The sequence below is a fragment of the Serratia sp. NFX21 genome, assembly GCF_048517035.1.
GTDB lineage: Bacteria > Pseudomonadota > Gammaproteobacteria > Enterobacterales > Enterobacteriaceae > Serratia > Serratia quinivorans.
This window is the reverse complement of sequence record NZ_CP183196.1, coordinates 1,317,893-1,431,090: the sequence shown is the minus strand read 5'-3', so window position 1 is coordinate 1,431,090 and position 113,198 is coordinate 1,317,893. Positions and strand designations below refer to the sequence as shown.

The following is a 113,198-nucleotide window of genomic DNA, read 5'->3' as shown; positions in this document are numbered from 1 at the left end:
CTCACCCTCAGTAGCCTTATTCTTCTGGCGTACACCGCCGCCATGGGCGCTATCGGCCTGTGGAGTTTCTGGATGCTGCTGCCGCTGGCGATTATCCTGCTGCCGTTGAACGTCACCTCATTGCGTCGTTCAATGCTGTCCGCCCCGGCGCTGCGCGCATTCCGCAAGGTGATGCCGCCAATGTCCACCACCGAAAAGGAAGCGATCGAAGCCGGGACCACCTGGTGGGAAGGCGATCTGTTCCGCGGTGCGCCGGACTGGAACAAGCTGCATAACTACCCGAAACCGCAGTTGACCGCCGAAGAGCAAGCGTTCATCGACGGGCCGGTGGAAGAAGCCTGCCGCATGGCCAACGACTTCCAAATCACCCACGAGCTGGCCGATTTACCGCCGGAACTGTGGGCATACCTGAAAGAACACCGCTTCTTCGCGATGATCATCAAGAAAGAATACGGCGGCCTGGACTTCTCTCCTTATGCTCAGGCGCGCGTGCTGCAAAAACTGTCCGGTGTTTCCGGTATTCTGGCCATCACCGTCGGCGTGCCAAACTCCCTCGGCCCCGGTGAACTGCTGCAGCATTACGGTACTGACGAACAGAAAAACCATTACCTGCCAGGCCTGGCGCGCGGCGACGAGATCCCTTGTTTCGCCCTGACCAGCCCGGAAGCCGGTTCCGATGCCGGGGCCATTCCGGACGTCGGCACCGTCTGCATGGGTGAATGGCAAGGCGAACAGGTACTGGGCATGCGCCTGACCTGGAACAAACGCTATATCACGCTGGCACCGGTTGCGACCGTGCTGGGCCTGGCGTTCAAACTGTATGACCCGAATCACTTGCTGGGCGATAACGAATCACCGGGCATCACCTGTGCGCTGATCCCAACCAGCACCCCAGGTGTTGAAATCGGTAACCGCCACTTCCCGCTGAACGTGCCGTTCCAAAACGGCCCAACCCGCGGTAATGACGTGTTCGTCCCTATTGATTACATCATCGGCGGGCCAAAAATGGCCGGTCAGGGCTGGCGTATGCTGGTTGAGTGCCTGTCGGTAGGCCGTGGCATCACCCTGCCTTCCAACTCGACCGGTAGCGTGAAGTCCATGGCGCTGGCGATTGGGGCATACGCCCATATCCGCCGTCAGTTCAAGCTCTCAATCGGCAAGATGGAAGGTATCGAAGAGCCACTGGCGCGTATCGCCGGTAACACCTACGTGATGGATGCCGCGGCTACGCTTATCACCAGCGGCCTGATGCTGGGCGAGAAACCGGCCGTGCTGTCGGCCATCGTGAAATACCACTGTACCCATCGTGGCCAGCAGGCAATCATTGATGCAATGGATATCGCCGGCGGTAAAGGCATCATGCTGGGTAAATCCAACTTCCTGGCCCGAGCCTATCAGGGCGCGCCTATCGCCATTACGGTAGAAGGCGCCAATATCCTGACTCGTACCATGATGATCTTCGGTCAGGGGGCTATCCGCTGCCATCCTTACGTGCTGGACGAAATGGCTGCAGCGCAGAAGAACGACCTGAACGCCTATGACAAATTGCTGTTCGGCCATCTGGGCCACGTGGGCAGCAACAAGGTGCGCAGCTTCTGGCTGGGCCTGACTAACGGTCGCACCAGCAGCACACCAACCAAAGACGCGACTCGTCGTTATTACCAACAGTTGAACCGCCTGAGCGCTAACCTGGCGCTGTTGTCAGACGTTTCCATGGGCGTGCTGGGCGGCAGTTTGAAGCGCCGTGAGCGTATCTCCGCCCGTCTGGGGGATATCCTCAGCCAAATGTATCTGGCTTCTGCGGCACTGAAACGTTTTGAAGATGAAGGCCGTCAGAAAGAAGATTTGCCGCTGGTACATTGGGCCGTACAGGACAGTCTGCATCAGGCAGAACAGGCGCTGGACGATCTGCTGCGCAACTTCCCGAACCGCTTTATCGCCGGAGTGATGCGCCTGGTCGTCTTCCCGTTAGGCCGTGTCCATACTGCACCGTCTGACCGTCTGGATCACCAATTGGCCAAGATCATCCAACAGCCGTCTGCCACCCGTAGCCGTCTGGGCCGTGGCCAGTATCTGACACCCAGCGAGCATAACCCGGTTGGTCTGCTGGAAGCCGCACTGGCTGACGTGATCGCCGCCGAACCGATTCACGACCGTCTGTGCAAGGCGGCCGGCAAGAACCTGCCATTCACCCGACTGGATCGTCTGGCACAACGTGCACTGGAAGAAGGCAAGATCAGCGCCGATGAGGCGAAGATCCTGGTGAAAGCCGAGGAGAGCCGTCTGCGTTCCATCAACGTGGATGACTTCGAGCCGGATGCGCTGGCGGCCAGTAAGCCGGAAAAGCCGCTCAAGCAGGATAAGCGCCTGAAACACACCGAAGCCGCGTAACTGCAAAAAACTGACTTACCCAGGGGCGATAATCATCGCCCCTTTTCTATTTCTGCTTAAAAATGCGCAGTGCTCTGCAACGTTGCCAGAACGGCTAATTTAACCCCGGGGATAATCGGATAGACTGCGGATGGGTGCTCTGGATCTTTCTGTCCGGAGCCTTGTATTGGTAACGGATAGAAAGAGAAAGGCCCCGAGTCGATGTAATCAACCCGAGGCCACTCTGAACGTCTCAACAACGTCAGGTTAGCCTCTTCCCCGCCGCAAGGCAAGGATAAGGAGGTCAAAAATGCAGCAAGAACGGGTCGTTCTAAGGCTGATGATTATCTGCATCACGCTGATAGCGCTGATGTGGATCACCCGCGGTTCGCTATGTGAACTGCGCATCACACTGGGAGACACGGAGGTAGCCGCCATTTTGGCTTACGAAACCGAAGGGTAAGGCAACCCAACGGCGGGGTTCGCCCCGCCTGTTGGTTGTTGACGACGGATCCATGAGCACCCTTCCCCTCAGCCAGAGTCACAACTCCCCGTCATCGGCGCATTTTGCCTGTCTTCAGTTCAAAACTGCGCGGTGCTCCGCAACGTTGTCAGAACGACTAATTTAACCTCGGGGATATTCGGATAGACTGCGGATGGATGCTCTGGATCTTTCTGTCCGGAGCCTTGTATCGGTAACGGATAGAAAGAGAAAGGCCCCGAGTCGATGTAATCAACCCGAGGCCACTCTGAACGTCCAAACAACGTCAGGTTAGCCTCTTCCCCGCCGTAAGGCAAGGATAAGGAGGTCAAAAATGCAGCAAGAACGGGTCGTTCTAAGGCTGATGATTATCTGCATCACGCTGATAGCGCTGATGTGGATCACCCGTGGTTCACTATGTGAACTGCGCATCACACTGGGAGACACGGAGGTAGCCGCCATTTTGGCTTACGAAACCGAAGGGTAAGGCAACCCAACGGCGGGGTTCGCCCCGCCTGTTGGTTGTTGGCGACGGATCCATGAGCACCCTTCCCCTCTGCCAGACTTACGGATTTGCATCATCGAGCCCTTTCACCGGCATTCCGTTCAAAACTGCGCGGTGCTCCGCAACGTTGCCAGAACGACTAATTTAACCCCGGGGATAATCGGATAGACTGCGGATGGGTGCTCTGGATCTTTCTGTCCGGAGCCTTGTATTGGTAACGGATAGAAAGAGAAAGGCCCCGAGTCGATGTAATCAACCCAAGGCCACTCTGAACGTCTAGCAACGTCAGGTTAGCCTCTTCCCCGCCGCAAGGCAAGGATAAGGAGGTCAAAAATGCAGCAAGAACGGGTCGTTCTGAGGCTGATGATTATCTGCATCACGCTGATAGCGCTGATGTGGATCACCCGCGGTTCACTATGTGAACTGCGCATCACACTGGGAGACACGGAGGTAGCCGCCATTTTGGCTTACGAAACCGAAGGGTAAGGCAACCCAACGGCGGGGTTCGCCCCGCCTGTTGGTTGTTGGCGACGGATCCATGAGCACCCTTCCCCTCTGCCAGACTCACAACTCCCCGTCATCGGCGCATTTTGCCAGTCTTCTGTTCAAAACTGCGTGGCACACCGCAGCCTTACCAGAACGGCTAATTTAACCCCGGGGATATTCGGATAGACTGCGGATGGGTGCTCTGGATCTTTCTGTCCGGAGCCTTGTATTGGTAACGGATAGAAAGAGAAAGGCCCCGAGTCGATGTAATCAACCCGAGGCCACTCTGAACGTCTAAGCAACGTCAGGTTAGCCTCTTCCCCGCCGCAAGGCAAGGATAAGGAGGTCAAAAATGCAGCAAGAACGGGTCGTTCTAAGGCTGATGATTATCTGCATCACGCTGATAGCGTTGATGTGGATCACCCGCGGTTCACTATGTGAACTGCGCATCACACTGGGAGACACGGAGGTAGCCGCCATTTTGGCTTACGAAACCGAAGGGTAAGGCAACCCAACGGCGGGGTTCACCCCGCCTGTTGGTTGTTGACGACGGATCCATGAGCACCCTTTTTTCACGGTATCCAGGAGATTTAACCGTTCTGGCGAATACGCGCCAACAACGCATCGATATGCTCAATCTGCGGCGCATTCACAATCAACGCACGGCCCAACCCCAAAGCGTTGCGCTGGCATTCGGCGCGCATCTCGGCGTCACTGATACTGTCCAGATCGGCAACGTGCGCCAGACCGATAGTACGGCGGATCAACTCACTGCCGCAGTAGCCGACGGCATCTGTCCACACCTGCTGCAGGAACTGTTCGGCATAACCCGGCACCGCCAATGCCGCTTCGCGGGTCTGTTGGTGGCATAATGCCAGGAAGCGATCGGCGAAAATCAACCACAGCTCGCGCACATCCTGCAGACGTTGTTCACGCCCGGCAGCGGCGTCGCGCGGCCCGAACAGGCCCGGTAGACCGCAGTAATTCAATAACAGATTACCCAGCGCGGTACCGACGTCAAAACCGATCGGGCCATAGAAGCCGAACTCAGCGTCTATCGCCTTCAGCTTGCCTTCTGCAACAAAAACCGAACCACTGTGAATATCCCCGTGCAACAACGCTTCCGCCTTGCTCAGGAAACGATGCTTCAGCCCGGCGACCGCCAGCCTGAGTGCCGCATCGTTACGCAGTTCAAGCACCTGCGGCAACAGCGCCGGATCAAACTGATTACGCTCATGATCGATATAGGGATCGGTAAAGAACAGATCTTCGGTGATCTGGCACAGTTCAGGGTTGCTAAAGCGACTAACTTCCGCCTTTTTCTCCTGCGCCGTCTGATAAAAGTCGGAAGTATGGAACAGGGTTTGCGCCAAATACTCCGCCAGTTGCCCGGCCGCCAGGGGGTAGTAGTGGCCCTTGACCAATTCGCTGCGCCAGATGTGATGATCCGAAAGATCTTCCTGCACCATCACCGCCAATTCGGCATCGTGATGGAGTACCTTTACCGTATGCCTTGGGCAAAAACCGCCGTGAATCAACAGGGTTTCCGCTTCAATGCGCGCCCGATCAAGCGTTAGCGGCCAGGATTCGCCCACACAACGTACATACGGCAGCGCCTGTTTGACAATCACCCGGCTAACGCCGTCACGATCGCGGATCTTGAACACCAGGTTCAGATTGCCGTCACCAATCTCGTCAGCGCTTACCAACGCCTGTGGATCGGCTAACTGCCCGTATTGACGAGCATATTCAACGGCATCAGCAGCAGTAAACGTACGATAATGTGACATCCCCAACCCCTTTAATCTTTCTCACTGACCCAGCGATTATATTTTTTAGACGTAAAAGCATTTGGACGTCTATACATCCGGAAGTCATGTTGGCAGAATAGCTTTCCAGATGCAATAACTACGCAACAAGGAATTAACCGCCGATGCAAGCGCTTAACACCACCAGTTTGACCTTGAGTGACAACCGACTTTTGATCCTCGATCAGCAGGCTTTACCGCAGGAAAAACAGTGGCGCAGCTGCGACAGCGTGGAAGAACTGGTCGATCATATCCTTACCCTGCGAGTTCGGGGGGCACCGCTTATCGGCCTGTCCGCCAGTCTGTTGTTGGCCTTGCTGGCAGAGCGCGGCGTGCCGCGCAAAGAACTGGAACAGGCACTAATCACTCTGCGTGCCTCGCGGCCGACGGCAGTCAACCTGATGAATAATCTGGATCGCATGAAGCTGGCATTGGCACAGCCGCAATGGGTGCCTGCGATGGTGGAAGAAGCGCAGCGGTTGGTGGAGGAAGACCGAAAATTGTGCGATCGCATTGCCGATCACGGTGCCGAGCTGGTGAAACCCGGCAGCCGCCTGCTGACCCACTGCAATACCGGGGGCCTGGCTACCGCCGGTATCGGTACCGCTATCGGCGTACTGTTGCGTGCTCATCAACAGGGCAAGGTACAGCAAGTGTGGGTCGATGAAACGCGTCCGCTATTGCAGGGCGGCCGGTTGACCGCCTGGGAGCTGGGTGAACTGGGTATCCCCTACCGGTTGATTTGTGACTCCATGGCGGCCAGTCTGATGGCGCAGGGCCAGGTAGACGCCGTATGGGTGGGGGCCGATCGCATCGCTGCCAACGGTGACGTCGCCAACAAGATTGGCACCTATAGCCTGGCGGTACTGGCGCACTATCACCGCATTCCATTCTACGTCGCCGCACCGCACACCACTCAGGATCCGCATTGCCCGAACGGGGCTGCGATCCCGATTGAACAACGGGCCGCAGCTGAAGTGACCGGTGTCACCGGCAGCTTTGGCTCATGTCAGTGGGCACCTGTCGATGCCCCAGTTTATAACCCGGCGTTTGACGTGACACCGGCGGCATTGATTAGCAGTTGGGTCTTCGACAGCGGCGTGATCACGCCACAGCAGGTCAGTGAAGGGATTTTTCAGCGGGCGTTGGGTTAAAGCCCGCGTTATAGCGCTCAGTCGAGACGCGGGTAGGCATCGGCGATGTTATCGCCGGTGAAATGCGCCACCCAGCCTTCCGGGTTATCAAACACGCGGATCGCAGTGAAATTCGGTGCTGAGCCCATATCGAACCAATGACGGGTATTGGCCGGTACCGAGATCAGATCGTTCTTCTCACACAGGATCTGGAAGATCTTGCCATCCAGATGCAGGCAGAACAGCCCGGCCCCCTCGACAAAGAAACGCACTTCATCTTCGCCGTGGGTATGCTCGGACAGAAACTTGCTGCGCAACACTTCGCGCTGGGCATTATCCGGACGCATGCTGATCACATCCCAACTCTGGTAGCCCTTCTCCGCCACCAGCCGGTCGATCTGATGCTGATAGGCGGCGATCACGACGGCCGGATCCGGGTTTTCACCCAGTTCACGATCCGCCTGCCAGCGTTCAAAACGTACGCCAATCTGTGCCAGTTGCTGCCCAATGGCCTGCGCGTCACGGCTCTGCCACAGCGGCTGTTGCGGCTCTTGATCGCTGAAAATGGTCAATCCACTCATGAGGCAAACTCCCCTAAATCGATTTGATCAAAACGGTTAACCTGCGGATGCTGGCTTTGGCTATCGGCTTCATCGCGGATCAGTTGGCAGGTATGCCAACCAGCGGCACGCGCGGCGTCCAGCTCTTGATGAATGTCGGAAAGAAATAACAGTTCATCAGCTGCAATACCGATTTTACCCGCGATATTAAGGTACGAAGCGGTTTCACGCTTGGCACCGACGTGAGTATCGAAATAACCGCTGAACAATGGCTGCAGATCCCCGGCATCGCTGTAGCCGAACAGCAGCTTTTGCGCCTCTACCGAGCCGGAAGAATAGACGTACAGCTTCAGCCCCTGCTGCTGCCAGGCGGCTAACTGCCCGGCTACTTCAGGGTACAAATGTCCGCGAAAATCGCCGTTCTGATAACCACTGCGCCAGATGATACCTTGCAGCGCCTTCAGCGCGGTGGATTTGCGGTCTTCGTCCATAAAGCGGTACAGCGCAGCAATCAGTTGCTCAATATCCGCCTGCGGTTGGTCAAGCTCCTGGCGTAAGGCGGTCAGTGGCGCGGCGACTTCGGCATCTTCAGCGTGAAGACGGAGAAAGGTGGCCAGGCGTTCACGTGCGTAAGGGAACAGCACCTGATGAACGAAACGGATATCGCTGGTGGTACCTTCAATGTCGGTAACGATGGCGCGGATCATTTGGCCTCCAGTAAACGGCGTTGCAGTTCGCACTGGAACAGGAATTCCAGCCCTTCAAGATGACGACGAGCTTCCGCGACCTGGCGACCCCAGCAATACAGACCGTGGCCACGCACCAGAAAACCGTACTGCAATGGCGTGGCTTCGGCATGGGCTGCCACCCGCGCCGCTAATCGCGAGATATCCTGATCGTTATCGAAAATCGGGATCACCACGCTGTCCAGATGCGTAGTCTGCCCACCGAGTGATTTTTGCATCTCATAGCCCTGCAACACCAGCCCATCGCTGCGTTCAACCCGCGACAGCACGGTCGCATTCACCGAATGAGTATGCAGTACCGCGCCAATCTGCGGGTACAAACGGTAAATAAGGGTATGCAGACCGGTTTCCGCTGATGGCGTGCGGCCGCTCGGCACATGGTTGCTGGCGGTTTCCACCAGCAGGAAGTCAGTTTCAGTCAGGCTGCCCTTATCCTTGCCGGATTCGGTGACCAGACAATGTTGGTCATCGAGACGCAGCGACATATTGCCACCGGTCGCCGGGCACCAGCCCTTTTCACCAATCCAGTGACAGGCCGACAATAACGCTTTAAGTTGCTGATTTTCTGTCATTAACATTTTTTGACCTGTAGGTTATAAGCAAATGATGTCTAGAATGATTTGATTAAGGGCAAGACTTTTTCTTCATTTAGCCATCTAAGCGTCTTGATTGCCAAATACTAACATCGTGTTATATTGACGGCAACATAAGCGCCAGGAGTATTAGCCTACGATGAGCACTTCAGCACTGATCCCCGAAAGTAAACTACCCGCGCTGGGCACCACCATTTTCACCCAGATGAGTGCGCTGGCGGCGCAGCATCAGGCAATCAACCTGTCGCAGGGCTTCCCCGATTTCGATGGCCCGGACTACCTGAAAGAACGTCTGGCCTGGCATGTCAGCCAGGGGGCGAACCAATATGCTCCGATGACCGGCGTTGCCCCACTGCGCGAAGCCATCGCCGAGAAAACCGCGGCTCTGTACGGCTGGCTACCGGACGCCACTAACGAAGTCACCATCACGGCGGGTGCCACCGAGGCACTGTTCGCCGCCATCAGCGCCCTGGTGCGCCCCGGTGATGAAGTTGTCTGTTTTGATCCCAGCTACGACAGCTATGCGCCGGCGGTGACCCTATCCGGCGGCACGCTAAAACGCATTGCGCTGCAGCCCCCGGCGTTCAGCGTCGACTGGCAACAGTTCGGCGAGTTGCTGTCACCACGCACCCGGCTGGTGATCCTCAATACGCCGCACAATCCTTCTGCTACTGCCTGGCAGGCGGAAGATATGCAGCAACTGTGGCACGCCATTAGCGATCGCGAAATCTACGTGCTGAGTGATGAAGTCTACGAACACATTTGTTTCGCAAGGGGCGGCCACACCAGCGTCCTGGCTCACCCGCAGCTGCGCCAGCGCGCCATCGCGGTGTCCTCTTTCGGCAAGACCTTCCACATGACCGGCTGGAAAGTGGGTTACTGCGTGGCCCCGGTAGCGCTGAGCGCAGAAGTACGCAAGGTGCATCAGTACCTGACCTTCTCGGTCAATACCCCGGCCCAGTTGGCGCTGGCGGATATGCTGCGCAGCGAGCCTGAACACTGGCAACAGCTGTCGGCATTTTACCGCGCCAAGCGCGATCGTTTTGTGCAGGCGCTGTCCAGCAGTCGACTGGAAATTTTGCCTTGCGAAGGTACATACTTCTTACTGGCAGATTACAGCGCCGTTTCCGATTTGGACGACGTGGCGTTCTGCCATTGGTTAACCGAGCACGTAGGCGTGGCGGCGATCCCGCTGTCGGTCTTCTGTGCCGATCCTTTCCCCCATAAATTGATCCGGCTGTGCTTCGCTAAACAGGATGCCACGCTGGATGCGGCTGCGGAGCGGTTATGTCGACTTTAAAAATTACCCTGTTGCAGCAACCCCTGGTTTGGCGTGATGGCGAAGCTAACCTGCGGCATTTTGATGAGCTGTTGGCGCCATTAAGCGGCCGCGATTTGATTGTACTGCCGGAGATGTTTACCACCGGTTTTGCCATGGATGCCGGAGAAAGTGCACTGCCGGAACAACAGGTTGTCAACTGGCTGCACGGTTGGGCGAGCAAAAGTAACGCTCTGGTCGGCGGCAGCGTGGCGCTGAAAACCGCCGAAGGCGCGGTTAACCGTTTCCTGCTGGTGGAGCCGAACGGCCGGGTGCATGCCTATGATAAGCGCCACCTGTTCCGCATGGCCGGTGAGCACCTGCACTATCAGGCAGGCAAAAAACGTGAAATTTTCGAATGGCGCGGCTGGCGCATTCTGCCGCAGATCTGCTACGACCTGCGCTTCCCGGTGTGGTCACGCTATCAGCAGGATTACGATCTGGCGCTGTACGTTGCCAACTGGCCGGCCCCGCGCAGTAAACACTGGCAAACGCTGTTGGCCGCTCGTGCCATCGAGAATCAGGTCTATGTGGCCGGTTGTAACCGCGTCGGCGAAGACGGTAACGGCCTGAACTACAGCGGTGACAGCCTGATCCTCAGCCCGCAGGGGGAAACTCTGGCCCAGGTGGAACCCGGTGCCGCCGCACGGCTGGACGCCGAACTGTCGCTGGAAAACCTGCAAAGCTACCGCAGCGCCTTCCCGGCCTGGCGTGATGCCGACAGCTTCCTGCGCCACGATTAATCATTGCGGGTGCGGTTCGCTGCACCCGTAACTTCTGACGAGCGCCTAACTGCCCCGGTAGGTCGAGTAGGAATATGGGCTGATGAGCAGCGGTAAATGGTAATGCTGCGCCGCATCCTGAATAACGAAATCGATAATTGCCGTGGCGTACAGCGTTTCACGCAGGTCACGGGTAAAGTAAGCGCCGAGATCGGCAGACAGGCGGTAATGTCCGGCAAGCAGACTGTCAGAGGTTAGATCACGCGCGCGGCCGTCAGCATCGGTCTGGCTTTCTGCCAGGGTTCGCCATAACCCGTCCTCTTCGTGTTCCAACCACACCCGCACGCCCGCAGCGGGTTTACCGAGTGAGGTGTCCAGAATATGGGTGCTGATATTACTCATCGCTCAGTAGCTCCTTAAAACGCAGCATCGTGATTTCACGCAGTTGTTCCGCCGTTTCCCGCCGTTCCTGTTCCGCACTGTTATTCAATCGCCGTTGCAACTCGCGCAGAATGCTCTGGCCGTCGCGACCAGCGGCACGGATCAAAAATACCTGACCAAACTGCTGTTCATAGCGTCGATTGCCGACCCGCAGCGCTTCACTCAGCTCTGCATCCTGCGCATTGACCGCCGCTTGTTCACGCTGCGAAAACCGCGCTTCTTGCCCCTGGCCCTTGGCACCTTCGCCGATACGCGGGTGCTGGGCCAGTGCCTGGCTGACCTCTTCCGGTTGCCAACGCAACGCCGCTTGCCAGGCCACCGCCAGCGCGGCATCAACACTGCTGAATGGCCGCGCTACCACCACCGCCGCAATCCAGGCCGCAATATCCACGCAGGGTCGCAGTAACAGCTCCGCTTGCGCCTCCGGTAACTGATTAAATCGCTGCAGACTCATCAGCCCTCCTCCCAACTGCCAACCGTATGGCAGTAAGCCTGGATCGCCAGCGCCACATCGGACTGGCTGACGGCTTCGGCCGGATGGTGGCTGATACCGCGATCGCAGCGGACAAACAGCATACCCACCGGCCAACAGGCCGCTACGGCAATCGCATCATGCCCGGCGCCGCTCGGCAACGCCATGCTGCGCCCCTGAACCGCCATCACGCCCTGCAGCCAGCGTTGTTGCAAATTTGCATCACAAGCCGTTGCATTTATGCGGTAAAACTCTTCACTGTCAAAACTCAGCCCCCGACGGGTACAGATCGCCTGCGCCTGTTCCAGCAACTGCGTCAGCAACGCCGCCAGCGGGCCATCTTCCGGCCCACGCACGTCCAGCGATAGCCTGACCTCACCGGGGATCACATTCACCGCCCCCGGTAGGCTTTCAATCCGGCCAAGGGTAGCCACCAGGTGCCGATCGGCGGCCGAGGTGATCGCTTCTACCGCCACCATCCATTCCGCCGCCGCCGCCAATGCGTCTTTGCGTTGCCCCATCGGCACGGTACCGGCATGCCCAGCCTGGCCGGTAAAGGTACAGTTAAGCCGACGGGCACCGTTAATGGCCGTCACTACCCCCAAAGCCAGATCGGCGGCCTCCAGACAAGGCCCCTGTTCAATATGCAATTCCAGATAGCCGCAAATATCACTTTGCGCGCGTCGCGCTTCACCGACGGCTGCCGGATCCAGCCCAAACTCACGTAACGCCTGTGCCACGCTGATGCCGTCGGCATCGGTGCGATCCAACCACTCGGCCGGCCACTGCCCGCTAATGCCCCGACTGCCTAACAGGGCGATACTAAAGCGTGTGCCCTCTTCATCGGCAAAGCCAATCACCTCGACCGCCACCGGCAAACGCCGCTGCTGCCGATGTAAATGCGCCACCACTTCCAGCGCGGTCAACACGCCGAGCATGCCGTCATAGCGCCCGGCGTTGCGTACCGTATCCAGATGCGAACCGAGCAGCAGTGCGGGGGCATTGGGCGTTTGGCCTTCATAGCGGCCACAGAGGTTGCCGACGTTGTCCTGCCAGACCTTCATGCCGATAGTGCGCATCCAGTCGCCGACCAGCTGGTTGGCTCGCTGATGCTCCGGCGACAGGTAGACCCGCGTCAACTGGCCCGGCGTGGCGCTGATCGCCGCCAGCGCATCGCAGCGTGCCATCACCCGAGCCGCAGCCTGCTCCGCCTCCTGGGCGGTTAACAGCGCGGCCATCAACGGCTGCCGTCGTCGTAAGTATTCCATGCCGCCTGCAGCGCTTCGCCCTGTTTGCTGGCGAAACCCAACCGGTTCAACACCGCCTCCAGTGCAGTCAGCGTCTGCAGTACGCAGTCTTTACGCGCGTTATAGCCCATGGTGCCGATGCGCCAGATTTTTCCCTGTAGCGGACCGAACGAAGTGCCGATCTCAATGGCGAAGTCGTTCAGCATCATCTGGCGTACCTGCTCGCCATGAACCTGCTGCGGGATCACCACGCCGAGCACGTTATTCATTCGGTTATCCAAATCGCCGAAGACTTCCAGCCCCATGCCCTGAATGCCGGCCAGCATGGCCGCACCGTGCAGCTTATGACGTGCGATGGCGTTATCCAGCCCTTCTTCCAGGATAACTCTGGCGCACTCGCGCGCGGCAAACAGCATGCTGGTGGCTTCGGTATGGTGGTTCAGCCGCTCCGGGCCCCAGTAATCCATGATCATGCCGAGATCGAAATAGTTGGAGTAGATCATCTCGTCCTCGCCATCGGCGTGATCGAGGGTGCGAATACCCTGCTCCACGCATTTGCGACGGCGGACAATCTCTTCAAACTGCGGGCTGAGCGTGACCGGCGAACTGCCCGATGGGCCGCCCAGGCACTTCTGCAGACCGGCGGAGACCGCATCCAGCCCCCAGGCGTCGGTTTCCAGCGGGTTACCGCCAAAGGAAGCGGTGGCATCGGTGTAAAACAGCACGCCGTGACGGCGGCAGATATCACCCAGTTGATCCAGCGGTTGCAGCATGGTGGTTGAGGTATCGCCTTGCACCGTCAACAGCAGGCGCGGGCGTACTTTCTTAATGGCGTCTTCAATCTGATCGGCGCTGAACACTTCCCCCCAAGGCACTTCGATGGTGTGGACTTCGGCGCGGCAGCGGCGGGCTATCTCACACAATAGATGGCCAAAACGACCAAATACCGGCACCAGCACCTTGTCACCTGGACGAATGGAAGAGACCAGCATCGCTTCTATACCGGAGCGAGAAGTTCCGTCTATCAGCAGGGTCCAGCGGTTTTCGGTGCGGAACAATGCGCGGTACAGTTCCATGACCTGATTCATGTAACCGGTCATCGCCGGATCGTACTGACCAATCAACTGGCTCGACATGGCACGCAGCACGCGCGGATCCGCGTTGATCGGCCCCGGCCCCATCAACAGGCGGGCGGGTGGATTAATCTGATCGAATTGGGTGATATCTAACATGTTAATTCCTTACCAGCTCAATAACTTAATAGATTTGATGGCATCAGTTCTCAGACAAACCGCGGACCGAAGCAATAAATTGTTTTAATTCCTGCGTTTGTGGATTGGCGAACAGCGTGCGGCTATCGCCCTGCTCCCATACCTTGCCCTGGTGCATAAACACCACCCGGTCGCCGACCTCGCGGGCAAAGTTCATTTCATGGGTCACCAGGATCAGCGTCATGCCCTCTTTGGCCAGCTGTTCCAGCACTTTCAGCACTTCGCCCACCAGTTCAGGATCCAACGCCGAGGTAATTTCGTCACACAGCAACACTTTCGGGTTCATCGCCAGCGCCCGGGCAATCGCCACCCGTTGCTGCTGGCCGCCGGAAAGGTTAGCCGGTGAGTAATGCATGCGCTCAGCCAACCCAACCTTGTTCAACATCTCTTCCGCCAGCTCGCGGCATTCGGCCGGGCTTTTCTTTAGCACCCGACGCGGCGCCAGCATCACGTTCTCCAGCGCGGTCATGTGCGGGAATAAATTGAAGTTCTGGAATACCATGCCAATGGAGCGGCTGATTTCACGCGCCTGCGAATCGCGATCGGTCACCGTCATACCGCCCAGTTTGATACTGCCTTCCTGATAACCTTCCAGCCCGTTGATGCAGCGTAACAAGGTGCTCTTGCCGGAGCCGCTACGGCCGATGATCGAAATCACCTGACCCATATCGATATCCAGATCCACGCCCTTTAGTACATGGTTCTGACCGTAATATTTTTGAACCTGATTAATTGTGATGAGCGGCATGGAATTTCTTCTCCAGATAATGACTGTAGCGCGACAGCGGATAACACATCAGGAAATAGCCCAGCGCGACCAGACCGAAAACTTTAAAGGGTTGATAAGTGACGTTGTTCAGCATGGTGCCGGCCTTGGTCAGTTCGACAAAACCGATGATCGACGCCAATGCGGTCCCCTTGATCACCTGAACCGAAAAGCCGACGGTAGGTGCAATGGCGATGCGCACGGCCTGCGGCACAATGACCCGCGCCAACGTCTGGCCAAAACTCAGCCCCAGACAGCGCGACGCTTCCCACTGGCCTTTCGGCAATGCGGCGATGCTGCCGGACCAGATATCCACCAGAAAAGCGCTGGTGAATAATGTCAGCGCCAACGCGGCCGCGGTCCAGGGACTCACATCAATGCCGAACAGTGCCAGCCCAAAAAAGGCCAGGAACAGCTGCATCAACAGCGGCGTGCCCTGAAACAGCTCGGAATAACCGCGAACAAACCGCAGCGCCCACTTACGCTTGCTCAGGCGCAGCAATAACAGCGGCAGCGTCACCAGGGTGCCGCCCAAAAATGCCGTCAGCGACAGCAGTAAGGTCCAGCGTGCCGCCAACAGCAGGTTGCGCACAATGTCCCAGTCGGTAAAAGTCAGCATCAGCCCTGGCTCCCCAGAAAACGGCGTCCGGCGGCCAGCAACAGCTGGCGCATCAGTATCGATAACAACAGGTAAAACAGCGCCGTCACCAGATACACCTCAAAACTGAGGAAGGTCCGCGACTGGATCAGGTTGGCGGCGAAGGTCAACTCTTCGAACGACACCTGCGACACCACCGATGACCCCAGCATGACGATAATGCACTGGCTGACCAACGCCGGATAAATCCGCTGCAGCGACGGCGGCAGCACGATACGCAAAAACGTCTGGCTACGGCTGAGCCCCAGCACCCTGCCGGCCTCCCACTGGCCTTTCGGCGTCACCTGAATACCGGCACGAATAATCTCGGTACTGTAGGCCCCCAGGTTAATCACCATCGCCAGCAGCGCCGCCTGCCCGGCGGTCAGTTTCCAGCCCAGGCTCGGCAGGCCGAAGACGATGAAGAACAGTTGCACCACGAACGGCGTGTTGCGTACCACCTCAACGTAAATGCCCCAAACGCGACTAACCAGGTTAGCCTTGCCGCTGCGGATCGCCGCACCGCAAATCCCCAGCGCCACCCCGATCAACGTGGCCAGAGCCGTCAGCTCAATGGTGGTCAACAAACCGGCCAGCAACTCGGGCAGGTAAGGCCACAGGGCGGGAAAGTTCAGCTGATAGGTCATCAGGCGCCCCCGTTATGCGCCGAAGTCGGCAGGCAGCGGCGCTTTGAGCCATTTCTCGGACAGGCCATTAAGGGTGTTATCCTTCAATGCCTGTTCAATCAGTTGGTCCACTTTCGCTTGCAACGCCGGTTCACCCAGACGCAGCCCCACATAGCAGGGTGAATCTTTCAGCATAAATTTGGCCACCGGTGCCTTGCTCGGGTTCTGCCGTGCTATGGCGCTCACCACCAGATTGCCGGTAGCGATGTATTGCACCTGACCGGACAGATAGGCCGACAGCGTGGTGTTATTGTCTTCATAGCGCTTGATCTGCGTGCCCTTCGGCGCGGTGTCGCTCAGCACCATGTCTTCCACCGCACCGCGCGTCACGCCGATGGTTTTACCATTCAGCTGCGTGGCGTCCGCCAACACCGATTCTTTCGGACCAAATACGCCCAGGAAGAACGGCGCATAGGTGCGGCTGAAGGCGATTGCCTTCTCGCGTTCCGCATTTTTGCCCAGGCTGGAAATCACCAAATCAACCTTGTTGGTCTGCAGATAAGGCACGCGGTTGGCGCTGGTGACCGGCACCAGCTGCAACTTAAGTTTCATCTTGTCGGCCAGATACTGCGCCATATCGATGTCATAACCCTGTGGCTGCAGATCGGTGCCCACGGAGCCGAACGGCGGGAAGTCCTGGGGTACCGCTACCCGCAACACGCCGCGCTGCTGGATTTCCTGCAGTTGATCCGCCATCGCCGAAGCGGCCTGAGCCATCAACAGCACTGCACCTAATGCCACTACGCCGATTTTCTTGAAGTTCATAGACTATCCCCGATGGTGAAATGATGAAACAAAAGATTCTTTGATCACCACTCTGCAACTAATGTGCCAATAAGCGGCGTCGGGAACGTTCGGCTTTAGTGTCGCTAAGTTAGGGGGTTAAGATGGGAATTCCCCTGCCAACGTAATGACAGGATGAATGAATAAAGTGAGCAAATTGCGCACCATCAAAGTGCGAAAGCACCAAAATGGCGCTGGGCTCAGCGCTGTTCCAACTCATCCAGATCGCTATACAGATCGGCAATTTGGTGAATTCGTTGCCGCCCTTGCGCCAACGTCTCGTGCAGCAGAGCATTGCTGAGCAGGTTGGCCAGACTCATGGCGGCGGAATAGCTGTCAAAGGCGGAAACGCTGTCGAGCGGTGCCGCCAGATGCCAGTTCGCCAGCGGGATTAGCGCCTGTGCCTGAGGTTCACACACCAGCAGTGTCGGTACCTGCTGAACCTGCAACTGCGTCAACAACGCCCGCACCTGGCGCGGTCGGCGGCGAAACGCCACCACTATAGCTACATCTCGCGGGGACAGACTCACCAGCTCTTCCGCCAGTGTCTGACCCGGCTGCGGCACCAGTAACACCTGCTCACGCACCTGCATCAGCTGCTGGCGCAGGTGCATCGCCACCGGATAGCTGTTGCGAAACCCCATTAACACCACTCGCCGCGCCTGCACCAAAGCAGCAATCACTGCGTTGAACTGCTCGGCATCAATATGGTTCACCCACTGGGTAAGGTTAGCCATTTCCTGCTTGTAGTGGCGCGCCAACAGGGTATTGCCCTGCACCGCGTCACGGTTATCGGTCAGCGGCATACCGCTCTGGCGCAGAGTGCGCAATTCGTCACGCATCGCGCGGTAGCTCGGGTAACCCAGGCGTTTGAACAAGCGACTGACGGTGGCTTTGGATACCCCGCTCAGCCGCGCCAGCTCGGCGCTGTTGTAGCTGATCAGGTCATCGAAGTGATCGAAAATAAAATCGGCCACCCGCTGTTCCTGCGGCGTGAGCTGCGGATATTCCCCGCGCAGGCGTTCATCAATCTGCTGCATTGCTACTCCTGCTGTAACCTTTGTTTCAGCGGAACATAGCACGGCCAATCCACCCGCTGGCAAGCGATTATTGTCCTGGCAGAAAACATGGAACGTCTCTTGCTTGTGTTTGAGGCAGACGCTGACCTCAAACAAGGGCCAAGAAATGATTAACAGCAACACCGCGCCATTGGGCATGGCCGTCACGCCGCACCACCTCGCCAGCGAAAGCGCACTGGCGATACTGCGCAAAGGCGGCAACGCGATTGAAGCCATGGTCGCCGCCGCCGCTACCATCGCCGTGGTCTACCCACACATGAACGGCCTGGGTGGCGATGGGTTCTGGCTGATCGTGCCGCCGCAGGGTGATCCGGTGGCCATCGACGCCAGCGGCGCAGCCGGATCGCTGGCCACGCTGGATTTTTACGCCGGGGAAAGTCACATTCCCCATCGGGGGCCAAAAGCCGCGCTGACCGTCGCCGGTACCGTCGGGGGCTGGCAGGAAGCACTGGATTACTCCGCTGAACTGGGCGGCCAGCAGTTGCCGTTGCCACGCCTGCTGGCCGATGCGATTCGCTACGCTGCAGACGGTATTCCGGTCACCGCCTCGCAGGAGGCGGCTACCCGCAGCAAATATCATGAGCTGGCAGATCAGGAACATTTTGCCCGCACCTACCTGCCGCACGGTGAAATTCCTCACGCCGGACAGCGTTTCTGCCAGCCACAATTGGCGGAGACTCTGATTACCCTGGCCGAACAGGGGTTGGACAGCTTCTATCGCGGCCGATTGGCAGAGAGCATGGCGGCGGATATGGCCAGGCTGGGCATGCCGCTCACTGCGCAGGATCTGGCGGATTATCGGCCACGCCGCCGCACGCCGCTGCGGCTGGAGCATCAGAAAGGCGAGATCTTTAACCTGACGCCACCGACTCAGGGCCTGGTGTCGCTGGCGATCCTCGGGCTGACAGACCGTCTGCCACTTGCCAGCCGCAGCGAAGGCGCGGTGGTACATGGCATCGTCGAGGCCACCAAACTGGCTTTCGGCCTGCGTGACCAATTCATCACCGATCCGCGTCAGATGACTCAGGATCCACAGGCATTGTTGACAGCCGAACACCTGGACGCGCTGGCCAGGCGCATCGATCCTGAACAGGCCGCCCCCTGGGGCAAAGGCAAAGGGCCGGGCGATACCGTGTGGATGGGGGTGATGGACAGCAGCGGCCTGGCGGTGTCCTTTATTCAAAGTATCTATCACGAATTCGGCAGCGGCGTGGTACTGCCGCAAAGTGGCGTGCTGTGGCAAAACCGTGGCGCGTCTTTCAGTCTGGATGCCGCGCACCTGCTGGCATTGGCACCGGGCAAACAACCCTTCCATACCTTGAACCCGGCAGCGGCACGCCTGTATGACGGGCGTACCCTGGTGTACGGCTCGATGGGCGGTGACGGCCAACCGCAAACCCAGGCAGCGGTGTTTGTCCGCCATGTGGTGCAGGGGCTGCCGCTGCAACAGGCGATCAGCGCGCCGCGCTGGCTGCTCGGCCGCACCTGGGGCGAAAGCTCCGACTCATTAAAACTGGAGGGGCGTTTTAGTCAGGAAACCTTGGCCTACCTGCGTCAACGCGGCCACGAGGTAGAACTCTTAGCGGATTTCAGCGAGGCGGTCGGCCACGCCGGCGCCATTGTTCGCCATACTAACGGCATGCTCGAAGGCGCTTTTGATCCGCGCAGCAACGGCAGCGCCGCCGGCTTCTAGCCGCTCTTTCAATAAGGGGATCCCCATGAACCATCCACCTGCCACCGACTGGGCGGCTTATATCAGCCAGATGGAAAACATACTGGCCCTGGAGCTCAATGACGTGTGCCGCCAGGAACTGCTGATCCAATTCAACCGCATCGCCGCAATGGCTGAGCCGCTGATGGCCCTGCCGCTCGATCAGCGTCTGGAAATTGCCGGGGTATATCGAGCATGAATCCAATCAGCGCACTGTCGATCGCCGAGATCCGCGCCGCCCTGCAGCAAGGTGCGATTTCCGCCCGTGAGGTAGCCCAGCAAACGCTGGACAATATCGACACCCAAAACCCTTCGCTTAACGCCTATACCCACGTCACCCGTGAACGTATGCTGGCGGAGGCCGACAATCTCGATCGTGCCCGTGCCAAAGGGCAAGCGCTACCCAGCCTGGCGGCCATTCCTTATGCGGTGAAAAATCTGTTCGATGTCACCGGGGAAACCACCCTGGCCGGTGCCAGCCTGTTTTGCGATAACCCACCCGCCAAACAAGACGCCTGGGTGGTGAGCCGGCTGGCGGCACAGGGCGCGCTGCTCTCCGGCATGCTGAATATGGACGCCTATGCCTACGGTTTCACCACTGAAAACAGCCACTACGGCGCGACGCGTAACCCACACGACACCACGCGTATTGCCGGGGGCTCCTCTGGGGGTTCAGCGGCTGCGGTCGCCGCCGGGCTGGTAACATTTTCACTCGGCAGCGATACCAACGGCTCAATACGCGTGCCCTCTTCGCTATGCGGCATCTTCGGGTTGAAGCCGACCTTTGGCCGCCTGTCGCGCAGCGGCAGCCAGCCGTTTGTCGCCAGTCTGGATCATGTCGGCCCCTTTGCCCGGCGGGTGCGCGATCTGGCCGCGGTGTATGACGTGATGCAGGGCACCGATATCGAAGACCGCTTCCAGGCGGAAAAACCGATCACCCAAACCGAGTCGCTGCTGCCGCGTGGCCAACAAGGGTTACGTTGCGCAGTGCTGGCCGGCTATTTCCAGCAATGGTGCAATGAAGACGCCAAAGCGGCGGTGCAGCAGGTCGCTCAGGCGCTGGAGGCCGTCGCCGAAGTCGAACTGCCCCAGGCTGAACTGGCGCGTTCGGCGGCGTTTATTCTCACCGCCGCCGAGGGAGGTAACCAGTATCTGCCGCAGTTGCGCAGCCAACCCGAGCGCTTTGAACCGCTGTCGCGCGAGCGGCTGCTTGCCGGGGCCATGCTGCCCGCCGCCTGGTACCTGCAGGCACAACGTTTCCGCACCCATTTCCAGCAGCAGGTATTGCCGCTGTTTGAACACTGGGACATTCTGATCGCCCCGGCCACGCCGTGCGCCGCGACGGTCATTGGTCAGGAAACCCTACGTATCAACGGCACCGACCTGCCGATCCGCGCCGGCATGGGTATGCTGACACAGCCGATCTCCTTTCTCGGCCTGCCGGTGGTGACGGTGCCGCTGAAAACCGCGGCGGGGCTACCGATCGGGCTGCAGCTTATCGCACCGCCATGGCGTGAAGATCTGGCACTGCGAGCCGCCTATGCGCTGGAACAACGCGGCGTAGCTACCTGTGTTTTACCAGGGAAACAGGATTAACTAATGAAGAGTGAATATATCGATCGACCGGCAGTGCTGGCAGAAGTGAACGCCGCCTTTTACCGTTACGAACAGGCGCTGACTGGCAATGATATTGACGTATTGGATGAACTGTTTTGGCACGACGGGCGCACCGTCCGTTATGGTGCGACGGAGAATTTGTACGGTATCGAACAGATCCGCGACTTCCGCCAACAGCGGCCATCAAAAGGGCTGGATCGCGTACTGGAAAACACCGTCATCACCACCTACGGAGATGATATGGCAGTCGCCAGCACCGAATTCCGTCGTCCCGGCAGCGACAGTGTCGGCCGGCAGATGCAAACCTGGGTCAAACTGCCCTGCGGCTGGCGCATCGTCGCCGCGCATGTGAGTTTGATGGCGGAATAATCGCGATTGCACAAAAATTGGACAGCCATACTCAGTCCGCCGTATAGTAGCCAAAGGTATTACCTTTAGCTAACTGGGGCGACCAATGACAAGTGCAACATCGATTAAAATTGATGAACAACTGAAGCAGCGGGTGCAGCAAATTGCGGCTACACGCCAGCGCAGCGCGCACTGGATAATGCGCGAGGCGATCCGCGAATATGTCGAACGAGAAGAAAAACGCGAAGCGCTGCGCAAAGATGCGTTACAGGCATGGGAAGTCTATCAGGCAAATGGTAAACATCTGTCTCAGGAAGAGGCCGATAATTGGCTCATCAGCCTGGAAAAAGGTGATGATACGGAGATCCCGGAGTGCCACAACTGATATGGACGCCTGCAGCGCTACAAGATATTCAGCGATTGTACCGATTTCTGGCGGAGAAAGACCTCAACTCCGCAAAGAGGGCCGTTGCCACCATCCGTCACAGCGTCAATATCCTCGCTCACCAACCGCAGGTAGGTCGCCCGGTTGAAGAGATGGATACGGAATTTAGAGAATGGCCGATCGATTTCGGCAACAGTGGTTATATCGCGCTATATCATTTTGATGGCCACACCGCAGTACTGCTGGCGGTGCGCCACCAAAGTGAAGCCGGCTATTGAAGGATTAGCTCAACACCAATAGGCCATAAAGTTAACGGTGGAGCGGTCCAAATCGCGTTCGCCAATCAGGTAACGGCGCAACGCCTTCACCGCTGAAGACTCCGCCGCGACCCAGGCGTAGAAGCTTTTCGCCCCTTCGGCCCGTTCCCACAGCAGGTCGCCACCCAGGCTGTTTTCGGTCAGCGACTGTGACTGCGTACGCGCCGACTCTGGAATATTCACCCGCTGGCGCACCGATTCCACCAGCAAGGTGCCGTGCATCTGCTGATGCCCCACGTCACGCGGCAACCAATACACCTCGGCAAACGGGAAGCGATCCATATTCAGGCAGTCACCCGCGACCGGCACTTCAAAGAACGCCTGCACTCTTGGTGGATTGGCCTGCTGCGCCAGCTGTTCCAAAATACCCACTGCCGCCGGCACCGCAGTTTCATCGGCGATCAGCAGTGCCTGTTGCAATGCGCTTGGTGGTGCCCATTCATAACCGCCGCTGTCGCCGTCAAAATCGGCATTGGGTGCAACCACCTGCAGGGTATCACCCGGTTTGGCCTCGGTCGCCCAGGCGGAAGCCGGGCCGTTGACGCCATGCAACACAAACTCGACGTCCATCTGATTCTGTTCACTGCGCAATGCGCGCAGCGTGTAAGTACGCATCACCGGGCGCTGTTCTTTGGGTATCGCCATATAATGACGATACCAGTCGTCGCTATTTTCCAGACAGGAAAGTTGGCCATTCTCGGCCGGGAACAACAGTTTGATGCGCTGATCCGGCGCCTCCAGCTTCATGCGGTGGACGTCCGGTCCTTCGAAAACGCAGCGCAGTAAGGAAGGCGATACGTTTTCTTTTACTTTCAGTGTGATATCAAAAACTCTGTAGCTTGATGCGCCGGACATAGCTGTTACTCTCCCGCAGAATTTACCCTGACACGGTGCTGGCACCACAGCCAGCCGCTGATACCGCCCAACAGGACCGCCATCGTCAGAGCCGCCGCAATCAGCTGCGACTCACCATAAAACCTGGCCACCACCGGCACCATCAGCGCGCTCAGACCGTAACCCAGCGTGTGGCTGGTGGCGATGACTCCCGACCCTTTGCCGGTGGACAATTTATCATTCAACAATAGCTGGTAGCCCGGTGTCGCCATAGCCGCGCCAAAGGAGGCCAGCGCACAACCGGCATAGAACAACGCCAGCGGCTCAGCGCACATCAGGCCCAATCCGACCACCATCAATACCGCAGCAAGCAGCAGCAGTTGTGACGCGCTAAAGCGCTGTGGGCGCACCACCAGAAACTGTGCCAACAGGGTACAACCCGCCGCTACGCTCAACAGCACCGCCACATGATGGCTAACGCTGGTGGCAGAGTGGCTGAATAAACGGCTCAAATGCGGTGCCAACCCGAGTTGCATCAGGCTGACCGAAGCCGCCAACAGCACCGCACACAACAAATAAGGCACCATATTGAGGCGCAGTCGGTTTTGCTGATGGGCCACCGGTGGCAAAGGCGGATCGTTATGCTGACGGCATATCACCAGCAGGGCGATTAATGGCGCAAGCGCCATCAGCCACAGCGGTGCCATCGGATGAATCGACAACGCCAACGCGGCGCACAGGGGGCCAAGCAGCCGCCCGCAGCTCAGCCCGGAGCTGATGGTCGCCAGCGCCGACATACGTTGCTCATAACCGGCCCGCTGCAGGGCCCAGGTCTGACTGGCAGGCACCATGCCGGACACCGTCAAACCATAGATAATCCGTGCCACGATCAGCGCGCCCAATCCCGTCATCGGCGAAAGCCAGCCTGCCGCCAGCCCCCAAACCGCCAGTGCCAGCAAGGCAAAACTGAACAAATACCCTGCTAACGCCATGGTGACCACAAACTTGCAGCCGCGAACTTCGGACTGCTTGCCCCACCACGGCGAGCCGACCAGAAACAGCATTGAGCCGAGCGTGAGTAACCCGGCCCAGACGGAAAGCGAAAGATGAGTCATGCTGACCAATACCGGCAATGCCACCAGCAGGCCGTTTTGCCCGATGCCCAACAACCCGGCACAAAGCGCCAGTGGCCAGTTGGAAGGAGACGTATTCCCAATTGTCGGTGATTTAGGGGGAGAAGAAATATGCATCAAACGTAAATTTACCGTTAATAAAATTATAAGGTTATGTTCAATTCATTGAAAAATTGTATCATAGGATGATTGATAACAATAAATATTATTGATATAAGAATCATTCTCAATTGATTCAACAGTGAAATGGGATCATGACAATCCAGTTTGAAACCGCGACGACCGACGTGGCTGCACAATGTTTTCTCAACGCATTGATGCGTGAAACCCGGGACTGGCAAATCGTTCCGGCGGCCAGCCACCAACAGTATCCGCAACTGCACATTCCACTTTCGCCTTCTCAGGCTATTCGCATCGCTTTACGCCATACCTCCCCCACTCAGCATCACCAGTACCTGTTCCCCGCTTATCTGTATCAGCAGGATGACGGTGCAGGGGTTGCGCTGAGCGTGGAACAGCTTATCTCCTTGCTGTTGGAAAAACCGGCGGTGAAAGGCGAATTGTCCGATGACGTGGTGGCCCGTTTCCGCCAGCGTGTACTGGAAAGTCATGAAAATACCCAGCAGGCGATCAATATCCGTCTGGACTGGCCTGCGCTGCGCGACAAGCCGCTGAACTTCGCCCAGGCGGAACAGGGGCTGCTGGTCGGTCACGCCTTCCACCCGGCACCGAAGTCGCATGAGCCATTCAACCATCAGCAGGCGCACCGCTATCTGCCGGATTTTGCCGCCAGCTTCCCGCTGCGTTGGTTTGCCGTCGATAAACGCCAACTGTGCGGCGACAGCCTGAATCTGACGCTGCAGCAGCGCCTGCAACGTTTTGCCGCCGAAAGTGCCCCGCAGCTGTTGGCACACTTTAGCGATAACGTCTGGCTGCTACCGATGCATCCGTGGCAGGCCGACCATTTACTGACGCAGAACTGGTGCCAGGATCTGGTGACCCAGGGGCTGCTGCAGGATCTGGGCGAAGCCGGCGAACGCTGGCTGCCTACCAGTTCTTCACGCTCGCTGTACAGCGCCAGTAACCGTGACATGATCAAATTCTCCCTCAGCGTGCGCCTGACCAACTCGGTGCGCACCCTGTCGGTAAAAGAAGTGAAGCGCGGGATCCGTCTGGCACGTCTTGCGCAAACCCCGCGCTGGCAACAGTTGCAGGCGCGCTATCCGACCTTCCGCGTAATGCAGGAAGACGGCTGGGCCGGTCTTCGCTCGGCAGACGGCACCGTCCAGGAAGAAAGCCTGATGGCGCTGCGCGATAACCTGCTGTTCGACCAGCCACAAAGCCAGACCAACGTGTTGGTGACCCTGACCCAGGCCGCGCCGGATGGCGGCGACAGCCTGCTGGCTGCAGCGGTACGCCGTTTGGCCAGCCGCCTGAATCTGCCGTTGCAACAAGCCGCCCACACCTGGCTGGATGCCTACTGCCAACAGGTGTTGCTGCCGCTGTTCAGTACCGAAGCCGATTACGGGCTGGTGCTGCTGGCTCACCAGCAAAACATTCTGGTAGAGATGCAGCAGGACCTGCCGATCGGCATGCTGTATCGCGACTGTCAGGGCAGTGGTTTTACCCGTGACGCTGGCCCCTGGCTGGAAGAAATTGGTGAAGCCGATGCGGAAAACCGCTTCAGCGAGCAACAGTTGCTGCGCTACTTCCCTTACTACCTGCTGGTGAACTCCAGCCTGGCGGTCACCGCCGCACTGGCTGCGGCCGGTTTCGACAGTGAAGAGGCATTGATGGCCCGGGTACGCGACGCACTGAGCGGCCTGCGCGCCAACGCCAAAAACACCCTGTGCCTGGACTACGTGCTCGACAGCAGCCACTGGAACTGCAAAGGCAACTTCTTCTGTTACCTGCACGACCATAACGAAAACACCATCGTTGATCCGGCGGTGATTTACTTTGATTTCGTTAACCCGCTGCGCCAGGGAGCCGCCCAATGATGCAGCACGCCAAACTGATGCATGCCGGCAGCGGTTTCCGCTGTGAACGGCTGGAACGGGAGTTGCAGCTAGGTCTCGGTCTCGACGGTAGCGCCGTGCTGCACTATCCGGGCCCACTGCCACAGGGCTGGCTGGTTCAAGCGTTAGACCAGTTACTGGTGGCCGCGCCGCAGCTCAGCGGTGTCACGCTGCCTTACGCGCAATGGCGTGAAGAACCGCAGGCGCAGGCGCTGTTCGCGTTGGCCAGCGGTGACTATCTGGCACGCGAAACCTTTTATCAATTGCCGCTGTGGCTGATGGCTGAACGCAACCGCGCCTCCGGCCAGATGCAGTATGACGCCGAACGCAGCCTGTGGTACCCACAGCGCCCGGCGCGTCCCAACGGTGAGGTGTACCGCCGTTACGATCCACAGTTGAAGAAAACCCTCAGTTTCCGTCTGCCGGAAGTGGAACGCGACGCCGAACAGTTCACCCGCTGGATGAATTCACCGCGCGTTGACGCCTTCTGGGAAATGAGCGGCCCGCTCGAAACCCAGGCCGCCTACCTGCAGCGTCAACTGGATTCCAGCTACTGCTACCCGCTGCTGGGTTGCTTTGACGATCGCCCGTTCGGCTATTTCGAAGTTTATTGGGCGCCGGAGGATCGCATTGGCCGCCACTATCGCTGGCAACCCTTCGATCGTGGGCTGCACATGCTGGTGGGTGAAGAAGACTGCCGCGGTGCGCAGTACATCCGCAGTTGGCTGCGCGGCCTGACGCATTATTTGTACCTGGACGAACCCCGCACCACGCGGGTGGTCGCCGAGCCGCGTGCCGACAACCAACGCCTGTTCCGTCACCTGCCTGCCGCCGGTTATCACACCCTTAAAGAGTTTGATTTCCCACATAAGCGTTCGCGTTTGATCGTGAATCAGCGTGCCGAATTCTTCCAGGAGACCTGCGTATGATGACGCCAGATTACGCCGACTGGCAGCGCGTTAACCGCCAGATGATCGCCAAGATCCTCGCCGAGCTGGAATACGAGCGCGCGCTGCAGGCTGAACATCACGACGGCCAATGGCACATTGCGCTGGGCGACGCCCACTACCGCTTCAGCGCCGAACGCGGCATCTGGGGCTGGCTGCACATCGATCCGGCTACCCTGGCCTGCGATCAATCGCCGTTAGCCGCCGACCAAACGCTGCGCCAACTGGCACAGGTGTTGAAGATGGACGATGCGCAGGTCGCAGAACATCTGGAAGACCTGTACGCCACGTTGCGCGGCGATATGCAGTTGCTGTCTGCCCGTCACGGTATGAGTGCGCAGGATCTGATCGCACTGGACGCCGATGCGCTGCAATGCCTGCTGGCCGGACATCCCAAGTTTATCTTTAATAAAGGTCGTCGTGGTTGGGGCCTGACCGCGCTGCAGCAGTATGCCCCGGAATACCAGGGCCAGTTTCGCCTGCACTGGGTGGCGGCCAAGCGTGGCAGCTTCGTCTGGTGTGCTGATGAAGAATATCCGCTGACCCAGCTGCTCGATAGCGCCATGGACAGCGCCGAACGCCAGCGCTTCGACCACCGCTGGCGCGAGCTGAAACTGACCCATGACTGGATCCCGGTGCCCCTGCATCCGTGGCAGTGGCAGCAAAAGATCGCGCTGCACTTCCTGCCTCAGTTGGCCGAAGGGGAGTTGGTGGAACTGGGTGAATTTGGTGACAACTATTTGGCACAGCAATCGTTGCGTACCCTGACCAATATCAGCCGCCGCTCCGCGTTCGACATCAAACTGCCGCTGACCATTTACAACACTTCGTGTTATCGCGGTATTCCGGGCAAGTACATCAGCGCCGGGCCGGCCGCTTCTCGCTGGCTGCAGCATATCTTTTCCGAAGACAGCACGCTGCGCGCCAGCGGCGCCGAAATCCTGGGTGAACCGGCGGCGGGTTATATGACCCACCCAACCTACGCATCCCTGGCCAAAGCCCCCTACCGCTATCAGGAAATGCTTGGCGTGATCTGGCGTGAGAACCCTTCTTGCTATCTGCAACAAGGTGAGCAAGCCATTTTGATGGCGACGCTGATGGAAACCGACAACCATGGCCAGCCGCTGATCGCCGCCTATATTGCTCGCTCCGGCCTGAGCGCTGAAGCCTGGCTGCAACAGATGTTCAGCGTGGTGGTGTTACCGATGTATCACCTGATGTGCCGCTACGGCGTGGCGCTGATCGCCCACGGGCAGAACATCACGCTGGTGATGAAAGACCACGTGCCGCAACGCGTGCTGCTTAAAGACTTCCAGGGAGATATGCGCCTGGTGGATAAGGACTTCCCCGAAGCGGCGACGCTGCCGAAAGTCGTCAAGGACGTCACCGTGCGTCTGTCCGCCGACTACCTGATCCATGACTTGCAAACCGGGCATTTCGTCACCGTGTTGCGCTTTATCTCACCGCTGATGCAGGCCTGCGGAGTCAGTGAAGCCCGTTTCTATCAGCTGCTGGCGCAGGTGCTGGAAGGCTATATGGCACGGCACCCGGAAATGGCGGAACGTTTTGCCCTGTTTGATCTGTTTAAACCACAAATCATTCGCGTGGTGCTCAACCCGGTGAAACTCACCTACTCGGAGCAGGATGGCGGCAGCCGTATGCTGCCAAACTATCTGCAGGATCTGGATAACCCTCTTTACCTGGTCACCAAGGAGTTTGCCCAATGAATCAGCCCCTGGATTTCATCGGCATTGGCGTAGGTCCGTTCAACCTCAGTATTGCCGCTCTCGGCAGTGAAGTTGCCGGTTTTAACAGTAAATTTCTCGAGCGCAAACCGCACTTTTCCTGGCACCCCGGCATGATGGTGCCGGATTGCCATATGCAGACCAGTTTCCTCAAGGATCTGGTCAGTGCGGTATCGCCGACCAATCCCTACAGTTTTATTAACTATCTGGTGAAACGGAAGAAATTTTACCGTTTCCTGACAACCGAGCTGCGCACGGTGTCGCGCGAAGAGTTTGCCGACTACCTCGACTGGGCCGCCAATGGCCTGAAGTCGCTCGAATTCAGCCAGGACATTCAAAGCGTGGATTTTGACGACCAGCAGCGGCAATTTGTCGTCACCACCCAGCGCGCCACCTACCGGGCACGCCACGTCTGTCTGGGCATCGGCAAACGCATCAAGCTGCCGGACTGCGTTACCGAACAAAACGATCGCTGCTTCCATGCCAGCGAGATGACGTTGCGTAACCCGGATCTGACCGGCAAGCGCGTCACCATCGTCGGCGGCGGCCAGAGCGGTGCCGATCTGTTCCTGAACATCTTCCGCGCCGAGTGGGGCCAGCCGGCGCAGTTGAACTGGATCTCGCGTCGCAACAACTATAACGCCCTGGATGAAGCCGCTTTCGCCAACGAATACTTCACCCCGGACTACGTTGACAGCTTCTATGGCCTGAACGACAGCGCCAAACAGCGCATGCTGACCGAGCAGAAGATGACTTCTGACGGCATAACCAGCGACTCGCTGTTAGCGATTTACCGGGCGATGTACCACCAGTTTGAAGTGCTGCGCGAAAAACCCTGGGCGCACCTGTTACCCAGCCGCTCGCTGGCGGCGATCCAGGCCGCAGGCAACGGCTGGCAGTTAGTGACCCACCATCATCTCGATCAGGGCAAAGAAACCTTCGATACCGACGTGGTGATCTTCGCCACCGGCTATCAGCAGGATCGTCCGGCGTTCCTTGAGCCGCTGGCGGACCGTCTGTTAACCACCGCCGATGACCAGTACCGCGTGGCCCCCGACTTCACCCTGGAGTGGCAAGGCCCCAGCGAAAATTGCCTGTTTGCGGTGAACGCCGGTATGCACAGTCACGGCATCGCCGAACCCCAGCTCAGCCTGATGGCCTGGCGTTCGGCTCGTATTCTCAACCGGGCTTTAGGACGCGACCAGTTCGATTTAACGTCCACCCCGGCGGTGATCCAATGGCGCAGCCAGCAACCGGGCACCCCAGCCCGAGCGACACACGCCATGCTCAATTACACCGAGTTTTAACTACACACCAATGATGGGAAACACTGGAAGATAATGATGAAGCGCAAACACCTCTGGGTATTAAATCCTTGTCTGCTGGCGATGATCGCACCAGCAGCAGCCTGGGCAGAAGAACAAAAAAGCGAAGAGCAAATGGTGGTTTCCGCCAGCCGTGCGCACCGTACCGTAGCAGAAATGGCGCAGACCACCTGGGTGATTGAGAGCCAGGAAATTGAGCAACAGGTACAGGGCGGCAAAGAGATCAAGGACATGCTGGCGCAGTTGATCCCGGGGATGGACGTCAGCGGTCAGGGCCGAACCAACTACGGCATGAACCTGCGTGGCCGTTCAATGATGGTGATGATCGACGGCGTGCGTTTGAACTCTTCGCGCAGCGACAGCCGCCAGTTGGATTCGATCGACCCGTTTAATATCGACCACATTGAAGTAATCTCCGGTGCCACCTCGCTGTACGGCGGCGGCAGCACCGGCGGTTTGATCAACATCGTCACCAAAAAAGGCCAGAAAGAGCAGCAGGTTGAGCTGCAGATCGGCGGCAAAACCGGCTTTGGCGGCCATAACGACCACGACGAAAACGTGGCGGCGGCGGTCAGCGGCGGCAACGATAATGCCTCGGGCCGCCTGTCGGTCTCTTACCAGCGCTACGGCGGCTGGTACGACGGCAAGGGCAATGAAGTCCTGATCGACAATACCCAGACTGGCCTGCAATATTCCGATCGCCTCGACGTGATGGGTACCGGCACCATTAATATCGACGATCACCAGCAGCTGCAACTGACCACCCAGTATTACAAAAGCCAGTCCGACGGCGACCACGGCCTGTTCCTGGGGGAGAATTTCTCCGCGGTGACCGGCAGCGCCAAAGCTTATAACAGCGGCAACCTGAATTCGGATCGTATTCCTGGCACTGAACGTCACCTGATCAACCTGCAGTACTCCAATACCGATTTCCTCGGGCAGGATCTGGTGGCGCAGGTTTATTATCGCGATGAGTCGCTGACCTTCTACCCGTTCCCGACGCTGGCGGGCAAAGCACCGGACTACTACGTCAGCAGCATCGGTGCCTCGCAGCAGAAAACCGATTTTTACGGCGGCAAGCTGACGCTGAACAGCAAGCCGATCGACGCCCTGACGCTGACCTACGGCATCGACGCCGAGCATGAAACTTTCAATTCCAACCAGCAATTCTTTGATCTGGCCAAGGCGCAACAGTCCGGCGGCATGGACTTGCAAAACGCCTATAACACCGGGCGTTACCCAGGCTACACCACCAGCAATTTGGCCACCTTCATGCAGGCCAGTTACGATATCAACCCTATCTTTACCCTAAGCGGCGGTGTGCGTTATCAGTACACTGAAAACAAGATTGATGACTTTGTTGGCTATAACCAACAGCAGGCCATCGCCACCGGCGGCGCGACCTCAGCGGACGCGATCCCAGGTGGGAAAACCGACTATAACAACGCCCTGTTCAACGCCGGCCTGCTGGCGCACCTGACCGAACGCCAACAGACCTGGGTCAACTTCTCGCAGGGCTACGAGATCCCGGATCCGGGCAAATATTACGGCAACGGCACTTACTCGCTGAACAACGGCCACTATCAGTTGAACAAAAGCGTCAACGTCGGCGATTCCAAGCTGGAAGGCATTAAGGTTAACTCTTATGAGCTCGGCTGGCGTTATACCGGTGACAACCTGCGTACGCAGATCGCCGGCTACTACTCACTGTCCGATAAGAGCATTTCGATCAACAAAACCGATATGACCATCAACGTCAATTCGGATAAGCGTCGTATCTACGGGGTGGAAGGCGCGGTCGATTACTTCTTCGAAGACAGTGACTGGAGCGCGGGCACCAACTTCAACTTCATTCGCTCCGAGACCAAGGTCAACGGCGAGTGGAAAAAACTGTTGGTGGACACGGCCAGCCCATCGAAAGTCACCGCCTATGTCGGCTGGGCACCGGGCGACTGGAACCTGCGCCTGCAGTCGCAGCAGAGCTTCGACGTCTCGGATGACGGTGATTACACCAAGGTCGGCTCCACTCAGGGCCGCAAAATTGATGGCTACAACACCATCGATTTCCTCGGCAGCTACGCCCTGCCGGTGGGTAAACTCAGCTTTAGCGTAGAGAACCTGCTGGACAAGGAATACACCACCGTCTGGGGCCAGCGCGCACCGATCCTTTATAGCCCAACCTACGGCTCACCAGAGCTTTACAGCTATAAAGGCCGTGGCCGCACCTTTGGTCTGAACTACTCCGTACTGTTCTGATCCCTGCCTGGGCGCATTTTCGCGCCCAAACAGAATGAAGAAAGGGCCACTTCGGCCCTTTCTTCATTTCTTGAACGGGTGCTGCGCGACCCAGTGCTCGGCGATATCCTGCCGCCGGCATACCCAAACCCGATCGTGTTGCTCGATATAATCCAGAAAGCGCTGCAATGCACGAAACTTGCCAGGACGCCCCAGCAAGCGACAATGCATGCCGATCGACAGCATCTTCGGCGACTCTGCCCCTTCGGCGTACAGCACGTCAAAACTGTCTTTAAGATAGGTAAAGAACTGCTCGCCGGTGTTAAACCCCTGCGGCGAAGCGAAACGCATGTCATTAGTTTCTAACGTATAAGGCACGATCAAATGCGGCTTCTTCTGGCCATTGGCGCACTGCACTTCGGTCCAGAACGGCAGGTCGTCGCCGTAATAGTCGCTGTCGTACAGTAAACCTCCTTGTTCCACCACCAACCGACGAGTATTCGGGCTATCGCGGCCGGTATACCAGCCGAGCGGCGCCTTGCCGAACAGATCGCGCAGTACGGTGATGGCCTGCTGCATGTGTTGCCGTTCGGTCGCTTCATCCATATGTTGATAGTGGATCCAGCGCCAACCGTGGCTGACTACGTCGTAATCGGCGTTTTTAATCGCTTCAACCACCAACGGATTACGCGCCAGTGCCATTGCCACGCCAAACACCGTCAACGGCAGACCACGGCGCTGAAACTCATGATGAATGCGCCAGAAACCAGCACGTGAACCATATTCGTACAAGGAATCCATCGACATATGCCGTTCGGGATAACTGGCAGCACCAATGATATCGGAGAGAAACTGTTCCGAACCGGCGTCGCCGTGCAGCACGTTATTTTCCGCGCCTTCTTCGTAGTTGAGAACAAACTGCACCGCGATTCGCGCCTGACCAGGCCAACCAGCGTGCGGCGGACGACCACCGTAGCCGATTAAATCTCGGGGATAATATTGATTGAACTGGAACTCACCCATCGCTGTTTCCCCTTTACTGATTACCCACTAAAACTGCCAAACATACCGGACAAGGGTTTTGCCCGCGGAAAATCCAGATCGCCGTGTTTGCTGGTGCTCAGACCAAGGGCATTCAACGACTCGATCATTTTCACCGCGGCGCTGACACCGTCGATCACCGGGATCCCCAGCTCCAGCGTCAGTTCACGCGCCAAATCCGCCATGCCGCCACAACCGAGCACAATCGCCCCGCTGCCGTCCTGTTGTTTTGCCTGGATGCACTGTTCACGTACCTTTTGCTGCGCCAGACCACTTCCATCTTCCAGCGCCAACACCGGCAGGTCGATCGCATGCAACGCGGCGCAGTGTCGCTCAAAACCATATTGATGCAGTAAATGTCGTGCGATAACCAACGTACGCGGCAGCGTGGTGACGATCGAAAAACGCGTCGCCACCAGTGTCGCCATATGCATTGCCGCCTCGGCGATGCCAATCACCGGCCGGTTTGCCAACTCCCGCGCCGCCAGCAGGCCCGGATCGCCGAAACAGGCGATGACATGACCGCTGACCCCCGCTTCTCGGCCCAACTTCACCTGCTGCAATACGCCGATCGCAGCAATGGCTTCGTCAAAATGCCCTTCTATTGACGGCGCCCCTTCCTGTGGGCAAACCGCCAGGATCTTGGTACCCGGCGCGGCCACCGAACGGGCAGCGGCAGCAATGGTTTCCGTCATTACCCGGCTGGTATTTGGATTGATGACCTGAATGATGCAGTCAGCGATCATAGCGGTTCCCTCGAGCCGGATTCGGCAAATATCCGGGCAAAATCCGGCGTTTCATTTGCACCATGATCAAACCGCAGGTTGGCCACGATGTCGTCAAAATGGCGGGCCATATGATCTGCCAGCGCCACACTGTCTTTGTCGCGCAACAGCCCCAGCAGATCACCGTGGTCGTGGCAACGACAACCCTGCTGCCAGGGCGAGCCGTAAACGGCTATCACCAACGATGAACGCAGTGTGAGCAGCGAAACCATCTCGGTCAGCACCTGATTACCGGCGATCGCTTGCAATTGAACGTGGAACGCGGCGGACAGGCGGATCGCCGCCGCACCGTCCTGATCGCGGTGCGCCTGCTGTTCCTGCGCCACTAGCTCTGCCATCGCCAGCAAATGCTCTTCTTTGCAGTGGGTAACCACCTGCGGCAGGTTGGCGCACTCCAGCATTTTTCTCGTCTGGAAAACATTCGCCGCTTCGTCCTGCCCCGGCGTGGCAACCTGTGCACCACGTTTGGGCAGTTGAGTGACCAGTTGCACTGCGGCAAGGCGCTGCAGCACCCGCCGGATGCCGGTTCGGCTGACGCCAAAAGTCTCCGCCAACGCTTCTTCCGGCAATTTGCTGCCGGGCAGCAACCGATGTTCGACGATGGCTTTCACCAGCGAGTTGTAAATGCAATCGTCTTTATCTTCAATGAAATAACTGGCCTGTTGCCCATGCCAGGCGGCGTTGGTGTCGATCGCTGTACCGATCATTTTTCTGCTCCCCGTCCCCTTCAATCGTCAAATCGTATACAAGAATTAGATATTTTGTATACAAAAAAGAGCAGTCTGGCCTGGATCCTGCAAATGCCCTCTCAGCAATCTTTGCCAAAAAACAGATAACAACATCCGGGTGACGTTCTTGAGAGGAGCACGATTTATGCCAAACCCTAATGAAAACTACAGTCCCAAGCTGTGCAACGACGATCTGGCACCCACGCGTGACCAGAACTGGAGCTGGTACAACATATTTTCTTTCTGGATGTCCGATGTACACAGCATGGGCGGCTATGTGGTGGCCGCCAGCTTTTTCGCCCTTGGCCTGTCGAGTTGGCAGGTTTTGATTTGTCTGCTGGTGGGGATTTGCATCGTGCAGTTTTGCGCAAACCTGGTGGCTAAGCCCAGCCAACTCGGCGGCGTGCCCTACGCCGTATTAAGCCGTCAGGCGTTTGGCGTGTTCGGCGCCAATATTCCGGCGGTGATCCGCGGCATGATCGCCTTCGCCTGGTACGGCATCCAAACTTATCTGGCCTCCAACGCGTTGATGCTGACGCTGCTGAAATTCTTCCCGTCGCTGGAACCGATGACCCAACCGCATTTCCTCGGGCTGTCGCAGCTTGGCTGGGGCTGTTACATCACCATGTGGCTGTTGCAGGCGATGGTGTTTTGGCACGGTATGCAGGCCATTAAGCGCTTTATCGATATCGCCGGACCAGCCGTTTATGTGGTGATGTTCGCGCTGGCGGGCTGGATTGTTTACCGCGTCGGTTTCTCCAACCTTTCCTTCACGCTGTCGAGCAAAACCCTGAGCACCGGTGAACAGGGCTGGCTGATGCTGACCGCGACCGCGCTGGTGGTGTCCTACTTCTCCGGCCCGCTGCTTAACTTCGGCGACTTTACCCGCTACGGCAAAAGCTTTGCCGAAGTGCAGCGCGGTAACCGTTGGGGCTTGCCGTTCAACTATCTGCTGTTCTCATTGGTGACCGTGGTGATCGTTTCCGGTACCCTGCCGCTGTTTGGGCAACTGATCACCGACCCGATCGAAACCGTCACCCGCCTCGACAGCGATATTGCCGTCGCCCTGGGTTTGCTGACCATGATTGTCGCCACTATCGGCATCAATATTGTGGCCAACTTTGTCTCACCGGCGTTTGATTTTTCCAACTGCTCGCCGCAGAAGATCAGCTTCCGCACCGGTGGGATGATCGCCGCCGTCGGCTCATTCCTGCTGACACCGTGGAACCTGTTCCAGTCACCCGAACTGATTCATTACACGCTGGACGTATTGGCTGCCTTTATCGGCCCGCTGTTCGGTATTCTGTTGGTCGACTTTTACATCATCAAGCGCGGTGAATTGCACGTCGACGATTTGTATAACGCCACGCCAAACGGCCGTTACTGGTACAAGAATGGGTTCAATCCGAATGCGATTTGGGCGCTGGTGCCGTCAGTGGTGATCGGGTTGGCGATCAGTTTTACGCCGAGTCTGCATCAGGTGGCGAACTTCAGTTGGTTTATCGGGGCGGCACTGGGTGGGGGATGTTATCGGATCATTGCCCGTCGCGAATGGGCAGCCAATCAGGCGGTAACCTTTGCCAAGGCGGAATTAAGCAAAGATTAAAAACAACGAAGCCCTGAGTTATTACTAACTCAGGGCTTCTTAATGTTGGCGGAACGGACGGGGCTCGAACCCGCGACCCCCTGCGTGACAGGCAGGTATTCTAACCAACTGAACTACCGCTCCGCGCCGTTCTTCTCTTTCGAGAGGAACGAGGCGCATATTACGGTTGAGCCACTATGGCGTCAATGCCTTTTTCTTACCAAATGAACCGTTTGCACAGTTTTTCAGCTAACCGGGCCGAAAGATTATCGGCCCAGATTAAAACGCCGTTATTCCACTTCGGTACGCCACAGGCAACTGCCGCCCTTTTTCGCCACTAAATCCAGACGCGCTTCGTGGGCCACCACTTCTTCATCGCTGGCATAGACGACTTTCATCGTCGTCGCCGGGCGCACAATGCGCTGAATGTCCTGCGTTGAATTGCTATTTTGCGTATCGCCTTCCATCTGGAAGGCCATTGACGTCTGACCGCCGGTCATCGCCAGATAGACTTCCGCCAGGATCTCGGCATCGAGCAAGGCGCCGTGCAGCGTACGCTTGCTGTTGTCTATCTCGTAACGGCTGCATAACGCATCGAGGTTGTTACGCTTGCCGGGGAACAGGCGGCGCGCCATTAACAGGCTGTCGGTGATGGTACAGAAGGTATCGGTCTTCGGGATGCCCTGCTGCAACATGCGGAATTCGTGATCCATAAAGCCGATGTCGAACGCCGCGTTATGGATGACTAACTCGCCGCCGCGGATAAAGTCGATAAACTCATCGGCAATTTGGGCAAAGGTCGGTTTATCCGCCAGGAACTCATCGCTGATGCCGTGAACCCCATAGGCCTCAGGATCCACCAGCCGATCCGGCTTGATATAAACATGGTAGTGACGACCGGTTGGGCGACGGTTAATCACTTCCAGCGCGCCAATTTCAATGATGCGGTGGCCTTCGTAATGCACCCCGAGTTTGTTCATACCGGTGGTTTCGGTATCGAGGACAATCTGTCTGGTGGTTGTTGAGATCATATTGCAGTGCTCGCAGCGCTTGTTTATGTCAGACTTGGCTTTTATAAAACTGATAGGAAGAGTCTACCAGAGATGCTCAAACAGGTAGAAATTTTCACCGACGGCTCCTGCCTTGGCAACCCGGGCCCCGGTGGTTATGGTGCAATACTGCGCTATAAGCAGACTGAAAAAACCTTCAGCGCGGGCTTCCGCCTGACCACCAACAACCGCATGGAGATGATGGCGGCGATTGTCGCGCTGGAAGCTCTGACCACGCCCTGCGAAGTGACCCTGAGCACCGACAGCCAGTATGTACGCCAGGGCATTACCACCTGGATCCACAACTGGAAAAAGCGCGGCTGGAAAACGGCCGACAAAAAACCGGTCAAGAATGTCGATTTATGGCAGCGGTTGGATTTGGCCATTCAACGCCATACGGTTAAATGGGAATGGGTCAAGGGCCACGCCGGCCATCCGGAAAACGAACGCTGCGACGTGTTGGCGCGTGATGCGGCCAGCAATCCAACCCAGGATGATGTCGGTTACAAACCGGAAAGTTAAGGCAGTTTGCGATAACTCTTGGTCGCGCCGACGGCGCGGCTGAGAGCAGGTTTTCTCGCACCGAATTTCATCGGCGTTGGCGTCAGCGGTAAGGTGCGCTTACGCGCCACAATCACGCTCATGCAGCCCAATGCCGGCAAATGGGTACATAAAAATTTCCCGCCTTTACGCTGCCACGGCAATACGTGAAAACGCGACTGATGCAGTACTTCATAATTAAGCAGACTCAGCCAGTCCAGCAGACGCATCTGGGTAAACATCCGGCTTGCATAAGGTTGACGGTGACGTAACCCTGGCACCAGCTTACCCAGCCCCAATAAACTGAACGGATTGAAACTGCTGATCACCAGCCAGCCGTCGTCGATCAACACGCGATCCACCTCTCGCAGCATGCGGTGCGGGTCATCAGCATAGGACAGCGTATGCGCCAACAGGCAGGCATCCACCGATTTGGCAGCAAAGGGGAGCTGATAGGCATCCGCGATCACCTGCAGGTTCTGCCCTTCCAGGGCTACATTTACCTGATGAGAAATGGCGCATTTGTCGGTCGCCAGACTGGCACTGAGATTACCGAGCTTTAACAGGTGGAAACCAAACAGCTTCGACCACCAGGGTTGCAACTGCCGCTCGAGCGCCTCACGATAGTATTCTCCCCACGGCAACTCTGCCCAGGACTGTGGGCCGGTGAGCTTTTGTAGAGTATGGGCTGGTTTCATGATTTATTATCTTCTTTCAAGCCGTTGCCAACGAGAGGTCCAACATGAATCTTATCAGCATTCCCGCCTTCCAGGACAATTACATTTGGTTATTGGATAACCAGCAGGGGCATTGCATTATTGTCGATCCCGGTGAAGCACAGCCGGTATTGGAAACGCTGGATCGCCTGAACCTGACGCCTGACGCCATTGTGCTTACCCATCATCATCACGATCACGTTGGCGGCGTAGCGCAAATTGTGGCGCGTTATTCCGGGCTAAAAGTCTATGGGCCGCAGGAAACTGCCGACAAGGGAGCCAACCACATCGTTCATGATGGCGAAACCATCGAAATTAACGGCCAGAAATTCGCCACAATCGCGGTTCCCGGACATACCTTGGGCCATGTAGCATTCTATAGCGCACCTTATCTGTTCTGCGGAGACACTATTTTCTCTGCTGGCTGCGGAAGGCTTTTTGAAGGCACCGCAGAGCAAATGTTCAACTCATTTCAACAGCTCGCGCAACTTCCCGATAACACCTTAATTTGTTGTGCGCATGAATATACGCTTTCAAATCTTAAGTTTGCGCGAGCTATTTTGCCGAAAGATCGACACATTGAAACATATCAGCAACAAGTTGAGGCGTTACGGGCAAAAGGCCAATCCAGCGTACCCACGACGCTACAATTAGAGCGTAAAATTAACCTATTTTTACGTTGCCATGACACTGATTTACAAAGAGAATTAGGCTTTCATACGCCACCAGAGCATCTTCATTCGGTTTTTTCCGAATTACGCCTGCGTAAAGACAACTTCTGAGCTTTTAGTTGTGTTGTTTGGCGAAGCAAAGTATGATTGCTCGTCTTTTAAGCAACTACATTGACACACACATGAAGGCTAAAGCGATATTTCTCGCCTCAGTCTTGCTAGTGGGGTGCCAGTCGTCCAGGCAGGACGCACCGGCCCCAGAACAGCATGCACAGAGTTTGTCTTCGGCAGGTCAAGAAGGTGAAGCAGGAGAGTACACAGCGAATGGTCGAGCGAGCTCGGCGCGGTGGCTAGATAACAATAGTGGTGCCGCGCAACAGAACCTGTGGAACTTCATTAGCGACGAGCTGAAGATGGAGGTTCCGGAAAATTCCCGGATCCGTGATCAAAAAAGAAAGTACCTAAAAAGTAAGAGCTATCTCCACGATGTAACATTACGGGCAGAGCCGTACATGTACTGGATAGTCGGGCAGATTAAGAAACGCAATATGCCGATGGAACTGGTACTGCTACCCATAGTGGAGAGCGCTTTTGACCCCCACGCCACGTCAAGTGCCAACGCCGCAGGGCTATGGCAAATCGTGCCGCAAACGGGTCGGAATTATGGTTTGAAAAACAACCAGTGGTATGACGGGCGACGCGATGTCGTGGCCTCGACGACTGCTGCGCTTGATATGATGCAGTATTTGAACCGCATGTTTAACGGTGACTGGTTACTGACCATTGCCGCTTATAACAGTGGTGAAGGCCGTGTCATGCAGGCGGTTAAGGCGAATAAACGCCAGGGTAAGCCAACCAATTTCTGGGCATTGTCGCTTCCGCGTGAAACGTCAATTTATGTCCCGAAAATGCTGGCGCTGAGCGACATCATTAAAAACAGCAAGAAGTACGGTATCAATCTGCCTAAGACTGATAACACCCGTGCACTGGCGCGTATTGATGTTGGACAGCAAATACAGTTAACTCAGGCGGCTGAGATGGCTGGGCTTTCATTGACCAAGATGAAGGCTTATAACCCAGGCTACAAAAAAGGCGTTACGGCACCCAACGGGCCCCATTATATTATGGTTCCCAAAGGTCATGCCGATCAGCTGAAAGACTCGTTGGCCGATGGCCAGATCGCAGTGACTCAGCCAACCACTCAGTTGGCGAAGAACAGCGGCCTGTCTGGTGGCAGCTCGTATAAAGTGCGCTCCGGCGACACGGTATCGGGCATTGCCAAGCGGTTGAATATCAAGTCCAGCGATTTGCAGAGTTGGAACAATTTGCGCGCCAAGAGCACGCTAAAAGTTGGGCAAACCCTGCAAGTGGCCAGCAATACCGGCAGTAACAGCAGCATCACCTATCAGGTTCGTAAAGGTGATTCGCTCGCCAGTATCGCACGTCGTCACGGCGTCGATATTAACGACGTGATGCGTTGGAACTCAACGCTTGCCAAAGCCAACAGCAACCTGCAGCCGGGTCTGAAATTGACCCTGTTTGTCAGCGATAAAACGTCGCCGGATACCTAAATTTTCGGCACAAAAAAAGCACCCTTCGGGGTGCTTTTTTATTGTCTGAATATGGTGCGAATATTACCAATGCGGCTTGTCGGCTTCAGGGTGAAACTCCACCAGCAGCGGATTATGATCCGATGCGCTGGTCACCAGCACCGAAGCCTCTGCCACCCCCATGTTGCGATAAAACACAAAGTCCAGCGGGCGGCCAAACGCCTTGCGGCGGTGATCGTCGGTAAAGTTCACCTCACGCAACGCCATATCACTGGCAAACTGGTATAACGCATTAATTCGCTTACGACTCCAGGCATTAAAATCCCCGGCCATGATCACCGGCCCCTGGTGATTGGCAATCTGCTCACCAATCGGTCCCAGTTGCTTACTGTAGACATCCACGCCCAGGCTGAAATTCACCGCATGGATATTCACTACCATCAATAGCTGGCCGTTAAACAACGGGTAGACGGTAATCAACGCCGACTTGGCCAGCCGCAGCAATGGCTCACGTTCACGCAGTGGGCAGCAATAGACCGGATGCGCCGCCGCCAGCGTCATTACGCCGGAAGGATGCTGAGGCAACACGAATGCCGGCACCTGATCGGCAGCCAGATAGTTTGACGTGGCAAAGCTCACCAGCTCAGGCGTGGTTTGCGCCTCCTGCAACAGCACCAGTTGCGCATCCTTGCCATAACTTTTCAGCACCGAAAGCCAATCGGCCCGCTGCTGTTTAAAGATGTTCCACACCATCACCCGTAATGCACCGGACGTGGGCAATGCAGCCCCAGGCGGCAGCGGTTGGTTGATGGCGCCAGGGAAAATTCGCTCAACTGGCTGACCTGCAACATACCTCATTGCATAAGTTCGTTTCGGCACGCTATTCGCCTATTTCCCATTAGGATAAAACTGGCAGTGACATTCCCGCCAACAATGAATTGATTATACGCCTGCCCTCGGCTGACGGCATGGCTTTTAGGGGTTATACCCTTTCAGTTATAGGGGCGTAGTACAGGGATTTCAATCTTCTGACAGTATATGTGTGTAAAGGTTGGCGGCGCCGTATCATAAATGCGAAAAGGCCCGCAAAATGCGGGCCAGAGAAGAGAGTGTGAGGAGGTTTAGGCTAATTGCGGCCGATATTTCTTATCCAAACGTCCACTTAGGCTAACCAACAATAGAGCCACCAGCACGATCAAAGCACCAATCCACGGAGTTTGTGCCAACCCCAAAGTGGCGACCGTTTGCCCACCAATCACCGAACCAAGGGCAATACCTACGTTAAAAGCCGCAATGTTCAGGCCGGAGGCCACATCCACCGCGTTCGGCGTGTATTGTTCGGCTTTCTGTACCACATACACCTGCAGCCCCGGAACATTACCAAAGGCAAACACTCCCATGACGATCACCGTCAGCAACGCGGCAATGCTGTGGCTGGCGGTGAATTGGAACACCAGCAGCAGAACGGCCAGCGCGGCAAAAATAAAGCTGAGTGCGCGTACCGCCCCGTGACGATCCGCCAGTTTGCCCCCCCAGATGTTACCTATCGCCACCGCAATGCCGTAGGCCAACAGGATCCAGCTGACTGCCGGAGCAGAAAAGCCCGCCAACTCCTGCATCATCGGAGCCAGGAAGGTGAAAGTCGTGAACACGCCGCCGTAACCCAGTGCAGTAATGGCGTAAATCAGCAACAGGCGAGGATGGGTCAGCACTTTAAACTGCTCCTTAATACTGGCGCTGGCCTGGTTTTTAATGTTGTTTGGCACCAAAATAGCGCTGGCTACGGTGGCTATTACACCAATCAGTGATACTGCCAGGAAGGTTTCACGCCAGCCAAAGTGCTGACCGATAAAGGTCCCCAATGGCACCCCTGTCACCAGCGCCACGGTCAGGCCACCAAACATGATGGCGATCGCCGAGGCGGCCTTCTCTTTCGCGACCAGGCCGGTAGCAATAGTCGAACCGATTGAGAAGAAGACCCCATGGGCCAGGCCGGTCAACAAGCGGGCCACCACCAGCGTCCCATAGCCAGGCGACTGCCAGGCCAATAAGTTACCGAGAGTGAACAGCACCATCAGGCTGATCAGCAACAACTTGCGCGGCACGCGACCGGTTAAGGCTGTCAGCACCGGTGCGCCAATGGCCACGCCGATAGCATAGATGGTCACCAGCAGCCCGGCAGAAGGCACGGTCACCCCCAACTGTTCTGCGATAGTCGGGATAAGTCCGACAATTACGAACTCCGTGGTGCCGATAGCAAAGGCACTGATGGTCAATGCAAGTAATGCGAGAGGCATCTTTTTACTCCAAATAGCATTCAGGTTGATGGCGGCTATTATCGACCCGTGCTTAAATGATAAAAATGCTCAAAATATCAAATTAATTTTGCCAATGGAGCAACAGTGAAAGCGAACTCTGATGAGTTAATTACCTTCGTCACCGTGGTGGAAAGCGGCAGCTTCAGCCGGGCAGCAGAACAACTTGATCAGGCCAATTCGGTGGTCAGCCGCACGGTCAAGAAGCTGGAGGCCAAGTTGGGCGTAACGTTACTCAACCGCACTACGCGCCAGATCAGTCTGACGCAGGAAGGGGAAAACTATTTCCGTCAGGTGCAGAAAGTACTGAGTGATATGGCTGCGGCAGAGAATGCGCTGATGGAAAGCCGTCAGCGTCCGCAGGGACTACTACGCGTCGATGCCGCCACCCCGGTGGTGCTGCACGTATTGACCCCGCTGGTGGCGGAGTTTCGGGCACTGTATCCGGAAATGTCGTTATCGCTGGTGTCGTCGGAGAACTTTATCAATCTGATTGAGCGCAAGGTGGATATCGCCATTCGCGTCGGTGAGCTGACCGACTCCAGCCTCAAGGCGCGCAAGCTGATGACCAGCTACCGGCGTGTGCTGGCCTCCCCCGCCTATTTGGCACAGTACGGTACGCCGCAAAAGGTAGAAGAATTAGAGCAGCATAGCTGCATTGGTTTTAACGATTTGCCCAGTCTCAACCGCTGGCCACTGGCCTGTGCTGATGGCCGCCAGTTGGAAATTACACCTGGCCTGACCACCAACAGTGGGGAAACCCAGCGTCATCTGTGTCTGCACGGCAACGGTATTGCCTGCCTGTCGAATTTTATGATTGATGCCGATATCGAGCGTGGCGATCTGGTGCCGATTTTGGTTGAAGAGACCCTGCCGGTAGCAATGCCCGTCAACGCGGTGTATTACAGCGACAGTGCAGTCAGCAATCGCCTGCGCAGCTTTATCGATTTTATCAGTGAGCGATTGGCGCAATAAAAAAGGCGCCCGTTTGGGCGCCTCAATGCGTATGCCGTGGAAAATCAATCCCAGTTAGGTGCCAGACCTTCCGGGCTGACCAAACGGCCATTGTTTTCCAATTTGGCGATTTCCGCCATTTCCTCGGCGGTCAACGTTAGCTGTTGCGCCAACAGGTTGCTCGCCAGGTTTTCACGCTTGGTTGATGATGGGATCACCGCGTAACCCAATTGCAGCGCCCAGGCCAGGATAACCTGCGCCGGAGTAGCATGGCGGCGTGCCGCGATGGCCTTGATGGTCTCATCCTGCAGTGCCTGCCCATAGGCCAGCGTCATATAGGAAGTGATGGCGATGCCATGCTGCTGGGCAAATTCCACCACTTGGCGGTTCTGCAGATATGGCGACAGCTCGATTTGGTTCGTGGCGATCTGATCGCTACCCACGGCATCAATCGCCTGTTGCATCAGATCCAGAGTGAAGTTGGAGACCCCAATCTGGCGGGTCAGGCCCAGTTTTTTGGCTTCCGCCAGCTCAGTCATAAACTCGGCCACCGAGACTTCGTCATTCGGCGAAGGCCAGTGGATCAGAGTCAGGTCAACATAGCTGGTTTGCAGTTTGCTCAGGCTCTCTCGCAGGCTTGGGATCAGCTTGCCCTTCGCCAGATTGGCGATCCAGATTTTGGTGGTGATAAACAGCTCGTCACGTGGCACACCGCTGGCAGCAATCGCCTGGCCCACCGCAGCTTCATTTTCGTAGATTTGTGCAGTATCAATGGCGCGATACCCCAGCTCCAGCGCCGTGCTGACCGAGTCGATGACGACCTGATCCTGAAGACGGAAGGTACCTAAACCAAATGCAGGGATGCTCATAATTTTATTCTCTCATTAGGATGTTGAAGCGATATGGGAGGATTATGGCAACTGTTTTGTTGATCAAAAACGCCCTATTGTGCATAAGACTTTTGATTAAACGGCAACAATTGCCGGGGTGAGCACCCCGGCAACGCAAAATTACGACCAGCGGCGCAGGATCAGTGAGGTATTGATGCCACCAAACGCGAAGTTGTTTGATTGCACAAACTCGGTCTCAATCTGACGATAGCCGCCCATGATGTAGTCCAGATCGCCACAGGCGCTGTCCGGCTCACTGAGGTTAATGGTCGGCGCAAAGCGGCCTTCACGCATCATTTCCAGCGCCATCCAGGCTTCCAGTGCGCCGCAGGCACCCAGCGTATGACCAAAATAACTTTTTAATGAAGAAATCGGCGCGCTATTGCCGAAGATCGCTGCCGTTGCCTGACTTTCTGCAATATCACCACGATCGGTCGCCGTGCCGTGGGCACTAATATAACCAATATCGCTGCTCGCCAGCCCGGAGGCCTTCAGCGCCTGCTGCATGCAGATTTGCATGGTTTCCTGCTGCGGCTGGGTAATATGAGCCGCATCGCAGTTGGTGGCGAAGCCGATAATCTCGCCATAAATGGTGGCACCACGCGCCAACGCGTGCTCCAACGACTCCAGGATCAGCGTCCCGGCGCCTTCGCCAATCACCAATCCGTCACGTTGACAGTCAAACGGACGTGGCGAAAGCTCCGGATGATCGTTCTGCTGACTGGTGGCAAACAGCGTGTCGAATACCGCCGCCTCCGAAGGGCACAGTTCTTCGGCACCGCCCGCCACCATCACTGTCTGATAGCCGTGGCGAATGCTCTCGTAAGCGTAGCCAATTGCCTGACTGCCCGAGGTGCAGGCGCTGGAAGTCGGGATCACCCGGCCGCGCAGACCGAAAAACAGGCCAGTGTTCACCGCTGCGGTATGAGGCATCATTTGCACATAGGTGGTGCCGGTAATATTGCCGGTGTGCTTTTCGGTTAACATGGTGGCGAACTCGCTGACCGGCTTGGTACTACCGGTCGATGAACCGTAGGCGATACCGGTCTCACCATTGGTCAGTACCGCCTCCCCCAGTAACCCAGCCTGCTCAAGTGCCAGTTCGGTGGCGCGGGTGGCCAACAGTGAAACCCGCCCCATCGAACGAATGCGCTTGCGGGTATAGTGCTCCGGCAACACGAAATTCTCGACCGGCGCGCCAAGGTGGGTATTCAGCCCCTGATACTCTTCCCACTGCGTCATATAACGCACCGCATTCTTGCCCTGCTGCAGGCGGCTGGATACGTCTGCCCAGCTATTGCCAAACGCGGTCACGCCTGCCATGCCGGTAACTACCACTCGTTGTGTCATACCATTCCTCCATTAATGGAAATGACCTGCCGCGTCACATAGCCGGCGATATCCGACATCAGATAGCTGGCCAGCCCGGCCACCTCTTCCGCCGAGCCCATGCGTTTGAGCGGAATAACGCGCATCGCTTCATCCAGCGCCGCCGGCTCCATGTCGATCATGCCGGTGTCAATCAGCCCAGGCGCAATGCAGTTAACGGTGATTTTGCGTTTCGCCAGCTCAATCGCCAGTGCCTTGCAGGCACCAATCACCCCTGCTTTGGCCGCACTGTAGTTGACCTGCCCACGGTTACCCATCACGCCGGAAACCGACGACAGCGCGACGATCCGCCCCCCCTTGCGCAGGCCAATCATCGGCATCACGCAGGGGTGCAGTACGTTGTAGAAGCTGTCGAGATTGGTATGGATCACGCCATCCCAGTCATCTTCACTCAGCGCAGGGAAAGCGCCATCGCGGGTAATACCGGCATTGTTCACCACGCCATAATAGGCGCCGTGGGTTTCAATATCCTGCTCCAGCACCTCACGGCACTGGCTGCGATGGCTGATATCAAACTGAATCAGCCGCCCTTGCCCACCGGCGCTGATAATCTGCTGCAGTGTGTGTTCGGCCCCGGTCTTATCGCTGTGGTAGTGAACGGCTATCAAAAAGCCATCGGCAGCCAGGCGGCAGGCAATAGCCTGACCGATCCCTTTACTGGCGCCGGTGACTAAAACGGAACGCATCATGCGTCTCCCCTTAAGGTCGTCAATTGAATGATTTCTTGTTGATCAGGCTGGTAAGTGTTCAGCCTGCCCTGTGCGATGCGCACATTATCGATACTGATTTCACACTCAAAACTGGCCAGCTTTTCATCTTTTAACAGTTGCTGCACGCTAACCAACAGTTTACTGCCGGCAGGAAAAGCCGGTAACTCGCAGTGAATCGCCCGCCCGCCCAGCAGCATGCCCAACTGTGGCGACTGAGCGCTCTGACAAGCATGCCAGCCGCTCCAGACCCCGATTGCCTGCGCCATCAGCTCAATACCATACCAACCCGGCAGTGCGCCTTGCGCGTCAAGAAACGGTGCCAGCACGCCGTCGCTATTCACCATGACGGCGCATCGGGCATGTTCTTCCCCCACTTCAAGCACCTGCTCCAGCAGCACCATTGGAGAGGCATGGGGCAGATAGTATTCGGCGGCGTGATAATGAATCATCGGGCGTCCCCCAGCAGCAGACAAGCATTGTTACCGCCAAAGGCAAACGAATTGGACAAAATCGCACGCTGCCCCAGCAATTGTGGCTGGCAAACCAGACCGATCGTTGCCAGTTCGGCATCGCGCGGCCCGCGGCTGAAATCTTGCTGCGGCAGCGGCAATGGCTGAGTCAACAATAGCCAGCTCAACGCCGCCTCCACCGCACCGGCCGCGCCCAGCGTGTGGCCAGTGAGATGTTTGGTAGAACTGCACGGCGTCTGGGGGCCAAACAGCCGATTTACCACCTGCGCTTCAACCTGATCGTTCAGCCGCGTAGCCGTACCGTGCAGATTAATATAACCAATTTGTCCGGCATTGAGACCGGCCTGCCGCAGCGCCATGTTGATGGCCCGCTCGGCGCCCTCACCGGCGGGATGCGGTGCTGACATATGCCAGGCATCAGATGATTCGCCAACCCCCAACAGCGCTACCGCTGCCGGCTCCCGCGTTAACAGCATCAACGCCGCTGCCTCGCCGATATTAATGCCACTGCGCTCGGCCGCAAATGGCGTGCAACGTTGCGCGGACAGTGATTCCAGGCTGTTGAAACCGTTAATGGGCATTTGGCACAGGCTGTCGGCACCGCCAACAATCGCCGCATCCACCAGCCCGGCGTCGATCAGCCGCTTACCGCTGATGATGGCCCGTGCGCTGGAAGAACAGGCCGTAGACAGGGTATAGGCCGGACCACGGGTCGCGAGAAAAGCGCTAAGAAACAAACCCGGATCGCCCAGCTCCTGCTGCCGATAGTCATAGCCCTGCGGCCACTGCCCTGCCTGATACTGTTGCAGCGCCAGCTCGCCTTCATGGATACCGGAGGTGCTGGTGCCCATAATCACCGCGACGCGATCCGCACCGTAGCGGGCGATGGCTGCGCGCACTGGCGTGTCGATCTGCGCCAGCGCCGCCAACAGCAGGCGGTTATTGCGCGAGTTATGGCGTTTGAGAGGTTCAGGAATAGTGGGCAGTTCGCCCTGTACGTTACCGAACCAGGAAGTTTCCCCGCCCAGCAGCCACTGCGTCTGCTGCTGCATGCCGGGCGACACGCCAAGCGCCAGATTTTCCGCAATCTGCGACAGGCTGTTGCCCAACGCATTCACCATCCCTACGGCAGAGAAGTAAACCATTATTCGCTCCCCAGATTCTGAATAGCGATGCGATAGTGGAAGGCGGATTGGGCAATCGACTGCGGTTCGCGCCGGCCGTCGGCCTGCTGGTAACGGATTTCGCTGATGATCGTCCCGCGATCGTCATACAGCCGGCGCATCTGCGGCTGATCCTCAAGTCGCCACCCGGCGGGCAACAAAGGCTGCCAGTCAGCCAGCGGCCAGTAACTCAGCATGATGTCGGCCAACACCTGGCTGGCGGGTGGCAATTCGCCCACTTTGATCAGCTGTTCGGTGTGGATCCCCTGACGATCGTAGGTCAGGTTGAATAACCGGATACCGAGCGGCGACATGCCCACCAGTTGCAGGCGCTGGCCGTCGGCGTTGAGCAACACCAACATCGAATGCTGCTGCCCTTTCACTTCGGCGGTCAACAGTTGCTGCTGGCTGAAGGGTTGCGCCAGCGTCGGAGCCGGTAATGTCACCCGCGTACCGGGTTTCAGCCACGCCTGCGGCAGGGTTGCCTTCTGCGAACCGGCACAGCCGACCAGCAGGGTGGCCAGTATTAACAGCGAGATTCGTAAGCCGCGCATCAGGCTTTTCCTCTTTTTCTTCTGGTTGCTAATGTCAGTGGTGCCAACAGAAAGGCCACGGCGATACCGCTGCTCAATACGATGCCAAAACTGCTGATGGCCTGAGTATGACTCAGCACCAACATGCCAAAGGTCAGTTGGGTGGTGAGTACCGCCATAAAGATGGCAAACATCGAGGTGGTCGGCGTGCCCCGGGGATTAGTAAAGAACAGCGTATAGTTAATGCCGATCCCCAATACCAGCACCAGTGCCAACAGCGAGAACAGGTTCAGCGTATGGCCGCTCAGCGCCAATACCGCAATGCCGCTGCCCAGTGACAGCAGCGTCGGCACCATGCAGCGCAGACCGTGTCGCAGGCCAAAACGCCACAGATAAATCAGTGCGATCGCCGCCACCGACAGCATCAGCAGATACGAAAGATACAGCCGGTAGTGGCCAAAGAGTTCGCTGAATTCGGTTTTACGGTCGATCCAACCGGTGCCCGGTACCTGTTCGGCCAGGGCCTGCATCGCCGCGCTGTTCTGCACGCCGTTGACCGGGACCAGCGCCGCACTGCGCCCATCGGGCAGAGACAACCACAGTAGCCGCCAACCCTCACTGACCACGCTGCCCAGCCACTGCTCCGGCAGCACCCAGTCCGGGGTTAAGTCAGGGGCTTTCAGGGCCAGATCCGCCTGTTGTAATTGCGTCATCACCTGTGGTGCCACCCGTTGTAACAGGGCGATGTTCTGCTGTTGGCGCTGAAGCGAAGGCAGAGGTAACAGGCGATAATCCGCCAGCACGCCCTGCCGTTTTGCCTGTGCCAGCCTGGGCTGCAATAGCTCGATACGCTGCAACAACTGCTCGGCATTTTCGCCGTACACCACCAACCATTTCTGATCGTTATGCTGCCCGGTCAGCGCAGCGATGCGCTGCTCTTGCTGCTGCAACCCCGCAGGCAACGCCTGCAATTGGCCAATATCGTCATCCACCTTCAACTGGCTGAAACCAGCCACCACCAGTAACAACACCGCGGTGGGCAACCCGTAGCGCAGCAAACGCCGATGGCGCCAGGCATGCAGCCAGCCCAGGATCAGCCGTAGCCCCGGTGCCGGACGCACCGGCAGCCGACGCGACAAACGTGGGTACCAACAAATTACGGTGATGCAAGCGGCGCTTAGCCCGGCAGCGGCAAACACCGCCAGCTGTTGCAGGCCCGGGAAGGGAGCAATCAATAGTGCCAGATAGGCAACCACGGTGGTCAGCAATGCCATCAACAACGCTGGCAACAGCTTCTGCAAGCTGGCCAGTGGCGTTGACTGGTCACCGTGTACCATACGTTCGGTCAGGAAATAGAGCGTGTAATCGGCCGAAATGCCGACAATGCTGATGCTCAACACCAGCGTCATCAAATGTATTTCGCCAAAAGCCAATAGCGTGGCGACGGTACCCGCCAGGGCTCCCATCCCCACGGATAACCCGCACAACAGCAGAGGCAATGGCGAACGGAACATCAACAACACCAATAAGAACACGCCAACTACCGACGCCAGGCCAATAGTCGAAATATCTCGCTCGGCCTGTTGGCTGGCATAGTTGCTGTAAAACAGCGTACCGCGGTTGAGTACCTCTGCCCCCGGCCAGCGCTGCTGCAGTTGCTGTTGAATCGCGCTCAGTTTGTCCACCGTGCGCCGGGCACTGCTGATGTCATAAGAAGAGGCGCTCAACTCGGCGTGCAGCAGATACCAACTGCGGCCCTGTGTATCACGCGCCACCAGCCAACCATTGGACAAGCTCAGCAGACCACCGTTTTGCTGCTGAGCCAACTGCGAGGCTCGCACCAGCATCAGCGGATCGTTAGCCAGTTCCTTGCCGCTGACCCCGGCGAAGGCAGAATAGAGTTGCCCGAGGATCCACTGACTTTGCACGTCCGCGCCCTGCTGCAAACGCTGCCGGGTGGTGTCATCCAGCAGCACATTGCGATGCTGGTAGAAAAAACGCCCCCACTGCTGCTGACGTTGAGCCTCCATAGGCCCGCCCACCTGCTGTAGCTCAGGCATCTGGCGCAATTGCTGCCACCACCAGCTCACCGCAGTGTTGTCCGCACCCGGCGGCGGGCTGACCAACCACATCAGTTGCCGATCGAGCCGACGGCTGAAACCTTCGGCCAGTTCATCCGGCACGCCCACCAGTTGCTGCTTCGGTAATAACGCCAATACGCTGCTGTTGATCTGGCTGCGTGGCAACAGCCAGCACAGTGCCGCCAACAGCAACAGGCAAATCGCCAGCCAGCCAAACGCCAGCCGCCGGTGCAGTTCAGGATGCAAAACGCTGTTGCTCCTCGGCGGTTAGCGTCTGTGGTGCCGTACGCTGGTTAAAGAAGCGGATATGGGTAGCGTCACTTTGCATATCATCAATATCAATGGTTTCCAGGAACTGTTCGCCGTTGAGGGTGATGCGCTTGAACAGTTTGTCGAGCGGCGTGGTTTTTGGTGTCAGCACCAGCCGCCATTGGTTATTACCCAAGTCGCTGAACTGCAAAGAAAAGTTTTGCTCCAGTGCCTGGCTGTCGGCGTGGAATAATGCGGTCAGCAAGTGGTTGAACTGGAACATCTGCGGATTGTTTTCTGCCGTCACCACCTGCGGCGGCTGACCGGCCAGAGTTTGTACCATACGCTTATCATCCAGCAACAAGGTCAGCGGGAAGGGTTTCTGTTGTGCCCACCACAACCCTTTTTGTTGTGAAATCAGCAGCTCACCGCTGGATTTCAAGGGTTTCGCCATACCGCTGATGCTGCGCTGCTGTTCGAACTCGGCGCGCAACACCGGCTGTTGGCTAAAGCGCTGTTGCAGCTCCGGCAGCGTGACCGCCTGGACGCTCAGGCTGAAAAAGGTGATAAGAAACAATAACCCGTACTTCATTGCGCCCCCTCAATGTTGTCCAATAGCACCTGCGGCGAGGCAAAGCACATTTCTTTGCTGTCGGCATCGACCGCTACCTGAATGGTATGACCGCGGGTGGTGGTTTTGCCGCTCTCTGCATCCAGAATGCGGTAACCAATGCGCAGGCGGTTTTCATACTCTTCCAGCTCGGCACAGACGATGATGCGTTGTTCAAACAGCACTGGCGCGATGTATTTCACTCGCGTATCCACGATCGGCCAAACATAGCCCGAAGCCTGCATCTGCCGATAACCGTAATTAAACTGTTTGAGTAGCGCTTCACGCGCGACTTCGAAATAACGGAAGTAGTTGCCGTGCCAGACCACGCCCATGGCATCGGTATCATGGAAAGGGATTGCGATTTCAATGCTGACGGAAAATCGCGGGTCGTCTTTTAGCTTCATGTCTCAGGCCCCTGTTGCACTGGCGGCTGTGCCGCCAACTGCCAGAAATCGAAAAAATTAAACCAGTCGAGCGGTGCCAGCAGGCAATAATGCTCCAGCCGCGCGGCATAACTGTCCACCGCATCTTGCAACGCCTGTTGGCGCTGCTGACGGGGTAATAACAGCGGATTGGCGAAGGGTTCGAAATAAACGTTAAGACGCCCCTGCTGCTTGAGGCCGAACATCAGAAATACCGGGCAGCGCAGCGCGGCGGCCAGGACAAATGGCCCCTGAGGAAAGGGTGCCGGTTGGCCAAGAAAGCGGCTCCACACCACGCGCGGTTGCTCACCCCGCTGATGCTTGCCCGCCGAGGTACGATCGCCGACGATCGCCACCCATTCACCGGCATCCAATTTATCTTGCAGACGCATGGCCGTTTCTGGCCCCAGCGACGTCACCTGGATCAGATTCAGATTGGCACGCGGATTCACCTCTTTCATCACCTGATTGAAGCGTTCGGCGTGCTCGGTAAACACCAGGGCATTCACCCTTACGCCAGAATCCAGCTCGCCCAGTGCGCGGCAAGACTCGATATCCCCCAGGTGTGAAGCCAGAATCAGCGTGCCTTTGCCGGACGCTATCTGCTTCTCACAGCACGTGCGATCCACCAGCCGTATGTCATTGAGCTCCCCTCGCCAGCTCGCCAGCTTGTCGAGCATAGCATCACCAAATCTCATAAAGTGACTGAAGCTGTTGAGCGGTGCAGGCAGTGGCTGTTGCTGTTGTTCGGCGAATTGCCGCAGGCGTTGCAGGTAATCGCGTGATGCCTCACGCTGGCTGCGCCCGGTCAGCCAGAAATAACCGATCACCGGATACAACAATAATTGAAATACCCGGCGGCCAAACAGTCGGTAGACTTTTAACATCAGCCGGATGCCCCACAGGCCATGCCTTTCTGGGGTTGCCGACCAGTGTTGTGAACTTGCAGCACGTCGACGTTGGCGCAGCAGACGAGGAATACGCGGCAACATACCGAGGAACAAACGGGTATGCATCCAGGAGATGCGCAGGTTATCGCGCAGTGCATCAAAATGAGAAACGCCGTCAGCCGGATAGGTCACGCGCGTCGGCAGAAAACGGCTGGGCACGCCCTGCCAGTACAGTCTGACCATCACTTCGGTATCGAAATCCATCCGTTTGCCGAGCGGATGGCGTGTTGTTAATGCCAACGTCGCAGCCACCGGGTAAACGCGGAAACCGCACATGCTGTCTTTCAGCGACAGCGACAGGGTTTCTATCCACACCCAGACATGGGTGACATAGCGGCCATACAGGCGTGCTTTTGGCACTGAGCTGTCGTAAATGGGGCGGCCGGAAATCAGACAGTCCGGATGAGCGCGGGCTTCGTCAATCATTGCCGGAATATCACTCAGTTGATGCTGACCGTCGGCATCCACCTGTAAAGCGTGGCTGTAGCCCTGTCGCTGCGCCAGTTGCAGGCCGGCGATCACCGCCGCTCCTTTCCCCTGGTTTTTATCCAACCGCATCAATCTGACCCATGACCGGTCAGCAGCCAGGCGCTGTAGCTCTTCGGCAGTGCTGGCGTCGCTGCCATCGTCCACTATCAGGCACGGCAGGCCATAATCGGCTAACCTGGTCAGCACTGCGGCCATCATCTGTCCGTGATTGAAACAGGGGATAACAATGCAGGGAGTAAAGGGAGCCTTCACTGACATAATGAGATCTTGCCGCTGCTGGCGGTCGCCTCACCCACGCGGTAGCTGAACAACAGTTTATGCCGTGCCGGCTGCCATTCAAGCTGCAATAACACGCTTTGCTCCGGCAGCAAGGGCTGTTGAAATTTCACCACTTCGATCCCTTTGAACCCGGCCTCGATAGCCAGCAATTGACGGGCATACTGCATCACCCAGTTCAGCTGTGTGACCCCCGGCAGGATCGGATGCTCAGGAAAATGGCCACGAAACCAAAACAGTTCGGCAGGCAAACGCAGTAGCAGGCTGGCATGGGTAGCGTCGCTCACCTGCTGTTGCAGCACCTCAGGTTGCATCATAAAAACAGCTCCTGTAGTTCAGCATAGGCGCGCTTGCCCTGCGGATTCAGAGGGATAGCATCGATAATACGCCAACGGCGCGGCAGGGCCACCGGCTCCAGCCAGCCCCGCAACGCCTGATGCAGTTCGCGGGTTAACTCCCCTTCTGACAATTTTTGTCGTTGGCTTTTGCCATAGGGTGACAACACTATCGCCGCTACTAATACCGTGCGACCTGTTTGCTGCTGCGTTAGCACGGCAGCATCGGCGACCTCCGGCAGGGAAACCAACCGGCGCTCAACTTCGGTCAGCGACAGACGCTTTTCTTCCAGCTTGATAATGCGGTCGGTCCGGCCGTTTAACTGGAATTGCCGACCATCTGGCGCAAGCTGAATAATATCGCTCAGTGCGAGCTCACCGGTATCGGGTATCAGTGGCGACGCAACATTCATGCTGTTATCTGGATTTGCCGTTAGTGTCACTCCGGCAAACAGCCGCCACAGGGAGGCTTCTCGAACTTGCTTGCGCCATGCCAGCGAGCCGGTTTCCGTTGTACCGTATATTTCCAGCGGCAATACGCCCAATGCCTGCTGCGACAAGTTAGCTTCCGCGTAAGAGAGCGGGCCGCCGGCGGAAAATACCTCAACGCACTCTGCCAGTGCCAAACGGTTATCCAAACGCTTAAGCCAGGCTGGGCTGCTGACAAACACCAAACGTCGCCCCTGGTGACGGGCAATCAACTGCTCGTGATACTGCGTTAACTGCGCATCGAACGGCAGGCCAAAAGCCAGTGGCAGAAACAAGCGAAAGCTCAGGCCATACATATGCTGATGAGAGACCGACGCGATCACGCTGCAACCCTGAAAGACATCTTTCCAGCTTGCGGCCAACAGTTCGCTTTCACGATCCATGCAGGCAATGGACTTGGTCACGGCCTGTGGTTGGCCGGTCGAGCCGGAGGTATAAAGGATAAAACGAGGATCCTGGGGCCAGGCAGGCAGTGCTATCTCCGTACTGCCCCCTTCTGGTACCGGCAAAACCGGCACACCAAGATCGAGGGGTAAATCAGTTAGCAGTGCGTCGAAATCTGCCCGCTGCTCTTTGAGGATAGCTTCGCGCTGATGACCAAAAATTACCGGCACCCTGTTGGCATACAAAGAGGCCAACAGCGCAATGGCGAAACGATAGCTATCATCAAAACACAGCGCCCAACGCTGCTCTTCCCTGCCTGCCAGCTGTGCAACCAATGCGGAGACATCCCGGCGAAATTGACCGAGACAAAATGCCTGAGCGCCACGCCAGGCAACAATCACCCCATCATCACGCTCCACGCTGAGCCATTGGCTCATCGGTAAACTCAGACGCGCCTGACCCTTTTCCTGACTATCCATTCAATACCCATTAATGCCCCCATCAGCAGGTAGCTGATGCCGCCGTTATACAGCGTCCAGAGTGTGATATCCCCGGACAGACAGGTTGCCAGCGCTATTGCACCGTTAACAATAAAGAACCCGCACCAGACCTGAGTCACCTTGCGAGTATAAGCCACGCCAGCGGCATCCAGCTGTGGCTCGGTTATACGCGCTAATCGCTCCACCACGGTGGGTGGCGCAAACAGCGAATATGCAAACAGCAACAGCAGTAATGCGTTGACCAAGACCGGGTAATACAACAGCCAATGACTTTGCTTCAGCGCCCAACTGGCAAGCGCCAACAAGATACCGACCATAGCCAGGGCCTTGCCCAACCATATTTGCTGACGAAGTTTACCTCGCAGCAGTATCAGCCGTAAGGTAAAGACTGCCACCAGCAGCGGCGCCAGAACGGTGGTGCCCCAACGCGCCAAACCAAACCAGACCGCCAGCGGGTAAAGCAGCAACACCAACCAGGTTACGGCCTGCAACAGCCGCAACATCGGGTTTATCCAAGGGGACGTTTTCACCTTAACGCAGCGGCCTTAACTGTCTGACTTAAGCAACTCATCAATGGCATCAACCACGTCTTGCACGGTGCGCACCGACTTGAACATTTCCGGTTTGATCTTCTTGCCGGTTGTTTTTTGCAGGTGCACCACCAGATCCACCGCATCAATGCTGTCCAGCTCCAGCTCTTCGTACAGGCGGGAGTCGGGCTTGATATCATCGGCATCAAGTTCAAACAGTTTGACCAGCAACGCCTGAATCTGCAGGTAAATTTCTTGCTTATCCATGAAAACCCCTTATTTGCTACGCTGTGCAGAAACAAACTTTGCCAGCGTTTCCACGGAATAAAAATGTTGGCGCATATCCTGGCTTTCAGCCGATAGCACCACGCCATAACGGTTCTTTAATGCCAGGCCCAATTCCAATGCATCAATGGAATCCAGACCCAGTCCATCACCAAACAGCGGTGCGTCGGCATCAATCTCCTCCGGTGTCATACCTTCAAGATTGAGCGTATCAATGATCAATTGCTTGATTTCGGTGCTCAATAAATTCATTCCGCTATATCTCATTATTTATAGGTTCTGACTGTAAGGCGTCAGTTAAATGCTGGGTTAATCTTCTTGCCGCAAGGGCGGGAGAAACGTCATTTGCATGAATGAATGCGCGGGCGTCGATCTTATCCTGAACGGTGATATGGAACTGCGGTTTTATCGCCGGGATCTTATACCATTTGCCCTGCTTCGTCAGCATGGGGGGATGGCAGTGGATATGTACTACCCGGATATCACATTGCCCCCGCAGCGCAATATTGGCCGCCCCCCGTTGCAACGTAAGCGCCTTGCCCGGCGTGGTACGGGTGCCTTCCGGGAAGATCAGGATGGTCCCTCCGCTGGCCAGACGTTGGCGACATTGTTCCAAAAGAATATCCGACTGCGCGTTAGCCAAATATCCCGCCGCTTTGATCACCCCGCTGACAAATACATTTTCCAGCAAGGCCTCTTTGACGATGCAGTCACAGCGCGGCATTTGTGATGCCAGGAGCACATAATCCAACAGGCTGGGATGGTTGGCGATCACCAGGCAACCGCGATCCTCACTAAAGCGTTCTACATTGTCGAAATGGTAATCCAGCACGCCAAAAAAACGCGTCGTTGCCAGGAAGAAACGGAAACTGTGACGGATTGAGTTCTGCGTTAACCGGCTGCGGCGTGCGGGATCTCGCACCACCAGGCGCATCAGATTAAACCAGACGCCAGACAGTAGCAGGCCACCCAAACCAAATAGCGAAAAGCAAAAGCCCGTTGCCACCACCCGCCAACAACGATTAAGCCATGAGGATCGTTCGGGAGCCGTTTGGGCAGAGATAGTTGTCGCCATCAGCGTTTCCACAACCAGTCGTGCCGCTGGCCCGGCACCGTGAATTCATCATCAGCGCCCAGCCACCCCCTTAAAAACGACAGGCCTTGCGGCTCCTGGTGGTTCACCTGTTCGGCCGTTGTTGCCTGACATTGCAGCGTGCCACCGCTTTCGAGCAGCAGGGCGACAGCATAGGGAACCGAATTTTCCGGCGCGAAAGGCCGATAAACATCCGGTACGATCCCGTCGAAATCGATTAATAACACCCGTTCCGCACTGCCCGTGGCCAATACGGCCTGGGCTTCAATCATCCCCTGCTGGAAGCTGTCTTCGCCGGCGGCCAGTGAAGTGGTCGGCAAAGTATTCTTCGCCATAATAGTCAACCACCCCGCCGCCGTGTTGTGTACCGACATGGCAAAATCCGTTGGCGATAAGGGCTGCTGCTGATGCAAGTGCTGGAGAATTTTGTGCGTCCGCTCCAACTCACCATGACGACTGGTAAAAATTGCCATATCCGCCGGGCAATCATTCAATAAGATCAACCCGCTTTCTACCGCCAGGCGCGTTCCGATACTCATCCGACGCAGCGACATCATCGGGATATGAGAACAACCGGGTAATACCCCCGGGTATTCAGCGGTAATAGCATTACCCGTAGCCCATTGGCGCCATGCATCACGCGTTCCACGATCGGGAGCCATTGCCCACCAACTGAGTATATTCATGTCGCCCGCCATTAAGGGGATTACCGGTCAGAAAAATTCCGTGGGTAAATTTATTATATCTAACCCCAGAATGCATTCCCAAAATTCCTATTTTTTCACGGAATATTCGATTAAACGATTAGGCTTACTTATCGACATAAACCAGCAACACTTGAGGGAAAAGGGAAATATCACGATGAAAAGCAGCAGTATTTGTCGAATTTTTCCTATGAGTGTATCTTAATCAGGGATCGTCATGCATCACTTCCCCTGCATGATTAATACCTTTCTTATTTACCAACACTCATGGACAAGAGTATGAAATCATTTAAGCTCATTTTAACTGCCGTATTCGCCGCTATACTGGTTACCGGTTGCGCTGGCACGGCTCCGGTTAAAAACGTCAGCCAAAACATTGCAGGTAGTCACAGTAATGCACAGGTACGCCAGGCGATCCTCTCCGCCGGCTTGAGCCGCGGCTGGATTATGAACCCTACCGCAGATGGCGTGATCGATGGCAAGATTTTGCTACGTGGTCACAGCGCAGATATACGTATCACTTACAATACAAATAGTTATCAGATTAACTATATTACTAGCGGTAATATGGATGCCAAAGACGGAAAGATTCATCCAAACTATAATCGCTGGGTGGCCAATCTGGATAAGGATATTCAGTTGGAACTTGCGCGTCAGAATATTAAATAATCACCAAACTTATTACCCGGCGGAGGTTCCTGCTGCCGGGTATATTATTCTTTATATTGGCAGTCAATTCAGATAATTATTTATCAGAACAGATTTTCACCGCATAAAACACGCTGCAATATTTAATTTTGTTGAATTTTGCATATGAAAAAGCCCTGAGTCAGAGACTCAGGGCTTATCAAATTAGTGGCGGAACGGACGGGGCTCGAACCCGCGACCCCCTGCGTGACAGGCAGGTATTCTAACCAACTGAACTACCGCTCCACCGGTTCTTTCACGTTACATCTTTCGATGTGGCAAAATCGCTCTTGGCGATCCTGCTCATTACCGGGTGTCAAACCGATAACGTTTAATTGATGCCTGGCAGTGTCCTACTCTCGCATGGGGAGACCCCACACTACCATCGGCGCTACGGCGTTTCACTTCTGAGTTCGGCATGGGATCAGGTGGGACCACCGCGCTATTGCCGCCAGGCAAATTCTGTTTCATTCCGGCCGTTACCTCAGTAACCACCAGAACCAATCTCGGAACGCGCTGAAAATCTCTCAAATCAAAACACTTTTGGTGTTGTAAGGTTAAGTCTCACGGATCATTAGTACTGGTTAGCTCAATGCATCGCTGCACTTACACACCCAGCCTATCAACGTCTTAGTCTTAAACGTTCCTTCAGGGGAATCAAGTTCCCAGGGAAGACTCATCTCGAGGCAAGTTTCGCGCTTAGATGCTTTCAGCGCTTATCTTTTCCGCACTTAGCTACCGGGCAATGCCATTGGCATGACAACCCGAACACCAGTGGTGCGTTCACTCCGGTCCTCTCGTACTAGGAGCAACCCCTCTCAATCTTCCAACGCCCACGGCAGATAGGGACCGAACTGTCTCACGACGTTCTAAACCCAGCTCGCGTACCACTTTAAATGGCGAACAGCCATACCCTTGGGACCTACTTCAGCCCCAGGATGTGATGAGCCGACATCGAGGTGCCAAACACCGCCGTCGATATGAACTCTTGGGCGGTATCAGCCTGTTATCCCCGGAGTACCTTTTATCCGTTGAGCGATGGCCCTTCCATTCAGAACCACCGGATCACTAAGACCTACTTTCGTACCTGCTCGAGCCGTCACTCTCGCAGTCAAGCTAGCTTATGCCTTTGCACTAACCTCACGATGTCCGACCGTGATTAGCTAACCTTCGTGCTCCTCCGTTACTCTTTGGGAGGAGACCGCCCCAGTCAAACTACCCACCAGACACTGTCCTCACCCCGGATTACGGGGCCGAGTTAGAACATCAAACATTAAAGGGTGGTATTTCAAGGTTGGCTCCACGCAGACTGGCGTCCACGCTTCAAAGCCTCCCACCTATCCTACACATCAAGGCTCAATGTTCAGTGTCAAGCTATAGTAAAGGTTCACGGGGTCTTTCCGTCTTGCCGCGGGTACACTGCATCTTCACAGCGAGTTCAATTTCACTGAGTCTCGGGTGGAGACAGCCTGGCCATCATTACGCCATTCGTGCAGGTCGGAACTTACCCGACAAGGAATTTCGCTACCTTAGGACCGTTATAGTTACGGCCGCCGTTTACTGGGGCTTCGATCAAGAGCTTCGCCTTGCGGCTGACCCCATCAATTAACCTTCCAGCACCGGGCAGGCGTCACACCGTATACGTCCACTTTCGTGTTTGCACAGTGCTGTGTTTTTATTAAACAGTTGCAGCCAGCTGGTATCTGCGACTGGCTTCGGCTCCGAGAGCAAGTCTCTTCACCTACGCGCCAGCGTGCCTTCTCCCGAAGTTACGGCACCATTTTGCCTAGTTCCTTCACCCGAGTTCTCTCAAGCGCCTTGGTATTCTCTACCTGACCACCTGTGTCGGTTTGGGGTACGATTCTGTGTTACCTGATGCTTAGAGGCTTTTCCTGGAAGCTTGGCATCAACTACTTCTGCACCGTAGTGCATCGTCATCACGCCTCAGGGTTGAATAAGTCACCGGATTTACCAGGTCACTCCCCCTACACGCTTAAACCGGGACAACCGTCGCCCGGCTAGCCTAGCCTTCTCCGTCCCCCCTTCGCAGTAACACCGAGTACAGGAATATTAACCTGTTTCCCATCGACTACGCCTTTCGGCCTCGCCTTAGGGGTCGACTCACCCTGCCCCGATTAACGTTGGACAGGAACCCTTGGTCTTCCGGCGAGCGGGTTTTTCACCCGCTTTATCGTTACTTATGTCAGCATTCGCACTTCTGATACCTCCAGCAATCCTCACAGACCACCTTCAACGGCTTACAGAACGCTCCCCTACCCAACAACGCCTAAGCGTCGCTGCCGCAGCTTCGGTGCATGGTTTAGCCCCGTTACATCTTCCGCGCAGGCCGACTCGACCAGTGAGCTATTACGCTTTCTTTAAATGATGGCTGCTTCTAAGCCAACATCCTGGCTGTCTATGCCTTCCCACATCGTTTCCCACTTAACCATGACTTTGGGACCTTAGCTGGCGGTCTGGGTTGTTTCCCTCTTCACGACGGACGTTAGCACCCGCCGTGTGTCTCCCGTGATAACATTCTTCGGTATTCGGAGTTTGCATCGGTTTGGTAAGCCGGGATGGCCCCCTAGCCGAAACAGTGCTCTACCCCCGAAGATGAGTTCACGAGGCGCTACCTAAATAGCTTTCGGGGAGAACCAGCTATCTCCCGGTTTGATTGGCCTTTCACCCCCAGCCACAAGTCATCCGCTAATTTTTCAACATTAGTCGGTTCGGTCCTCCAGTTAGTGTTACCCAACCTTCAACCTGCCCATGGCTAGATCACCGGGTTTCGGGTCTATACCTTGCAACTATTCGCCCAGTTAAGACTCGGTTTCCCTACGGCTCCCCTATACGGTTAACCTTGCTACAAAATATAAGTCGCTGACCCATTATACAAAAGGTACGCAGTCACCCAACAAAGTAGGCTCCCACTGCTTGTACGTACACGGTTTCAGGTTCTATTTCACTCCCCTCGCCGGGGTTCTTTTCGCCTTTCCCTCACGGTACTGGTTCACTATCGGTCAGTCAGGAGTATTTAGCCTTGGAGGATGGTCCCCCCATATTCAGACAGGATGTCACGTGTCCCGCCCTACTCATCGAACTCACAATTAATGCATTTTAGTGTACGGGACTATCACCCTTTACTGTGCGACTTTCCAGACGCTTCCACTAACACAAGAACTGATTCAGGTTCTGGGCTCCTCCCCGTTCGCTCGCCGCTACTGGGGGAATCTCGGTTGATTTCTTTTCCTCGGGGTACTTAGATGTTTCAGTTCCCCCGGTTCGCCTCATACGACTATGTATTCATCGTATGATAGTGCAACGAATTGCACTGGGTTTCCCCATTCGGGTATCGCCGGTTATAACGGTTTATATCACCTTACCGACGCTTATCGCAGATTAACACGCCCTTCATCGCCTCTGACTGCCTAGGCATCCACCGTGTACGCTTAGTCACTTAACCTCACAACCCAAAAGTGTTTCCACCTTCGTGCTGCTACATTTGAGAGACTCTATGACAGGGTACTCCTTACTCCAATACTTCTACGGAGGAGTAAGTTTCAGCTGTCATGTTTCAATTTTCAGCTTGTTCCAGATTGTTAAAGAGCAATATCTTAAACACGACTCGTTAAAGTCATCTTTAAGATGTTTTCGGTGCAGCAAGCACCGGTGATAATGTCTTTCACTCATTATCGGAATGGCGTCCCCAAGGGGATTCGAACCCCTGTTACAGCCGTGAAAGGGCAGTGTCCTAGGCCTCTAGACGATGGGGACACGAAATTCCGATTAGACTCTCGTCTTAATCGGTTCGTATCAGCATGAGTCAGAGACTCATTACATCAACAGGTAGCGCTTTTGCTCATTACTTTTCTATCAGACAATCTGTGTGAGCACTTCACGCAATCAATATCATTAGGTAAGGAGGTGATCCAACCGCAGGTTCCCCTACGGTTACCTTGTTACGACTTCACCCCAGTCATGAATCACAAAGTGGTAAGCGCCCTCCCGAAGGTTAAGCTACCTACTTCTTTTGCAACCCACTCCCATGGTGTGACGGGCGGTGTGTACAAGGCCCGGGAACGTATTCACCGTAGCATTCTGATCTACGATTACTAGCGATTCCGACTTCACGGAGTCGAGTTGCAGACTCCGATCCGGACTACGACGTACTTTATGAGGTCCGCTGGCTCTCGCGAGTTCGCTTCTCTTTGTATACGCCATTGTAGCACGTGTGTAGCCCTACTCGTAAGGGCCATGATGACTTGACGTCATCCCCACCTTCCTCCGGTTTATCACCGGCAGTCTCCTTTGAGTTCCCACCATTACGTGCTGGCAACAAAGGATAAGGGTTGCGCTCGTTGCGGGACTTAACCCAACATTTCACAACACGAGCTGACGACAGCCATGCAGCACCTGTCTCAGAGTTCCCGAAGGCACTAAGCTATCTCTAGCGAATTCTCTGGATGTCAAGAGTAGGTAAGGTTCTTCGCGTTGCATCGAATTAAACCACATGCTCCACCGCTTGTGCGGGCCCCCGTCAATTCATTTGAGTTTTAACCTTGCGGCCGTACTCCCCAGGCGGTCGACTTAACGCGTTAGCTCCGGAAGCCACGCCTCAAGGGCACAACCTCCAAGTCGACATCGTTTACAGCGTGGACTACCAGGGTATCTAATCCTGTTTGCTCCCCACGCTTTCGCACCTGAGCGTCAGTCTTTGTCCAGGGGGCCGCCTTCGCCACCGGTATTCCTCCAGATCTCTACGCATTTCACCGCTACACCTGGAATTCTACCCCCCTCTACAAGACTCTAGCTTGCCAGTTTCAAATGCAGTTCCCACGTTAAGCGCGGGGATTTCACATCTGACTTAACAAACCGCCTGCGTGCGCTTTACGCCCAGTAATTCCGATTAACGCTTGCACCCTCCGTATTACCGCGGCTGCTGGCACGGAGTTAGCCGGTGCTTCTTCTGCGAGTAACGTCAATGCAATGTGCTATTAACACACTGCCCTTCCTCCTCGCTGAAAGTGCTTTACAACCCGAAGGCCTTCTTCACACACGCGGCATGGCTGCATCAGGCTTGCGCCCATTGTGCAATATTCCCCACTGCTGCCTCCCGTAGGAGTCTGGACCGTGTCTCAGTTCCAGTGTGGCTGGTCATCCTCTCAGACCAGCTAGGGATCGTCGCCTAGGTGAGCCATTACCCCACCTACTAGCTAATCCCATCTGGGCACATCTGATGGCGTGAGGCCCGAAGGTCCCCCACTTTGGTCCGAAGACGTTATGCGGTATTAGCTACCGTTTCCAGTAGTTATCCCCCTCCATCAGGCAGTTTCCCAGACATTACTCACCCGTCCGCCGCTCGTCACCCAGAGAGCAAGCTCTCCTGTGCTACCGCTCGACTTGCATGTGTTAGGCCTGCCGCCAGCGTTCAATCTGAGCCATGATCAAACTCTTCAATTAAAAGCTTGATTTGCTTCAACTCGTGAAGCGATGCTCGAAAATAACTTTCGTAATAGTCATTCAGCTGGACAAGCCAACAAAACAACTTATTGCTTGGTCACTCTTCAAGACTTGATATTTTTTCGAACCCGAAGGTTCTGGATATCGTCTTGTGGAGTGCCCACACAGATTGTCTGATAAATTGTTAAAGAGCGTTCGTTACGGAGATAACTCTCGGTAACGCGGGAGGTGCATATTACGCTTTCCCGCTGAAGAGTCAAGCTTTTTTCTTATTAAGAAACGGTGTTTTCACCGGCTTGCTTCTTCCTGGCTGGGCGACTTGGTTCTCGTTAGAGGAGTCGTTGTTCCCGGTCAGTGGAGGCGCATTATAGGGAGTTCTCAGAAGGCCGCAACCCCTAAATGCAAAAAACTTTTCAAGCGTTCAAATAACAACCAATAAAGGCCTTTTAGGATATTTATTAGCCGGAAAAGTGGTGTTTTAAGGCCGTTAGCCCGGAAAACTCTCTAAGAGCAATGAAAACAGATAAAGAAAAGGGAGCGGTCGCCCGCTCCCTTTTATCGCAATGACTATAGATAGCCGTTACTGTTTAGCGACGATGTGCTCGTCTTCCACATCCAGCGTCACCAGTTTGCCCGGGATCAACTTGCCGGAAAGGATTTGCTGCGCCAATGGGTTTTCGATCTCCTGCTGGATAGCGCGTTTCAATGGGCGCGCACCATACACAGGGTCGAAACCAGTTTTGCCCAGCAGTTCCAACGCCGGTTCGGTCATAGTGACTTCGTAACCACGCTCTTCCAGACGTTTGTACAGACGCGCCAACTGAATCTTGGCGATCTCGGCAATGTGTTTCTGGCCGAGTGGGTGGAACACTACCACCTCATCTATACGGTTGATGAATTCCGGACGGAAATGATGCGTGACCATTTCCATCACCGATTCCTTCATCTGCGCGTAGTTCATCTGACCGAAGTGTTCCTGGATCAGATCGGACCCCAGGTTAGAAGTCATGATCACCACGGTATTACGGAAATCAACGGTACGTCCCTGACCATCGGTCAGCCGCCCATCGTCCAAGACCTGCAGCAGAATGTTGAATACATCCGGGTGCGCCTTCTCAACTTCATCCAGCAGGATCACTGAATAAGGTCGACGACGTACCGCCTCGGTCAGATAACCGCCCTCTTCATACCCGACATAGCCCGGAGGCGCACCCACCAGCCGCGATACCGAATGTTTTTCCATAAACTCGGACATATCGATACGCACCATGGCATCGTCACTGTCGAACAGGAACGAGGCCAGCGCCTTACAGAGTTCGGTTTTACCCACCCCGGTCGGACCGAGGAACAGGAACGAACCGATTGGACGGTTTGGATCTGAAAGCCCAGCTCGGCTACGGCGAATGGCGTTAGATACCGCGCTCACGGCTTCATCCTGGCCAATCACCCGAGAATGCAGCTCCTGCTCCAGACGCAACAGCTTGTCACGCTCGCCTTCCAGCATTCTGGCAACAGGAATACCGGTAGCCCGCGCCAATACTTCGGCAATTTCTGCGTCGGTCACCCGGTTACGCAACAGCTTCATGGTTTTGCCTTCAGCCAACGTGGCAGCAGCAAGCTGTTTTTCCAACTCTGGGATCTTGCCGTACTGCAGTTCCGACATCCGCCCCAGATCGCCGACGCGGCGCGCCTGCTCCAGAGTTATCTTGGCCTGCTCAAGTTCCGCTTTAATATTCTGCGTACCGGAGAGTGAGGCTTTTTCCGCTTTCCACTCTTCTTCAAGCTCTGAATATTCACGCTCTTTCTGCTCCAGCTCACCGCTAAGCATTTCCAGACGTTTCTTGCTGGCGTCGTCCGACTCTTTACTCAGCGCCTGTTGCTCCAGCTTAAGCTGAATAATGCGGCGCTCCAGACGATCGAGCGATTCCGGCTTGGAGTCCATCTGCATACGGATGCTGGACGCCGCCTCATCGATCAGGTCAATAGCCTTATCCGGCAATTGACGATCGGAGATATAGCGGTGTGACAAGGTCGCCGCCGCAACAATCGCCGGGTCAGTGATCTGCACATGGTGATGCAGTTCATAACGTTCTTTCAGGCCTCGCAGGATAGCGATGGTGTCTTCAACGCTGGGTTCCGCCACATAGACTTTCTGGAAACGACGTTCGAGCGCCGCGTCCTTCTCTATATACTGGCGATATTCGTCCAGCGTGGTGGCACCGACGCAGTGCAGTTCCCCACGTGCCAGCGCCGGTTTCAACATATTGCCGGCATCCATTGCGCCATCGGCTTTACCCGCGCCGACCATAGTGTGCAGTTCATCAATAAACAGAATGACGCTGCCTTCCTGTTTGGACAGATCGCTCAGCACCGCTTTCAGACGCTCTTCAAACTCACCGCGGTACTTGGCCCCGGCAATCAGCGCCCCCATATCGAGGGACAGCACTCGTTTATGCTTTAGGCCTTCCGGGACTTCACCATTAATGATGCGTTGCGCCAAACCTTCGACGATGGCGGTTTTACCCACGCCAGGCTCGCCGATCAACACCGGGTTGTTTTTGGTACGACGTTGCAGCACCTGAATGGTGCGACGGATCTCTTCGTCACGGCCGATAACCGGGTCAAGCTTGCCCTGCTCGGCACGTTCGGTCAGATCAATAGTGTATTTCTTCAATGCCTGACGTTGGTCTTCAGCACCCTGATCTTCCACGCTGTCTCCACCTCGCATTTGCTCAATAGCCTTGCTGATTTTATCGGTTGTCGCACCGGCCGCTTTCAACAGATCGGTCAATGTTCCACGATCCTCAAGCACCGCCAGTACAAAGAGTTCGGAAGAAATGAATTTGTCCGCCCGCTTTTGCGCCAGCTTGTCGCACAGGTTAAGGACACGCACCAGTTCATGGGACGGTTGAACGTCACCACCGGTACCTTCGACTTGAGGCTGACGAGACAGTGCCTGTTCGATTTCAGTGCGCACGCGCCCTGCATCGATACCGGCAGAAGTTAAGAGTGGACGAACCGTGCCCCCGTCCTGATTGAGCAGAGCGCTCATCAGATGTAACGGTTCAATAAACTGGTTGTCGCGCCCAAGGGCTAAAGATTGGGCATCGGCGAGGGCAAGCTGGAATTTGTTAGTAAGACGATCCAGACGCATAACACCTCCAAGATGGGTCGAAATTGCTACTGGAGATTAAATGAGGTCATCCCTCAAAAATTCAAGGTTATTTCGACTGTATATTTTCGGTACTACATCATGCGTCTTTGGACCGTCCTAATTCAATAGGTTATATCAGCCAGATTAAACTTGCCAGACGTCCGGTTATTCCATCGCGACGATAGGAGAAAAAATGACTGATTTCGCTCACCGTGCAGCGATCGCCACCGTAGATGGCGTGAATGCCTTCGCGTTGCAGGCGCTGACGAGCCAATAAATAGATATCGGCCAGGAATTTATCCCCCTGGGGGGTGAATGCTGCCGCCGCTGCGTCATCCACAGCAATAAATGCCGCACGGACCTCTGGCCCTACCTCAAACTGTTGCGGACCAATTGCCGGGCCGAGCCAGGCGCTGATGCGACCCGGTTCAGCAGCAAAAGCAGCCAGAGTTTGTTCCAGCACGCCATTGCACAGCCCACGCCAACCGGCATGGGCTGCAGCAACTTCATCACCGGCCTGCGAGCAAAACAGCACCGGCAAGCAATCCGCCGTCATCACGGCACACACTTGCCCCGGGACATTACTGTAAACGGCATCCGCTTGCAGGTCGGCTGGCGTTTGCCCATCCAGCCGCACTACACGGGTACCATGGATTTGATCCAGCCAGACTGGCATCTGCGGCAGGCCAGCACCCTCCACCAGCCGTTGGCGGTTATCCGCCACCGCCCGCGCATCATCACCCACGTGGGTTCCGAGGTTGAGCGAGTCATACGGCGGTAAACTGATGCCGCCGTGACGGGTCGTGCTGCAGGCTTTTATCCCAGCAGGCAACGGCCAATCGGGCAGGATAAGCGAATCCATTACCAGTTCATCTGATCTTTAAATTCTTCGGTATCGGCTTTCAGCGCGTTAATCAAATCGACCATATCCTGAGGCAGCGGCGCGTGCCACTCCATCTGGATACCGCTGATTGGATGATATAAACGCAGCATGGTAGCGTGCAGTGCCTGGCGATCGAAACCGCGCAGCGTGGCAATAAATGCATCCGACGCACCTTTTGGCGGACGCGGACGGCCACCGTACAGCTGATCCCCCACCAACGGATGGTTGATATGCGACATATGCACACGGATCTGGTGAGTACGGCCGGTTTCCAGACGCAGACGCAGGCGCGTGTGCGCACGGAAGTGCTCCATAATACGGTAATGCGTCACCGCGGGTTTCCCCATCGGGTGCACTGCCATATGGGTGCGCTTGGTCGAATGGCGCGAAATTGGCTCTTCGACAGTACCGCCGGCGGTCATGGTGCCAATGGCGACCGCTTCATATTCACGGGTAATATCACGCGCCTGCAGCGCTTCTACCAGTCGGGTTTGCGCCGGGACGGTTTTGGCCACGACCATCAAACCGGTAGTGTCCTTGTCCAGACGGTGCACGATGCCGGCACGCGGCACATCGGCAATTTCAGGATAGTAGTGCAGCAACGCATTGAGCACCGTGCCATCCGGGTTGCCGGCGCCAGGGTGCACGACCAGGTCGCGTGGCTTGTTGATGACCAGAATGTCACTGTCTTCGTAGACGATATTCAGCGCGATGTCCTGCGGTTCCCAACGGGCGTCTTCTTCTATCTGTGCATCAATGGCGACCGTCTCTCCCCCCAGTACCTTCTCTTTCGGTTTGTTTATCGTTTTGCCATTAACCTGTACCCGATTGTCCAGGATCCAATCTTTTATGCGAGATCGTGAATAATCAGGGAACAATTCGGCCAAAGCCTGATCTAAACGTTGTCCGAGTTGAGATTCGGCCACCGTTGCGGTGAGTTGTACTTGTTGTGCCATATGCAGCTTCTTCGTTAACGTTGGGTTTTCACGGCGATGCCGTTTAATATAATGTGCTATTGTAACTGGTCTTTGTCGGGAGCTTAACGGACAGTCTCCCGGAATAACACCCTGAGGATAATCAAAACGTCATGACGCGTATGAAATATCTGGTGGCGGCAGCCACGTTGAGCCTGGCGCTGGCAGGTTGCTCCACATCCAAGGATGCGGTTCCCGACAACCCACCTTCGGAAATCTATGCTACTGCCCAGCAAAAACTGCAGGACGGTAACTTTAAGGGCGCGATTACGCAACTCGAAGCGTTAGATAACCGCTATCCTTTCGGGCCGTACTCTCAGCAGGTTCAGTTGGACCTGATTTATGCCTACTACAAATCTGCCGATTTACCACTGGCTCAGGCGTCTATCGATCGTTTCATGCGTCTGAACCCTACGCACCCGAACATCGACTACGTGATGTACATGCGTGGTCTGACCGATATGGCGTTGGATGACAGTGCATTGCAAGGCTTCTTCGGGGTCGATCGTTCAGACCGCGATCCACAGCATGCTCGCGCTGCGTTTCGCGATTTCAGCCAGCTGATTCAGCAGTACCCGAACAGCCAGTATGTGACCGATGCCAACAAGCGTCTGGTGTATCTGAAAGACCGCCTGGCCAAGTATGAGCTTTCGGTGGTGGAATACTACACTAAACGCGGTGCCTACGTCGCGGTCGTTAATCGCGCCGAACAGATGCTACGTGAATATCCGGATACCAAAGCAACGCGCGACGCGCTGCCGCTGATGGAAAATGCGTATAAGCAGTTGCAACTGAACGGTCAGGCCGACAAAGTGGCCAAAGTGATTGCCGCCAACCCGGCATAACCGAATTGGCAACGGCAGAAAAACAAAACGGCAGCCTTGGCTGCCGTTTTCATTTGCTGCGAACTTAGCCAGAGCTGGATAAATACCCAAGCAAAAACACGATGTTAGCAAGTCTGCCCCACCGCTTATCCTTTCAATAATGCGCGTTCCGCTCACAAGACTCAAGCGTTAGATAGCCAATTCAAATGCTGAATCACAGATTGAACTAACTTTGCAAAAAGTGACAAAAATACGTGATTTTCATCACGCATTTAAGCAAAAAGCGGGGTATGCTGGATCCATCCAAGACGGAAAGACAGAGAGGTAAGTTATATGACATTGAACATTACCAGCAAACAAATGGATATCACTCCCGCAATCCGCAGTCACGTCGAAGACCGTCTCACCAAACTGGAAAAATGGCAGGCCCAACTGATTAACCCACATATCGTCTTATCCAAAGAACCGAAAGGGTTTGTTGCCGACGCCACCATTACTACCCCTAACGGCCCGCTGGTCGCCAGCGCTAAACATGAAGACATGTACACCGCCGTTAACGATTTGATCGCCAAGCTGGAACGCCAGTTGAATAAGGTGCAGCACAAAGGCGAAGCACGCCGTGCCGCGACCAGCGTGAAGGACATCATTCCGGAAGTCGAACCGGAACAGGAATAACCGTTTAGCGGCTGTTTCACATCAAACGCGCCTGAGGGCGCGTTTTTTGTCTGGTTTTTTTATTGACGAGATAAAGGCCTGCGGTTACTTTAAAACCTGTCTCACGCATACTCTGGATAACCCATGCTCCGTAAACCGTTTTTCTTCGCATTCTTTTTTACCTTCCCCTGATTGGGAGGCGTTTCGTCGTGTGATAAAGAATGCGAAGACGAACAGCAAAGCCTCCTGAAATCAGGGGGCTTTTTTTATGGCTATTTACGACGTATAAAAAATATAAGGCAGAAGCTGATTATGACTGACAACCCGTTACTCGTGCTGCGCGAACGCATCAGCGCACTGGATCTGAAACTGCTGTCCTTGCTGGCAGAACGCCGTGAGCTGGCGGTAGAGGTAGGGAAAACCAAGCTTCACTCCCATCGTCCAATCCGGGATAAAGAGCGTGAGCGCGACCTGCTGGACGCCCTGATCGCCGCCGCCAAACCCTACGATCTGGACGGGTTCTACGTCACCCGCCTGTTCCAGCTAATTATCGAAGACTCGGTATTAACCCAGCAGTCGTTACTGCAAAACCAACTCAATCAAGTCAGTCAGCATTCAGCCCGCATCGCTTTCCTCGGCCCGAAAGGCTCTTATTCACACCTGGCCGCACGCCAATACGCTGCTCGTCATTTCGACCAGTTAATCGAGTGCGGTTGCCAGAAATTCCAGGACATATTTACCCAGGTCGAAACCGGCCAGGCGGATTACGCCATTCTGCCGATTGAAAATACCAGCTCAGGTTCGATTAACGATGTCTACGATCTGCTGCAGCACACCAGCCTGTCGATCGTCGGCGAACTGACCAACCCTATCGATCACTGCGTCCTGGTAGCCAGCGATACCGATCTTGCCCAGATTGAAACCGTGTATAGCCACCCGCAGCCGTTCCAGCAATGCAGCCAGTTCATTAATCGTTATCCGCACTGGAAAATCGAATATTGTGAAAGCACTGCCGCAGCGATGGAAAAAGTCGCCAAATTGAACTCGCCAAAAGCCGCAGCGCTGGGCAGCGAAGCCGGCGGGGCACTGTATGGCCTGCAGGTGCTGGAGCACAATCTGGCCAATCAACAGCAGAACATCACCCGCTTCATCGTGCTGGCGCGTAAGGCTATCGACGTCTCCGAGCAAGTGCCGGCTAAAACCACGCTGATCATGGCCACCGGGCAACAGTCTGGTGCACTGGTTGAAGCACTGCTGGTGCTGCGCGAAAACGGTATCATCATGACCAAACTGGAATCTCGCCCGATTAACGGCAATCCGTGGGAGGAAATGTTTTATATCGATGTGCAGGCTAACCTGCGTTCTGAATCAATGCAGAAAGCATTGAGGGATCTGACGCCGATAACTCGCTCGCTGAAGGTGTTGGGCTGCTACCCCAGCGACAACGTGGTGCCGGTCAATCCATCCTGAATGAGATAAAAAAGGGTTCGGTATTGCCGAACCCAGATATTTTACTGTCGACTGTCATTCGCCTGGCGCAACAACGAACGGCTTTCCACCAGGAAACGCTGCGCGTAGTCGCCAAACCAATGCTCGACCTTTTGGAAACTCTGGATAAACGCCTGTTTATCGCCCTGTTCCAGCAGTTTTATCGCCTCGCCAAACCGTTGGTAGTAGCGTTTGATTAGCGCAATGTTCTCTTCCGACGACATGATGATATCTGCGTACAACTGCGGATCCTGCGCAAACAGCCGCCCGACCATTGCCAGCTCCAACCGGTAGATTGGTGAAGAGAGTGCCAGCAACTGTTCCAACTGAACGTTTTCTTCCGCCAAATGCAGACCATAGGCAAAAGTGGCAAAATGGCGCAGCGCCTGAATGAAGGCCATATTCTGATCGTGCTCAACCGCGCTGATACGGTGCAAACGCGCGCCCCATACCTGCAGTTGCTCCAGCAACCATTGATAGGCTTGCGGCTCGCGGCCATCGCAATAGACCACCACCTGCTTGGCCACGCTGCCTACGTCCGGACCAAACATCGGATGCAGACCCACCACCGGGCCAGAGTGCGCTGCCAACATGGCATTTAGCGGGCGATTTTTTACCGACGCCAGATCGACCAGGATACAGTCTGCCGGCAGCGGAGGTAATCTTTCAATCACCTGCTCGGTCACGTGAATCGGCACGCTGACAATCACCATTCCGGCATCTGCCAGCAAAGTGTCGGCCTGCGGCCAGTCTTGCTGATCCAATACCTTGACCTGGTAGCCGGACAGCGTCAGCAGGCGATTAAACAACCGTCCCATTTGGCCGTTACCGCCGATGATGACAATAGGACGCAGCTGTGGGTTCAGGGTTTTAAAGCCTTTGTCGTTCTCGCTGACATAAGACTCACGCATTACCCGGCGCAGTACATCTTCAATCAGATCGGGCGGTACACCCAGATTCTCTGCTTCCTGGCGCCGTGAGGCCAACATCGCCGCCTCACGCTCGGGAACATATACCGGTAAACCGTGGTGGCTCTTAACCTCACCCACTTCTGCCACCAGCTGCAGGCGTTTCGCCAGCAGCTCCAGCAGCGCCTTATCCACTTCGTCAATTTGATCGCGCAACGCGGTCAGTTCAGCCACCATAACTTACTACTCTCCAGTACGTGCCGTCAGCGCAGTGCCGAGTTCCTGGTGCATATGGCGCAGCAGCGTCTGGGTACTCTCCCAGTTAATGCAGGCGTCAGTAACAGAAACCCCGTAGCGCATATCTGCACGCGGTTGCTCAGAAGACTGGCTGCCTTCGTGCAGGTGGCTTTCCAGCATGATGCCGGTGATCGAACGGTTACCCGCTTTAATCTGCTCTACCACGGACTCGGCAACCGTCGGCTGACGGCGATAGTCTTTATTCGAGTTGCCATGGCTGCAATCTATCATCAAGGACGGGTGGAGTCCCGCGTCCCGCATCTGTTTTTCACAGGCCGCAACGTCTTCGGCACTGTAGTTCGGCGTTTTACCACCGCGCAGGATCACGTGCCCATCCGGGTTACCCTGCGTTTGCAGCAGGCACACTTGCCCTGCCTGGTTGATGCCGACAAAACGGTGTGGCATCGCCGCTGCACGCATGGCGTTGATTGCCGTCCCCAGGCTGCCGTCGGTGCCGTTTTTGAAGCCCACCGGCATCGACAAGCCTGAAGCCATCTCACGGTGAGTCTGCGATTCTGTGGTACGTGCACCAATCGCCGACCAGCTGAACAGGTCACCCAGGTATTGCGGGCTGTTCGGATCCAAGGCTTCGGTGGCCAACGGCAATCCCATGCCAACCAGGTCCAGCAACAGACGACGCGCGATGTGCAAACCGGCTTCAACATCAAACGAACCGTCCATGTACGGATCGTTGATCAGGCCTTTCCAGCCAACGGTGGTGCGTGGTTTTTCAAAATAGACGCGCATAACGATATACAGCTGATCGCTCAATTCAGCCGACAGGGTTTTCAAATGACGGGCGTAATCCAGGGCAGCATCCGGGTCGTGGATAGAACAGGGTCCGCACACCACCAGCAGGCGATGATCGCGCCCCTGCAAAATATCAGCGATGGTTTTACGCGCGGTAGCGATTTCATTTTCATCGCTGGCGCTGAGCGGGAACTGGTTCTTCAGTTCTTCCGGAGTGATCAGAATTTGTTCTGCACTGATATGAACGTTATTGAGCGCGTCTTTTTGCATGATGCTATTCCTGTCGTTTGCCGTTATGCGTAAGCGTTAATACAACCTTGAGCGTTTCAGGTCCTTACCATACCATGTGATGTAAAGTTTTCAATCCGATATCTGTAAATAAAAAATTACCACTGACAAGCCCGCTTGAAAGCCCATATTAAAAGAGACAACAAACAACTTGTAATCATATGATTTATAAACAGAAATAAACAAACACAATCAAGGTTATCGTTTATCCCCTTTAAGCTTTAAGAATCGGAACCACCACCATCAAGTGTAAATAAAAATATACACCATATTTTCCACAACAATGCATCAGGCCGCGATACAGCTCTCAGTCTCATCCGGATTATCGAGCACGGCTGCCCACCCGCTGTTGCCACCAGACGACAACCTTAGCCAAAACCCAGCCAAACGCTAAGGATACTCAGCATGATATGCCGCAGGAAGGGGTTAATTAAGTAGAAGAAAAGTGAATAAGTAAGGATGAGAAATTAAAAACTTAAGCTAATCGTAGCTATTTTGGTCGCCATGACGAACCGATATAATGTGACTGACATCACTTATAATCACTCTTAACAACTGGATCCAAAATGCTCTCTTTACGCGCTCGCCGCGCTATTCCGCTGTTCATTAGCTGCTTAACGACTTTCACCAGTGTTTCAGCCCTTGCCGACAATACGCTTTTCACCGCGATGGACGATCCGGCCACCGCTAAAAAGCCGTTTGAAGGCAACGTCCAGGCCGGCTACAACTCGCAGTCTGGTAACTCACAAAGCTCGACCCTGCTGGCCAACACCAGCATGACCTGGTTCAACAGCGATGCCGCCTACAGCCTGTGGGGAGCCGCCAACAACACCACCTCCTCTAACGTGCGCTCGTCAGAAAAGTATCAGGCCGGTGGCCGTACCCGTTATAACCTGTCCGATCGCAACTACCTGTTCGGTCAGGCAAGTTGGCTTAGTGACCGCTTCAACGGTTATGACTCCCGTTCCACGCTGACCGGCGGTTATGGTCGCCAAATCCTCAACGGGCCGCTCAGCGACCTGCGAGTTGAATTTGGTCCCGGCGTACGTCACGATGAATATCATGGCGGTGGTCGCTCCACCAAAGCGCTGGCTTACGGCGCAGCCAACTATTCGTATCAGTTGACCGACAATACCAAGTTCTCCGAAGGTGTTTCCGCACTGGCTAACGAAGAAACCACCTTGAACTCCGAAACCGCGCTAAGCGTCGCGATTAACGAAAGGTTCGCACTGCGTCTGGCTTATAACGTGACTTACAACAGCAAGCCGCCAGCGTCAGCACCGAAGAACACTGACACCACCACTTCCATCAGCCTGGTGTACGGTCTGTAATCTTTTCGGTTCCGCATTTCTTATACGACTAAGCCCATTATTAATGGGCTTTTTTTTATGCCTGAGGCGTCAGAGTCAACCAGACCATGCCCAAGGCTTTCAGCGCATCAGTGGAGCACTGGAAGTCAGCATTTCCCCCACTAACCTGAACCTGATTACCAGGCAAACGCGCAATATCATAGACGTCGATATTGCCGTCGATATCGATCAGCCAACGGCCATTGGCAATGTGCGTCACCGCTAAATCCACCAGCCAGGATAACCGACCGCCGTCAATGTAGGCCGGTTGCGCTACCCCTGCCGGGATCAGCGAACTGTCCGCCAACCATTCTCCCGCCTCTTTCAACTGCCCGGCGACGAGCCGGTATTTCGGCAGCGCTTGCCCGCCCTTAGGTACCGTCACCGCCGTGCTGCCACTGCCCATTTCCCCCTGTCCGGTTGCCAGCCACAACAGAGAAACACCGGTATCCAGAGCGCAAGTCACCACGATATCTCCCGGGAAATAATTACGACGAACCCAGGTGCTCATGGTGCCCGACGAAATACCCAGTAAATCTCCCAGCTCTTTCTGCAAACTGAAACCATAGGCATCGAGAATGCGGCGCAGCACACCTTTACCGCCAGAGGCCAGAACCCGATCGTAAAGCGCTTTTCCCTGCGCGGGTTGAATCGGTTTACGTTCACTTTTTGCTTTTGCAAGCTCCCCGGTCATAAGCCAGGCCAAATCCGCGCCCGTAGCTAGCGCGCAGCTGATGATCACATAGCCAGGCACACTGCCACGTTGCTGCCAACTGCTGATGTTGTTAGGGGCTATCCCCAGGATTTCACTCAGCTCTTTCTGCGTGCCAACGCCATAAGATGAAAGGATCCTTTCAATCACTGCGCCTACTGAGGCGTTATCGTTCACAGTCTCTTCACGCATATCATCACCAATTAAAATCAAAATTTGCATTTACAAGTCGCATCTTGCGATCTAAAGTGCCGTATAAATGTTTCACAAACGGCTTAAATGTCACTTTAGTTAAGATGATGCGACATGATTGATGAAAATGCAAACATCCTGGTAGTCCAATAGCAAGTTATGCTGCCATTGGTTAACGGTAAGCTCACACAGTGATGGTGATTCGAACCGTGAACTGCCTCGCTTTTGCAAGCCCATATATCAATCCGCATCCAGGGAGGTTGCCATGCTGCTGGCGAGTGAAGAGCAACGGGCTATCGGCCTACGGCGTATCGCTGAAATCCGCCGCACGCTATTCGCCCAATATAAAAATCAGGCCGAGGAGATCTACAACACGGCACCGCTGCATCTACGTCACACGCTCTGCTTTCATGCAGGCCTGACCGAGCGTCACGTGATGCTGCAGTTCCACGAGATGAGTTATCCCCAGCGACAGAAAATTGTCGCGGCACTCAATGCATTCATTGAACTGGGCAAATCACTGCCGCGCTATATCAGCGAAGAGGATTGCCTGCTGAATCAGAAAAAATAGCCGTTCTGCAACTTCTGGCGTGCAACCCGCCGGATGTCGTTCGGCCCAAATTTACCCTATCTGGAGAACACACCATGGCTGATACCATAGATATGGCGCAAGAACGCCAGGCGCTGATGCTCGAAAAGCAAATCGCGCACGCCAGGCCCGTAGTCACCCAGGCCTCTGCGCAGTTTTGCACAGACTGTGACGGGGCGATCCCGGAGGTACGACGCCGCGCTATTCCCGGCGTAAGCCGCTGCGTGGCCTGCCAGGAGATCTCAGAGGCTCAGCAACGTCACTTTATCCGGCGTTAATACGATGCCAGCTTCCCCCGGCCTTATTGGCCCCCAGCCTTCAGCCTCGTTTGAAGGTGCCTATCCCTGGAATGCCCCGCGGCCAGCCATTGGCCGCGAACCCACGCTAAACCGCGATCGGTTACGCCAGTGGCAAGCCGCGCTGCGGCGCGTCAATTCTCTACCTTATTATCTGCGTATACAGTTTACCGAGCGCCACCAACATCTGTTGAGTCAACAAGGTTCGAAGGCTGCCTGGCACTATTTGGTGTTGGTTTTCGAACGTCGTATATGGCCGCGTATTCAGCAAGTGAACGATAAATTTGCTCTGAATCGGCAGGCCTCGATGCGCTTTGGTAGTGAGTCCGACAACTATAACGCTTTGCCCACGTTGGGTGACAAGGCGCTGGAACAGTTGGCAAAACGTATCGCCGGCCAGTTACTGGCGCTTTATCAAAGCGAGTGCGACACCCTACTGACCAGGCATGCGGGAGACTCTTCTGTCCTGCTGCAAAACGAATTTCAATCGCGGTTGTATGGCCAGATTGCCGGTATGGCACGCGCTTTTAATATTCAGCCAATGCATTGGCACTGTTATCGCAAGGGGGTGCTGGACAGCCACCGCGCGGTAGCGGCACTGTCGAGACTGACCAGCGATCGTTGGTGGCTGCGACGCCTGAAAATGCAACGTATGCAGTGGCGCGAAGCGCTGCTGATCGCCATTGGCAACGTCAGCCGCAACACATCACCCTATGCCAGCCGGCAGGCCATTCGTGACGTGAAGGCGCGACGCCAGTCAAACCTGGATTATCTTCGCCGCTGCGATTTGGAAAATACCGTTACCGGGGAGCGTATCGATCTGATGGAGAAAGTGCTCGGCAGCATTGCCAATCCGGCGATCCGCCGTATGGAGCTAATGAATACCCTCGCAGGCATTGAAACCTACGCCGCGCGCAGCAGCCACATCGGCCTGTTTGTCACCCTGACTACCCCCTCCCGTTTTCATCCCATGCGCACTGCCGGCGACCGCGGTAAGTCACGCTTTAATCACCGCTGGGACCGCGAAGATTTTACCCCCAAAGACGGCCAACGCTACCTGGTGAAGCAATGGAGCAAAATGCGCACTGCTTTCAAAGATCGCCAGTTGCAGGTCTACGGTGTTCGCGTGGTGGAACCGCATCACGACGGCACACCGCATTGGCACCTGATGCTGTTTACTCCCAATAATCACCGTCAACCGGTGATCGATATTCTGCTTCGTTATGCACTGCAGCAAGATGCCGGGGAACCCGGAGCGCAAGAGAATCGTCTCCAGTATAAGCACCTGAATCGAGGGGGAGCGACCGCTTACATGGCCAAATACATTGCCAAGAATCTCGATGGCTATGCACTGGAGGAAGAACTCGATCATGAGACCGGTAGCCCGCTGAGTGAAACCGCCAATGCCGTCAGCGCCTGGGCCAGCACCTGGCGTATTCCGCAGTTTCATCCTTTTGGTTTGCCCAGCATAGGCGCATATCGCGAGTGTCGTCGCATTCGTGGGCAAAGCCTGACGCAGCAGTTCGATGCGCGAACCGAAGCCGTACGCGCCGCCGCCGATACGGGAGATTTTGCCGGTTATATCAATGCTCAGGGCGGTGCTAACGTGCCGCGCAGCCGGCAGTGGGTGCGCGTAGCGCGTGATGATGCGCCCATGCTGAACAGCTATGACGAACGAGTGCAAAAGGTGGTCGGTATTTATGTCCCCCATCTGGGCCCTGATCGGGTGTACCGGACCCGTACGCTACAATGGCGCATCGTCGCTAAAAACCGCGAACCTGCGACACCTTGGAGTTCTGCCAATAACTGTGGATCCTCCTCCTTTAACGCCCCAAAACCGGCGCCCTCCGCACGTCTGACTCCAGCACAACAGCAGTATTGCCTGACTATTGCCCGCGATCTTCGGCAGACAGGTATCGATCCGCAGCGCTGGCAGTTGGAAGTATTAGCAAGAGGAGGGAAAATCAGCTTTGACGGACAACTTGTACAATTTCCGCTAATCAATGACTGGACAAATTTTTACTGCACAAATGATAAATCCAATCATTGACGCCTTTAGCGTTTTGCTTAATACTGTATAAATAAACAGTATACTTAAGAGAGGGCAAGAACAGTGGAAATTATGGATAAACAACAGCTAACACTGTCCCGCATCCAGTTCATCGCCGATGTTTCGCAGGCTGCGCAGTGCAGTGCCGCCGAATTTCTGATCGCCATGTCGCTGATTTCAGATCTGGCCAGCCAGGTGTTGCCGGACAATGATTATCAAGAAATATTTTACCCGGCTGACGGACAGGACTCTCGCTAAATCAGCGTCTGCTTACGCTAAATCCCCTTTTCCAGCACCCGCCATCGGCGGGTGTTTTCGTTTCTGTCACCAGCATTCCCCCGTTCAGTTGTGCCAGCGCATCCACAACCCCATCGCGTTGCCGATGCCTGGTTCTCACGGGAAACTAGTGCTTATCCGGGGCCGTAGCGTCCATCTCAGTCAACCACATCGCAGGAGCGTAATGATGAAAATTTATGCACAACAAGGCGACACCATAGACGCGATTTGCTGGCGCTATTACGGCAGCACTCAGCGTCTGGTGGAGCAGGTCTATCTCGCTAATCGCGATCTGGCCGACGCAGGCCCGCTACTCCCCCACGGTCATCCGGTAGAACTGCCGGATCTGCCGGCGGCCGCTCAACGAGAAACCGTCAAACTGTGGGACTAAGCGATGGAAAAACTCACCTCAACGCTTGCCTACCTCACGGCGGCCTGTCTGGCCTGGATGGGGCGACATTCCACACAGGACATTGCCCTCTTGGTCGGCGCTGCGGTCGGTGTCGGTACTTTCGCAGTGAATTGGTACTACCGGCGTAAAAGTTACCAGCTGTTGAAATCGTTAAAAAAAAACGGTCTGAAACGCGGAGTCTACGATGAGCTCACTCGCTAAACGCTGCAGCGTGGCGGCTATTCTGGCCCTCGCCGCCCTGCTGCCACAGTTCAATACCCTACACACCTCTGAACAGGGATTGCGCCTGATTGCCGATTTCGAAGGCTGCAGACTCTCCCCCTACCAGTGCAGTGCCGGTGTCTGGACCAACGGCATCGGCCATACCGCCGGTGTGAAATCCGGCTCAGTCATCGACGAACGCCAAGCCGCGGCCAATCTGATCGAGGATGTCCGCACCGTCGAGCTCGGCATCGCACGCTGCATGGCCGTAGAGATGCCGCAGCCGGTTTACGACGCAGTCAGCGCCTTTACCTTCAACGTTGGCGTCAGCGCTGCCTGCAATTCCACATTGGCCACCTTTATCAAACGCCAACAATGGCAGGCGGCTTGCGATCAGCTACCGCGCTGGATCTATGTCAAGGGCGTTAAAAGCCAGGGGCTGGAACGCCGTCGTCATGCCGAACGTGCTCTGTGCCTGCAGGGTATTCAGCGCTGATCCTGGCTGCATCGCTTCAACCACTCAAGGAGAGACATCATGCTAAAACCCAAGCAGTTGCGTACTGCGCTGACCACCGCTCTGCCAGACCTACAAACGCATCCCGATAAGCTACGCATCAGCCTGGATAATGGCCGCGTGGTTTCAACATTAGGCCCTTCGCTGTCATTCGAATACCAATACCAGCTCAATCTGACGCTGAGCGACCAGACAACCGAAGAAGACCTGGTGATGATCACTGTCTTGGCCTGGCTGCGCAGTCACCAGCCCGACATTCTCGCCAACCCGGATAAACGTAAAAACGGTTTTGCCTTTAAACGCGACGTCAGCGCCGCCGGCCAGCTAGATCTTCAACTGCAATTGACCGAGCGCATCCAGGTGGAACAGCGCGATGCTGCACTGCATATCACCCCCCTGGCCGAGCCACCGGAGCCGGAAAACGTCATTCGCTTCACCCGTGTTTACCTGCACGGCGAGCTGATCAGCCAATTTCAGCAGCCATAAACTGACCCTGGGGACGGCTTCGGTTGTGCTGGCGTCAGCTAAACGCCGCCGCGTTGTCGCCCCCCTTATACGGCGGCATTCTTAACAAATGAACACAGATAACTTCGATATTCAGCGCCTGGTGCGCAACCTGATACGCATCGGCACCATCAGTGAGCTCGACCTCGAACGCGGGCGCTGTCGCGTTGCCACCGGTGGCAACCTCACCGACTGGCTTAACTGGCTAACCGGCCGAGCCGGTGACGCTCGCTGCTGGTGGGCACCCAGCGTAGGCGAACAGGTGCTGGTGCTGTCGCTGGGGGGCGAGCTTGATACCGCCTTCGTGCTCCCCGGCATTTTTTCCGATGCCCATCCCGCGCCGTCAACCTCGGCTCAGGCGGCACACATCACCTTCCCTGACGGCGCGGTAATCGAATACGAACCGGCAGAGGGGGCACTGAAAGTCATGGGTATCAAAAGCGCCACCATTGAAGCCACAGAGCAGGTAATCGTCACTGCACCGGCCATCACCTGTCGTGCAACGAGCAAGATCACGCTGGATGCCCCCGAGGTGGAATGCACCCAGCTATTAACCACCGGCACCATCGCCATCCGGCAGGGCGGCTCGATGACCGGCGATCTCAACCACTCCGGCGGCAGCATCAGTTCTAACGGCGTGGTGGTACATAGCCACACCCACGGCGGCGTGCAAAACGGCGGAGGCCAAACGGATAAACCAGCATGAATAACGCGAAATATCTTGGCATGAATCGCGGCTCAGGCCGCGCGATCACCGACATTGAACATATCCGTCAGTCAGTGAGCGACATTCTGATCACCCCAATCGGCTCACGCATCATGCGCCGCAATTACGGTTCGCTGCTGTCCGAGCTTCTGGATCAGCCGCAAAACGACGTGCTGCGGCTGCAGATTATGGCCGCCTGCTACAGCGCGCTGCTGCAGTGGGAGCCGCGCATTCAACTTAGTGGCATCACCTTTAACACTACCATCGACGGAAAAATGGTGGTCGACATTACCGGCAACCGTATCGATACGCCGGATACCTTTTCTCTTTCTGTTTCTGTGAGCTGACACCATGGCAACCATTGACCTGAGCTTATTACCCGCCCCCACGGTGGTGGATCCCCTCGACTACGAGTCGCTGCTGGCCGATCGCAAGGCCACGCTGATTTCCCTTTACCCGGAAGAACAGCGTGAAGCCATTGCACGCACGCTGACGCTGGAGTCGGAACCGATCGTCAAACTGCTGCAGGAAAACGCATACCGCGAACTGATCCTGCGCCAGCGCATCAATGAGGCCGCTCAGGCGGTGATGCTCGGCTATGCCGGCGGCAGCGATCTCGATCAGCTTGGCGCTAACTTCCAGGTTGAACGCCTGGTGGTCCAGCAGCCTGACAATACGGTCATTCCACCGGTAGCGGCGATTATGGAGTCCGACAGCGATTTCCGCGTACGCATCCAGCAGGCATTCGAAGGGCTGAGCGTGGCCGGCTCCAGCGGTTCCTACGAATACCACGGTCGTTCCGCCGATGGCCGGGTGGCCGACGTTTCCGCCACCAGTCCCAGCCCGGCCAACGTGCTGATTTCGGTGCTGTCGCGTGAAGGTGACGGCACCGCCAGCGCCGAGCTGGTGGCGATTGTCGATAAAGCGCTAAACGATGAAGACGTGCGCCCGGTGGCCGATCGCGTCAGCGTACGCTCCGCCACTATCGTCAATTACAATATCGATGCGCTGCTCTACCTCTACCCTGGTCCGGAAGCAGAACCTATCCGCCGCGCCGCCGAAGCCAAGTTAAAAAGCTACATCAGCGCCCAGCACCGTCTGGGGCGTGATATCCGTCTGTCGGCAATTTACGCCGCTCTGCATGCCGAAGGGGTGCAACGGGTGGAACTGAAAAGCCCGCAGGCCGATATCGTGCTGGATAAAACCCAGGCGTCGTACTGCGCCAGTTATCTTCTGACCGTCGGAGGCTCCGATGAGTAACCGTCTGCTGCCGGTCGGCTCTTCACCGCTGGAGGTCGCTGCGGCCGCCGCCTGCGCCGAGCTGACCACGATGCCGGTACCGCTGCGGGAGTTGTGGAACCCGGCCACCTGCCCGGTCAACCTGCTGCCGTATCTGGCCTGGGCGTTTTCGGTCGATCACTGGGATGAGGGCTGGACGGAAGAAACCAAACGCAACGTCGTCTCCTCTGCCTTCTTCGTGCATCGCCATAAAGGGACTATCGGCGCCATCCGCCGCGTGGTCGAGCCCTTGGGCTATCTGATCAAACTGCGTGAATGGTGGGAAACCAACGCGGAACCCGGCACCTTTTCACTGGATATCGGCGTGCTGGAAAATGGCATCACCGAAGAAATGTACCTGGAAATGGAACGGATGATCGCCGACGCCAAACCGGTCAGCCGCCACTTGACCGGCCTGGCGCTGAACCTGGAGGCCTCAGGTAATATCGAGGTGGCCGGTGGTCATTACGACGCCGAGATAACCACGGTATATCCGGATTATGTCGAGTTCGCCCGCCAAATGCTGGAGGGCCACTATCAGTTTTTACAACGTAATACCGGTACCACCCTGGATTCGACCCAACAACATTTTGTTCTCAACGCAGAACATGTTCTGGCCGACTCACGCCATGAACGAGAGCTTTCACGCATGGCGGGATTGCCCAATGACGCCACCACCGAGGGGCAGGCGTTGCAAATTCTCGGCTATGCCCATGCCTACCTGGCGACCCAACAACAGAAGTATCTGGATCAGGCCATTGCCTGTTTCGATGCTTATGTGACTCATTTTTACGACGGTGCCCCCATCCCGAAAACCCCTCAGCGTTGGGTAGCCAACTGGATCGTCAACGCCAAGGAGCCGGTGCCGGCTAACTGGCCGGTAGACAGTAAAGATCCGACGCACAGCGGTTTCAAAGGCGTCCCCATGACCTTCATTAAAGGCAAAACACAGATCCCGCAGGGCGCGCCTTACTGGGGAGAATATCTGGATATCGCCACCTTCGCCTTTGACGGCACTCTGGCCTGGGACGCCATCAATGCGCAGGTGCGTGCGGTTGACGCAGCCGGCAACGTGGACTGGAGCAGTGACGGCAAGCGTTACGACGTGGCGTGGATCATTAACTGGCAGGGTTATCAGATTAGCGCCGACGGTGACATTCTGGCCCAGGGTCTGCCCGCCGCGCAGTTTGGTACCGTTCAACTGAAAGATGACAGGCTCAGTGGCAGTCATAAGCTGAACTTTGCCAATCGTCAGCCCGTCGAGCACGGCGGCGTCATGATTGAACGTAATCAGGCACAGCACAATCGTCCGCTGCACGTGCCAGTCCCGCACAATGCCATGGGTAATGCGGCAGACGCCGAGCTATGGTTTGCCGATGCCTGTCACCTGCTGCACAAAATCACCGGCGAGCAACGCTATTTCAATGCCTGGAAAAGCGTTGAATTCACCGCAATGGAATACACCGATATTGACGCGCAGGATAAGTTCTTCCGCCAGAGTTTGCATGCCAATACTCCCTTCACCGACGGCATCTCCTACGACTGGTCATATCCTGCCGGTGCGCCCGTCAGTTATGCACGCAACGCCGATGGCATGATCACCCTGCGCAAAGAAGTGGCGTCACAGCAGTCACTGGAACAGCAATCGGTGTGGTTCCGCGTTGGCAAACAGTCAAAAGTTCGCACTACTTTCGGTGGCGTTGATGACCAGAACCAGCCTATTTCCTGCCGGTTGCAATTGGCCATAGCAGCGGAAAAGGAAGCAAAACAAACCACCGACTGGGGCATCGGTCTGCCGCAGTCCACCCAGACGCAGGTAAAAACCTATGATATCGCGCTCACCAGTCTGGCGGCGTTGACTCGCGAGGATGGCAGCGATTATCTGCTGGCCGACCTGCGTGCGGTGACCGATTACGGCGGTTGCGTGATCCGCAGCCGGTTTGAAGAACAGGTTTACGATAGGCGCAGCGCAACGGTGATCAATGCCAGCTACCCCAACGATGACGCTGGCATGGTGATCGGCGCCTGGCTGACCGCCGAGGAACGTTTTCCGGTAAACCAACTGGTTTATCGTGCTGATGCCGACTTCAATCTGCGGTTTGAGGACGACGATAAATGGCGCTGGTACTGGATGCTGCCCGCCACCGAGGGTAAATGGAAGTTGGCAACCTTTGACCCGGCTGCCGCGGTGCTGAGCGGCTATCAGCCAGACCATCAGGATGGCGATGAGAAACCTGCCCGTCCTGATTTCAGCACGGTGGATCAGGTCACTATCCTGCAAGACGGCAATGTGGCGAACGCCAACTTCAGCTACTACGTACTGAATGATATTCCGCCAACCTTCAGCGCCGACGACGGTTACACCATCAAATACCGCGTCACGCTACAGGCAGACAACCCTTACACCGCACTGCTGGGGGATTGCACCCTACTGGGCCATCGTCAGGACAGCCTGTTCTGCACGCCCGGCGTGATCCCCTTTTCCAATATCTATCAGGCAGACAGCCAACAGTTCGACGGCTGGCACGGCATGCCTTATCCAGGCTACCAATACCCGTTCATTTTCGTGCATGCCGACGCCGATCCCGACGGTGTAATGCTCAACAACATGACCGAGTTTCTGTGGCAATCGCAGCAGTGGTATCAGCAGCAGTTTGGCGTATTGGGGCCGGGAGCTTCCGCTTATATCTGGAATCGCTGGGACAATCTGAGCTATGGCCCCGCGGACAGCTGGACCATGTACCACTGGGGCGACGGCACCGCCTGGTCCGGCTATCAACCTCGGGCCTTCTTTGGCGCCGCGCGTGCCTGGCATGAGCTGACACTGGCGGGAAAAACACCGCCAGCCAAACTGGTCGGTTATGTCGAAAACTGGCTGCGCTGGCTGATCGGCTTTACCCAGGACTCAGGCGGTATAACACCGACCGATTTCCCGATGACGGGTATCCCGCAGCCCAACAAACATGATTTTACTGGCCATATGTGCGGCCTGTGGTTGGCTGGCGCCGTGCTGGCAAAAATGGCCGGCAGTGAGATTACCGGCATCGAACACTTTATCGAACAATGCGTTACAGAGTTACAGAAGAATTATCTCACCGCTGGAGATGTGATGGATGGCGCCTGGTCACCGGCACCACGTCCTGGCACGGACAACGGGATGTTCTTCGGTTTTTGGTCGGGTGAAATCCTGCGCGGATTGAGCCTGTATGTGATGTACAAGAACGGCCTGAATGACCTGGCCGACAAACAAAAGAGAGCAACGACATGACAGCAAAATATCGCGCCCTGCTCACCGATCAGGGTAAAGCGCTGCTGGCTAACGCCGCGGCAACCGGCCAGAAGCTGGAGATCACCCAGATGGCGGTCGGCGATGGCGGCGGCTCGGCCACTCTGCCCAGCGAAAGCCAAACCAGGCTGGTGAATGAAAAACGACGGGCGGTGCTCAATTCCCTGCAGGTTAACGCCGACAGCGGCAACCAGGTGATCGCCGAGCAGGTGATCCCGGAAGATACCGGTGGCTGGTGGATCCGTGAGTTGGGGTTGTACGATAAAAATGGCGTACTGGTGGCCGTGGCTAATACACCAGACACTTACAAGCCATTGCTGGCCGAAGGTGCCGGTCGTACTCAGGTAGTGCGCATGGTCCTGCTGGTCAAAGGTGACGCCAGCGCAGTGATTGTGGCAGACAAAACCGCCGTGCTGGTTTCCCGCGATACGCTGGATGCGGCTATCGCCGAACATGCCCGTTCACGTAACCACCCGGATGCCACCCTGCTGGCCAAAGGCTTCACCCAACTGAGCAGCGACAGCAATAGCAACAGCGAAGTTCTGGCAGCGACGCCAAAAGCGGTGAAAGCGGTTAATGATGCAAGCCTCAAAAAAACCGATAACCTTTCGGACCTGACCAACAAAGCCACCGCACGTGGCAATCTCGCACTGGGTAATGCGGCAACGAGAAATGTGGGGACTGAAGCTACAAATCTGATGGAGGTCGGCGCGTTCGGTTTCGGCGCAGGCTCAAGACATCATGCCGATGCCTATAGTAACCTTGGTGAAATTTATCGGGTCAACAGCACCTCAAAAAATTCGCCAGGTGGCGGTGTCTATGGCGTACTGAATCTCCCTTGCGATGGAGGCCCTTCCAGCGGGTATCTGGCGGTGCAGAATAATGGAACGGCCTATATCGGCAATTCCAGCACCCCGGAGAAACCGCTGGCGTGGTCCCGGATTTATACCACGGGTTTTAAACCCACAGCGGCGGATGTTGGGGCCTACAACAAGGCCGAGGCCGACGGCAAGTTTGTCAAACAGAGCGGCGATACCATTACCGGTGGTCTGACGGTGAATGGCTCCATCGAAACAAAATCTGGGCTGACCACTCCGTCATTATCAGTGAATGGCTCAACCACTATCTCAGGTGGACTTACAGCCAAGGCTAGTGTGGAACTTTACGGTTCTACTCCATATATAGATTTTCACTATGATAATAGCACCGGTAATTTTGACACCAGATTAGTTAATGACAATAAAGGAATATTGTCTTTCCACGGTTCAGAATATTATGTTAATGGAAAGTTGAGTGTAACCGGCGATGTTTGGTTTGGTGGCGCCACAAATATTAACGGCCCTACTATTTTCTATAATTCTGAATTTATTCACAAACGAGGAAATATAACTTACGCTGACGGTAATCGACAAACCAATGGTTTTCGCCTTCAAGGTCAAGGGGATCTGTTTACCGACATTTACCATTACGAAAAGGTTGGCAGTTACCACGAAATTGGCTTTCATGTAGCTAATGGCGGAGCTGATGGTTGGTTCACTTTCCGCAACAATGGTGAATTTCATGCTAATGGCGCAGTCTTCGCTGCAGGAGCGACGTTTCACACAGACGGTAATCTTAATGGCAGCATCTGGGGAGGCTATTTAAATAATTATCTGGACCGAAATTATGTCCGCGACATTCGTTTGGCTAGCCGAGGAACTATTGTCACTGATGGCAGTATGACTGAGGCACCTTCAGGAGCGGTAATTACAGGCGGTAACGGCAATGAAGGGAATCAAGTTGGGTATATGTATTATCGAATGTTGCAAAAATACATTAATAATAACTGGTACACGGTGGCTTACGCATGAAAAATCTCGGCCCATTTTTTACTTATAAACCTGAGAAAGGCACACCTCAGGCAATCCTTTCAGGCAGTTCAAATATATTGTTTATTAAAGACAAAAACGGAGATGATTGGTATGACGTGCAACATCACTTCAATGAAAAAACACTGAAAATAGTTTTCGATAGTAGCGGAATTATACATAGCGCCAGTTACGATGCATCTAGCTTATGGCCCATTGATGCATTTGTCGCTGAAATTTCAGCCAGTGATATTCCGGATAAATTCCCACTCCCGATTAAGGGACTAGACTGGCAATTCAATGGAAAAGAGATAGAACCGCGAACTTATACCGCTGAGCAATTAAAAATTCAGGCAAAATATGAAAAAGATGCTTTTCTGAACCAGGCGGCGAAAGAAATTGCACCTCTAAAGGATGCTGCCGACCTCAATATTGCCACTCCAGGTGAACTTGAACATCTGAAAACCTGGATGCTATATAGGGTGATGCTCAGCAGAGTCGATCCAGGCCTGGCCCCAGACATCGACTGGCCGCAGCCGCCGCAATAATCGCACCTTCAACGCCCCGCCCGGGGCGTTTTTTTTATCTTGATTTTCCTGCTGTTGTACCAGTTCTCATACATACCCAATGAGATGCGCGGCCCCATCGCGAAGGGCATTCTGTTGTTACCAACCACAAACGGAGTAATGCTATGGGTGATTATCACCACGGCGTGCGTGTCCTCGAAATCAATGAAGGCACCCGCGTAATTTCCACCGTCTCGACGGCGATTATTGGCATGGTTTGTACTGCAGAAGATGCCGATGCAAGCCTGTTCCCTCTCAACACTCCAGTGTTGATCACTGACGTTCTGGCCGCCAGTGGCAAGGCCGGCAAAAATGGCACCCTGGCACGCTCGCTGCTGGCGATTGCCGAGCAGGCCAAACCGGTCACCGTCGTGGTACGTGTGGCAGAAGGCAAAGACGAGGCCGAAACCACCTCCAATATCATTGGCGGCGCCGATGAAAACGGTAAATATACCGGTATGAAAGCCTTGCTGGCGGCACAGGCCGAACTGGGCGTGAAGCCGCGTATTCTGGGTGTGCCAGGCCACGACAATCTGGAGGTGGCAACCGCACTGGCCGGTATCTGCCAACAACTGCGTGCCTTTGGTTATATCAGCGCTTACGGCTGCAAGACCGTCTCCGACGCCATCAAGTACCGCGCAGGCTTTAGCCAACGCGAACTGATGTTGATCTGGCCAGACTTTGTTAACTGGAACACCACCACCAACAGCAGCGACATCGCATACGCCACCGCTCGTGCGCTGGGTCTGCGCGCCAAGATTGACCAGGAGACTGGCTGGCATAAGACCCTGTCCAACGTCGGCGTCAACGGCGTCAGCGGTATTTCAGCCAGCGTATTTTGGGATCTGCAAACCGTCGGTACCGATGCTGACCTGCTGAACGAAGCCTGCGTCACCACCCTGATCCGCAAAGATGGCTTCAAGTTTTGGGGCTCACGCACCTGTTCCGACGATCCATTATTCCAGTTCGAAAACTATACCCGCACCGCGCAGGTATTGGCTGACACCATGGCCGAAGCTCATCTGTGGGCAGTTGACCGCCCGGTTACACCAACGCTGATCCGCGACATGATCGACGGCATCAAAGCCAAGTTCCGCGAGCTGAAATCCGCCGGGCTGATCATTGACGGCGACTGCTGGTACGACGAAAGCGCCAACGATAAAGAAACCCTGAAGGCCGGCAAACTGTTTATCGATTATGACTACACCCCGGTACCGCCGCTGGAAGATTTAACCCTGCGCCAGCGCATCACCGACCGTTACCTGGCGAACTTCGCCGCGTCCGTGAACAGCTAAGGAGACCTGAATAATGGCACTGCCAAAAAAACTGAAATATCTGAACCTGTTTAACGACGGCTTCAACTACATGGGCGTGGTCTCCGCCATGACCCTGCCAAAACTGACCCGTAAGCTGGAAAAATTCCGCGGCGGCGGCATGAGCGGCGCAGCCTCGGTGGACTTCGGTCTGGATGACGATGCGCTGGTAGTCGAATGGACCATGGGCGGCATCGATGAGCTGGTGCTGAAACAATGGGGCCGCGTCGACGCGGTACCGCTGCGCTTTACCGGTTCTTTCCAGCGTGACGACACCGGCGAAGTATCGGCACTCGAAGTCGTGATGCGCGGTCGCCACAAAGAAATCGACAGCGGTGACTTCAAACAAGGCGAAGACACCGAGACCAAGGTTTCTACCGACTGTACCTACTTCAAACTGAGCATCGACGGCAAAGAGCTGATCGAGATCGATACCGTCAACATGATTGAAAAAGTCGACGGAGTGGATCTGCTGGCGGCCCACCGCCGCGCTATCGGCCTGTAATTTATCACTTCAATGGCCAGCCTTGGTGCTGGCCCTGTTTCCCTGACAATAATTGGATATCCCATGGAACTGAATGCATCCCCAGAAAATACCGTTGTACTGGAAACCCCGATCAAACGCGGCGACAGCGAGATCCGTGAAGTACAGGTCACCAAACCGAATGCAGGCAGCCTGCGCGGTATCGGTCTGGCGGCGCTGGCCAACGCCGACGTCGACGCCCTGATCACCATCCTGCCGCGTGTGACCTATCCAAACCTGACCAAAGAAGAGTGCGCCCGGCTGGAGCTGCCGGACCTGATCGCATTGGCCGGCCAGGTGATCGGTTTTTTGTCACCGAAATCGGCCGAGTAAACATCGACCCCGTTCTGACCGTGGACGATCTGATGGCGGATGTCGCAGTGATTTTTCACTGGCCGCCATCAGAGATGAACGGCATGACGCTGACAGAGCTGATGGAATGGCGCTATAAGGCCCTTCAACGTAGTGGAGTAAATACAGATGAGTAGCAGCGGGCAGGAACTGGAGTCACAAAACGAGATAATTAAAGGGCTCGAAGCGATCGAAAAACAGACCAGCGCTCTGATGAAGCAGTTGCGTCAACCCCTTGGTAATAAAAGTCTATACAACATGCTGGGTAATGATATTCGACGTGCGGAGAAAAACCTGAAAATCCTGCATCAGCAGGAAAATGGCATCGATTCATTCAGGAAAAATAATCAGGAACTGGTTAAAACCAATAAATTATTGACGGCATCGCGGAAAAAATATTCCGTGCTTGAAACGTTGGCAAAAGGTAGCGCGCCGGGTCAACATTCCCAACAAATGAATAACGAAGTTGCGCTGGTGGCGGAAACCATTAGCGCTTTGGAGAAAAAGCACGGACTGCTCAAAACCATCGATCGCAACCAGCGCGATAGCCTGACCAGGCAAGGTATTGATCTTAAGTCACTCAGCAACGAGCAACGACAGCTTCGCGACAAAACAATCAATGCCAATGCCGCTATTGTCTCGATGAAAAACCAACGGCAGGTGATGACCGGCCAGAGATTCAGTACCGCACATGCCGCTAATCAGAATCGCCGTGAAAACCTCAGCAAAATAAACAACGCTAGTGCCGCGGGCTTCACCATCGCAAAAACGGCCGCCATCGGCGGAGCCAGGTTGCTGGCTCCAGGTGTTAATTTCGAAAAACAGCTTTCTCAATTACAGGCGCAACTCAAGCTGGATAAATCCGATCCGCAACTTGCCGCACTGAGTCAGCAGGCACGCAGTATGGGCCAATCTGGAACCTCACCGGATAAAACAATCCAGGCGCAAACGGCACTGGCTAAAAAAGGGTTAGGTGCCAATGAAATCATGGGGGCATCACCTGCCGCGCTCAGGCTGTCGAATGCCACAGACAGCGGCGTCAATGAAACTGTCGAGGCGATGACCGCGGTGCAGAACGCTTTTAATCTGCCCGCCGACCAGTTCGATCGGATTGCCGATGTGCTGGCACTAGCCAGTAGCCAATATGGTATGACGGTACAATCCGTCGGTGCAGCCTTGAAAAGCAAAGCAGGCTCAGGGACCGACCTGTTCACTGCGGCGCAAAGAATTGCCCCCGCAGGCACAGAAAAACTGCAGGCCAACCAGGTTGGCGGTGCCGCGCAGCATTTGGTCACCGTCAAAGGCGACAATTTGGATGGGGACATCCAAAAGTTGTTTGCCTCCTGGGACAGCCTGCGGATCAATTTGTTTTCCGGCCAAAGCGCAGCCCTGCGGGAGCTGACCCAAACGGCGGCGCAATGGTTGGTGCAACTGAATTCCTGGGTGACCAGTAACCCCGCATTGGCCAGCACCTTGTTGCAAGTCGCCGGCGGACTCACGTTATTGCTTGGTGGGCTTAGCGGCGTCAGCCTGGTCGCCACTCAGGTACTCCAGGGGTTCACCATCATTAACGGCGCAATCCTCAAAGCCGGGCAGGCCATGATTTGGCTGGGGCGCATGGCAATGGCCAACCCATTGCTGGCCATTGTCGGCTTGATTGCCATTGCGGCTTTTGCGGTGATCGAAAACTGGGACAAGCTGGCACCATTCTTTAGCAATCTGTGGGAGAGCATCTCTGCTGGATGCAAAGCAATGGAGAAGTACATTACGGACACCATTGATAGCTGGATAAAAAAATTCATGTCGCTGACTGACTGGCTCCCCGATTGGATGTCATTTGGCAGTAAAAACAGCGCTACAGGCCATACCGAAAATCAAGATGACGACGATGGCTTTTCGTTCGCCGGCAAGTTCGATTCGGGCGGGAGTATTCCTGCCGGGCAATTTGGCCTTGTGGGTGAAAACGGCCCGGAACTGATCGGTGGTCCGGTGCAGGTGACCAGTCGTCGCCGTACGGCAGCGATGTCGGCAGCATTGCTGTCGCTCAGTGCCCCGGTGATGGCAGCCTCGCCGGCACCGGTTTCACCCGCAACGCAGATCCAAATCCCGTCAGTCACTATCAATATCACCGCCAGCGCCGGCCAGAGTGAGCAAGATATCGGTCGTGAAGTCGCGCGGCAATTTGAGTTGCTGACGCGACGTCAGGCCGCAGATGCTCGCAGCCGAATGAGTTAATTGAGGAGAAAAAACCATGATGCTTACCCTCGGCATGTTTGTTTTTATGCTGAAAACCGTGCCCTACCAGAGCATGCAGCGCAGCAGCAGTTTCCGTTGGCCAACCAACGCACGCATCGGCCAGCGCCCTTCCGCGCAGTTTTTGGGTGCCGACAGCGAAAAAATCACCCTGACAGGGGTGCTGATGCCGGAAGTCACCGGCGGAGCACTGTCGTTGATGACGTTGCAACTGATGGCTTCTCAAGGACGAGCCTGGCCGCTAATTGAAGGCAGCGGCACCATTTATGGCATGTATGTCATTGAGAACATAGCTGAAACCAAAACCCAGCTTTTCTCTAACGGTAGCGCCCGGCAGATTGAGTTCACCATCAACCTGATGCGCGTTGATGAGTCACTGATCAGTATGTTTGGCGATCTGCGCCAGCAGGCGCTGGATTTGGCCGACAAGGCAGGGCAAGGCGTGCAACGCATTGGGGGGTTGCTGTCGTGATCACCCAAACGCCATTGCCTATAGGGGCGCAAGTAGCCCCGGACTATGCCCTATTTCTGCAACAGCAGGACGTGACGGAAACCTTCAGGCACCGGTTGCTATCCCTTACCCTGACTGATAACCGGGGTTTCACCGCCGACCAGTTGGTTCTTGAACTTGACGATACCGATGGTCAGGTGGTGATGCCGGCACGTAATCAGGTGATTACCCTAAAGCTAGGCTGGAAAGGCCAAGGGTTAGTCAATAAGGGCAAGTTCACCATTGATGAAGTAGAACATCAGGGTGCGCCGGACAAACTCACCCTGCGCGCCCGCAGCGTCGACTTTAGAGGTTCGATGAACACCGCTCGCGATCGTTCTTATCATGACAAAACTCTGGGGGAGATCGTCAATGAGATAGCGAACCGCAACCGTATGGGTAACACGCTGGCGGCGGGACTGGCCGAAATAAAGATATCCCACATTGACCAGGCTCAAGAAACAGATGCCGCATTCATTACCCGGCTAGCCACCATGAATGGCGCGGTAGCAGCTATCAAAGATGAGCGCCTGCTGTTTCTCATCCCAGGCTCAGGCCAAACAGTTTCAGGCAAACCCATAGCACCGCTTATCCTGCAGCGTAGAGACGGCGACCAGCACTATTTTAACCTGGCCGATAGAGGAAATTACTCCGGCGTTCGCGCCAAATGGCAGGATACCGAGCACGCCCAACAGCAACAGTTGACAGTACAACGTCAAAATGGCGCCGCCGACAACGCAGAAAGCTCCAACTATCTCGCGGGGGACAGCGATAACGTTTTCACCTTACCCAGGGTCTATACCAACAAAGAGGCCGCCATTCGGGCAGCCAAGGCAAAATGGGAACGAATCCAACAGGGAAGCGTGCAGTTCTCTATCAATCTGGCAATGGGCCGGCCCGAACTTTATCCGGAGATGCCTATTCAGGTACGCGGATTCAAAGAGGCCATCGATCGGCAAAGCTGGATAATCAATACGGTGGTTCACACGTTAAACGGCAGTGGTTATGTCACCAAAATCGCTCTCGATGTGCTGACTCAACGGGTTGAGTTCGCCATTATCGAATCTTGATTTTCATTTGAGTTTTAATCTTGCTTTTGCAAGTCATTGAGCTATTATAAGTCACATAACTTGATGCAGTCGAAAGAGGGATTCAACTATGATGCACTGTCCACTTTGCGGTAGCGTGGCCCATACTCGCTCCAGCCGTTACCTCAGTGAAGCGACCAAAGAGCGCTATCACCAATGCCAGAACATTAACTGTAGCTGCACCTTTGCCACGCATGAGTCCGTCGCGCGAGTGATTGTGAAGCCTGGCGATATTGTTCCGGCTCAGCCGCACCCGGAAAAAAGTAAACAGCGTGTCGCGGCGCTGTGACGCAAAGAGCCTGCCACCGCAGGCTTTTTTATATCTGTGGAAACTTACTTTTCCGAAAATAAATCTTGCAAATGCAATCAACAGATTTTAAGCATAAAAAAAGGGGTCGGCATATTGCCAACCCCTTCATAGTTATTAACTTTTGGATGCAGCGTTAGCCGACGCGGTTCAGACGCTCTTTGATACGAGCAGACTTACCAGTACGCTCACGCAGATAGTACAGTTTGGCTTTACGAACGGCACCACGACGTTTAACAGCAATGCTGTCAATTACTGGTGAGTGAGTCTGGAATACACGCTCAACACCTTCGCCGTTGGAAATCTTACGAACAGTGAATGCAGAGTGCAGACCGCGGTTACGGATAGCGATAACCACGCCCTCGAATGCCTGCAGACGTTTTTTGCTACCTTCAACGACCCATACCTTAACTTCCACGGAATCACCCGGACGGAATGCAGGTACGTCTTGCTTCATCTGCTCTTGTTCAATTTGCTTAATAATGTTGCTCATAATATGTCTCTTACCCTAGGTAAACTGATATATCGGTCCCGTCGAGCCAATTGCTCAGACGTTCCCTTCATAGTCCTGCTGCTTGGTCTGATGTTCCCGTTGGAACTCAGCCAGCAACACCGCTTGCTCGTCAGTCAGAGCTAGGCTTTCCAGAAGTTCAGGTCTTCTAAGCCAGGTACGGCCCAGCGACTGCTTTAAGCGCCAGCGACGTATCTCGGCATGGTTGCCCGACAGTAAAACTGGCGGAACCTCCATCCCTTCCAACACCTCAGGACGGGTATAGTGCGGGCAGTCCAGCAATCCATCGGCAAAAGAGTCCTCTTCTGCTGAAGCCTGATGGCCCAGCACACCCGGTATAAAGCGGGCGACTGAATCAATCAGGGTCATTGCCGGCAGTTCCCCGCCGCTGAGGACGTAATCGCCGATTGACCATTCTTCATCAATTTCGGTTTGGATTACGCGCTCGTCTACCCCTTCATAACGACCGCACACCAGAATCATCTTCGGGTTGGCCGCCAGTTCGCACACGCCGGTTTGATCCAGCTTGCGCCCCTGAGGTGACAGATAAATCACCTTTGCTCCCTCGCCTGCCGCTGCTTTTGCTGCATGAATGGCTTCCCGCAAGGGTTGCACCATCATCAGCATTCCCGGGCCGCCGCCATAAGGGCGATCGTCCACGGTACGATGCCGGTCGTAGGTGAAGTCACGTGGACTCCAACACTGCACGCTCAGCAGGCCATTTTTTACTGCCCGGCCAGTCACCCCGTAATCGGTGATCGCGCGGAACATCTCAGGAAACAGGCTTACAATACCAATGAACACAAGCCAATCCCCTTACTGTCATTCCACTTGTTTCGACCGTTTAATTCGGAGGTCAAAAACCAGGATCCCAATCTGCTTCAATCACGCGAGCAGTGAGATCGACTTTCTTGATAACCTGCCCATGAAGAAACGGGACCAACCGCTCCTTCATACCGAATGCATCTTTCAGGTTTGCCCGCACGACCATGACGTCGTTAGAACCGGTTTCCATCATATCGATGACTTTACCCAGTTCGTATCCGGAAGTGGTGACTACCTGGCAGCCCATAAGGTCTTTCCAGTAGTAATCATCGCCTTCCAGCGGAGGCAACTGCTCGGAATCTACGACAATTTCGCAATTGGTCAGTAGATTCGCAGCATCCCGATCGTCAATGCCTTTGACCTTGATGATCAGATCCTGACTGTGGCGTTTCCAGTCTTCCAACTCGACAAACTGCCACTGACCAGAGCGCTGGATTAACCAGGGCTGATAGTCAAATATGCTTTCGGCGTTCTCGGTGGATGAAAACACTCTGAGCCAACCACGGATGCCGTAAGTAGACCCCATCTTACCGAGTACAATCGGCTGCTTAGGTGCTACCGGTTTGAGTTGCTTGCTCATTGCCACCACCGCGACAGATTAAGCTGCTTTCTTAGCGTCTTTGATCAGCGCGTGAACGCGATCAGAAACGGTAGCACCCAGACCAACCCAGTGCTCAATGCGATCCAGGTCCAGACGCAGTGCTTCAGCCTGACCAGATGCGATTGGGTTGAAGAAACCTACACGCTCGATGAAACGACCATCACGAGCATTGCGGCTGTCGGTCACTACTACTTGATAGAACGGACGCTTTTTTGCGCCGCCACGTGCCAAACGAATTGTTACCATAACATCCTCTTTAGTTAATAAAACAGCCGGGCCCCATTGAGGGAACGGGGCCCGGTTGCAATATAAAAAGCCCGAAAATTTTACTCATTTTGGCGCAAAAAGCAATCGAAAGCGTAGTTCGTCGTCAACTACTTTTTTTCGCCGGTAATATTTCGGGCGGTTTTCACCGCGAACGGCAAATGCTTAAACAGGCTCACCCCAGAGGGCAAGCGGCTGTCAGCGGCCTGGGAAGCCCGGCGGCATCATACCTTTCATGCCACGCATCATCTTCGCCATTCCGCCTTTCTTCATCTTTTTCATCATGCGTTGCATGTCGTCGAACTGCTTTAACAAGCGGTTAACATCCTGCACCTGCATGCCGGAACCCACCGCAATACGACGCTTGCGCGAACCTTTGATGATTTCCGGTTTGGCGCGCTCTTTCAGCGTCATCGAGTTGATCATCGCCTCCATACGCACCAAAACCTTGTCGTCCATCTGCGATTTCACATTGTCCGGCAGTTGGCCGGCGCCGGGCAGTTTGCTCAGCATGCTGGCCATACCGCCCATGTTACGCATCTGCTTGAGCTGCTCCAGGAAGTCGGTCAGATCGAAACCGTCGCCCTTCTTCAGCTTGTTAGCCAGTTTTTCCGCCTGTTCGCGGTCAACTTTGCTTTCGATATCTTCGATCAGCGACAGTACGTCGCCCATGCCGAGAATGCGTGACGCCACGCGGTCCGGATGGAATGGCTCCAGCGCTTCGGTTTTCTCGCCCACGCCGAGGAACTTGATCGGTTTGCCGGTAATGTGACGAATGGACAGCGCAGCACCGCCGCGCGCGTCACCATCGACCTTGGTCAGCACCACGCCGGTCAGCGGCAGCGCCTCGTTAAAGGCCTTGGCGGTGTTGGCCGCATCCTGGCCGGTCATGGCGTCGACCACAAACAGGGTTTCCACCGGCTTGATCGCCGCGTGCACCTGTTTGATCTCATCCATCATCGCTTCATCAACGTGCAAACGGCCGGCGGTATCGACGATCAGAACATCGTAGAATTTCAGCTTGGCCTGTTGCAGTGCACGGTTAACGATGTCGATCGGCTTTTCTTTAACATCGGACGGGAAGAAGTCGATGCCGACGCTTTCCGCCAGCGTTTCCAACTGTTTGATCGCCGCTGGGCGATAAACGTCAGCGGAAACCACCAACACTTTTTTCTTCTGTTTTTCTTTCAGGAACTTACCGAGCTTGGCGACGCTGGTGGTTTTACCGGCACCCTGCAGGCCCGCCATCAGCACCACTGCCGGCGGCTGTGCCGCCAGGTTCAGCTCGGTGTTCACTTCGCCCATCGCGGAAATCAGTTCGCTCTTGACGATTTTTACGAACTCTTGCCCCGGCGTCAGGCTTTTGTTGACTTCATGACCTACCGCGCTCTCTTTTACGCGATTGATAAAGTCCCGCACCACCGGCAGCGCAACGTCCGCTTCCAGCAATGCCATGCGCACTTCACGCAGGGTTTCCTTGATATTTTCTTCGGTCAGCCGCCCACGGCCGCTGATATTGCGCAGGGTGCGCGACAAACGATCGGTTAAATTTTCAAACATCGTCTCTTGCTCAACGTGTAATGACAGGCCGCTCTGGCGACATAATTGCGGCGATTATAACACGAAGCTAAGAGGATCTCTGCCTCAGCGTTGGAGATCGGTTGGAGTGGGACGCGCACGACGCTATACTGACAATCCAATTCACCACGCCGAAGCAAAATTAAACGCTATGCCAGTTTTCTCCATTGTGGCTTTGATCGCCTACCTGCTCAGCCTTGGACTGATTATTCCCAGCTTGTTGCGGAAGAACAGCGCATACCGTCGGCTTGCTCTCGTCTCGGCGGTGGTGGCGCTGGTTTGCCACGCCATCGCACTGCAGCAGCGTATTTTTGACGTTAGCGCCGGACAAAATCTCAGCTTGCTGAACATCGGTTCGATAGTCAGCCTGATCATCTGTTCGGTCATGACCTTTGTCGCCTCACGCGACCGCGGCTGGTTCCTGCTGCCGATTGTTTATAGCTTCGCGATGATCAATCTGGCCTTCGCCAGCTTTATGCCGGGTGAGTTCATTACCCATCTTGAAGCCAGTCCGGAACTGATGGTGCATATTGGCCTGGCGCTGTTCTCCTACGCTACGCTGATTATTGCCGCGCTGTATGCGCTGCAACTGGCCTGGCTGGACTACCTGCTGAAAAACAAAAAGCTGTCGTTCAGCGCCGACATGCCACCGCTGATGAGCATCGAACGCAAAATGTTCCACATCACCCAGATCGGTGTCGTGTTGCTCACGCTCACGTTATGTACCGGCCTGCTGTATATGGATAACCTGTTCAGCAAAGAAAACGTGCACAAGGCCGTGCTGTCGATCATGGCATGGTTTGTCTATATCGTTTTGCTGTGGGGCCATTACCATGAAGGCTGGCGTGGCCGCCGTGTCGTGTGGTTCAGCTTTGCCGGCGCCTTTCTGCTAACGCTGGCCTACTTCGGCAGCCGTCTGATCCAGCAAGTGATGGTTCGCTAAGCCCTCAGGCTATCTTTCTCCATACATAAGGAATACCGCGTTGGAGCACGTTTCGACAGGGACCCTGATCATTATCCTGGTGGTTATGATCGTGGTTTCCGCTTACTTCTCAGCATCCGAAACCGGCATGATGACGCTAAACCGCTATCGTCTCCGTCATCTCTCCAAGCAGGGCAACCGCTCTGCCCGCCGGGTCGAAAAACTACTGCAAAAGCCGGATCGTCTGATCGGCCTGGTGCTGATCGGCAATAACCTGGTCAACATTCTCGCCTCGGCGCTGGCAACCATTGTCGGTATGCGCCTATATGGCGATTTCGGCGTAGCCATCGCCACCGGTATCCTGACCTTTGCCGTGCTGCTGTTCGCCGAAGTGTTGCCGAAAACCTTCGCTGCACTTTATCCAGAGCGCATCGCCTTCCCCAGCAGCGTTTTGCTGGCACCGCTGCAGAAGGTGATGTTCCCGCTGGTATGGCTGCTTAATGGCATCACCACGCTGGTCTTGCGCCTGTTCGGCATCCACACCAACATGCGGGTCAGCGATGCCGTCAGCAAGGACGAGTTGCGCACCATCGTTAATGAATCCCACTCACAGATTTCTCGCCGTAATCAGGACATGTTGATTTCCGTGCTGGATCTGGAGAAGGTGACGGTCGACGACATCATGGTGCCCCGCAACGAGATCGTCGGCATCGATGTCAACGACGACTGGAAGTCGATCATGCGCCAGCTCACCCACTCGCCGCACGGTCGCATCGTGCTGTATCGCGGCTCACTGGACGATGCTATCGGTATGCTGCGGGTGCGTGAAGCCTACCGCCTGATGACCGAGAAGAAAGAGTTCAACAAAGAGAACCTGCTGCGCGCCGCCGACGAGATTTACTATGTGCCTGAAGGCACGCCGCTCAACGTCCAACTGGTGAAATTCCAGCGCAACAAAGAGAAAGTCAGCATCGTGGTGGACGAGTACGGTGATATTCAGGGGCTGGTGACGGTCGAAGATATCCTGGAAGAAATCGTCGGTGATTTCACCACCTCCATGTCGCCAACGCTGGCGGAAGAGGTCAATCCGCAAAGCGACGGTTCGGTCCTGATCGACGGTACCGCCAACGTGCGCGAGTTAAACAAGGCGTTCAACTGGACGCTGCCGGCCACCGATGCACGCACCATTAACGGCATGCTGTTGGAGGAGCTCGAAGAGATCCCTGAGGTGGGCACCCGGGTTCGTGTAGGCCATTACGACGTTGATATCCTCGACGTGCAGGACAACATGATCAAACAGGTGCGGGTCACGCCAATAAAATCGCTGCAGTCCAGCGTCCAGCAACACTGACCGCCCACCAGAAAGGAAAAAAGACGCGAACATCGCGTCTTTTTTTATCGCTGTAGCCCGGTGACGAACTAGATGTGCAGTTCCTGCAGCTTCTCTTTCGGCAGCGCCAGCTCTTCGTTGTGGTTCACTACCACGTCGTGGTCAAGGATATGCTTGGCGATTTCCTGTGCTTCTTCCAGTGAGTGCATGTGGTAAGTACCGCACTGGAACTCATTCAGCTCAGGAATTTTGCGCTGATCGGTCACTTTCAGCACGTCACTCATTGCCGCTTTCCAGGCATCGGCAACTCGCTGCTCTTCCGGCACGCCAATCAGGCTCATGTAGAAGCCGGTACGGCATCCCATCGGGGAGATATCGATAATCTCAACGCCCTGGCCATTCAGATGGTCACGCATAAAACCGGCAAACAGGTGTTCCAACGTATGGATGCCACGCTCAGGCATCACTTCCAGATTCGGGCGGCAAAAACGCAGATCGAATACGGTGATGGTATCGCCATGAGGAGTTTTCATGGTTTTCGCAACGCGGACAGCCGGGGCTGCCATGCGGGTATGGTCTACGGTGAAGCTATCCAGCAGTGGCATTTCGTTACCTCCTCGTAAAAGAGTATTTATTTCGAAACTTTTTTATCTATCCAGGAAACCTTTTCTAACTCAGCGAGTCTGAATATGTGAAAGACGCGCATTTGTTATCATCATCCCTGTCATCAGAGATGCATATTTGGCCACATTGATGTGGCCTTTTTCTTTTTCAGCTCCCGCCATGTTGCTTCAGGAACTCTTCAAAGCTTAGCGTATCACTGGCTTCTACGTTACGTTGGCGCTGCCATGAGGCTTCCTGCTCCTTCGCCAATTCGGCTTCAGTCAGGATTTCCAACGGCTCTTCAATCAGCATCTGACGGTATTGCTCAGCTAACTGCAGGCCCACACGACCGGTGCCCTCTTCCTTCATCGCTTTCAGGATACGGGCCGAGAACGTCAGTTCCGGATCGTCAAACGCTGCGACCAGTTCGTCACACACTTGCTGATACTGGCGATCGCCGGCTTCGCTATCCAACACTTCCGCCACGCGGCGCAAATCGTCGAACAAGGCTTTGCCTACTTTTGCCAGTGGCTCACGGCTGTCATCGCAACCTATGCCAATGGTCTGTCCCGGTTTACGCCCTTCGAGGATCACCCGGTTCCAGTTTTTGCGCGTGCAGAGCAATTCATCACTGCTCATCTCTGGCGCATCGGCCAACACACACCATATCAGGAACAGGTCCAGGAAACGTGCCTGTACCGCATCCACGCCGATTGGCGAGAACGGGTTGATGTCCAGCGAGCGAACTTCGATGTATTCGATACCGCCGCGCAGCAGCGCATCTGACGGTGTCTCACCGCTTTTAGTCACCCGCTTCGGCCGGATCGGTGCATAGAGTTCGTTTTCGATCTGCAGCACGTTACTGTTCAACTGCAGATGACGATCGCCATCTTTCACACCTAATTTGGCAAACTCTTCCGAAGGCGTAACAATCGCCCGCTTCAGGCCTTCAACATAACTTTGCAGATCGTTAAAGGTAATGCCCAGATTGCTTTGTGATTTATTGGTGTAACCCAGGTCACTCAAGCGTAGCGAAGTGGCATACGGCAGATAACACATACCCTGTTCTGTACGCTCAAACGGCAACGCGGTCTCACGCCCTTTCAGGAACGAGGAACAGATCGCCGGCGATGCGCCGAACAGATACGGGATCACCCAGCCAAAACGATAATAGTTGCGGATCAGACGGAAATAGCCCGCTGAAATCTGTTCCTTACCGCTTTCTGCGTCTTTAACGCCGGCCCATGCCTGCCAGAACTCCAGCGGCAGGGAGAAGTTGTAGTGCACGCCGGAAATGGTCTGCATCAGCGCGCCGTAACGGTTCTTCAACCCTTCACGGTATAACGTCTTCATGCGGCCAATATTCGACGAGCCGAACTGCGCCAGTTCAATGTCCTGCTCGGCTTCAATAAAGCACGGCATGCTGAGCGGCCACATGCGCTCCTCACCCAGATTACGCGCCACGTGACGATGAATATCACGCAAGAACGTCAGCAGGTGATCGAGGTTGTCGTCAACCGGCGTAATAAATTCTAACAGCGCCTCGGCAAAGTCTGTGGTTATCCAGTGGTGCGTTAATGCCGCCCCCAATTTTTCCGGATGCCCGGTTGTTGCAAGCTTTCCGTCTTCGGTGACACGCAGCGTTTCACGCTCAATGCCGCGACGAATGCCTTTTAATGCATGGGGATGGGCTTCCAACCAAGAAAGCGCCTGGGATACGTCCGGGATCAAATTGACCTCCCGCTTCTAAAAACAAGAACTCGTAAGCATACTGAATCTGCACCCGAGAGAATATTGAGTTATATTCACGTCGTTAATGCCACCAGGCCATTCCCTGTAGCGTTATCATAGTCAAAATGATGTAACGCAGCGCCTTTCCGATACACAGAAATAGCGCAACAGGGCCCCAGGGCATGCGCAGCCAGCCTGCCAACACGCACAACAAATCGCCCACTACCGGTACCCAACTGAGCAACAGCGCAGCCGGGCCAAAGCGTTGCATCCACCCAAGCGCTGTATCCAGCCCTCGCTGTGGTTTCAACGCCGGTAACAGGCGCCCGATAATGACATTGGTCAGCCCACCGAGCGTATTGCCCAACGTCGCGGCCAGCACCAGTAACTCCGGTGAGACACGGCTGTTGGTCAGCAAGGCAACCAAAATAATTTCTGAATTTCCCGGCAACAACGTCGCACTGAGAAAGCTGCCGCCGAATAACGACATCACCGCCAGCGTACTACTCACAGCGTACGAACGTCTACCACGGCCATATTGGCGCTTTTCGCCGCCTGGATGCCGAAATCTGCGTCTTCAAACACTACGCATTTCTCCGGCGGTACGCCAATCAGTTCGGCACAGCGCAGGAAGGTGTCCGGCTCCGGCTTATGGCGCTGCACATCATCGGCACCCACGATCGCATCAAAGCAGTGGAACAGGCCCAGATGGCGCAGCAGAGTTTCCGCCATGCGATGCTCACTACCGGTACCCACCGCCATTGGACGGCGGCCATGGTAGGCCTTCACCACCTCAATCAGCGGCAAGGGGCGCACGCTGTCCAGCAGCATAATCTCTACCGCTCGGGTTTTCTCTGCAGCCAACTGATGGGGATCGAGATCGGCCTGATGGCTGGCAATAATCGCCTGGGCAATATGCCAGGTCGGAGAACCGCTCAACGCCATCACCGCGGGCTCATCAAACGTCATACCGTAACGGGACAACACTTCACGCCACGCCTTTCGGTGCGTCGGCTCGGTATCGAGAATGGTGCCGTCCATGTCGAAAATAAGACCCTGATAGCGGTCGTACATCGTTACTCCATGATCGTTGAGGAAAGAAAACTACTTTAGCGTAAAGCCGGAAGGTTGTCGCTGATCGCGTAATAGCGGAATGTGCTGTGCACAAGAGGAAAGATGATGGGATTACAGCAGCGTATCGCCGAATGCCAGAAAGCGAAAAACCCGCCAAGGCGGGTTTTTCTTAGATGGTGCATCCAGGAGGATTCGAACCTCCGACCGCTCGGTTCGTAGCCGAGTACTCTATCCAGCTGAGCTATGGATGCATTACTATTTTTGGTTTGTCTGCTTGAAGAAACAAGTTTGACAGAAAGAATGGTGCATCCAGGAGGATTCGAACCTCCGACCGCTCGGTTCGTAGCCGAGTACTCTATCCAGCTGAGCTATGGATGCACAGGAATTCTTTTTTGATACCGTATGGTACGTTGTTACTACCCCACCATACTGCAAAATATGGTGCATCCAGGAGGATTCGAACCTCCGACCGCTCGGTTCGTAGCCGAGTACTCTATCCAGCTGAGCTATGGATGCAAATGGCGGTGAGGCGGGGATTCGAACCCCGGATGCAGCTTTTGACCGCATACTCCCTTAGCAGGGGAGCGCCTTCAGCCTCTCGGCCACCTCACCATACGCTTCTTGCGAATTGTGCCTAACTTGCTTTGGAGAAGCTCATCGGCACTGCGTGGCGCACATATTACTTTCTCCGACTTTTAAGTCAAACAATTTTTCCCATCTCATGTGCGTTTGCACAATTCACACTCAACATGGGCGATTTCACGTCAAAAAGATTGTTTTATCAACAGACAATAACAGTGAATCAGCAAACAAAGTGGGAGGAGCTGCAGGAAGATTTAACAGGGTAAGTCAGAGGATGGTCTGTGGGGGGCACAAAAAAGCTCAGTAGCGTCTCGCTGAGCAACGAGACGCTGCATCGAAATCAGTAAGTCGTCGGTTGAGACTTCTCTGCCTGAATGCGCTGATAGATTTCTTCGCGGTGAACTGACACCTCTTTGGGGGCATTCACACCAATACGAACCTGGTTGCCCTTGACCCCTAACACTGTGACAGTGACCTCATCGCCAATCATGAGGGTTTCACCAACTCGACGAGTCAGAATTAACATTCTTTGCTCCTTGAAAGATTAAAAGAGTCGGGTCTCTCAGTTTCCCCGTCATTATCCATCATATGCTGCGAAAACGTAAGTCATGTAATCCACAATAAGTGTAAGCAGACTTGGTCTCACCTCAGATAATGATAAGTTTAGCCGACCTGAAAAACTTTGTTCCCGTAATTGTAACCAAATTGTGTTAGCACAGGTTAAAAACGCCATAATCAGTAATGAGTTATGGCGTTTGTAAGTGCTATTTATTTATATTCACAGTTTCGAGGCCACCCAGGCTTCTACGCTGTCTAATGCCGCTGGCAGGGCGCTGACATCCGTTCCCCCGGCCTGCGCCATATCAGGGCGTCCGCCCCCTTTACCGCCAACCTGCTGCGCTACGTTACCGATCAGCTCGCCGGCTTTTACCCGGTCGGTCAGATCTTTGGTCACGCCGGCAATCAGGCTCACCTTATCATCCGCCGTGGTGGCCAGCACGATAATCGCGGAACCCAGTTGATTTTTAAGATCATCAACCATAGTACGCAGCATTTTGGCCTCAACGTTATCCAGTTGGCTGACCAACAGCGGTACGCCGTTAACCATTTTCGCCTTGCTGGACAACGAAGCACTTTCTTGTGCCGCCTGCTGGTCCTTCAACTGCTGCAGCTCTTTTTCCAATGCGCGGGTACGATCGAGCACCGCACGCACTTTGTCCGTCAGGTTATTGCTGTCACCCTTAACCAGATGAGCAACGTCCTGTAGCAGATCGTTTTGCTGATGCAAGGTAGCAATCGCGCCATCACCGGTTACAGCTTCAATACGGCGGATACCTGCGGCGGTACCAGACTCACTCAGAATGCGGAACAGGCCGATGTCACCGGTACGGCTGGCATGGGTGCCGCCACACAGCTCGGTCGAGAAGTCGCCCATGGTCAGTACGCGCACGTTGTCGTCGTACTTCTCACCGAACAGCGCCATAGCGCCCTTCTCTTTGGCATCATCCAGCGCCATAACCTCGGTCTGCACCGGCAGGTTACGACGAATTTGTTGGTTCACCAAATCTTCCACGGTGCGAATTTGCTCCGGCTTCATCGCTTCAAAATGCGAGAAGTCGAAACGCAGGTATTTATCGTTAACCAACGAGCCTTTCTGCGCCACGTGCTCACCCAACGTCTGGCGCAGTGCAGCGTGCAGCAGGTGGGTTGCGGAGTGGTTCAGACGAATGCGGTTGCGTCGCACGGTGTCGATCTGCGCGTCAACACGGTCGTTCACCTTCAGCGAGCCATGAGACAGCTTGCCCTGATGGCCAATAGCCTGGCCGTATTTCTGGGTGTCGCTCACTTCAAAATCAGCATTGGCAGCTTTCAGCACGCCCTTATCGCCAACCTGACCACCGGACTCACCGTAGAACGGAGTCTCGTCCAGTACCACCACGGCTTCTTCACCGGCGTGGATCTCGTTCACTGGCTGACCATCACGGAACAATGCGGTCACGGTGGACTGCTGTTGCTCGTGGTCATAACCGCTGAATTGGCTGGCACCATCAACACGGATCATGCTGTTGTAGTCTGCGCCGAAGCCGCTGGACTCACGCGCACGGCGGCGCTGTGCTTCCATTGCCTGTTCGAAACCGGCTTCATCCACTTTCAGACCACGTTCACGGCACACGTCTGCCGTCAGATCGACCGGGAAACCGTACGTGTCGTACAGACGGAATGCGGTTTCACCATCCAGGGTATCGCCCTGCAAGTTGGCCAGCTCTTCGTCCAGCAACGTCAAACCACGTTCCAGAGTGCGGGCAAACTGATCTTCTTCGGTTTTCAGCACTTGCTCAACCAGTGACTGCTGACGCTTCAATTCGTCGGCTGCCGGCCCCATCACTTCGATCAACGGTGCAACCAGCTTGTAGAAGAAGGTGTCTTTCGCACCCAGCATGTTGCCATGGCGAACGGCGCGGCGAATGATGCGGCGCAGAACATAACCACGACCTTCGTTGGACGGTGTAACACCGTCTGACACCAGGAAAGCACAAGAGCGAATGTGGTCGGCGATCACGCGCAGGGATTTGTTATCCAAATCTGTGGCACCGGTCACCTTGGCCACGGCGGCAATCAGCTTGCTGAACAGGTCGATTTCATAGTTGGAGTTCACGTGCTGCAATACGGCGGCAATACGCTCCAGCCCCATACCGGTATCTACCGAAGGTTTTGGCAGCGGCAGCATAGTACCGTCGGATTGACGGTTGAACTGCATGAAAACGAGGTTCCAGATCTCAATGTAGCGATCGCCGTCTTCTTCCGGACTGCCCGGCGGGCCACCCCAGATATGATCGCCGTGATCGTAGAAAATCTCGGTGCACGGGCCGCATGGACCTGTATCACCCATCTGCCAGAAGTTGTCTGAGGCAAAGGCGCCGCCTTTATTGTCGCCAATGCGGATAATACGTTCCGCCGGCACACCAATCTGCTGCTGCCAGATGTCGAAAGCTTCGTCATCGGTTTCATAGACGGTCACCCACAGCCGCTCTTTCGGCAGGTTGAACCAGTTTTCACCGGTCAAGAGTTCCCATGCGTAGCTGATGGCATCATGTTTGAAATAATCGCCGAAGCTGAAGTTGCCCAGCATTTCAAAGAAGGTGTGGTGACGTGCGGTATAACCGACGTTCTCCAGATCGTTATGCTTACCGCCCGCACGCACACAACGCTGTGAGGTAGTGGCTCGGGAATAGGCACGCTTGTCCAGCCCCAGGAAAACATCTTTAAATTGGTTCATGCCGGCATTGGTAAACAGCAATGTCGGATCATTGTCAGGCACCAGGGAGCTGCTCGCTACAACCTGATGGCCCTTACTATGAAAGAAATCGAGAAACGCTTGACGGATCTCAGCGGTGCTCTTGCTCATAATTTTCCCGGAAAGGCTAGAATAACGACACGTGAGCAAGATACGCGACATCCTGACGATGGCACCTAGCTCACGAACAAAAAGTGGGGATAAGATAAATTTTCTTCAAGGGGAAGTAAAACCCCGTGTGCGTTCATTGCGCAAAATCACGGTAAATTGACTGAATTTCTTCCTGGAAGAAGCCACGATAGAGCAGATAACGCTGCACTTTGGCTTTCTCTTTCCAGTCCGTTGGCAGTTGATCGCCAAATTTACGCTGCGCCACCTGTTTGGCCTGTTCACACCAATCAATCTCGCAGTCCGCCAGCGCCGCCTGCGTCAGTTCCTTATCCACACCTTTTTGCATCAATTCGGAGCGGATCCGCTGCGCGCCATAGCCTTTACGGCTGCGGCTACCAATATAACTGCGGGCAAAGCGTTGATCGTCCAGCCAGTTATGCTGGTAACAATAGGCAATAACCTGTTCTATAACGGCAGGGTCGACGGGTTCTTCAGGCAACGGAGCGGTGGACGAGGGAGTTTTGGTGCCAAATCTGGCTTTCGCCATAAATGGCTGCGCCGCAAGTTTGCGGCGCAGTTCAGCTTCACTATGATCGCGTTGCGACAGCAGGCGCATGGCGCGGCTTAGCAAGTCATTCATTTTTCAAGCCTGATTTAGTTGACGTTCGTGAACCTATAACGATGTCCACGAACGCCAGCAGCGATTAAAACTCTTCGCTGGTTTCAGCTTCGTCGTCGAAGCCTTCGTTGGTTGCAGCAACCAGTTCGCCGTTGCTGTGCAGCAGCAGGTCACGCAGTCGTTTATCCAACTCGGCAGCAACCGCCGGGTTCTCTTTCAGGAAGTTACAGGCGTTGGCCTTACCCTGACCGATTTTATCGCCGTTGTAGCTGTACCAGGCGCCGGCTTTCTCGATCATCTTGTGCTTAACGCCCAGATCGACTAATTCACCACGGCTGTTGATACCTTCACCGTACAGGATTTGGAACTCTGCCTGTTTGAACGGCGCAGCGATTTTGTTTTTTACCACTTTTACGCGGGTTTCGCTGCCGACCACTTCATCGCCTTCTTTAACCGCGCCGATACGGCGGATATCCAGACGGACAGAAGCGTAGAATTTCAGTGCGTTACCACCGGTGGTGGTTTCAGGGTTACCAAACATCACACCGATTTTCATACGGATCTGGTTGATGAAGATCAGCAGCGTGTTGGCGTTTTTCAGGTTACCGGCCAGCTTACGCATCGCCTGGCTCATCATACGCGCCGCCAGGCCCATGTGTGAGTCACCAATTTCACCTTCGATTTCCGCTTTTGGCGTCAGCGCCGCTACGGAGTCAACGATGATCACGTCAACCGCGCCAGAGCGGGTCAAGGCATCACAGATTTCCAGCGCTTGCTCACCGGTGTCCGGCTGCGAACACAGCAGGTTGTCGATATCAACACCCAGCTTTTTCGCATAAATCGGATCCAGCGCATGCTCGGCATCGATAAACGCACAGGTTTTACCTTCGCGCTGTGCCGCAGCGATAACCTGCAGCGTCAGGGTAGTTTTACCGGAAGACTCCGGGCCATAAATTTCAACGATACGACCCATTGGCAGGCCGCCCGCACCCAGTGCGATGTCCAGTGACAGTGAGCCGGTAGAGATCGTTTCTACGTCCATAGAACGGTCTTCACCCAGACGCATGATGGAGCCTTTGCCGAACTGTTTCTCAATCTGGCCCAGTGCCGCAGCTAGCGCCTTTTGCTTGTTCTCATCAATAGCCATTTTTGCTCCTTCGTTACGCAATGTCGGTGTTACCCCACACTGCCACTGATTGTATGTTGTGCAGGAAATGTCACTAATTATACTGTATGGTCATACAGTATCAAGCCTAATTTTACAAAAAATCATCAAGCGCGGTTTGCAGCGCAAAAATCGTCGCCTGAAGCCGCACGGCATCACGATCGCCGGCAAATTGCTTCCTGTGCGCCAGTACCCGTCCAGAGCCGTCGGCAAAGCCAAACCAGACGGTGCCCACCGGTTTTTCCGCACTCCCACCGTCCGGCCCGGCAATGCCGCTGACCGACAGCGCCAGGCTGGCCCGTGCTGCGTGTAACGCCCCCTGGGCCATCTCGCGCACCACCTCTTCGCTCACTGCGCCATGGGCCGTCAGAGTCGCCTCCGCCACGCCCAGCAACTCATGTTTCGCCGTATTGCTGTAGGTGACAAAGCCGCGATCGAAATAGGCAGAACTCCCGGCAATGTCGGTGATGGCTTTGGCGATGCCGCCACCGGTGCAGGATTCCGCACAGGTGATCCACTGGCCGTTGGCCTTCAGTTTTTCGCCCACCGCAATGCTGAGTTCACGCAGCTGATTTTCACTCATAACCTCTCCTTAGCGAATCAGGTATATGCGCCCGATAGTAGCATTTATCAAGCTTGCCCGAGCGCGCGTTGACAGAAATGCGCGCCGCTTCGCAGGCGAGGCGGTGTTAAGCGGCAAACCAAACTGCTAGTATCGAATGTAACGCCCGGGTTAACGGGCGGTGTTTTGCACGAGGGATCTCACCGGGTTGCCTTTGCCGCCGGCAGGGTCACCCCCAGGGCAAACCAGGATAAAAGATTAGGATGATAGAGTGAAAAAAACGTTAGGCGTCTTCTTTCCGTTGTATACCACCACCCTGCTGATGCTGCTGGGTTCAGGGTTGCTCACCACTTACATCTCCCTGCGTTTAACCTCTATCCACGTGACCGGTGCGCTGATCGGGGCGATTATTGCCGCTAACTACATCGGCCTGGTGATCGGCGGCAAGGTCGGGCATTTTCTGATTGCCCGCGTCGGCCATATCCGCGCCTACGTTTCCTGCGCTGGCATTATCACCGCGGCGGTGTTGGGGCATGGCCTGACTGAATACATCCCCATATGGGTAGTACTGCGGCTGATTATCGGCATGTGCATGATGTGTCAATTCATGGTGCTGGAAAGCTGGCTGAACGATCAGGCGGAATCCAATCAGCGCGGAACGGTTTTCGGCTTTTATATGGCGGCCACCTATCTGGGTATGTCATTGGGTCAGGTGGTGTTAATGCTACAGAGCAATCTCGGCATTAC

113 protein-coding genes, 7 tRNA genes, 3 rRNA genes, 1 pseudogene and 1 other annotated feature (2 of these 125 running past the window's edge) are annotated in these 113,198 nt (G+C 55.4%); of the genes and pseudogenes, 55 read left to right on the top strand and 69 right to left on the bottom strand.

The features are described from left to right. From fadE to ACNT1W_RS06700, 5 genes are all read left to right on the top strand, one after another. On the top strand, positions 1–2,391 hold the 3' portion of the coding sequence (gene fadE / locus ACNT1W_RS06720; protein ID WP_115183207.1) for an acyl-CoA dehydrogenase FadE. It extends 66 nt beyond the left edge of the window; 2,391 of the gene's 2,457 nt are visible here — the last part of the coding sequence; its start codon lies beyond the left edge, outside the window; it ends in the stop codon at positions 2,389–2,391. Between the two features lie 289 nt (positions 2,392–2,680). Further along, a complete protein-coding gene (locus ACNT1W_RS06715; RefSeq protein WP_012005392.1) occupies positions 2,681–2,833 on the top strand; it encodes a Hok/Gef family protein in 153 nt (50 codons plus the stop codon). 352 nt (positions 2,834–3,185) lie between these two features. Next, positions 3,186–3,338: a Hok/Gef family protein gene (locus ACNT1W_RS06710; RefSeq protein ID WP_012005392.1), complete on the top strand. Its 153-nt coding sequence runs from the start codon at positions 3,186–3,188 to the stop codon at positions 3,336–3,338. 351 nt (positions 3,339–3,689) lie between these two features. After that, complete coding sequence (locus ACNT1W_RS06705) at positions 3,690–3,842, top strand: Hok/Gef family protein (RefSeq protein ID WP_012005392.1); 153 nt, start codon at positions 3,690–3,692, stop codon at positions 3,840–3,842. A gap of 352 nt (positions 3,843–4,194) precedes the next feature. Then, positions 4,195–4,347, top strand: a complete 153-nt coding sequence (locus tag ACNT1W_RS06700) for a Hok/Gef family protein (protein ID WP_012005392.1) — start codon at positions 4,195–4,197, stop codon at positions 4,345–4,347. A gap of 85 nt (positions 4,348–4,432) precedes the next feature. On the opposite strand, the gene mtnK is transcribed toward ACNT1W_RS06700, so the two are convergent. Next, entirely contained in the window at positions 4,433–5,632 is a 1,200-nt protein-coding gene (mtnK, locus tag ACNT1W_RS06695; RefSeq protein WP_012005391.1) for an S-methyl-5-thioribose kinase, read from the bottom strand. Between the two features lie 143 nt (positions 5,633–5,775). Between mtnK and mtnA the strand changes: the two genes are divergently transcribed. Continuing rightward, a complete protein-coding gene (gene mtnA / locus ACNT1W_RS06690) occupies positions 5,776–6,804 on the top strand; it encodes an S-methyl-5-thioribose-1-phosphate isomerase (protein ID WP_419246543.1) in 1,029 nt (342 codons plus the stop codon). Positions 6,805–6,821: 17 nt separating this feature from the next. On the opposite strand, the gene ACNT1W_RS06685 is transcribed toward mtnA, so the two are convergent. Genes ACNT1W_RS06685 through ACNT1W_RS06675 form a run of 3 tightly spaced genes read right to left on the bottom strand, consistent with a single transcriptional unit; the run spans position 6,822 to position 8,661 of the window. Further along, positions 6,822–7,364 (bottom strand): 1,2-dihydroxy-3-keto-5-methylthiopentene dioxygenase, encoded by a 543-nt coding sequence (locus tag ACNT1W_RS06685; protein ID WP_012005389.1) that lies wholly within the window; start codon positions 7,362–7,364, stop codon positions 6,822–6,824. Then, the gene (gene mtnC, locus ACNT1W_RS06680; RefSeq protein WP_012005388.1) at positions 7,361–8,050 is read right to left on the bottom strand and encodes an acireductone synthase; all 690 of its coding nucleotides are present in this window, start codon (positions 8,048–8,050) and stop codon (positions 7,361–7,363) included. Before mtnC ends, ACNT1W_RS06685 begins: the two co-directional genes overlap by 4 nt. Beyond that, positions 8,047–8,661, bottom strand: a complete 615-nt coding sequence (locus ACNT1W_RS06675; protein WP_041418881.1) for a methylthioribulose 1-phosphate dehydratase — start codon at positions 8,659–8,661, stop codon at positions 8,047–8,049. The genes mtnC and ACNT1W_RS06675 overlap by 4 nt, the downstream gene beginning before the upstream one ends. Before the next feature lie 160 nt (positions 8,662–8,821). Here ACNT1W_RS06675 and ACNT1W_RS06670 point away from each other — a divergent pair, with 160 nt between their 5' ends. Continuing rightward, positions 8,822–9,982 carry a pyridoxal phosphate-dependent aminotransferase gene (locus ACNT1W_RS06670; RefSeq protein ID WP_012005386.1) on the top strand — a complete coding sequence of 387 codons (1,161 nt, stop codon included), beginning with the start codon at positions 8,822–8,824 and terminating at the stop codon, positions 9,980–9,982. Continuing rightward, positions 9,970–10,743 (top strand): amidohydrolase, encoded by a 774-nt coding sequence (locus tag ACNT1W_RS06665; protein ID WP_419246542.1) that lies wholly within the window; start codon positions 9,970–9,972, stop codon positions 10,741–10,743. Before ACNT1W_RS06670 ends, ACNT1W_RS06665 begins: the two co-directional genes overlap by 13 nt. A gap of 45 nt (positions 10,744–10,788) precedes the next feature. On the opposite strand, the gene uraH is transcribed toward ACNT1W_RS06665, so the two are convergent. The 9 genes from uraH to ACNT1W_RS06620 form a co-directional block, all read right to left on the bottom strand. Next, positions 10,789–11,124 carry a hydroxyisourate hydrolase gene (gene uraH / locus ACNT1W_RS06660; protein WP_375189329.1) on the bottom strand — a complete coding sequence of 112 codons (336 nt, stop codon included), beginning with the start codon at positions 11,122–11,124 and terminating at the stop codon, positions 10,789–10,791. Then, the gene (gene uraD, locus ACNT1W_RS06655; RefSeq protein WP_012005383.1) at positions 11,117–11,617 is read right to left on the bottom strand and encodes a 2-oxo-4-hydroxy-4-carboxy-5-ureidoimidazoline decarboxylase; all 501 of its coding nucleotides are present in this window, start codon (positions 11,615–11,617) and stop codon (positions 11,117–11,119) included. Before uraD ends, uraH begins: the two co-directional genes overlap by 8 nt. Continuing rightward, entirely contained in the window at positions 11,617–12,873 is a 1,257-nt protein-coding gene (gene hpxK, locus ACNT1W_RS06650; RefSeq protein ID WP_419246858.1) for an allantoate amidohydrolase, read from the bottom strand. Before hpxK ends, uraD begins: the two co-directional genes overlap by 1 nt. Continuing rightward, positions 12,873–14,114: a pyridoxal-phosphate-dependent aminotransferase family protein gene (locus ACNT1W_RS06645; protein WP_261131125.1), complete on the bottom strand. Its 1,242-nt coding sequence runs from the start codon at positions 14,112–14,114 to the stop codon at positions 12,873–12,875. The genes hpxK and ACNT1W_RS06645 overlap by 1 nt, the downstream gene beginning before the upstream one ends. Before the next feature lie 43 nt (positions 14,115–14,157). Then, entirely contained in the window at positions 14,158–14,901 is a 744-nt protein-coding gene (locus ACNT1W_RS06640) for an amino acid ABC transporter ATP-binding protein (RefSeq protein WP_012005380.1), read from the bottom strand. After that, entirely contained in the window at positions 14,882–15,538 is a 657-nt protein-coding gene (locus ACNT1W_RS06635; protein WP_411227689.1) for an amino acid ABC transporter permease, read from the bottom strand. The genes ACNT1W_RS06640 and ACNT1W_RS06635 overlap by 20 nt, the downstream gene beginning before the upstream one ends. Continuing rightward, positions 15,538–16,203 (bottom strand): amino acid ABC transporter permease, encoded by a 666-nt coding sequence (locus ACNT1W_RS06630; protein ID WP_012005378.1) that lies wholly within the window; start codon positions 16,201–16,203, stop codon positions 15,538–15,540. The genes ACNT1W_RS06635 and ACNT1W_RS06630 overlap by 1 nt, the downstream gene beginning before the upstream one ends. A 12-nt stretch (positions 16,204–16,215) precedes the next feature. Then, complete coding sequence (locus ACNT1W_RS06625; RefSeq protein ID WP_012005377.1) at positions 16,216–17,007, bottom strand: transporter substrate-binding domain-containing protein; 792 nt, start codon at positions 17,005–17,007, stop codon at positions 16,216–16,218. A 218-nt stretch (positions 17,008–17,225) separates the two neighbouring features. After that, entirely contained in the window at positions 17,226–18,065 is an 840-nt protein-coding gene (locus ACNT1W_RS06620; protein ID WP_218217527.1) for a MurR/RpiR family transcriptional regulator, read from the bottom strand. A gap of 145 nt (positions 18,066–18,210) precedes the next feature. On the opposite strand from ACNT1W_RS06620, the gene ACNT1W_RS06615 reads away from it, so the two are divergent. The 6 genes from ACNT1W_RS06615 (at position 18,211) to ACNT1W_RS06590 (ending at position 22,443) form a co-directional block, all read left to right on the top strand. Next, a complete protein-coding gene (locus ACNT1W_RS06615) occupies positions 18,211–19,797 on the top strand; it encodes a gamma-glutamyltransferase family protein (protein WP_115183216.1) in 1,587 nt (528 codons plus the stop codon). A 25-nt stretch (positions 19,798–19,822) separates the two neighbouring features. Next, positions 19,823–20,014, top strand: coding sequence for an oxalurate catabolism protein HpxX (gene hpxX / locus ACNT1W_RS06610; protein WP_419246541.1), 192 nt, complete (start codon positions 19,823–19,825; stop codon positions 20,012–20,014). After that, the gene (locus ACNT1W_RS06605; protein ID WP_419246540.1) at positions 20,011–21,411 is read left to right on the top strand and encodes an AtzE family amidohydrolase; all 1,401 of its coding nucleotides are present in this window, start codon (positions 20,011–20,013) and stop codon (positions 21,409–21,411) included. The genes hpxX and ACNT1W_RS06605 overlap by 4 nt, the downstream gene beginning before the upstream one ends. Positions 21,412–21,414: 3 nt before the next feature. Next, entirely contained in the window at positions 21,415–21,801 is a 387-nt protein-coding gene (gene hpxZ, locus ACNT1W_RS06600) for an oxalurate catabolism protein HpxZ (protein ID WP_012005372.1), read from the top strand. 85 nt (positions 21,802–21,886) lie between these two features. Then, positions 21,887–22,165 carry a CopG family ribbon-helix-helix protein gene (locus tag ACNT1W_RS06595; protein ID WP_012005371.1) on the top strand — a complete coding sequence of 93 codons (279 nt, stop codon included), beginning with the start codon at positions 21,887–21,889 and terminating at the stop codon, positions 22,163–22,165. After that, complete coding sequence (locus ACNT1W_RS06590; protein ID WP_012005370.1) at positions 22,153–22,443, top strand: type II toxin-antitoxin system RelE/ParE family toxin; 291 nt, start codon at positions 22,153–22,155, stop codon at positions 22,441–22,443. The genes ACNT1W_RS06595 and ACNT1W_RS06590 overlap by 13 nt, the downstream gene beginning before the upstream one ends. A 9-nt stretch (positions 22,444–22,452) precedes the next feature. On the opposite strand, the gene ACNT1W_RS06585 is transcribed toward ACNT1W_RS06590, so the two are convergent. Both ACNT1W_RS06585 and ACNT1W_RS06580 read right to left on the bottom strand, forming a co-directional pair. Then, positions 22,453–23,337: a siderophore-interacting protein gene (locus tag ACNT1W_RS06585; RefSeq protein WP_126501338.1), complete on the bottom strand. Its 885-nt coding sequence runs from the start codon at positions 23,335–23,337 to the stop codon at positions 22,453–22,455. A gap of 5 nt (positions 23,338–23,342) precedes the next feature. Then, entirely contained in the window at positions 23,343–24,566 is a 1,224-nt protein-coding gene (locus tag ACNT1W_RS06580; RefSeq protein WP_419246539.1) for an MFS transporter, read from the bottom strand. A 137-nt stretch (positions 24,567–24,703) separates the two neighbouring features. Here ACNT1W_RS06580 and ACNT1W_RS06575 point away from each other — a divergent pair, with 137 nt between their 5' ends. The 5 genes from ACNT1W_RS06575 to ACNT1W_RS06555 are packed head-to-tail and all read left to right on the top strand — an operon-like array spanning position 24,704 to position 32,740. Then, positions 24,704–26,449 (top strand): IucA/IucC family protein, encoded by a 1,746-nt coding sequence (locus tag ACNT1W_RS06575; RefSeq protein ID WP_115183222.1) that lies wholly within the window; start codon positions 24,704–24,706, stop codon positions 26,447–26,449. Beyond that, positions 26,446–27,396, top strand: coding sequence for a GNAT family N-acetyltransferase (locus ACNT1W_RS06570; RefSeq protein WP_419246538.1), 951 nt, complete (start codon positions 26,446–26,448; stop codon positions 27,394–27,396). Before ACNT1W_RS06575 ends, ACNT1W_RS06570 begins: the two co-directional genes overlap by 4 nt. Next, on the top strand, positions 27,393–29,141 hold the full coding sequence (iucC, locus tag ACNT1W_RS06565; protein WP_419246537.1) for an aerobactin synthase IucC: 1,749 nt from the start codon (positions 27,393–27,395) through the stop codon (positions 29,139–29,141). The genes ACNT1W_RS06570 and iucC overlap by 4 nt, the downstream gene beginning before the upstream one ends. After that, positions 29,138–30,466 (top strand): lysine N(6)-hydroxylase/L-ornithine N(5)-oxygenase family protein, encoded by a 1,329-nt coding sequence (locus ACNT1W_RS06560; protein ID WP_012005364.1) that lies wholly within the window; start codon positions 29,138–29,140, stop codon positions 30,464–30,466. Before iucC ends, ACNT1W_RS06560 begins: the two co-directional genes overlap by 4 nt. A gap of 36 nt (positions 30,467–30,502) precedes the next feature. Then, on the top strand, positions 30,503–32,740 hold the full coding sequence (locus ACNT1W_RS06555; protein WP_017891712.1) for a TonB-dependent siderophore receptor: 2,238 nt from the start codon (positions 30,503–30,505) through the stop codon (positions 32,738–32,740). Positions 32,741–32,803: 63 nt separating this feature from the next. Here the strand turns inward: ACNT1W_RS06555 and puuE are convergent, their stop codons facing one another. From puuE to ACNT1W_RS06540, 3 genes are read right to left on the bottom strand one after another with little or no spacing between them, the layout of a single operon-like run. Next, positions 32,804–33,742, bottom strand: coding sequence for an allantoinase PuuE (gene puuE, locus ACNT1W_RS06550; protein WP_419246536.1), 939 nt, complete (start codon positions 33,740–33,742; stop codon positions 32,804–32,806). Positions 33,743–33,762: 20 nt separating this feature from the next. Then, on the bottom strand, positions 33,763–34,506 hold the full coding sequence (gene hpxA / locus ACNT1W_RS06545; protein WP_012005360.1) for an allantoin racemase: 744 nt from the start codon (positions 34,504–34,506) through the stop codon (positions 33,763–33,765). Further along, positions 34,503–35,252, bottom strand: a complete 750-nt coding sequence (locus ACNT1W_RS06540; protein ID WP_126501327.1) for a GntR family transcriptional regulator — start codon at positions 35,250–35,252, stop codon at positions 34,503–34,505. Before ACNT1W_RS06540 ends, hpxA begins: the two co-directional genes overlap by 4 nt. A 166-nt stretch (positions 35,253–35,418) precedes the next feature. Here ACNT1W_RS06540 and ACNT1W_RS06535 point away from each other — a divergent pair, with 166 nt between their 5' ends. After that, positions 35,419–36,879, top strand: a complete 1,461-nt coding sequence (locus ACNT1W_RS06535; RefSeq protein WP_411227694.1) for an NCS1 family nucleobase:cation symporter-1 — start codon at positions 35,419–35,421, stop codon at positions 36,877–36,879. Between the two features lie 46 nt (positions 36,880–36,925). Here the strand turns inward: ACNT1W_RS06535 and ACNT1W_RS06530 are convergent. Next, a tRNA-Asp gene (locus tag ACNT1W_RS06530) sits at positions 36,926–37,002 on the bottom strand. Between the two features lie 146 nt (positions 37,003–37,148). Further along, a complete protein-coding gene (gene dnaQ, locus ACNT1W_RS06525) occupies positions 37,149–37,889 on the bottom strand; it encodes a DNA polymerase III subunit epsilon (RefSeq protein ID WP_012005357.1) in 741 nt (246 codons plus the stop codon). A gap of 72 nt (positions 37,890–37,961) precedes the next feature. On the opposite strand from dnaQ, the gene rnhA reads away from it, so the two are divergent. Continuing rightward, on the top strand, positions 37,962–38,429 hold the full coding sequence (gene rnhA / locus ACNT1W_RS06520; RefSeq protein ID WP_012005356.1) for a ribonuclease HI: 468 nt from the start codon (positions 37,962–37,964) through the stop codon (positions 38,427–38,429). Here the strand turns inward: rnhA and ACNT1W_RS06515 are convergent. After that, positions 38,426–39,145 (bottom strand): class I SAM-dependent methyltransferase, encoded by a 720-nt coding sequence (locus ACNT1W_RS06515; protein WP_012005355.1) that lies wholly within the window; start codon positions 39,143–39,145, stop codon positions 38,426–38,428. The genes rnhA and ACNT1W_RS06515 overlap by 4 nt on opposite strands. 44 nt (positions 39,146–39,189) lie before the next feature. On the opposite strand from ACNT1W_RS06515, the gene gloB reads away from it, so the two are divergent. Then, the gene (gene gloB, locus ACNT1W_RS06510; RefSeq protein WP_012005354.1) at positions 39,190–39,945 is read left to right on the top strand and encodes a hydroxyacylglutathione hydrolase; all 756 of its coding nucleotides are present in this window, start codon (positions 39,190–39,192) and stop codon (positions 39,943–39,945) included. A gap of 71 nt (positions 39,946–40,016) precedes the next feature. Then, positions 40,017–41,405: a murein transglycosylase D gene (gene mltD / locus ACNT1W_RS06505; protein WP_172491173.1), complete on the top strand. Its 1,389-nt coding sequence runs from the start codon at positions 40,017–40,019 to the stop codon at positions 41,403–41,405. 63 nt (positions 41,406–41,468) lie between these two features. Here the strand turns inward: mltD and ACNT1W_RS06500 are convergent, their stop codons facing one another. Both ACNT1W_RS06500 and ACNT1W_RS06495 read right to left on the bottom strand, forming a co-directional pair. Then, on the bottom strand, positions 41,469–42,263 hold the full coding sequence (locus ACNT1W_RS06500; protein ID WP_026142215.1) for an endonuclease/exonuclease/phosphatase family protein: 795 nt from the start codon (positions 42,261–42,263) through the stop codon (positions 41,469–41,471). 242 nt (positions 42,264–42,505) lie between these two features. After that, positions 42,506–43,681 (bottom strand): MFS transporter, encoded by a 1,176-nt coding sequence (locus ACNT1W_RS06495; protein WP_115183230.1) that lies wholly within the window; start codon positions 43,679–43,681, stop codon positions 42,506–42,508. Positions 43,682–43,786: 105 nt separating this feature from the next. On the opposite strand from ACNT1W_RS06495, the gene yafC reads away from it, so the two are divergent. Further along, positions 43,787–44,674, top strand: a complete 888-nt coding sequence (yafC, locus tag ACNT1W_RS06490; protein ID WP_012005350.1) for a DNA-binding transcriptional regulator YafC — start codon at positions 43,787–43,789, stop codon at positions 44,672–44,674. A gap of 44 nt (positions 44,675–44,718) precedes the next feature. Here the strand turns inward: yafC and dkgB are convergent, their stop codons facing one another. The 17 genes from dkgB to ACNT1W_RS06405 all read right to left on the bottom strand — a co-directional run bounded on the left by dkgB (position 44,719) and on the right by ACNT1W_RS06405 (position 59,202). After that, on the bottom strand, positions 44,719–45,522 hold the full coding sequence (gene dkgB / locus ACNT1W_RS06485; protein WP_126501320.1) for a 2,5-didehydrogluconate reductase DkgB: 804 nt from the start codon (positions 45,520–45,522) through the stop codon (positions 44,719–44,721). A 141-nt stretch (positions 45,523–45,663) separates the two neighbouring features. Continuing rightward, positions 45,664–46,893: a beta-ketoacyl-ACP synthase gene (locus tag ACNT1W_RS06480; protein WP_419246535.1), complete on the bottom strand. Its 1,230-nt coding sequence runs from the start codon at positions 46,891–46,893 to the stop codon at positions 45,664–45,666. After that, positions 46,890–47,621, bottom strand: coding sequence for a 3-ketoacyl-ACP reductase FabG2 (locus ACNT1W_RS06475; protein ID WP_017891696.1), 732 nt, complete (start codon positions 47,619–47,621; stop codon positions 46,890–46,892). The genes ACNT1W_RS06480 and ACNT1W_RS06475 overlap by 4 nt, the downstream gene beginning before the upstream one ends. After that, a complete protein-coding gene (locus ACNT1W_RS06470) occupies positions 47,618–48,091 on the bottom strand; it encodes a hotdog family protein (RefSeq protein WP_012005346.1) in 474 nt (157 codons plus the stop codon). Before ACNT1W_RS06470 ends, ACNT1W_RS06475 begins: the two co-directional genes overlap by 4 nt. After that, positions 48,088–49,257: a beta-ketoacyl-[acyl-carrier-protein] synthase family protein gene (locus ACNT1W_RS06465; protein WP_017891695.1), complete on the bottom strand. Its 1,170-nt coding sequence runs from the start codon at positions 49,255–49,257 to the stop codon at positions 48,088–48,090. Before ACNT1W_RS06465 ends, ACNT1W_RS06470 begins: the two co-directional genes overlap by 4 nt. Further along, a complete protein-coding gene (locus ACNT1W_RS06460) occupies positions 49,257–49,829 on the bottom strand; it encodes a DUF3261 domain-containing protein (protein WP_017891694.1) in 573 nt (190 codons plus the stop codon). Before ACNT1W_RS06460 ends, ACNT1W_RS06465 begins: the two co-directional genes overlap by 1 nt. Further along, on the bottom strand, positions 49,829–52,135 hold the full coding sequence (locus ACNT1W_RS06455) for an MMPL family transporter (RefSeq protein ID WP_419246534.1): 2,307 nt from the start codon (positions 52,133–52,135) through the stop codon (positions 49,829–49,831). The genes ACNT1W_RS06460 and ACNT1W_RS06455 overlap by 1 nt, the downstream gene beginning before the upstream one ends. Next, positions 52,125–52,730, bottom strand: coding sequence for a LolA family protein (locus ACNT1W_RS06450; RefSeq protein ID WP_115183237.1), 606 nt, complete (start codon positions 52,728–52,730; stop codon positions 52,125–52,127). Before ACNT1W_RS06450 ends, ACNT1W_RS06455 begins: the two co-directional genes overlap by 11 nt. Continuing rightward, entirely contained in the window at positions 52,727–53,155 is a 429-nt protein-coding gene (locus tag ACNT1W_RS06445) for an acyl-CoA thioesterase (RefSeq protein WP_017891691.1), read from the bottom strand. Before ACNT1W_RS06445 ends, ACNT1W_RS06450 begins: the two co-directional genes overlap by 4 nt. Continuing rightward, a complete protein-coding gene (locus tag ACNT1W_RS06440; protein ID WP_419246533.1) occupies positions 53,152–54,870 on the bottom strand; it encodes a glycosyltransferase family 2 protein in 1,719 nt (572 codons plus the stop codon). Before ACNT1W_RS06440 ends, ACNT1W_RS06445 begins: the two co-directional genes overlap by 4 nt. Continuing rightward, a complete protein-coding gene (locus tag ACNT1W_RS06435; protein WP_012005339.1) occupies positions 54,861–55,205 on the bottom strand; it encodes a 3-hydroxyacyl-ACP dehydratase FabZ family protein in 345 nt (114 codons plus the stop codon). Before ACNT1W_RS06435 ends, ACNT1W_RS06440 begins: the two co-directional genes overlap by 10 nt. Beyond that, the gene (locus tag ACNT1W_RS06430) at positions 55,202–56,575 is read right to left on the bottom strand and encodes an AMP-binding protein (protein WP_012005338.1); all 1,374 of its coding nucleotides are present in this window, start codon (positions 56,573–56,575) and stop codon (positions 55,202–55,204) included. The genes ACNT1W_RS06435 and ACNT1W_RS06430 overlap by 4 nt, the downstream gene beginning before the upstream one ends. After that, positions 56,542–57,099 (bottom strand): hypothetical protein, encoded by a 558-nt coding sequence (locus tag ACNT1W_RS06425; protein WP_012005337.1) that lies wholly within the window; start codon positions 57,097–57,099, stop codon positions 56,542–56,544. The genes ACNT1W_RS06430 and ACNT1W_RS06425 overlap by 34 nt, the downstream gene beginning before the upstream one ends. 42 nt (positions 57,100–57,141) lie before the next feature. Next, a complete protein-coding gene (locus ACNT1W_RS06420; protein ID WP_115183241.1) occupies positions 57,142–57,393 on the bottom strand; it encodes an acyl carrier protein in 252 nt (83 codons plus the stop codon). 9 nt (positions 57,394–57,402) lie between these two features. Continuing rightward, positions 57,403–57,663 (bottom strand): phosphopantetheine-binding protein, encoded by a 261-nt coding sequence (locus ACNT1W_RS06415; RefSeq protein WP_115183242.1) that lies wholly within the window; start codon positions 57,661–57,663, stop codon positions 57,403–57,405. Positions 57,664–57,667: 4 nt separating this feature from the next. Beyond that, entirely contained in the window at positions 57,668–58,486 is an 819-nt protein-coding gene (locus ACNT1W_RS06410; RefSeq protein WP_012005334.1) for a lysophospholipid acyltransferase family protein, read from the bottom strand. Continuing rightward, positions 58,486–59,202, bottom strand: coding sequence for a beta-ketoacyl synthase chain length factor (locus ACNT1W_RS06405; RefSeq protein WP_419246532.1), 717 nt, complete (start codon positions 59,200–59,202; stop codon positions 58,486–58,488). Before ACNT1W_RS06405 ends, ACNT1W_RS06410 begins: the two co-directional genes overlap by 1 nt. Positions 59,203–59,487: 285 nt before the next feature. On the opposite strand from ACNT1W_RS06405, the gene ACNT1W_RS06400 reads away from it, so the two are divergent. Next, positions 59,488–59,877 carry a hypothetical protein gene (locus ACNT1W_RS06400; protein ID WP_419246531.1) on the top strand — a complete coding sequence of 130 codons (390 nt, stop codon included), beginning with the start codon at positions 59,488–59,490 and terminating at the stop codon, positions 59,875–59,877. A gap of 187 nt (positions 59,878–60,064) precedes the next feature. Here ACNT1W_RS06400 and ACNT1W_RS06395 read toward each other — a convergent pair. The 8 genes from ACNT1W_RS06395 to rluD all read right to left on the bottom strand — a co-directional run bounded on the left by ACNT1W_RS06395 (position 60,065) and on the right by rluD (position 70,348). Then, positions 60,065–60,141 (bottom strand) — tRNA-Asp (locus ACNT1W_RS06395). A gap of 94 nt (positions 60,142–60,235) precedes the next feature. After that, positions 60,236–60,351 (bottom strand): 5S ribosomal RNA (gene rrf, locus ACNT1W_RS06390). 97 nt (positions 60,352–60,448) lie between these two features. Next, positions 60,449–63,358 (bottom strand): 23S ribosomal RNA (locus ACNT1W_RS06385). Between the two features lie 235 nt (positions 63,359–63,593). Next, positions 63,594–63,669, bottom strand: a tRNA-Glu gene (locus ACNT1W_RS06380). Between the two features lie 143 nt (positions 63,670–63,812). Beyond that, positions 63,813–65,355 (bottom strand): 16S ribosomal RNA (locus tag ACNT1W_RS06375). The 16S, 23S and 5S rRNA genes sit together here with 2 tRNA genes alongside, the layout of an rRNA operon. A gap of 580 nt (positions 65,356–65,935) precedes the next feature. Further along, positions 65,936–68,509, bottom strand: coding sequence for an ATP-dependent chaperone ClpB (clpB, locus tag ACNT1W_RS06370; RefSeq protein ID WP_153857975.1), 2,574 nt, complete (start codon positions 68,507–68,509; stop codon positions 65,936–65,938). A 130-nt stretch (positions 68,510–68,639) separates the two neighbouring features. Next, on the bottom strand, positions 68,640–69,371 hold the full coding sequence (gene yfiH / locus ACNT1W_RS06365; RefSeq protein WP_419246530.1) for a purine nucleoside phosphorylase YfiH: 732 nt from the start codon (positions 69,369–69,371) through the stop codon (positions 68,640–68,642). Next, positions 69,371–70,348 carry a 23S rRNA pseudouridine(1911/1915/1917) synthase RluD gene (gene rluD, locus ACNT1W_RS06360; RefSeq protein ID WP_012005329.1) on the bottom strand — a complete coding sequence of 326 codons (978 nt, stop codon included), beginning with the start codon at positions 70,346–70,348 and terminating at the stop codon, positions 69,371–69,373. The genes yfiH and rluD overlap by 1 nt, the downstream gene beginning before the upstream one ends. A 131-nt stretch (positions 70,349–70,479) precedes the next feature. Between rluD and bamD the strand changes: the two genes are divergently transcribed. From bamD to pheA, 4 genes are all read left to right on the top strand, one after another. After that, positions 70,480–71,211: an outer membrane protein assembly factor BamD gene (bamD, locus tag ACNT1W_RS06355; RefSeq protein WP_012005328.1), complete on the top strand. Its 732-nt coding sequence runs from the start codon at positions 70,480–70,482 to the stop codon at positions 71,209–71,211. Between the two features lie 312 nt (positions 71,212–71,523). Then, the gene (gene raiA / locus ACNT1W_RS06350; protein WP_012005327.1) at positions 71,524–71,865 is read left to right on the top strand and encodes a ribosome-associated translation inhibitor RaiA; all 342 of its coding nucleotides are present in this window, start codon (positions 71,524–71,526) and stop codon (positions 71,863–71,865) included. A 122-nt stretch (positions 71,866–71,987) separates the two neighbouring features. Continuing rightward, positions 71,988–72,114 (top strand) — a sequence feature (Phe leader region). Next, on the top strand, positions 71,989–72,036 hold the full coding sequence (gene pheL / locus ACNT1W_RS06345) for a pheA operon leader peptide PheL (protein WP_198010413.1): 48 nt from the start codon (positions 71,989–71,991) through the stop codon (positions 72,034–72,036). Its footprint overlaps the feature before it by 48 nt. Positions 72,115–72,156: 42 nt before the next feature. Further along, complete coding sequence (gene pheA / locus ACNT1W_RS06340) at positions 72,157–73,314, top strand: bifunctional chorismate mutase/prephenate dehydratase (protein WP_012005326.1); 1,158 nt, start codon at positions 72,157–72,159, stop codon at positions 73,312–73,314. Positions 73,315–73,355: 41 nt separating this feature from the next. On the opposite strand, the gene tyrA is transcribed toward pheA, so the two are convergent. Then, on the bottom strand, positions 73,356–74,477 hold the full coding sequence (gene tyrA, locus ACNT1W_RS06335; RefSeq protein ID WP_115183247.1) for a bifunctional chorismate mutase/prephenate dehydrogenase: 1,122 nt from the start codon (positions 74,475–74,477) through the stop codon (positions 73,356–73,358). A gap of 6 nt (positions 74,478–74,483) precedes the next feature. Beyond that, positions 74,484–75,557: a 3-deoxy-7-phosphoheptulonate synthase gene (locus ACNT1W_RS06330; RefSeq protein ID WP_012005324.1), complete on the bottom strand. Its 1,074-nt coding sequence runs from the start codon at positions 75,555–75,557 to the stop codon at positions 74,484–74,486. A gap of 584 nt (positions 75,558–76,141) precedes the next feature. Here ACNT1W_RS06330 and ACNT1W_RS06325 point away from each other — a divergent pair. Then, positions 76,142–76,906, top strand: a complete 765-nt coding sequence (locus ACNT1W_RS06325) for a DUF481 domain-containing protein (protein WP_012005323.1) — start codon at positions 76,142–76,144, stop codon at positions 76,904–76,906. A gap of 55 nt (positions 76,907–76,961) precedes the next feature. Here ACNT1W_RS06325 and ACNT1W_RS06320 read toward each other — a convergent pair whose 3' ends face one another. Continuing rightward, positions 76,962–77,858, bottom strand: coding sequence for a helix-turn-helix domain-containing protein (locus ACNT1W_RS06320; protein ID WP_112362930.1), 897 nt, complete (start codon positions 77,856–77,858; stop codon positions 76,962–76,964). Between the two features lie 235 nt (positions 77,859–78,093). Here ACNT1W_RS06320 and ACNT1W_RS06315 point away from each other — a divergent pair, with 235 nt between their 5' ends. The 22 genes and pseudogenes from ACNT1W_RS06315 (at position 78,094) to ACNT1W_RS06210 (ending at position 96,660) form a co-directional block, all read left to right on the top strand. Next, positions 78,094–78,399: a hypothetical protein gene (locus ACNT1W_RS06315; protein ID WP_012005321.1), complete on the top strand. Its 306-nt coding sequence runs from the start codon at positions 78,094–78,096 to the stop codon at positions 78,397–78,399. 74 nt (positions 78,400–78,473) lie between these two features. Next, complete coding sequence (locus ACNT1W_RS06310) at positions 78,474–78,695, top strand: TraR/DksA C4-type zinc finger protein (protein ID WP_112362931.1); 222 nt, start codon at positions 78,474–78,476, stop codon at positions 78,693–78,695. Positions 78,696–78,699: 4 nt separating this feature from the next. Further along, positions 78,700–80,763 carry a replication endonuclease gene (locus tag ACNT1W_RS06305; protein WP_419246529.1) on the top strand — a complete coding sequence of 688 codons (2,064 nt, stop codon included), beginning with the start codon at positions 78,700–78,702 and terminating at the stop codon, positions 80,761–80,763. Between the two features lie 63 nt (positions 80,764–80,826). Then, a complete protein-coding gene (locus ACNT1W_RS06300; protein ID WP_026142210.1) occupies positions 80,827–81,021 on the top strand; it encodes a hypothetical protein in 195 nt (64 codons plus the stop codon). Between the two features lie 205 nt (positions 81,022–81,226). Next, positions 81,227–81,430, top strand: a complete 204-nt coding sequence (locus ACNT1W_RS06295; RefSeq protein ID WP_012005318.1) for a tail protein X — start codon at positions 81,227–81,229, stop codon at positions 81,428–81,430. Between the two features lie 3 nt (positions 81,431–81,433). Next, the gene (locus ACNT1W_RS06290; RefSeq protein ID WP_012005317.1) at positions 81,434–81,652 is read left to right on the top strand and encodes an HP1 family phage holin; all 219 of its coding nucleotides are present in this window, start codon (positions 81,434–81,436) and stop codon (positions 81,650–81,652) included. After that, complete coding sequence (locus tag ACNT1W_RS06285) at positions 81,636–82,148, top strand: lysozyme (RefSeq protein WP_419246528.1); 513 nt, start codon at positions 81,636–81,638, stop codon at positions 82,146–82,148. The genes ACNT1W_RS06290 and ACNT1W_RS06285 overlap by 17 nt, the downstream gene beginning before the upstream one ends. A 39-nt stretch (positions 82,149–82,187) precedes the next feature. Then, positions 82,188–82,652, top strand: a complete 465-nt coding sequence (locus ACNT1W_RS06280) for a phage tail protein (RefSeq protein WP_419246527.1) — start codon at positions 82,188–82,190, stop codon at positions 82,650–82,652. Positions 82,653–82,740: 88 nt separating this feature from the next. Beyond that, positions 82,741–83,376: a phage baseplate assembly protein V gene (locus tag ACNT1W_RS06275; RefSeq protein ID WP_135344649.1), complete on the top strand. Its 636-nt coding sequence runs from the start codon at positions 82,741–82,743 to the stop codon at positions 83,374–83,376. Continuing rightward, a complete protein-coding gene (locus ACNT1W_RS06270) occupies positions 83,373–83,723 on the top strand; it encodes a GPW/gp25 family protein (RefSeq protein ID WP_012005313.1) in 351 nt (116 codons plus the stop codon). Before ACNT1W_RS06275 ends, ACNT1W_RS06270 begins: the two co-directional genes overlap by 4 nt. A gap of 4 nt (positions 83,724–83,727) precedes the next feature. Next, the gene (locus ACNT1W_RS06265) at positions 83,728–84,636 is read left to right on the top strand and encodes a baseplate assembly protein (protein WP_112362936.1); all 909 of its coding nucleotides are present in this window, start codon (positions 83,728–83,730) and stop codon (positions 84,634–84,636) included. Then, positions 84,629–85,150: pseudogene (locus ACNT1W_RS06260) on the top strand (phage tail protein I); the annotation flags it as partial. The gene ACNT1W_RS06265 and the pseudogene ACNT1W_RS06260, both read left to right, overlap by 8 nt. Positions 85,151–87,918: 2,768 nt before the next feature. Beyond that, on the top strand, positions 87,919–89,790 hold the full coding sequence (locus tag ACNT1W_RS06255; RefSeq protein ID WP_419246526.1) for a phage tail protein: 1,872 nt from the start codon (positions 87,919–87,921) through the stop codon (positions 89,788–89,790). Continuing rightward, positions 89,787–90,335 carry a tail fiber assembly protein gene (locus tag ACNT1W_RS06250; protein WP_419246525.1) on the top strand — a complete coding sequence of 183 codons (549 nt, stop codon included), beginning with the start codon at positions 89,787–89,789 and terminating at the stop codon, positions 90,333–90,335. The genes ACNT1W_RS06255 and ACNT1W_RS06250 overlap by 4 nt, the downstream gene beginning before the upstream one ends. A gap of 143 nt (positions 90,336–90,478) precedes the next feature. Further along, positions 90,479–91,648 (top strand): phage tail sheath protein, encoded by a 1,170-nt coding sequence (locus ACNT1W_RS06245; RefSeq protein ID WP_012005308.1) that lies wholly within the window; start codon positions 90,479–90,481, stop codon positions 91,646–91,648. Positions 91,649–91,661: 13 nt separating this feature from the next. Next, on the top strand, positions 91,662–92,171 hold the full coding sequence (locus tag ACNT1W_RS06240) for a phage major tail tube protein (protein ID WP_006323695.1): 510 nt from the start codon (positions 91,662–91,664) through the stop codon (positions 92,169–92,171). A gap of 63 nt (positions 92,172–92,234) precedes the next feature. Next, the gene (locus ACNT1W_RS06235) at positions 92,235–92,522 is read left to right on the top strand and encodes a phage tail assembly protein (RefSeq protein WP_012005306.1); all 288 of its coding nucleotides are present in this window, start codon (positions 92,235–92,237) and stop codon (positions 92,520–92,522) included. Between the two features lie 20 nt (positions 92,523–92,542). Then, positions 92,543–92,677: a GpE family phage tail protein gene (locus ACNT1W_RS06230; RefSeq protein ID WP_261099233.1), complete on the top strand. Its 135-nt coding sequence runs from the start codon at positions 92,543–92,545 to the stop codon at positions 92,675–92,677. Beyond that, on the top strand, positions 92,670–94,775 hold the full coding sequence (locus tag ACNT1W_RS06225; protein WP_218218164.1) for a phage tail tape measure protein: 2,106 nt from the start codon (positions 92,670–92,672) through the stop codon (positions 94,773–94,775). The genes ACNT1W_RS06230 and ACNT1W_RS06225 overlap by 8 nt, the downstream gene beginning before the upstream one ends. 16 nt (positions 94,776–94,791) lie before the next feature. Continuing rightward, on the top strand, positions 94,792–95,265 hold the full coding sequence (locus ACNT1W_RS06220; RefSeq protein ID WP_112362939.1) for a phage tail protein: 474 nt from the start codon (positions 94,792–94,794) through the stop codon (positions 95,263–95,265). Beyond that, a complete protein-coding gene (locus ACNT1W_RS06215; RefSeq protein ID WP_112362940.1) occupies positions 95,262–96,353 on the top strand; it encodes a phage late control D family protein in 1,092 nt (363 codons plus the stop codon). Before ACNT1W_RS06220 ends, ACNT1W_RS06215 begins: the two co-directional genes overlap by 4 nt. A gap of 88 nt (positions 96,354–96,441) precedes the next feature. Continuing rightward, a complete protein-coding gene (locus tag ACNT1W_RS06210; protein ID WP_012005301.1) occupies positions 96,442–96,660 on the top strand; it encodes a DNA-binding transcriptional regulator in 219 nt (72 codons plus the stop codon). Between the two features lie 154 nt (positions 96,661–96,814). Here the strand turns inward: ACNT1W_RS06210 and rplS are convergent, their stop codons facing one another. The 5 genes from rplS to ffh all read right to left on the bottom strand — a co-directional run bounded on the left by rplS (position 96,815) and on the right by ffh (position 100,439). Then, positions 96,815–97,171, bottom strand: a complete 357-nt coding sequence (rplS, locus tag ACNT1W_RS06205) for a 50S ribosomal protein L19 (RefSeq protein ID WP_012005300.1) — start codon at positions 97,169–97,171, stop codon at positions 96,815–96,817. Positions 97,172–97,225: 54 nt separating this feature from the next. Then, positions 97,226–97,993 (bottom strand): tRNA (guanosine(37)-N1)-methyltransferase TrmD, encoded by a 768-nt coding sequence (trmD, locus tag ACNT1W_RS06200; protein ID WP_012005299.1) that lies wholly within the window; start codon positions 97,991–97,993, stop codon positions 97,226–97,228. A gap of 52 nt (positions 97,994–98,045) precedes the next feature. Next, positions 98,046–98,594, bottom strand: coding sequence for a ribosome maturation factor RimM (rimM, locus tag ACNT1W_RS06195; RefSeq protein WP_012005298.1), 549 nt, complete (start codon positions 98,592–98,594; stop codon positions 98,046–98,048). Positions 98,595–98,612: 18 nt separating this feature from the next. After that, positions 98,613–98,861, bottom strand: a complete 249-nt coding sequence (gene rpsP / locus ACNT1W_RS06190) for a 30S ribosomal protein S16 (RefSeq protein WP_004932501.1) — start codon at positions 98,859–98,861, stop codon at positions 98,613–98,615. A 216-nt stretch (positions 98,862–99,077) separates the two neighbouring features. Continuing rightward, on the bottom strand, positions 99,078–100,439 hold the full coding sequence (gene ffh / locus ACNT1W_RS06185) for a signal recognition particle protein (RefSeq protein ID WP_012005297.1): 1,362 nt from the start codon (positions 100,437–100,439) through the stop codon (positions 99,078–99,080). 169 nt (positions 100,440–100,608) lie between these two features. Here ffh and ACNT1W_RS06180 point away from each other — a divergent pair, with 169 nt between their 5' ends. Beyond that, positions 100,609–101,400: a cytochrome C assembly family protein gene (locus ACNT1W_RS06180; protein ID WP_017891659.1), complete on the top strand. Its 792-nt coding sequence runs from the start codon at positions 100,609–100,611 to the stop codon at positions 101,398–101,400. 40 nt (positions 101,401–101,440) lie between these two features. Continuing rightward, positions 101,441–102,730, top strand: a complete 1,290-nt coding sequence (locus ACNT1W_RS06175) for an HlyC/CorC family transporter (protein ID WP_419246524.1) — start codon at positions 101,441–101,443, stop codon at positions 102,728–102,730. A 68-nt stretch (positions 102,731–102,798) separates the two neighbouring features. Here ACNT1W_RS06175 and luxS read toward each other — a convergent pair whose 3' ends face one another. From luxS to pncC, 13 genes are all read right to left on the bottom strand, one after another. Then, the gene (luxS, locus tag ACNT1W_RS06170) at positions 102,799–103,314 is read right to left on the bottom strand and encodes an S-ribosylhomocysteine lyase (protein ID WP_004950350.1); all 516 of its coding nucleotides are present in this window, start codon (positions 103,312–103,314) and stop codon (positions 102,799–102,801) included. Positions 103,315–103,480: 166 nt separating this feature from the next. Continuing rightward, a complete protein-coding gene (gene gshA / locus ACNT1W_RS06165) occupies positions 103,481–105,043 on the bottom strand; it encodes a glutamate--cysteine ligase (protein WP_135344654.1) in 1,563 nt (520 codons plus the stop codon). A gap of 82 nt (positions 105,044–105,125) precedes the next feature. Further along, the gene (locus tag ACNT1W_RS06160; protein WP_012005293.1) at positions 105,126–105,554 is read right to left on the bottom strand and encodes a YqaA family protein; all 429 of its coding nucleotides are present in this window, start codon (positions 105,552–105,554) and stop codon (positions 105,126–105,128) included. Further along, entirely contained in the window at positions 105,551–106,117 is a 567-nt protein-coding gene (yqaB, locus tag ACNT1W_RS06155; RefSeq protein WP_012005292.1) for a fructose-1-phosphate/6-phosphogluconate phosphatase, read from the bottom strand. Before yqaB ends, ACNT1W_RS06160 begins: the two co-directional genes overlap by 4 nt. A gap of 174 nt (positions 106,118–106,291) precedes the next feature. Beyond that, positions 106,292–106,368 (bottom strand) — tRNA-Arg (locus ACNT1W_RS06150). Positions 106,369–106,418: 50 nt separating this feature from the next. Next, positions 106,419–106,495, bottom strand: a tRNA-Arg gene (locus ACNT1W_RS06145). Positions 106,496–106,556: 61 nt separating this feature from the next. After that, a tRNA-Arg gene (locus ACNT1W_RS06140) sits at positions 106,557–106,633 on the bottom strand. Positions 106,634–106,636: 3 nt separating this feature from the next. Further along, positions 106,637–106,729 (bottom strand) — tRNA-Ser (locus ACNT1W_RS06135). 310 nt (positions 106,730–107,039) lie between these two features. Beyond that, on the bottom strand, positions 107,040–107,225 hold the full coding sequence (gene csrA / locus ACNT1W_RS06130; RefSeq protein WP_002209449.1) for a carbon storage regulator CsrA: 186 nt from the start codon (positions 107,223–107,225) through the stop codon (positions 107,040–107,042). Between the two features lie 252 nt (positions 107,226–107,477). Next, positions 107,478–110,105, bottom strand: a complete 2,628-nt coding sequence (gene alaS / locus ACNT1W_RS06125; protein ID WP_261099231.1) for an alanine--tRNA ligase — start codon at positions 110,103–110,105, stop codon at positions 107,478–107,480. Positions 110,106–110,238: 133 nt separating this feature from the next. Then, the gene (gene recX, locus ACNT1W_RS06120; RefSeq protein ID WP_112362943.1) at positions 110,239–110,745 is read right to left on the bottom strand and encodes a recombination regulator RecX; all 507 of its coding nucleotides are present in this window, start codon (positions 110,743–110,745) and stop codon (positions 110,239–110,241) included. Positions 110,746–110,809: 64 nt separating this feature from the next. After that, the gene (gene recA, locus ACNT1W_RS06115; protein WP_012005289.1) at positions 110,810–111,871 is read right to left on the bottom strand and encodes a recombinase RecA; all 1,062 of its coding nucleotides are present in this window, start codon (positions 111,869–111,871) and stop codon (positions 110,810–110,812) included. 112 nt (positions 111,872–111,983) lie between these two features. Beyond that, positions 111,984–112,472, bottom strand: coding sequence for a nicotinamide-nucleotide amidase (gene pncC, locus ACNT1W_RS06110; protein ID WP_112362944.1), 489 nt, complete (start codon positions 112,470–112,472; stop codon positions 111,984–111,986). Positions 112,473–112,722: 250 nt separating this feature from the next. Between pncC and ACNT1W_RS06105 the strand changes: the two genes are divergently transcribed. Next, positions 112,723–113,198: the 5' portion of an MFS transporter gene (locus tag ACNT1W_RS06105; RefSeq protein WP_419246523.1), read on the top strand. Its footprint extends 919 nt past the window's final position; the window shows 476 of its 1,395 coding nt (coding positions 1–476); its start codon is at positions 112,723–112,725; its stop codon lies off the right edge, out of view.

Coding starts and splice junctions, on each gene's coding strand:
- ACNT1W_RS06715 (WP_012005392.1), top strand. CDS start 2,681: ATGCAGCAAGAACGGGTCGTTCTAAGGCTGATGATTATCTGCATCACG.
- ACNT1W_RS06710 (WP_012005392.1), top strand. CDS start 3,186: ATGCAGCAAGAACGGGTCGTTCTAAGGCTGATGATTATCTGCATCACG.
- ACNT1W_RS06705 (WP_012005392.1), top strand. CDS start 3,690: ATGCAGCAAGAACGGGTCGTTCTGAGGCTGATGATTATCTGCATCACG.
- ACNT1W_RS06700 (WP_012005392.1), top strand. CDS start 4,195: ATGCAGCAAGAACGGGTCGTTCTAAGGCTGATGATTATCTGCATCACG.
- mtnK (WP_012005391.1), bottom strand. CDS start 5,632: ATGTCACATTATCGTACGTTTACTGCTGCTGATGCCGTTGAATATGCT.
- mtnA (WP_419246543.1), top strand. CDS start 5,776: ATGCAAGCGCTTAACACCACCAGTTTGACCTTGAGTGACAACCGACTT.
- ACNT1W_RS06685 (WP_012005389.1), bottom strand. CDS start 7,364: ATGAGTGGATTGACCATTTTCAGCGATCAAGAGCCGCAACAGCCGCTG.
- mtnC (WP_012005388.1), bottom strand. CDS start 8,050: ATGATCCGCGCCATCGTTACCGACATTGAAGGTACCACCAGCGATATC.
- ACNT1W_RS06675 (WP_041418881.1), bottom strand. CDS start 8,661: ATGACAGAAAATCAGCAACTTAAAGCGTTATTGTCGGCCTGTCACTGG.
- ACNT1W_RS06670 (WP_012005386.1), top strand. CDS start 8,822: ATGAGCACTTCAGCACTGATCCCCGAAAGTAAACTACCCGCGCTGGGC.
- ACNT1W_RS06665 (WP_419246542.1), top strand. CDS start 9,970: ATGTCGACTTTAAAAATTACCCTGTTGCAGCAACCCCTGGTTTGGCGT.
- uraH (WP_375189329.1), bottom strand. CDS start 11,124: ATGAGTAATATCAGCACCCATATTCTGGACACCTCACTCGGTAAACCC.
- uraD (WP_012005383.1), bottom strand. CDS start 11,617: ATGAGTCTGCAGCGATTTAATCAGTTACCGGAGGCGCAAGCGGAGCTG.
- hpxK (WP_419246858.1), bottom strand. CDS start 12,873: ATGGCCGCGCTGTTAACCGCCCAGGAGGCGGAGCAGGCTGCGGCTCGG.
- ACNT1W_RS06645 (WP_261131125.1), bottom strand. CDS start 14,114: ATGTTAGATATCACCCAATTCGATCAGATTAATCCACCCGCCCGCCTG.
- ACNT1W_RS06640 (WP_012005380.1), bottom strand. CDS start 14,901: ATGCCGCTCATCACAATTAATCAGGTTCAAAAATATTACGGTCAGAAC.
- ACNT1W_RS06635 (WP_411227689.1), bottom strand. CDS start 15,538: ATGCTGACTTTTACCGACTGGGACATTGTGCGCAACCTGCTGTTGGCG.
- ACNT1W_RS06630 (WP_012005378.1), bottom strand. CDS start 16,203: ATGACCTATCAGCTGAACTTTCCCGCCCTGTGGCCTTACCTGCCCGAG.
- ACNT1W_RS06625 (WP_012005377.1), bottom strand. CDS start 17,007: ATGAACTTCAAGAAAATCGGCGTAGTGGCATTAGGTGCAGTGCTGTTG.
- ACNT1W_RS06620 (WP_218217527.1), bottom strand. CDS start 18,065: ATGCAGCAGATTGATGAACGCCTGCGCGGGGAATATCCGCAGCTCACG.
- ACNT1W_RS06615 (WP_115183216.1), top strand. CDS start 18,211: ATGATTAACAGCAACACCGCGCCATTGGGCATGGCCGTCACGCCGCAC.
- hpxX (WP_419246541.1), top strand. CDS start 19,823: ATGAACCATCCACCTGCCACCGACTGGGCGGCTTATATCAGCCAGATG.
- ACNT1W_RS06605 (WP_419246540.1), top strand. CDS start 20,011: ATGAATCCAATCAGCGCACTGTCGATCGCCGAGATCCGCGCCGCCCTG.
- hpxZ (WP_012005372.1), top strand. CDS start 21,415: ATGAAGAGTGAATATATCGATCGACCGGCAGTGCTGGCAGAAGTGAAC.
- ACNT1W_RS06595 (WP_012005371.1), top strand. CDS start 21,887: ATGACAAGTGCAACATCGATTAAAATTGATGAACAACTGAAGCAGCGG.
- ACNT1W_RS06585 (WP_126501338.1), bottom strand. CDS start 23,337: ATGTCCGGCGCATCAAGCTACAGAGTTTTTGATATCACACTGAAAGTA.
- ACNT1W_RS06580 (WP_419246539.1), bottom strand. CDS start 24,566: ATGCATATTTCTTCTCCCCCTAAATCACCGACAATTGGGAATACGTCT.
- ACNT1W_RS06575 (WP_115183222.1), top strand. CDS start 24,704: ATGACAATCCAGTTTGAAACCGCGACGACCGACGTGGCTGCACAATGT.
- ACNT1W_RS06570 (WP_419246538.1), top strand. CDS start 26,446: ATGATGCAGCACGCCAAACTGATGCATGCCGGCAGCGGTTTCCGCTGT.
- iucC (WP_419246537.1), top strand. CDS start 27,393: ATGATGACGCCAGATTACGCCGACTGGCAGCGCGTTAACCGCCAGATG.
- ACNT1W_RS06560 (WP_012005364.1), top strand. CDS start 29,138: ATGAATCAGCCCCTGGATTTCATCGGCATTGGCGTAGGTCCGTTCAAC.
- ACNT1W_RS06555 (WP_017891712.1), top strand. CDS start 30,503: ATGAAGCGCAAACACCTCTGGGTATTAAATCCTTGTCTGCTGGCGATG.
- puuE (WP_419246536.1), bottom strand. CDS start 33,742: ATGGGTGAGTTCCAGTTCAATCAATATTATCCCCGAGATTTAATCGGC.
- hpxA (WP_012005360.1), bottom strand. CDS start 34,506: ATGATCGCTGACTGCATCATTCAGGTCATCAATCCAAATACCAGCCGG.
- ACNT1W_RS06540 (WP_126501327.1), bottom strand. CDS start 35,252: ATGATCGGTACAGCGATCGACACCAACGCCGCCTGGCATGGGCAACAG.
- ACNT1W_RS06535 (WP_411227694.1), top strand. CDS start 35,419: ATGCCAAACCCTAATGAAAACTACAGTCCCAAGCTGTGCAACGACGAT.
- dnaQ (WP_012005357.1), bottom strand. CDS start 37,889: ATGATCTCAACAACCACCAGACAGATTGTCCTCGATACCGAAACCACC.
- rnhA (WP_012005356.1), top strand. CDS start 37,962: ATGCTCAAACAGGTAGAAATTTTCACCGACGGCTCCTGCCTTGGCAAC.
- ACNT1W_RS06515 (WP_012005355.1), bottom strand. CDS start 39,145: ATGAAACCAGCCCATACTCTACAAAAGCTCACCGGCCCACAGTCCTGG.
- gloB (WP_012005354.1), top strand. CDS start 39,190: ATGAATCTTATCAGCATTCCCGCCTTCCAGGACAATTACATTTGGTTA.
- mltD (WP_172491173.1), top strand. CDS start 40,017: ATGAAGGCTAAAGCGATATTTCTCGCCTCAGTCTTGCTAGTGGGGTGC.
- ACNT1W_RS06495 (WP_115183230.1), bottom strand. CDS start 43,681: ATGCCTCTCGCATTACTTGCATTGACCATCAGTGCCTTTGCTATCGGC.
- dkgB (WP_126501320.1), bottom strand. CDS start 45,522: ATGAGCATCCCTGCATTTGGTTTAGGTACCTTCCGTCTTCAGGATCAG.
- ACNT1W_RS06480 (WP_419246535.1), bottom strand. CDS start 46,893: ATGACACAACGAGTGGTAGTTACCGGCATGGCAGGCGTGACCGCGTTT.
- ACNT1W_RS06475 (WP_017891696.1), bottom strand. CDS start 47,621: ATGATGCGTTCCGTTTTAGTCACCGGCGCCAGTAAAGGGATCGGTCAG.
- ACNT1W_RS06470 (WP_012005346.1), bottom strand. CDS start 48,091: ATGATTCATTATCACGCCGCCGAATACTATCTGCCCCATGCCTCTCCA.
- ACNT1W_RS06465 (WP_017891695.1), bottom strand. CDS start 49,257: ATGGTTTACTTCTCTGCCGTAGGGATGGTGAATGCGTTGGGCAACAGC.
- ACNT1W_RS06460 (WP_017891694.1), bottom strand. CDS start 49,829: ATGCGCGGCTTACGAATCTCGCTGTTAATACTGGCCACCCTGCTGGTC.
- ACNT1W_RS06450 (WP_115183237.1), bottom strand. CDS start 52,730: ATGAAGTACGGGTTATTGTTTCTTATCACCTTTTTCAGCCTGAGCGTC.
- ACNT1W_RS06445 (WP_017891691.1), bottom strand. CDS start 53,155: ATGAAGCTAAAAGACGACCCGCGATTTTCCGTCAGCATTGAAATCGCA.
- ACNT1W_RS06440 (WP_419246533.1), bottom strand. CDS start 54,870: ATGTCAGTGAAGGCTCCCTTTACTCCCTGCATTGTTATCCCCTGTTTC.
- ACNT1W_RS06435 (WP_012005339.1), bottom strand. CDS start 55,205: ATGATGCAACCTGAGGTGCTGCAACAGCAGGTGAGCGACGCTACCCAT.
- ACNT1W_RS06430 (WP_012005338.1), bottom strand. CDS start 56,575: ATGGATAGTCAGGAAAAGGGTCAGGCGCGTCTGAGTTTACCGATGAGC.
- ACNT1W_RS06425 (WP_012005337.1), bottom strand. CDS start 57,099: ATGTTGCGGCTGTTGCAGGCCGTAACCTGGTTGGTGTTGCTGCTTTAC.
- ACNT1W_RS06420 (WP_115183241.1), bottom strand. CDS start 57,393: ATGGATAAGCAAGAAATTTACCTGCAGATTCAGGCGTTGCTGGTCAAA.
- ACNT1W_RS06415 (WP_115183242.1), bottom strand. CDS start 57,663: ATGAATTTATTGAGCACCGAAATCAAGCAATTGATCATTGATACGCTC.
- ACNT1W_RS06410 (WP_012005334.1), bottom strand. CDS start 58,486: ATGGCGACAACTATCTCTGCCCAAACGGCTCCCGAACGATCCTCATGG.
- ACNT1W_RS06405 (WP_419246532.1), bottom strand. CDS start 59,202: ATGGCGGGCGACATGAATATACTCAGTTGGTGGGCAATGGCTCCCGAT.
- ACNT1W_RS06400 (WP_419246531.1), top strand. CDS start 59,488: ATGAAATCATTTAAGCTCATTTTAACTGCCGTATTCGCCGCTATACTG.
- clpB (WP_153857975.1), bottom strand. CDS start 68,509: ATGCGTCTGGATCGTCTTACTAACAAATTCCAGCTTGCCCTCGCCGAT.
- yfiH (WP_419246530.1), bottom strand. CDS start 69,371: ATGGATTCGCTTATCCTGCCCGATTGGCCGTTGCCTGCTGGGATAAAA.
- rluD (WP_012005329.1), bottom strand. CDS start 70,348: ATGGCACAACAAGTACAACTCACCGCAACGGTGGCCGAATCTCAACTC.
- bamD (WP_012005328.1), top strand. CDS start 70,480: ATGACGCGTATGAAATATCTGGTGGCGGCAGCCACGTTGAGCCTGGCG.
- raiA (WP_012005327.1), top strand. CDS start 71,524: ATGACATTGAACATTACCAGCAAACAAATGGATATCACTCCCGCAATC.
- pheA (WP_012005326.1), top strand. CDS start 72,157: ATGACTGACAACCCGTTACTCGTGCTGCGCGAACGCATCAGCGCACTG.
- tyrA (WP_115183247.1), bottom strand. CDS start 74,477: ATGGTGGCTGAACTGACCGCGTTGCGCGATCAAATTGACGAAGTGGAT.
- ACNT1W_RS06330 (WP_012005324.1), bottom strand. CDS start 75,557: ATGCAAAAAGACGCGCTCAATAACGTTCATATCAGTGCAGAACAAATT.
- ACNT1W_RS06325 (WP_012005323.1), top strand. CDS start 76,142: ATGCTCTCTTTACGCGCTCGCCGCGCTATTCCGCTGTTCATTAGCTGC.
- ACNT1W_RS06320 (WP_112362930.1), bottom strand. CDS start 77,858: ATGCAAATTTTGATTTTAATTGGTGATGATATGCGTGAAGAGACTGTG.
- ACNT1W_RS06315 (WP_012005321.1), top strand. CDS start 78,094: ATGCTGCTGGCGAGTGAAGAGCAACGGGCTATCGGCCTACGGCGTATC.
- ACNT1W_RS06310 (WP_112362931.1), top strand. CDS start 78,474: ATGGCTGATACCATAGATATGGCGCAAGAACGCCAGGCGCTGATGCTC.
- ACNT1W_RS06305 (WP_419246529.1), top strand. CDS start 78,700: ATGCCAGCTTCCCCCGGCCTTATTGGCCCCCAGCCTTCAGCCTCGTTT.
- ACNT1W_RS06295 (WP_012005318.1), top strand. CDS start 81,227: ATGAAAATTTATGCACAACAAGGCGACACCATAGACGCGATTTGCTGG.
- ACNT1W_RS06290 (WP_012005317.1), top strand. CDS start 81,434: ATGGAAAAACTCACCTCAACGCTTGCCTACCTCACGGCGGCCTGTCTG.
- ACNT1W_RS06285 (WP_419246528.1), top strand. CDS start 81,636: ATGAGCTCACTCGCTAAACGCTGCAGCGTGGCGGCTATTCTGGCCCTC.
- ACNT1W_RS06280 (WP_419246527.1), top strand. CDS start 82,188: ATGCTAAAACCCAAGCAGTTGCGTACTGCGCTGACCACCGCTCTGCCA.
- ACNT1W_RS06275 (WP_135344649.1), top strand. CDS start 82,741: ATGAACACAGATAACTTCGATATTCAGCGCCTGGTGCGCAACCTGATA.
- ACNT1W_RS06270 (WP_012005313.1), top strand. CDS start 83,373: ATGAATAACGCGAAATATCTTGGCATGAATCGCGGCTCAGGCCGCGCG.
- ACNT1W_RS06265 (WP_112362936.1), top strand. CDS start 83,728: ATGGCAACCATTGACCTGAGCTTATTACCCGCCCCCACGGTGGTGGAT.
- ACNT1W_RS06255 (WP_419246526.1), top strand. CDS start 87,919: ATGACAGCAAAATATCGCGCCCTGCTCACCGATCAGGGTAAAGCGCTG.
- ACNT1W_RS06250 (WP_419246525.1), top strand. CDS start 89,787: ATGAAAAATCTCGGCCCATTTTTTACTTATAAACCTGAGAAAGGCACA.
- ACNT1W_RS06245 (WP_012005308.1), top strand. CDS start 90,479: ATGGGTGATTATCACCACGGCGTGCGTGTCCTCGAAATCAATGAAGGC.
- ACNT1W_RS06240 (WP_006323695.1), top strand. CDS start 91,662: ATGGCACTGCCAAAAAAACTGAAATATCTGAACCTGTTTAACGACGGC.
- ACNT1W_RS06235 (WP_012005306.1), top strand. CDS start 92,235: ATGGAACTGAATGCATCCCCAGAAAATACCGTTGTACTGGAAACCCCG.
- ACNT1W_RS06225 (WP_218218164.1), top strand. CDS start 92,670: ATGAGTAGCAGCGGGCAGGAACTGGAGTCACAAAACGAGATAATTAAA.
- ACNT1W_RS06220 (WP_112362939.1), top strand. CDS start 94,792: ATGATGCTTACCCTCGGCATGTTTGTTTTTATGCTGAAAACCGTGCCC.
- ACNT1W_RS06210 (WP_012005301.1), top strand. CDS start 96,442: ATGATGCACTGTCCACTTTGCGGTAGCGTGGCCCATACTCGCTCCAGC.
- rplS (WP_012005300.1), bottom strand. CDS start 97,171: ATGAGCAACATTATTAAGCAAATTGAACAAGAGCAGATGAAGCAAGAC.
- rimM (WP_012005298.1), bottom strand. CDS start 98,594: ATGAGCAAGCAACTCAAACCGGTAGCACCTAAGCAGCCGATTGTACTC.
- rpsP (WP_004932501.1), bottom strand. CDS start 98,861: ATGGTAACAATTCGTTTGGCACGTGGCGGCGCAAAAAAGCGTCCGTTC.
- ffh (WP_012005297.1), bottom strand. CDS start 100,439: ATGTTTGAAAATTTAACCGATCGTTTGTCGCGCACCCTGCGCAATATC.
- ACNT1W_RS06180 (WP_017891659.1), top strand. CDS start 100,609: ATGCCAGTTTTCTCCATTGTGGCTTTGATCGCCTACCTGCTCAGCCTT.
- luxS (WP_004950350.1), bottom strand. CDS start 103,314: ATGCCACTGCTGGATAGCTTCACCGTAGACCATACCCGCATGGCAGCC.
- yqaB (WP_012005292.1), bottom strand. CDS start 106,117: ATGTACGACCGCTATCAGGGTCTTATTTTCGACATGGACGGCACCATT.
- csrA (WP_002209449.1), bottom strand. CDS start 107,225: ATGTTAATTCTGACTCGTCGAGTTGGTGAAACCCTCATGATTGGCGAT.
- alaS (WP_261099231.1), bottom strand. CDS start 110,105: ATGAGCAAGAGCACCGCTGAGATCCGTCAAGCGTTTCTCGATTTCTTT.
- recX (WP_112362943.1), bottom strand. CDS start 110,745: ATGAATGACTTGCTAAGCCGCGCCATGCGCCTGCTGTCGCAACGCGAT.
- recA (WP_012005289.1), bottom strand. CDS start 111,871: ATGGCTATTGATGAGAACAAGCAAAAGGCGCTAGCTGCGGCACTGGGC.
- pncC (WP_112362944.1), bottom strand. CDS start 112,472: ATGAGTGAAAATCAGCTGCGTGAACTCAGCATTGCGGTGGGCGAAAAA.